We start from the raw sequence: 115,343 nt of genomic DNA, 5'->3' as shown, positions 1-115,343 counted from the left end.
CGGCCCAGCGATTAACCACATCATATCGTAAAAATTTTGACCGTGCCGATACGCTACGACGGATTATTGTCCGCAAGGCTAAACGAGATTTGCTTGCAGGCGTTGATTCATCACAAGCAAACGCAGAAGTATCAAACGCGAAAAGCATCCTGCTTAATGCCATGACTTATGAAGATGAACAGAATAGCTCGTTAATTAAGCTGCTGGGAACCCAACCACAAAAAATACAGGCCGATACCGTATTCATTGCAAACCTGCCAAAAACGCTTCCAACAACTTATGATTCATTGGCCGCGAATAACCCGGTAATTGCCTTTTATAAAAACCGTATCCTATATAGTGACGAGCAAGCCAAATATTTTAAAACCCTAGGCTTACCCACATTTAGTTTGGGTGCCGCCATGCAGGCAAGAGGTTCAGGCTTTAATTATACTTACTCTGCCGATCATCCAAACTACGATAACAGCCTGTCACAAGGTTTAGGTGTAGACCGTACAAACTACGTTGTTGCCCTGGGCATCAGCTGGAACCTTACGCAGCCATTCCGCACCAAACAGCAGGTTAAAGCGCAGCGTTTAACCAGCGAAGGCTTAAAAAATGAGCTTGCCCTAACTCAGCAGCAATTGATAACGCAAAATAATTTTGCCGACTCGAAGATTAAGAATGCCATTGCCGATTATTATGAAACACCGCTACAAGTAAAAGCCGCCAGCGATACCTACCATCAAAAATTGGTGCTTTATAACCATGGCCTCACCAACCTGGTAGATGTTACCCAGGCCTTATACGCATTGGTTAGGGCCGAAACCGACCGTGATATCGCCTACAATAACGTTTGGCAAGCCCTATTGCTAAAGGCTGCGGCCACCGGCGATTTTGACATTTTCTACAGTAACCTATAAATATCTCATGAACTTAATTCTATTCGCACTCAAAAAGCCGATCACCATTATGGTGCTGGTGGCGTCTATCCTGTTTTTCGGGATCAGCACGCTCCGGTCGGTTAAGATCGACATCTTTCCGCAACTGGGGCTGCCGGTGTTATACATCGCCCACCCGTATGGCGGTTTTACCCCCAACCAGATGGAAACTTTTTTCACCAAGCAGTATATCAATACCTTGCTGTATGTAAATGGTGTTAAAAGTATCGAAACCAAAAACATCCAGGGTTTGGCGTTAATTAAACTTAACTTTTACCCGGGCACTAACATGGCGGCTGCAGAAGCCGAGACATCAGCAGCCAGTGCGCGTGCACAGGCTCTGTTCCCCGCCGGTTCAAACCCTCCTTTCATTATTCGTTTCGATGCTTCTACCCTGCCTGTAGGCCAGGTTATTGTAAGCAGCGACAAACGAAATAATAACGAGCTGCTCGATTTAGCTAACACTTATGTGCGGTCGGCATTTACGAGTATACCCGGTCTGTTATCGCCTCCTCCTTTTGGTGGTAACATCCGTACTGTTGTAATTAAACCCGACCCAACGTTACTGCGTAGCCATAACCTTACACCAGAGCAAATTGTACAGGCTATTACTATTAATAACCAAACTACCCCATCGGGTAACGTGCGTGTGGGTGATAAAAACTACATTACCCCTACCAATACCACCATCCACAAGATTCAGGATTTTGGTAATATCCCGTTGTTTAAAGGTGGTGTAGGCAACTTATATATCCGCGATGTTGCCGCTGTAGAAGATGCTGCTGATATTACAGTAGGTTACGCACTGGTAAACGGCAAAAGATCTGTATACATGAGTATCGCCAAAAATGCCGATGCCTCCACCTGGGATGTGGTACAGAAATTGAAAAAATCGCTGCCCAAAATGCAGGCGCAGTTGCCGGATGATGTGAAACTGTCTTACTCTTTCGATCAATCTGTTTATGTAATTAATGCCGTAAAAAGTTTGATATCAGAGGGCGCTATCGGTGCTGTGCTCACAGGCTTAATGGTACTATTGTTCCTGGGCGACTGGCGGGGTGCGACCATTGTAATTCTTACTATCCCTACATCTATTATATCCGGTGTTTTATTCCTGAGCCTTTTCGGCCAAACCATCAACATCATGACGCTGAGTGGTTTATCACTCGCTATTGGTATTTTGGTTGATGAGAGTACCGTTACCATCGAAAACATCCACCAGCATTTGGATATGGGTAAGCCCAAGCGCCTCGCTATTTGGGATGCGTGTAAGGAAATCGCCTTCCCTAAATTGCTGATCCTGTTTTGTATCCTTGCTGTATTTGCCCCTGCATTTACTATGGGTGGCATACCTGGCGGTTTATTTTTACCCTTGGCTTTGGCTATCGGTTTCAGTATGATCACGTCTTACTTCCTGGCGCAAACCTTTGTACCGGTAATGGCCAACTGGATCATGAAAAGCCACGAAGCTAAACATGCACATCACCCGGCAAAAGGTTCAGAAGAACATACTTGGAGCCAAAAGGATGATATTGTTGACGAGCTTAAACATACACCTACAGAAAAACTTAGCCGTTTTGATAAACTGCGCGTTCGGTTCCTCAATTTTATTGACCGGGTTATGCCTTTGCGCAAACCTATTGTATTGGGCTATTTAGTAGTATCAGTAATTATAGGTGCGGTTTTATTAAACCATATTGGTAAAGATATTCTGCCTAAGGTTAATGGCGGGCAATTCCAGGTACGTATCCGTGCTGCCGAGGGTACCCGGATCGAGCGTACCGAGGATAAGACATTAAAAACTACGCAGATCATCAAAAACATTGTGGGAGAAAACCACATACTGATCACTTCTGCTTATGTTGGTATCCACCCTAACTTATTCTCTACCAACCCAATATTCCTTTGGATGGCCGGCCCGCAGGAAGCTGTGCTGCAGGTAGCTTTTAAAGAAGATTACCATACCAACCTCGATCAGTTAAAAGAAAAGATCCGTCATGAAGTTGCTCAACAGATCCCTGACATTAAATTATCTTTCGAGCCGATAGAATTGACAGACAAGATATTAAGCCAGGGGTCGCCAACACCTATCGAGGTACGTTTTGCCGGTCGTAACAAAAAGATGAACGAGCAATATGCAGCAAAATTAATGGCTAAACTAAGGGATATACCATATTTACGTGATATCCAATTAGGACAATCTAATAAGTACCCTGCTATTAATATCGAGATTGATCGCGAACGTGCTGCACAATTGGGTGTGGATGTAAACGATGTATCCCGCTCGCTTATCGCATCAACGTCTTCGTCACGCTATACAGACCGGAACATCTGGATTGATGAAAAAACCGGCAACAGTTATAACGTACAGGTACAGGTTCCCGAAAATAAAATGCAAAGCTTAAGCGACATTGGCGAAATACCATTGCTGCGTAATGGCACACGCCCTGTATTGAGCGACGTAGCTACCATTAAACCAGATACCACCTATGGCGAAAACGATGACCTTGGTGCACTGCCGGTACTTTCTGTAACTGCCAACTTAAATAATAAAGATTTAGGTAAAGCGGCCGCAGATGTGCAGAAAGCCATTACCTCCCTTGGCGAATTGCCGCGTGGCACCACAGTTGATCTGGTAGGTTTAAGCCAAACGCTTACCGATACACTCAGCAGTTTACAAAATGGATTATTGGTAGCGATCATCGTAATCTTCTTAATGCTGGCGGCTAACTTCCAATCGTTTCGGGTATCTGCAGTTATCCTAACTACTGTTCCGGCGGTTATTATTGGCTCATTGATTATGCTGCTCATTACGGGTTCTACCTTGAACCTGCAATCTTACATGGGGATCATCATGTCGGTTGGGGTATCTATTTCTAACGCAGTATTGTTAATCACCAATGCCGAGCAGATCAGGCTTACTAATAATAATGCCTTGCTTTCAGCCCGTGATGCCGCCGCCTTACGTTTACGCCCTATTATGATGACGGCTTTAGCCATGGTGGTGGGTATGATCCCAATGGCCAGTGGTTTAGGCGAAGCCGGCGATCAAACTTCCCCATTGGGCCGTGCAGTAGTTGGCGGATTAATTGCCTCTACTTTTGCCACCCTATTTATCCTGCCACTGGTATTTGCCTGGGGACAGGAAAAAGCATCTGTTAAATCGGTTTCCCTTGAAGCTAACGACGAGGAAAGCCTGGAATATATCAACTCTTTAAGCGCTAAAATATGAACACTAAATCAATAATTGTCACGATTGCCGCTGCCGGATTATTTTGGGCGGGCTGTTCTTCAAACGAAGAAAACAAAGAAACTGAGAAAAAAGCTGCAACTGTTGAAGCCCCTGCAGCACCAACCACCTTTGCACTTGCAAAGGGTGCAATGCACACTGAGCTAAAAGTACCTTCGGAGCTGACTGCTTACCGCGAAGTGGATATCTACGCCAAAGTGAATAGCTATGTTAAAAGCCTCGGTGTTGATGTGGGTTCAGAGGTAAAACAAGGCCAGGTGCTGGCCACGCTGGAAGCACCTGAACTGGTACAGCAACTGGCATCATCTATGTCAAAGTATAAGGCGCAACAAGCCATATACGAGCAAAGTAATGCAACCTATGAGCGTATTATTGATGCCAGCAAAACGCCGGGTACCATCTCTAAAAACGATGTGGATATTGCCAGTGCCAAACGTAATTCAGATTTGGCTCAAATGCAATCGGCCAAGGCAGATTATGAGGCGAACCGCACTATTACACAATATTTAACCATCCGCGCTCCTTTTGATGGTGTTATCAGCGCCAGAAATGTGAACCTGGGTGCATATATTGGCCCTGCGGGTAAAGGTTCAGAACTACCGATCTTCACCTTGCAGGAGCAACGCCACCTGCGTTTGGTAGTAGAGATACCCGAAGCCTATAAAGGTTTCATCAAACTAAATGATGTTGTTAAGTTTTCTGTTAAGGCATTCCCTGATCAGGTATTCAGTGCAAAGATTGCCCGTCGTGCGGGTGTAATGGATAAAACATTGCGTTCTGAGCATATTGAGTTGGATGTACTGAATAACGATCTGAAACTGTCGCCCGGCATGGTTGCTGAAGCTGTAATTGGCTTAGATGCAGATGCAAACGCATTTGTAGTACCTAAACATGCCGTGGTTAACTCAACTGAAGGTGTATTTATGATCGAAGACTCGGCAAATATTGCCAAAAGAGTACCGGTACGTATAGGGCGTGCAACAGATAGCCTGGCCGAAGTTTTTGGTGCCAGCTTAAAAGAGAATGCACATTACGTAGCAAAAGGCAGCGAAGAAATTAAAAATGGTGCCTCGATCGGACATTAATGTAGCTGCAACCGGCTTATAATGTTTGCCGATCATCGTGTCAAATAAAAAGGTCCGGATGTATTTACATCCGGACCTTTTTATTTGGCTATAAGTTACAATAAAAGCCATCATAATAACCCGTCCATTTCGTCCCTGCCTTTATGACGATTAATCAGCATTCGAATTATAGCATATAGCGCTACTATGCCAATCAGTATAAAAACTGATGTTATAAAAAACTCTAATGTTATTTCATCATAGAGTATCATAGGCGTTTAAGCCGCTACCAACATCTGTTTAACTTATAAACACACCGTACCTGACACCATAAAAAAAGAGGGACACCATTTGGCGCCCCCCTCTTACTATTAAACTAACTATTTATTATTCGCATCGGCATCTAATTCTACTATCTGGTAGCCCAATTTTTGCAAGCCGGGCATTACTTTTTCTTTATCGCCAACTACCAAAATAGCCATGTGGCTTATATCAAGGTATTTTTTTGCCAGTTCGTTGATCTCGGACTGGGTGATATTGGCCAGTATCTTATTTTGCTCATCAACATAAGTCGGTTTTAAATCGTATTGCTGGATACGGCCAAGGAAAGCGGCTTTCTGATCATTGGTTTCATACTTGCGCGCATCGCTCTGCCCTATCGAGGTTTTGGTAAAAGCAAGCTCAGCCGGGGTAATACCGTTATCGGCGTAAGCCTTAATATCCTTCACAAATTCAACAACAGCACTATCCGTTGCCGAGGCACGTACCCCGGCAGATGCAGTAAACATACCACCATAAGTACCTGAAGCAAAGCCAGAGCTTGCACCATAGGTCCAGCCTTTTTCTTCGCGCAGGTCTATGTTTAAATGGCTGTCGAAACTGCCACCAAGTGTATAATTGGCTAAACCCAGGCGATAATAAACGCCTGTAGCATCAAAGTTTAAACCGGTTAAATAACCGACTCTGATCTCTGACTGTGCTGCGTGAGGGATATCAACCAGGTAAATTTTAGTACCATCTGTAGCAGGTCCATTTGCTATAGCTCCCGGTACATCAACCTGTTTAGGCTTCCAGCTATTTAAAAAGGCAAGTTTGGTTTTAATGGCAGCTTCTGTAGCATCACCAACTATTACAACAGAGGTTAAGCCTGGCGCAAAATAATTATCATAATATGCCTGCACATCGGCCAGTGTAATGTTTGGTACCGTTTGTTCTGTACCCGATAAACCATAAGTGCGGATGTTATCTTTACCAAATAAAATCTTATTATAAACGCTACCTGCTACCCCTGCAGGTTGGGTTTTAGCAACCTGCAAGTTTTGAAGGTCTTGCTTTTTAATACGGTCGAAAGCATCCTGGGTAAACTTAGGGTGTAATAGGCGTTCTTGTACAAGGGCCAGTGTTTGGTCGAGGTATTTGGTTAATGACGATACATAAAATACCGTTTCTTCGCCGGATGTATATACAGATACATGACTGCCGATTTTCTCAAGCATGGCATTAATTTCCTCTGCCGAATATTTCTCTGTACCCTCATTTAACATTTGCCCTACCATAACCGGTAAACCTGCTTTTGATGGGTCTTTAGCGGCCAGTAAACCGCCGCCTTTTACTTTGATTTGTATGGTAATGGTTGGGATTTCATCATTGTAAGTACCAATCATTTTAACACCATTGTCTGTTTTTGCAGTCCAGAATGGAGGGACTTTTACAACAGGGTTCGGGCCGTTTGATGGTGCAATATTACGGTCGAAGTTATCTTTGGCCTTATGGTAAGTCAGTTTATCATAACCGTAATCAGGCGCTTTATAACCTTTGCTATCCGGGGTATAATTATCGGGTGCCAAAGGTTGCAGCGTGCTTCCTTTAGGCAACACACTTAAATAAACTGCCGCTTTGCCTTTAATGTATTGGTTATATACACGCATTACATCGGCCTTAGTTACCTTGCGGATATTCTCTAGCTCACGACCAATCTGATTGGGATTGCCAGAAAATGTTTGAGAAGCAGCAAGCTCGCTCACTTTGCCCGATACGCTGGCCAAACCGTTAATAAAATCGGCTTCGGCACTACCTTTAAAGCGGGCAAGATCTTCATCAGTAACACCTGTTTTCTCAAATTCAGCAAAAGAGTCGTCCAGCAGTTTTTTCATATCTGCCAGTGTCTGACCCGGGAAAGGCATCAGCTCAATACCGATATCGCCGGCCAATTCTGAATTGGTAGAGAACATTTGCGCATCGGTAGCTTTACGGCTTTTGATGAAATTTTTATAAAGGATAGAGTTTTTACCCTGACCGATAATTAACGACAGCGCATCCAGCGCCGACTGATCTTTATCGTACATTTTAACACCCGGATACTCGATTAACAACAGCGGCAAGCGGGCATAATTATCGGTAAAAGACGTATACCTGTCGGCAGTTAAAACCGGTGCAGGCAGGGTTACATTTTTAACCTCGGGGCCGCGTGGGATAGAGCCAAAATATTTCTCGACCCAAGCCAGTGTTTGTTTGGCATCGATATCGCCACCTATAGTTAAGGTTGCATTATTAGGGCCGTACCAACGTAGAAAGAAACGTTTTAAATCGTTTACATCAACCTTGTTTAAATCTTCGATATAGCCAATGGTTAACCATGAGTACGGGTGACCATAAGGATATAATGCTTTTGACACCGCTTCTGAAGCCAAACCGTACGGACGGTTATCATAATTCTGCCCACGTTCGTTTTTTACTGTCGAGCGTTGGATCTCAAATTTTTTCTGCGTTACGGCATCCAGCAAAAAACCCATCCGGTCTGATTCCAGCCACAGCATTTTCTCTAACTGGTTGCTGGGTACGGTTTCGAAATAGTTGGTACGATCTAAGGTGGTAGAGCCATTCAAAGTTCCGCCTACAGAGTTTACGGTTTTAAAGTGATCGCCGCTTTTTACGTGGTCTGATCCTTCGAACATCATGTGCTCAAAGAAGTGAGCGAAACCAGATTTACCGATCTCCTCACGTGCCGAACCTACGTGATAGGTTACATCAACATGGGCAATGGGATCAGAATGATCTTCTGTCAATATAACCGTAAGCCCATTTGATAACACATATTTCTGATAAGGGATCACGATCTCGTCGCCTTTTTTAACCACCTTTTCTATCAGTTTTGGTGGCGTTTGCTGCGCGTATGTTACCGATATAGGCATACTCATAGCGAATAAGCCAAGAGCTATTTTAAAATTCGTTTTCATTTGTGATTGTTAGTAGCGTTGATGAGGATATACAGTATTAAATTTCGGACTAAGCTCCACATATCAGATTTTAATAGCAATGAATGGCAATAATTCCATAAATTTTATGGTTTTATATATAATTATTGATATTTTTTTCGGAATTTCACTCATTACAAGCAAACCTATTGTATGTTTTTTCAATAACCGATTTCAATACTACTTCTATCCTTTTTAATTCAACTGTTTATACTAAGATTTAAGTACTAAAAGTTTACGTTGTGGCTGCAGGCATTTTTTATCATTACAGGTTTGATAATACAAGCCGCATTTAATGAGCGAGCCTTTCTTTACGTTCGTCATATCTACATTAACCTTAAACGTAACTTTGTTTTCATAAACAAATATGTTATCAAGGCCGGGGTATGGTATACCTGCTGTACTGTCCCAACCGTTTTTACTTGCCTTGGCTCCTTTGGGCAACTCTAGTAAAGTTTCAGTTTGTATGTAGGGGCTGTTTGCCGGCAGGTAGGCGTAAATATGCCAGCCTTGTAAAATATTGGCTTCTACAATAATATCGGCGTGTTTTTTATCGCTGGTATATTGCAGGTTGGCGGTAACACTTACCGGGTCTGCCAGTGTTGGCCCGGCAACGCTCTCTTTGGGTGCCGCTGTCGAAGCAGATGGATTTGAAGCAGGTGCAGGTTTATCATAAGTATCAATCATAAATTTAAAGCCACCGCTTTCTGTATAAAACAGCTTGTTTTTGTTTTTATCGTACCATGCTTTCCATTCTTTGGCTGTTGCAAATTTCTCGGTGGTGTAACGCTCTAAAAGGCGGCGTGCCAATACATCATTTTCATCTTTTTCGAGCATACTAATACATTTTTCCAGCATCTCTTTGCTCCTGTTAGATACGCCTAACTTTTGCGCATCCTCATCCACCCCTACACTTTGAAAGCCTGTTGGATAATAATATTCATAATTATCGTGGTAGTATTGGATGTACTTTTTAGTATCAGTACCAAATTTGGCGTAAAGCTCTTCGCCCTGCCATTGTTTTAAATACTCGTCATAGCTTTGTACAGCATCTGTGAACGGCATTTTCAGGAACATCTCATTTCCCCTGCCAATATCAGCACCGGCAGCTTTTTTGGCACGGAGCGAATCCTGCATCCTTCTGAGGCGGTCATTACCTTCTTTGCGGGCAACTAATGATTTTTTGTAAAGCTCTTCATCAGCACGATAGATCTTCTCGTCAACCTCTTCGCGGGTGGCTTGCTGTACCTTTTTAACTATCGGGGTTCTTTTGTCGAACTTTTTGATGTAGCATATCGTGTTTACAAAAACCTTGTTAGCCTCATCGGTCATATACTCCGGCGAAGCAGCAAAGCCCCACATAAAGTAGTTACCATGGCGGCCCAGTGCTACAGCTTCGGCATTCTTTAAACATACACCGCCAGAGATCACCTCCGCATCGGGCGAATCGGCAAAACCTTCGCCATGGGCAACCATACCGATCAGGTAAGGGTTCTTCTCATCCAAGCCTTCGGTAATTACACGCCACATCGGCATCGTTTTAGGCGTCTTTGGCCCCTGAAAACCATTGAAGAAACCACCCGGAGTTGGGCGGGTAACCATGGTTAGATTTACCTTGTTGGGGGTATTAAAAATTTCGTGCGATGTTCTGATGTTCAACGCATCATTCTCTAAGCACTGGCAATACCAATCGAATTTTAAGCCGATAGGGATCCCAATATCTGGTGCAACAGCCGCCAGTAATATAGCCGGGCGATTAAAATCGGCAGATAGTTTAACCGGGTAGGCATCAAAAATGGTTACATCTACATCGTCAGACATTTTGGAATCGTAGTCCCTTCCATCCACAGTTTTTACTACCGTGAAGTTTTTTTCCAAAAAGCTTTTAAAGGCAGGCAAACGGGTCTTATAAAACTCGGCATAGCGTTTCTCTGATGGCATATACCAAACCAGTTTAGCGGGCATTGGTTTCTGCGGATCGTAACCCACATACAACACCTTCAACGGTATTTTAGCCGACGGGTCTTGTTTGGCGTTTATCTGTGCAGCATATAAAATGGTGCTGGCAAAAGCCATTACCATTAATAGTAATAAGGATTTTTTCATCTCGGTTTTTAAATTGATTTTGGAGGGTTAACCCCTAAAATGTTAGCTTATTCAAACACGATTAGTTGTTAAACATTTTTGCCAGCCTTTTATTAAGTGCCTCGCCCTGTATATCGCTGTTGGCTATAATTTTGCCGTCGCGGCCAATCAAAAAGAACGAGGGAACTGCCCCTATTCCGTATTTTTTGGCAATTACACTTTCAGTTAAACTCTTCAGATCTGATGCTTGCAGCCAGGTAAGGCCGTCATCTGCAATTGCCTTTAACCATCTCTTTCTGTCAGTATCAAGCGATATAGAGATAATTTCAAAGCCTTTGTCTTTGTATAATTTGTACTGTGTTTTAAGGTTAGGGCTTTCGGCGCGGCATGGTTCGCACCAGCTTGCCCAGAAATCAATTAATACCACTTTGCCTTTATAATCAGCAAGCGATATGGGTTTGCCATTTACATTTTTTGAGGTAAACAAGGGGGCTACATCACCAACACCTACAGTTTTTGCAGCCTGTATCCGTTCGGCCATGGCAATGCCCAATGCTGTTGCCTTCCATTTATCATTGATGGCGTTGTAAATTGCCTCGGTTCTTTCAATATCCATTTTAGCACCTACCGATTCTGAAAGCGCTACCAGGCCAAAGAATGAGTCGGGGTTATCTTTTGCAAATTGGATCTGCTTTTGGGTTCTCAAAGCAACATTTTTGCGGAACCTCATATCAATTGCCTTAATAAAAGCAGTATCTTTCTGTTGTGCCGGGGTGCCGCTTTTAAATTCATTATTGGCAACCCTGTCCAGCTCCATAATTGATCCGCCTATGGTTTTATTATATGCTGCATAATCATCATATACTTTTGAACCTGTAACAGTCGCATTTATTAAAGAATCCTTGGAGTTGATAACCATATTTTCATTCGAGAAATAAAAATAGATGTCATCATTTCCCTTAAAGATGGATAATTGCTTACCCTCGCCATTGTGGCCTAATGACATCCGCGCCACGGCAATACCCTCAGTATGGCCGGTAAAACTAAATGTGCCGTTAACCAGTAAAGTAGAATCTTCACGACCGGCACCGTCATCTTTATAGTCGAGGTAAACCGTAACAGGTTTATTCAGGTTGCCAATTTTACCAGATATAGTAAAACTTGAGCTTTGTGCCGATGCAAACAATGGAAACATTGCTGCAATGGCTATAATTTTAAATTTCATTGTTTTTCGAGTTAATACCTATCATTTTTATTAGGTAGCTGTGATAAGAAAGGCAAGCCGGTAATTACCAGCTTGCCATTTTTGTGATTATTAATTTGGTTTAGAGTAACCGGTGTTTTGTGCCCCGAAATTTGGATTATTAATAAACTCGCTATCAGGTATAGGCAAAATGTATTGCACCTTGCTGGTTATGGTAGGCCTTATCTGTGTTACAGTGGCTAAAGGCAAACGCAATAATGCCATCCACTCTATGCCATCCTCGCCCACAAAATTGCGTGCGTATTCATAATAGATCTGGGTTTCCACATCGGCAGCAGTAGTAGCTGCGTCAACTGTAGAGAAATCAGTTACACCGGCTTTGCTCATTACAGTTTTCAACGTTGTTTTGGCTGCATTTAAATCACCACCAGAGCGTGCTGTTGCCTCGGCGAGCATTAAATACACCTCTGAAAGGCGGAAAGCATAAGCAACTTCTGACGTTACGGTTGATTGCTTAGCAGGTGTTATATATTTGATAAAATAATAATTATCATCTACAGCCGGGCCAACAACCCAGCTTAAACGCGGGTCGTTTTTAAGCAAATTATACAACATTGGTTTTGCGATATAAAAAGCAGATGCTTTGATAAAAGTATTACTCACGTTTAAGTAATACAGCTCCTGGTTAGCCTGCGGTTGCACACCCAGCATCACCTCATTGCTAGCCAAACCCTTGGTATAAAATATATCCTTTTCATTGGGCTCTAATGAATAAGGACTACCGTTGATAATCGCATTTCCTAATGTAATGGCCTGAGCATAATCGTCGCCCTGCCCTCTGCTTAACAATACGCGCATTTTCAACGCCATGGCCGTCCACTTATTTGCATTGATGTTTACACTGGTTGATGCAGCGTTGGCAATAGCATAATCCAGATCGCTTAATATAAAGGTGTAGCTATCTTTTACCGTACTGCGCGGCAGGTTAATGTTGGTAAGCGTGTTAAACTGATCTTCGATGATAATACCCAGCGGGCTGTTAATATCAAACCATTGACCGAAATAGCTCAGCAATTTAAAACTACCGAAAGCCCTTAAAAATCGTGCCTCGGCCAGGATTTGGGTTTTACGGCCAGCAGTAAATTTGTTGTCGGCCAGTTTTTGTACCCCATCATTAACGCCATTTGCGGCATTAATTAAGCTATAATAACGAGCCCATTCGCTGGTGTATACTGTGCCGCCAAATACATCTGATTCGTTATTAGATGCACCATTATCAGAACCAAGATAACCCGCAAACAGCGATGGCATTACTTTATCATTAGTCCAATCTGTGGCAGTATTGCTGGCATTTGCAAACCTGAAATAAACGCCGTTAAGGGCAACATTGGCACTCGGCTGATCTGTTATAGTGTTACCTTCTACTTTGGCGTTTGTTGGCAAGGCATCCAATTGCTTTTTACAGGCATATTGCGATAGCAGCGCAACTGTTAGTATAGGATATATAAATCTCTTGTTCATTTGTTTAATCAATTAATTGTTAAAGACCTATTCTGAAACCCAGTGAAAATTGTTTAACCGTTGGATAAGCAGCAGCATCACTATACCCGCTTATTAAGCTGTATGGATCATTACTTACCTCTGGGTCTGGACCAGGATATTTGGTTATTGTAAATAGATTGGTAGCCGATATGTAAACCGATGCCGACTGCATTTTCCATTTATCCATTAATTGTTTCGGGATTTGATAAGCCAGCGTAACCGACTTTAATTTGAGGTACGATCCATTGTAAATATCATTACTTGCTGTTGAGATATTACCTTGCTGTCCATACACCAAACGAGGGCGATCTGCCGAGGTGTTATCAGGTGTCCATCTGCCCAGTATCGCAATACCTTTGTTGGTTAAATCGGTAACCTTTTGATTGTTGATATCGGCCAGGTACAAGATTTTACCACCATAAGAATATGTGAATAAGGTTGTTAGCGATAAACCTTTATAATTTAAAGTATTAGTGTAGCCACCAAAAAACTTAGGTTCTGCGTTACCAATAATTTCGCTGCTGCTTACAAAACCGTAAGGCGACATTTTATACATCGGGTCGCCAATATTTAAGTACGGGGTAATGAAAGGATAAAGCGAATATTGCTTTTTGTATGCCGCTAACTGGGCAGGTGTATTGATGATACCGGTAAACTGCTGGCCATAAAACAAGCCAAGAGGTTTCCCTTCGCTGATAATGGTATTGCCAAGATAAGTACCCGATTCGTTAGGATCCGAGAAGTTTTGGTTGATGTTGGTAACCTTGCTGCGGTTAAATGAGATATTGAAAGCACCGCTCCAGTTAAATCTTTTACCGCGGATAAAGTCGCCGTGCAGTTCAATTTCTAAACCCCTATTTCTGATATCAGCAATATTGGCAATAACACTACTATAAGCCGAACTTGGCGCAAGAGCCTGGTTAAATAACAAACCGGAAGTGTTTTTTTGGTAAATACCGATATCGCCACTTAAACGCGAATCAAATAAGGCAAAATCTAAACCGGCATCTTTTTGCAAGGTAGATTCCCATTTAATAGTATTGTTACCCAATTGCGATGGCACTAAAGCGTTGGTTCCGGCATAAGAGGCGGGTGTATAAAGCGTACGGAACAGGTGATCGCCAATGTCCTGGGTACCGGTATAACCCGCACTTGCGCGTATTTTCAGGTCATTGATCCAACTCACCTTTTTAAGGAAGCTTTCTTGCGATAAACGCCAGGCCACACCACCTGATGGAAAGAATGCTGTACGGTTAGCCGCAGGGAATTTAGATGAAGCATCTGAACGGCCTGTGAACGTTAATAAATAACGGTCTTTGAAAGCATAGTTTGCACGTGCATAAAAGCTCAGTAATGAGTTTTGTGATGAATACGATTGCGGTGGCAGTACTACTGCCGCTGATGATAGATCTGTCAGCACCTGATCATCCGGGAAGCCCTGGCCTGATGCCTGGAAGGTATTGCTTTTATCTTGCTGCCACGATGTACCGGCTACAACATCAATACGGTTATTATCATCAAACTGCTTATTGTAGCTTAATGTGTTTTCGAATAAGAACGTGGTAGATTCTGTTTGTGATTGCGAGGCTATACCGTTTTGCGATGAAGTAGAACCTGCATCGCCCCTAACCAGTGCAGTACTTGGCGTATAATCGTGCTGATGGTATTGCTGATAATTTATTGACGCAATGCTTTTAAACTTCAGGTCTTTTAATATATCATACTCCAACGACATAGAACCTAATACAGCAGCAATTTTACCCTGGTTAATACTATTTTTAAGTAACGATAAAGGGTTTTGCACACCGCTCGATGCATAACTACCCAATTGATCGCCAGTAAAGGTGTTAATAGAACCATCTGCATTATAAGGGGCAAACGTTGGCGGAGCAAGTAAAGCCTGTGTATATGCGCCGTTGTTAACATCAGAAGTAGTAAAACCGTAATCGATATTATTAACAATGCGCAGTTTTGGTGTAATAATGTTATCCAGGTTTACTTTACCGGATATACGCTTAAAATCAGTACCTCTAACTACACCATCCTGATCAGTGTATGATAAGGAAGTGTAGTAACGTGATGCCTGACCGCCGCCACGTACCGATAAATCAATATTTTGGTTAAAGCTATTACGCAACACCTGATCCAGCCAATCTGTATTAGCGTTACCTAAAAAATTAGGGTCAGTTAATATACTGGTCGCTATTGAGTTGGCTGGTTTACCATTGTTGGTTAGCTCTGTGCTTAAATTCTGCGCGGCCTCGTGCATAATCATTTTATACTGATCAGCATCAAGTAACTTTTCTTTCTTCGGCGTAGAAACCCCTGCGTAATAATTTAACTCGATAGATGGTTTTTGATCGTACTTACCTTTCTTGGTAGTGATAATAACAACACCATTGGCTGCTTTAGAACCGTAAATTGCAGTAGCTGATGCATCTTTCAAAATGTCGATGCTCTCAATATCATTGATGTTTAGGCCACCTAAACTATTCAGGCCACGGGCAAATGCACCACTGATGGCGCCACCATTACTATCGTTTGCAGAAAGCGGGTTGACAACATCACCAGGGCTTGAAACGTATTTATTTTGAACCGTGATTTGTACACCATCAATAATATAAAGCGGATCATTACCACCCAAAATTGAAGTACCGCCACGAATACGGATCTTGGCAACCCCACCGGGTGAACCATCTCCCTGTACCACTTGTACACCAGAAGCTTTACCGCTCAAAGCCTGATCTAATGTGGCGAAGGGTACGTCTCTGATTTCTTTTGGATCGATAGATGAAACAGAACCGGTAAGGTCCTTTCTTTTAGTAGTACCATACCCTACCACTACCACCTGCTCTAAGCCCGAAACTTCGGGTTCGAGGCTTACATTAATTGGTGTTTGCGAGTAAACCGTAACTTCTTTGTTTTTGTAACCAACGTAACTAAATATCAGCACGTCGTTTTGAGCGGCATCTACATAATAACTACCATCATTAGTGGTTGATACTGCTTTGTTAACGTATTTACCGCCCCTGGTAACACGTACGGTAACGCCGGGCATAGGCTCCCCCTTTTCGTTAGTTACCTTGCCCTTAATACCTACCGAAATATTAAGCGTGCTTTTTAGTGCATCAAAAACAGAAGCATCCTTTTTCTGTACAACAATAGTTCTGTCTATTATCGAATAGTTTAAAGGCTGGTTAGCAAAGCAACTGTTAAGGGCATCCTCAACACTGGCATTTTTGAAATCAGCATCTACCTTATTTGCATTTTTCAGGTCCTGATCATTATAAAACATTAAAAAGCCGCTTTGCTTTTTAATGATCTTCAGTACTTTTTCGAGCGAAGCATTTTTCTCACTAAGCGTAACACGCTGACTAAACGCTGCTGCACTTACCTGTGTAAAACCTATTATCAATAGCAACGTAGTTATTTTCATAACCAACAATATTTTAGGGGGAAGCCATACCTTGGGCATGGCTATAGAGATAGCGTTAAAATTCATTACTTTTGTAAATGTTTGGGTTAATGTCTGTTAATCTGTATTCAAATAGTTTAACTCCTGCTTTACGCTGAAACCAAAGGCAGGATAGGGTTGGCTCAAATATTTGCCGGGAAGTGTTCCACCACTTTTCGGCTTTTTTATGAGTTCCTTATTTAGAAGAGATTAGAGTTGGGATCGTAAATATCTTATCATTTTTTTCAATGTTTAAAGGGTGAGCATTAGGGTTACTAAATAGTTTATTCTGTTTTTACAATTATCTTTTTGCCATCAATTTCAAACCTGCTTCCGGTATAACTTAATATTTCGAGCAACTGAGACAGGTTGCTGTTTCTGGAGATATTACCGGTAAAGGTTTTAACCGGCTTTTTATTATCGCTATAACTTACCTCTACATTATACCAGCGCGCTGCCTGGCGCATAATAGATTCGATACTTGCTTTGTTGAATTGGAACAAGCCGTTTTTCCAGGCTGTTGCCTCATCGGTATCAGCATGTTCAATAACTTTGATTGCGGCATTGCCGGCACCACCATTAACCTGTGCCTGCTGACCCGGAATTAACATAGCTGTATTTTGGTTTTGGGTTACCTTAACGCTGCCTTCTAATAAGGTAGTTTTAATAACAGGTTCGTCTGTATAAGCATTTACGTTGAAATGGGTGCCTAAAACTTCTACTACCTGCCCTTTTGTAACCACCCTGAAAGGTTTGGCTGCGTTATGGGCTACTTCAAAATAAGCCTCACCAGTAATTTCTACCTTGCGCTCATTACCCGAAAAAACTGTAGGATATTTAATAGACGACTCGGCATTTAGCCAAACATTAGTACCATCAGCCAGTACCAAATGATATTGCCCGCTGCGAGGCGTAGCCATCGTATTATAGGCCAATTGATTCTCATTCGTTGTATCCTTTATATGATATACAACCTCTCCATTAGCAGCTTTACTAATAACAGCGTTGCCATCGCTCGCCAGTTCGCCATTTTTGGCACCTGTTAGTTCAATAGTTTTACCGCTGGCCAGGGTTAGTATCGCTGTGTTGGCACCGGGCTTAATATCAGTTTTATATACTACAGCGTGAGGGCCATAGCTGGCACCATTAAACATAAAATATAAACCTACCGATAAAAACAACAGCACAGTAGCTGCAGCGGCTACACGCAGCCATAAAGATTTCTTAACAATTTTTAATTGTGGCTTAGGCAGGTTAAGCCATATCTCCTGCCCTATAGTCTCGATCCTTTCATCAGACAGATCAAGATCTTCATTTTGGTATTGAAACAGCCATTTTTCTACCAGTGCCTTTTCGGCATCGGTACAATTTCCTGCTTTGTATTTTATTAGTAGTTCTTTAGCTTTCTCGTATAGCATAGTATCAAATAAATAATTCTGACATTATTTAAAGCTATGACGAGGAACTACAGGCCTTACATGTAGATGAAAACATAAAAAAGTTTAAAATTTTTATGTTTTTATCTGCAAAGCAGAACAAATACTTAAAATTTAATAAGAAACAACAGGAATACGAATATACCGAACCTTGTTTTGAGCCTAAACAAAGCATTTGACACTTGCCGATCGACAGTTTTTTCAGAAATTGACAATCTTTCGGCTATTTCCTTATGGCTAAGATTTTCTTTACGGCTTAACTGGAAAATCTCTTTCATTTTCGGCGGCAATTGCTCAATCTCTTTTTCAATAAAAGCCTGTAGCTGCTTTTCTCTAACCAGATGATCGGTTTTAACCTGTTCGGTAGCCAGAAATCCGGCAAATGAAGAGATATACTTCTCTTCTACCTCCTGGTGCAGAAAATAATCGACCACGCGGTTATTAATTGCCGTAAAGAAATACCCCGCGAGGCTTGATCGCATCGCGATGGTTTCGCGCTTGTCCCATAAGGATACAAAAAACTCCTGTACAATATCTTTGGCTTGCTCCTCATCTTTAAGGCGCTTATAAGCATGTACAAAAAGCAAACGATAATAACGCTGATAAAGCTCCGCGTATGCCGCGTGGCTATTATCCTTCAGCAGGATAATCAGTTCATCATCACTAATCTTTGTAAGAGACATATTTGTTAACACGAATATAACGATTTATAAACGAAATACAGATCGAGCAGAACATTAGGTAATACCGATGTTGCAAAAGATAAAAAGATAGCCGGATTTGATTTATTTGAATTAAGCAATACAAATAGTTACCTCCCTCTTTAATTATCGATATTTTTTGTTACTTTTTGACAACTATTTAGCTAAATATTTGTTGAGCGAATCATGCAACAGGAAACAACCAAAACCAAGTACACCGATACTGAACTAAATGAATTTAGGGATTTAATTCAAGGTAAGATCAATATGGCCCGCGAAGAGCTATATGATTTAGCGGGCACATTAAGCGCATCCAACTCAAATGGCGATGATGCTGCCATTGCCGGCAAAACGCTCGAAGATGGATCGGCAACGTTTGAAAAGGAACAGATTAATCAATTAGCCGCACGCCAGAAAAAATTTATAGAGCAACTTGAAGCCGCGTTGATGCGCATTGACAATAAAACTTATGGCATTTGCCGTTCTACCGGGAAACTAATACCCAAAGAGCGACTGCGTGCAGTGCCACATACCACACAAACTATGGAAGCAAAGCTTAAACAGGCTTAAATATTTTGAGGGGACACTCAAACTCATTTATAAAAAAAGGCTGTCGATCGACGGCCTTTTTTTATAAATCAAGATTTTAAGGTAACTGATCTATAGGAACTATAATGTTTTAACCATTCAATTAATATTATAAATTTGAACGAATAATCCATTTATAAACAGGGTTGCTGGGTCTGTACCGCAATGAGATCAAGGTTCGTATTTATTTTCGTGATGGTTACCGTCTGGCTTGCCGGCGAGCTACATGGCCAACAGCCGGCTATCAGGTTCAGGCATATCAGCTATCGTGATGGCTTGATTCAAAGCCCTGTTGCTACCATGCTGCAGGATAAAAGCGGGTATATCTGGATTGGTAGCTGGAGCGGATTATCGCGTTATGATGGTACTACATTCAGAAACTTCCGCCCTAATGATGCCATTCCTACGGCTATCAGCCATAATCGAATTAATAAGCTATATGAAGATCGCGCAGGCATATTATGGATAGGCACCGGTGGCGGCCTTAATCGTTACAATAAAAACACCGAAACCTTTCAGCACGTGGGCCTGTCGACTGCTAAGGGTGGAGGTAACTTTATTACTGCCATACAACAGGATAACTTTAATAAATTATGGGTAGCCACGTTTAAAGGTGTCAAGTTTGTATCAGCCGATGCCAAATCATTAAAAACTGTAGAGGCCTGGAAAAACCAGCAACCCGAACTTTACCAGGGGATTGTATACGCCCTGGCCGAAGATAAGCGGGAAACCATTTGGGCCGGTATAAGCACAGGTTTAAAACGGTTTAACCCACAAACCGGCAGTATTATACCCCTGCCCGCTGTTGTTAGCGAAAATAAAACCCTCGCTTCGGCAAAAATCATTGTAATTAAGCAGGATAATAACAACAACCTTTGGTTCGGCACAGAAAACAGCGGGTTATTTATTTACAACCCCACACAAAACACATGCGTAAACGATGTTAACAAGGTTAATGACCCGGCAAGCCTCCCCTCTAACCTGGTTAACGATATACTGATAAAGGGCAATGAGGTGATGATCGGTACGCGTAACGGACTGTCGATCTTTAACCCCGATACCAAAAACTTTACCAATTATAACCACAACCCTGCCGATTCGCGCACGTTAAGCGATGGCTCTGTTTGGAGTTTAATGGAAGACCATACCGGCAATGTATGGATAGGCACTTACTCAGGCGGACTTAATATTTACTATCCGGGCAATTCAAATTTCACCAATATTGGCGAAAAGGTGGGCAACAATATCGGCCTCAGTAAACCTCTGGCCGAGGTTATTACCGGCGATAAGGATGGCGGCATTTGGGTAGGCTCATTCGGCGGTGGTTTAAATTATATTAACCGTAAAAACAATACCGCAAAGTATTTTACGGTTTCGGACACGAAGGAGCGTGAGGCCAGCGATGAAGTAAAATCGGTATTGATTGATTCACTGAATAATTTGTGGGCTGGCACTTTAGAAGGGCTTTTTAAATTTAATCGCAGCACGGGTACATTCAGCCATATTAAGCTCGAAACCATCAATAATAAAACCGGCACTAAACTCATTAATGCGCTGCTTGCTGCCAAAGAAGGCATTTGGGTAGGCACTAACGGAGCGGGGCTTAAACTTGTTAATTATAACGGAACAGAATCTGTAAAGCTAACCGCTAATGCAGGTGGCACTGAAGGCTTGGATGATAACTACATCAACTGCCTTGCGAGCCAGGGCGATGCCTTATGGATAGGCACGCAGAATGGCTTGAACAGATACGACAGGCGTACCCACACCTTTAAATCGTACAGGCGAAAAAATAGCGGGCTTGGCAACAACAATGTGCTATCCTTATTTATTGATAAGCACAACCGTTTATGGATTGGCACCGATGGCGGCGGGTTAAATTATCTTGACGAAAAGAGCGCCCGCATGTACCCGGTACGTGTTACAGATGGGCTAACGGATGATGTAATAGCCTCCATTATCGGCGATAACTCCGGCGCGCTTTGGGTGAGCACTAATAATGGCATTTCTAAACTAACATTTGGCAATGCCGCGTTTCCACTTGCAAAGGGTAATTACCACATTGCCAAATACAATGCAGCAAATGGGCTGCAAAGCAACCAATTCCTGGTTAACTCGGCCTATCGCACGCCCGAGGGCGAGATCTTGTTTGGTGGCATGAACGGCATTACCACATTTTTTCCCGACAGGATCATCAAAAACAAATTCGCACCTGATATTTTACTGACCGGGTTTGATATAAATAACAAGGCCGTGCCTTTCGGTAAAAATGAAGTGTTGGTATTGCCGGTTAATGAAAGCCCGAAGGTTAAACTCGCCTACGATCAAAACAACTTAACCATTAAATTTTCGGCCCTCAATTTCATCAACCCTGATAAAAATGTTTATGCCTACAAAATGGCGGGGCTTAAAAACAATGAAGAATGGTTATTAAACGGGAACCAGAAAGAGGTTAGTTTCACCAACTTATCGCCGGGCCATTATACATTTACAGTTAAAGCCTCTAATAACGATGGTTACTGGAATAACAAAGGCCGTACGCTCGAAATTGTAATTACTCCCCCACTTTGGGAAACATGGTGGGCTTACCTTATTTATATTTTTAGCGCTGCATTCCTGTTCTATAAAATTGTTGAGTTCTTCCAGATCCGTGCCAGGCTGGAGCGCGATTTGTATAACGAACACCTGCAAAACCAGCGCCAGGAAGAGTTTTACAAAATGAAGCTCGATTTCTTCACCAATATTTCGCACGAGATCCGTACGCCGCTAACGCTTATTCTTGGTCCGGTAGAGAACCTATACAATTCCACCATGGAAAACCTGCAGGTTAACAGGCAGGTACTGCAAATTAAAAACAATGCGGAAAGGCTGCTGCGGCTAATTGGCGAACTGATGGATTTTAGAAAGGCCGATACCGGCAACATGGTTTTATATGTACAGCCGCTTGCTATTACATCATTTGTGAAGGAGATTTATCTTTCCTTTATGTCGCAGGCCGAGAGCCGCCACATCCAATATGATTTTATAGCCGAAGCAACAGACACCAGTTTATACATCGATCACGACCAGTTGGAAAAGGTATTTTTTAATCTTTTATCCAACGCCTTTAAGTTTACGCCGGATCATGGACATATTACGGTTACCCTATCTCAATCTATTGATGGCTTTGCCATTAGCATTGCCGATAACGGTAAAGGTGTGCCTGTAGAACACCAGGCTAAGCTATTTACCAATTTTTACCAGGTACGTGATGGAAAATCGAACATGGGTACGGGCATCGGGCTTGCGCTTTCTAAAAGTATTGTTGAACTACATGGTGGCAGTGTTTCCTTTAAAAGTACGCCACAACATTCAGGGCAAAAAGGATCTACGGTATTTACAGTAAAACTGCCGCTTAATTTTACGCCTTCAAATAATGTTCATTTAATCGGGGATGGATCGGGAGCCGATAATGTGGCCTCATTCAGGCGCGAAGCGGAAATTGATATATTGAACACGCCGTCCCCAATAAAAACAAACACACAAGCTGCTTCTATAGTACTGGCCGAAGATAATGCCGAAATCCGCAGGTTCTTAACCGAATCGCTGCCGGGCTATCAGATCTCCGCATTTGAAGATGGCGCACAGGCTTTTAATTATGCCATTAACCACATCCCTGACCTTATTATCAGCGATGTAATGATGCCGGTAATGGACGGGCTGGAACTTTGCAGAAAAATTAAATTGGACGAGCGCACGAGCCACATTCCGGTAATTCTGCTAACCGCACTGGCCACGCACATACATCAGGTAAACGGCCTGCAAACCGGCGCTGATGTTTACCTAACCAAACCATTCAGCACCCGTTTGCTTGAATTACACATCAACAACCTGCTGGCCTCCCGCGAACTGATGCGGAAGAAATTTAGCCAGCAATTGGTTTTACACCCAAGACAGGTATTACTCAATAACCCCGATGAACATTTTATCCAGAAACTGATGGACATCATCGAAACCAATATGGAAAATCCCGAATTTGGTGTAGTTGCCTTAGGCGCCGAGATCGGCATGAGCAAGTCTGTGCTTTATAAAAAGATCTGTGCATTAACCAACCTCTCTCCCGCCGATTTTATCAAATCCATGCGCTTGAAACGAGCTAACGATTTATTACATCAGCAAAAACTGAGCGTTAGCGAGATCTCGGCATTAGTTGGCTTTAACGACCGCAAATATTTTAGCCAGGAGTTTAAAAAAATGTATGGCCAATCTCCTTCGGCTATTATCTCTTCGGCATCATAAAAGCCGCGTAAACCCGATAATAACGGTTTAAAAATCGAAATAAGTCTTTTTCGCCCCCTAAAAAAGTCATTTTTTGGCCTGCTTTCCTTTGCCCATTCCACAATTTTGACCATCCAATTATAACGGCCTTTGCCGCATTTTTTAACGTTTTTAAACTTTAATACAGATGGACCATTAGCGAACCCTGAAAGTGCGCATTGCATTTGCACGCCACAAAAATGAATTAACTCTTTACGATTAAACACTCCAATTATTAAACCCAAATCCAAATTATGAAGGTATTATACTTATTATTTTTAAGAAGGTTAAAACCGGCTTTGCTGTATCGCAGCTTGTGCCTGGCTTTTATGTTTATCCTCTTTCAAAGTGCTGCCCTTTATGCACAAAGCATTACCGTAAAAGGCAAAGTGACCGATGCCCAGGGCCTTGTATTGCCCGGTGCTTCCATCAAAGTAAAAGATTCATCTACCGGTGTGCTCACGGGTACAGATGGTTCTTATAGCATCAATGTACCCAATGCCAACAGTGTGTTGATCTTTAGTTTCATCGGCTATACTACCGAAGAACATGCCGTAGGTACAAACACTCAACTCAATGTATCCTTAAAAACCAGCGAACACTCTTTGAATGAAGTAGTTGTTGTGGGCTATGGCTCTATGAAGAAGAAATTGCTCTCTACCTCGGTAGGCGCAGTTAACTCCAAACAAATAGAAGACCGCCTGGTAGCCACACCGGGCGAGGCATTGTCGGGGCAAATTGCCGGTGTACAGGTATCCCAATCAATGGGCGATCCGGGTGCAGCGCCGGTAATCCTCATCAGGGGTGTGGGTTCAATTGGTGCAGGTAGCAGCCCGTTATATGTGGTAGATGGGTACCCGCTTAACAGTGCGGATGATTTTAACCAGATCAGCCCGGCGGATATTGAAAGTATCCAGGTTTTAAAGGATGCTGCAGCCGCTGCCATTTATGGCTCGCGGGGTGGAAACGGTATTATCATCGTTACCACAAAACGTGGAAAGGCCGGTGCTACCAAATTTAACTTTACAGGTAATACAGGTATAGCTAATGTATCGAAAAGAGTAGACGTGCTTAACACGCCCGAATATGTGGCTTATGTAAAGGATGCCTTTGCCAATTCAGGCAAGGTACTTCCGCCACTTTATAACAGTGATCCGTCTACCCTGCCCAATACCGATTGGCAGGACCAGATTTTCCGCACAGGCGTAACCCAGTCTTACTCACTGGCGGCATCAGGTGGTACAGATAAGGTAACCTTCAATGTAACCGGGTCGATTTATAGTCAGACAGGTATTATCAAAGCAACCGAGTTTAACCGTTATAATCTGAGGGCCAGTATGGATGCCAAATTGAGCAAAAAGTTAAAGTTTAACTTCAACATTGCACCCTCATTTGCAACCAACGATCAAACAGCTACCGGCGGTGGATTAAATAACGCACTGATAAATGGTATAGGTGTCAATCCTTCGGGTGTGGGCGGTACGGTTATCAGCGCCTTATTGCAACCTCCTTTGCTGCCGGTACGTCAACCTAACGGCGATTACTCTAACGCCACTACAATACTTTCTCCCGCCGGACAGGTATTCAGCGGTAACCCTTATAACCCTGTGGCTACGTTAGATCTTTATAAAGACAGAACTACTACAGGCCGTTTATTATCCAATACCGGTTTGGAGTATGAGATCATTTCAGGTTTAAAATTCAAAACAACCCTTGGTTTCGAGGCTATATTGAACAATCGTAATTGGTATGTACCAGCCACATTACAATCTGATAACGGCCCTACGGCAAATATCAACAACCCGTTGTTAACCAATATACGGGCACGTACAACGCAGGGGATCAATTACAATTATGTATCAGAAAATACATTAAACTACAATACTAAATTTGGGAAGTATCATGATCTTACCCTCCTTGCGGGTTATTCGTTCCAAAAAAATACCTATAACGAAACCAGCCAGTATGGCCAAAACGGTACCATTACTAACCCTATTGTACAGAACCCTAATGATGCAGGTATCATCTTAGGCACTTACGGCTATACATCAAACGCACTGATCTCCAGTTTCTTCAGGGCTAATTATGATTATAAGGAGAAATACCTTTTAACTGCGTCGATCCGTACCGATGGCTCTTCTCGCTTTGGTACCAATAAACAATATGCCACCTTCCCGGCTTTCTCTGCCGCATGGCGTATCGGCGAAGAAGCCTTTATGAAAAAGCAGGACGTGATCAGCGAGTTTAAAGTCCGTGCGGGTTATGGTGTAAGCGGTAATAACAACATTGGCGATTTCGCTGCGCAAAGCTATGCCACACAGGTTAACTACGTTTTCGGTGCCGGTAATGCAACGCCGGCCTTTGGTTTTTCGCCAACATCACTTGCTAATACGGACCTTACCTGGGAAACCAGCAAAACAACCAACATCGGTTTAGAAATAGGCCTGTTGAAAGACCGTATTTACTTTACAGTTGATGCCTATCACAAGCTAACAGACAACCTGTTGTTAAGCCGCGGTGTACCCGGTATATATGGTTTTGCTACCAGCATTTTCACCAATATAGGGTCGATGCAAAATAATGGTTTAGAGTTTTCTATCAATACCGTTAACCTTAAAGGCAAACTGCGCTGGACTACCGACGCTAACATTTCTTTCAACAGAAACAAGGTGCTTAAACTGACCGACGACGGCAATTTTGTAGGTTATGATGCAGCTTTCGGCTACACCAATTCTATCCGTGTTGTACCGGGCGAATCCATTTCGAGCTTCTACGGCTATAAACAAATCGGCGTTTATAAAGATGCTGCCGATGTTGCCGCAAGTGCCAAATGGGCGTCGGGTGGTTCAGTACCGGGGGATGTAAAGTATGCAGACATTAACGGCGATGGTAAAATTGATGCCAGCGATATTGTGAACATCGGTAGTCCGCTACCAAAGTTTACCTACGGCATGACCAACCGTTTCGAGTACAAGCGTTTTAGCCTGAGCTTCCTGTTACAGGGTGTATATGGTAATAAGATCCTGAATGCCTCAGACCGTTATACCGATTATTACAACGGCTCTTTTAACGTGCGTACCAATGCACTTAACCGCTGGGAATCGCCAACCGATCCGGGCGATGGCATGACGCCGAGGGCCGCTGTAACCAACCCATCATCAACCACCGTGGTATCAACCCGTAATATTTTCGATGGCTCGTATCTGCGCCTGCGCAATGTTAACTTAGGCTATACATTTACCGGCCGTACCTTACAACGCCTCAGTATCAACAGCGCCCGTTTATTTGTTAGCGGCGAAAACCTGGTTACGTTCACCAAATACTTCGGTTACAACCCGGAGGTTAATGTGTTTGCTGCATCGCCGCAGCCCCGCTATGGGGTCGATCAGGGTACCTACCCTCTGCCGCGCACCTTCTCAATCGGCTTAAACATTGGTTTTTAACTCTAATCAGCACAAAAAATGAAAAAATATATTTTAACCGCATTGCTGCTTTCTCTCGGGGTAACTGCATGCAAAAAAAGCTATATCGAACTACAGGACCCAACCAAAATTTCTACGACGGACCTTTATGCCGATGCCAACGGACTTAACCTGGCTGTAACAGCTGCCTACGGTACTTTACAGGATATCTATGGCAAAGGTACAAGCGGTACCGGTATGTATCTGTTTACCGATGTACCGTCTGACAATAGTAACGCGCTGGTATCGGGAGCCGGCTTAGGTGATTTCGACCTGTTTACCGTTGCACCCGAAAATATTAACCTTACAACTCAATGGCAAAGCTTTTACCGCTGTATTGCACGTTGTAATGCCATTATAGCCCGTGCACCGGCAGTTAACATGACGGCTACTTTACGCGACCGTTATATCGGCGAAGTTAAGTTTCTGCGTGCTTTAAGCTACTTTAACGCCGTACAGATATGGGGCGGCGTACCGCTGGTAACTACAGAGATAGCCAATATCGATGATGCCTTATCGTACGGCAGGGCATCAGTTGCTGATGTTTACGCGCAGATAGAGAAAGACTTTACAGATGCCGAATCCGTATTACCCGTTACCTATGCCACAACTGATCTGGGCCGTGCGACTAATGGTGCTGCTAAAGCCATGCTGGGTAAGGTGTACTTAACAGAAGGTAATTTCACTAAATGTAAAGCAAAGCTTGCCGAACTGCTGCCAAAAGGCTCAAACGCATGGGGCTATGATTTACTGCCTAACTATGCCGATATATTTTCTACCACCAACGAGATGAACAAGGAGATCATCTTCGCGGTTCGTTATACCAAAGGTGGTTACGGCACGGGCAGCCCGTTCTTTAACTGGTTTATCCCTAACCAAAGTGGTTCTACCATTGCTACTGTTGGCGGCGGATCGGGCTTTAACTCTATTATGCAAGATCTGGTTGATGCCTTCCCGGCTACCGACCCGCGCAAAGCTGTTTCTATCGGTACCTACACTACCACTGTAAACAAGGTTACTACCAACTATTACTACACCAAAAAGTACACCGACGTACCGGCCAATGCCAATGATAGCAATAACGACTGGATTGTGATTCGTTATGCCGACGTAGAGCTGATGTATGCCGAAGCAGAGAACGAAATAAACGGCCCCGCCAATGCCATTAGCTATGTTAATGACATCAGGAGAAGGGCTTACGGAAACACCACCAACGACCTTACTCCTGCACAAACCGCCACCCAGGCCTCCATGCGTTTGGCTATTGAGAACGAACGCAGGCTGGAGCTGAACATGGAAGGCCACCGTTGGTTCGATTTGTTGAGGACCAACCGTGCTATAACCGTAATGAATGCCTCGTTTACCAAGTATCAAACCAAAAACGGCGCAAATGTGATTCAGATCTCTGCACCGCACAACTTGTTGTTCCCGATACCGCTGCGCGAAATACAGATCAATCCAAAACTGACACAAAACCCATAATAATTAATAACAACAGTAATGCTAAAAAAGCTGCTTCTACTACCCCTGCTATGTTTAGCGGCAGGGGTATATTCACAAACGCCTGATGAATATACAATTACAGTAAGTGCAAAAATATCCAACCAGGGAACCGGACAAAAACCCGGTTTTCGTGAATGGAAGGATTACCCTACCCGCACGCTGGCTACATTAAAAGATTATAAACCGGGTACCGATGAGCAATTAAACGCCTACGGCTCTATCACTACACATAAAGTGGCTTCAACAGGCTTTTTTCATGTGATAAAAGATAAGGGCAGATGGTGGTGTGTAGACCCTGATGGTTATTTATTTCTGGATAAAGGCATGAATGACATCAACATCGGCAAATCTGAAAATAATAAGATTGGGTTCGACAGCCAGTTTAAAAACCCGGAAGACTGGGCTTTAAAAACCACTGAAATGCTGCGCGGATTGGGTTTCGATGGTGCAGGTGCATGGTCTGATTATAAACTGCTGAAAGATGTAAAAAAAGCACAGCCCCTCGCCTACACCGTAATGCTGGACTTTATGGGCAGTTATGGCCGTGATAAGGGTGCTTACCAGCAATCGGGACACCTGGGTTACCCGGACAATGCCATTTTTGTTTTCGACCCGGAGTTCGAGAAATTTTGCGATAAATACGCAAAGCAACTGAGCGCTAATAAGAATGAGAAAAACCTGTTCGGTTATTTTTCGGACAATGAGCTGCCATTCTACCGTAAATCGCTCGATAATTATCTCGGCAAAAAAGACCATACCGACCCGGGATATATTGCAGCAGAGAACTGGCTGAACGAGCACCATTATGATGCCGCTGCTATTACCGACCAGATGCGTAACGAGTTTCTGGGTTTTGTGGTTGATCGCTACCTGAGCATTGTATCTAAAGCCATCAAAAAATACGACCCTAACCACATGTATATTGGTTGCCGCTTTAATGGGTACGAGAAAACGGTTAAAGAAGTAATTACGGCCGCAGGTAAATATCTCGACCTGTTATCCATTAACTATTACGACCATTGGACACCCGATACAGGTGATATGAAAAACTGGACTGCCTGGTCGGGCAAGCCGTTTATTATTACCGAATGGTATGTTAAGGGGGAAGACTCGGGCATGGGCAACTACTCGGGCGCGGGCTGGGTTGTAAAAACACAGCAGGAACGCGGTCTGTTTTATCAAAACTTCACACTCGGGCTATTGGAGTCGGGTAACTGCGTAGGCTGGCACTGGTTTAAATACCAGGACAATGATCCCACCAACAAAAATGTAGACCCATCAAATACAGATGCCAACAAAGGGATACTCAATAATATGTACAAAGCGTATTTCGGATTAACTGAAAAGATGAAAGAGCTTAACCAGCAAGCTTATCGTTTAACTGAATTTTTCGACAATAGGAATAACCAAAAGCATTAATCCTTACTACAATTTAAGAAATGAAATTACGCCAGTTTTCAATGGCCTTGTTATTGTTGCTGCCTTTGCATTACGCTAAGGCACAACAACAGCAAGATCCTGCAATTATCCGTAAGGTTAACGTGTTATTGTCGAAAATGACCATCGAAGAAAAAGTTGGTCAGCTTAACCAATATTCGGGCAAGGCCATGACGGGGCCCGCTACCGCTAAACGCAGTAGCCTCGAAACAGAAATTAAAAGCGGCTGGGTTGGTTCGATGCTCAACGTTAAAGGCGCAAAAAACACGCATGATGTGCAGGCTATTGCCATGCAAAGCCGCTTAAAAATACCTCTGCTTTTTTCGCTGGATGTTATTCACGGTTATCAAACCACCTTCCCTATCCCCTTGGCCGAGGCTGCATCGTGGGATTTGGATGCCATCAAGCTATCAGCGCATCTGGCTGCCCGGGAAGCCGCAGCATCGGGCATCCACTGGACATTTGCGCCGATGGTTGACATTGCCCGCGACCCACGCTGGGGCCGCATGATGGAAGGTGCAGGTGAAGACCCGTATCTGGGTAGCCGTATTGCAGAAGCGCGAGTAAAAGGCTTTCAGGGCGAACATTTGGGTTCTACGGATGCCGTTATGGCTACAGCCAAACATTTTGCAGCTTATGGCGCAGCAACTGCAGGCCGCGATTATAATGCTGTAGAAATGAGCGACCATGAGCTTTGGCAAACTTACCTGCCGCCATTTAAAGCGGCGCTAAACGCAGGTGTAGCCACTTTTATGAACTCTTTTAATACATTAAATGGTATCCCGGCTACGGGCAACAGTTATTTACAGCGCGATATTTTAAAGGGCAAATGGGGTTTTAAGGGCTTTGTGGTGAGCGATTGGAATTCGATAGCCGAAATGGTGATCTGGGGCTACGCTAAAGACCTGAAAGATGCCTCGTTAAAAGCAATATCTGCCGGTAACGATATGGACATGGAGGCAAGCGCCTATCGCAAAAACCTGGTTGAGCTGGTTAAAGAAGGCAAAGTGCCTGTTACTATAATTGATGAAGCGGTTAAACGCATCCTGTACAAAAAGTATGAATTGGGCTTGTTTGATGATCCTTATAAGTTTTCGGACGAAACCCGTGAGCAGCGGGTGATGAATGATACCAGCACCCGTGGCGCAGCCAGAATGGTGGCAAGGAAATCAATCGTATTGCTGAAAAATGATGCAGAGACCCTGCCGTTGGCTAAGCAGGCGAAAACAATTGCGCTAATTGGTCCGCTTGGCAAATCAAAGCGGGATTTACTGGGCGCATGGATTGTTAACCAGGATACAACTGCCATTGTGAGTTTATATGATGGTATTAATTCCGCAGTAAGCAAGAATGCTAAGTTACTATATGCCCAAGGCGGAAGTGTGATGCACAGCAGCGAACAGGAAATAGCCGAAGCGGTTGCTGTTGCCCGTCAATCAGATGTGATCATTATGGCGCTGGGCGAAAAATTTGATATGAGCGGTGAATCCAAATCGAGGGCTAATATCGAACTGCCCGGCGATCAGGAGAAATTATTCGAAGAGGTTTCAGCAACAGGTAAGCCCGTTGTTGTAGTACTAATGAGCGGTAGGCCTTTAATTTTCAATACCATTGCCGATAAAGCTCAAGCCATACTTTCTACGTGGTGGTTAGGCAGCGAGGCAGGTAACGCAATTGCCGATGTTATTTTCGGCGCCTACAACCCTGGGGGTAAGCTACCGATGAGTTTTCCTCGCTCTATGGGTCAGATCCCTATCTTTTACGCACAGACCAATACGGGCAGACCTTATAATAACGAGCCGGATAAGCTGTATACATCAACCTATATCGACGAAAGTAATGCTCCGAAATACGCCTTCGGCTATGGGTTAAGCTATACCCAATTCAACTACAGCGACCTGAAATTGGATCGTGAAACGATCAAGATGGGCGATTCGATCCGGTTAAGTTTTAAACTCACTAACACCGGCAAGTATACAGGTGAAGAAGTGGCACAGTTATACCTGCGTGATGATGTAGCCTCTATAGTCCGCCCGCTGAAAGAATTAAAAGGATTTGAAAAGGTTAAACTAAAGCCGGGAGAAAGCAGGATTATTCATTTTACTATTGATAAGGACAAACTTTCATTTTTCGACAATAAACAACATTGGATTGCAGAACCCGGAACTTTCCATGTGATGATTGGTGCTTCATCTGATGATATAAAATTACAAAACACCATTACCTTGACTCAATAGTACATTATTAAAAGATTGAAAGTTTGAATATTAGAAAATTGAAAAGTCAATTTATTTGCTGATTATGTGCTATTCACAATTAGCTATACCGGGATGAACCAATCAATTATCCATATCGCACTTTTAGTTAAAGATTATGATGAAGCGATTGATTTTTATGTAAAGAAGCTCAATTTCAGCATCGTTGAAGATACCTGGCTTTCGGATACTAAAAGGTGGGTATTGATTAAACCACCGGGTTCATCGGGATGTTGCCTGCTTTTAGCTAAAGCGGCTGATGAATTGCAGGAATCAGCAGTTGGTAACCAGAGTGGCGGCAGAGTTTTTTTATTTTTAGAGACTGACGATTTTTATCGCGATTATAACCGTATGGTAACCAATGATGTTTTATTTGTGCGTGAGCCGGTTGAAGAAAGTTATGGAACAGTGGCCGTGTTTCAAGACCTTTACGGTAATTTGTGGGACTTGATCGAAAGAAAAAAGTGATCTTGTCACGAGTTCTGAAATTTTTCCAATAAAAAGAAAAGGCCTGACAATATGATTGTTAGGCATTTTCTTTTCCAATAATCTGATGAATATCTTTACTTTTATACTAAACGATTTTAGTTTTAATAAGCTCTCCGGCATTGACACCTAAAATTTGCGCATAATGAAACCCAGTAAAATAGTTGTACCCACTTTGTTTGAATGGGCGGGCGGGATGCCCGCATTTGAACACCTGTTTGATGAGTTTTACAACAAAGTACTTATTGACCCTTTGCTTGAGCCTGTTTTTAAGCACATGCCTCCCGAGCACCGCCAGCATGTAGCCCATTTTGTTGCCGAAGTACTGGGTGGACCAAAACTTTACAGTGAAGAAGGCGGCAGCCATTTTAAGATGATCAGCAAACATCTTTCACGGCATTTAACCCAGGAACATCGTAAACGCTGGATGGAGCTGTTGTTAGAAACCGCAGATGAACTAACCCTGCCTGATGACCCTGAATTTCGCTCGGCATTTTTGGCCTACCTGGAATGGGGCACACGTATAGCCGTTATTAACTCTCATCAGGATATTGCAAACGAACCGGAAGACATACCAATGCCCAAATGGGGCTGGGGAGTACCCGGAGGCCCATATATTCCTTAACCTTTAAAAAGGCCGCTATCGCTAATCGGTTAATAATTAATGGTATTGATGCTCCCTGCGTTGCGCAGGTGAATTTAGCAGGAAAACAATCCCGAGAAAAAACAATAGTGCTGCTATATAAGGCCACCAGCTCTCTGAATTTTGGGTTTGAGAAATAAGGCTCGGCCCTAAATCCATTTTATGCTCAATATCAGGAACCACATAGCCACTTCCAATTAGCGCACCTATACTCCATAGTATGAGCACGATACCTATTCTTCTGTTCATGATGTAATTGGTTATAATTGTAATTAAATATACAAATTATTAATCAAACCTGTTTTATTCACTTTATTGATTTTTTTTACGAAACCGTTAACTCTAATCTTAAACTACAGGCTTACTTAAGTCAAAAGCCCTAAAATTTATTTTTAAATAGTGTGAATAAAAGCGTCTATCTTTGGCGATCAAAAAAAGTATACAATCATATTTTCATGGCAAAAGCATCTGAAATTAAAGTAGGTAATATCCTACGCTTCAACGGAGAGCTGGTAACAGTTATAGAAGTTCTGCACCGTACACCAGGTAAAGGTGGGGCGTTCTATTTAGATAAATTCCGCAATATTAAAACAGGAAGAATTGTGGAGGCCCGTTTGGCTACCGACGAGCAGGTTGAGATTTGCCGTGTAGAAACCAATGATTACCAATACCTGTACGAAGAAGGTGATTATTTCGTAATTATGGATAACACCTCTTACGATCAGTTTAATATTCCGAAGTCACTGTTCGGTCCGGCTGCTAAATTTTTGAAAGAAGGCATGAACGTAATTGTTTCTTTCGAGAGCGAAGAACCGATTATGGCGCAGGCACCAAACTTTGTAGAATTAGAAATCACTTACTCGGAACCAGCCGTTAAAGGCGACACATCTTCGGGTGCTTTGAAAACTGCAACAACAGAAAATGGCGTTGAAATTAAAGTTCCTCTTTTTGTAAATCAAGGCGATAAAATAAAGCTTGATACCCGCACCGGGGAGTACGTGGAACGCGTAAAATAACGCAATTACCACCCATAAAACATAAAAAAAGCATTACTTAAATAAGTAATGCTTTTTTGCGTTTAAAATGCAGGTTTTATACGTTTTCCATACCGTATTGCTTCAAAATATCATCAGGAACACCGGTCCATTTGTTGGGTGCGTTACCCACGTATCCTATGTCGTGAAATCCCATTTTGGTGGTAAAAAATCCTGAGGCGGTTAAGTCACGCATGCGGTTAAAGAAGGCTACTCCCTGCGCCATTTCTGGCTTGGCCTTTTTGGGGTAAGCAATCATATCTACCAGTTCAATTTGCTGGGTGTGGGTACAGTCAGTAAACACCTTGCCGTAACGGTTCAGGCATTGTACATCGAGCCAGCGCAGGCCGCCGCGCATGGGCGTTTGGTGCTCAGGTATATCTTTCACAATAAACTCAATAAAATCTGGCACCTTGACATCAGATGCGCTACCCGATTTTTCATCCTTAGGGATAATAATATCGCCCAGTACGGTTATGGTCAGCATTTCTGCCGGGGTGAAGAATTTTTCTGCGTGAAGCAGTTTCTTATCACGTTCTATTTCAAAAGCCTGGCGGCCGGCTTCATCTGCCGCGGGTTCGGCTGCTACTTCAGCTGTTTTATTGTCACCAGTTTTACAGGCCTCTAATAATAATCCTGCCGAAAGGGTGCTTAAGCCTAATGCTTTAATGGAGTCACGTCTGTTCATAATAAATTGTTATTGAGACTGTTAAACGTTTAATTTCTTTCTTTCCTGTAATATATATTCTGCTGTGCGCATAGATAGCGCAAGGATGGTCCAGGTAGCGTTTTTATCGCCTTGTTGCACAAATGGGGCGGCATCAACCACAAATAAATTCTTGCAATCGTGCGCCTGGCACCATTTGTTAAGGGCTGATTTCTTAGGGTCATCGCCCATGCGAACCGTGCCTACCTCATGGATAATTTTACCCGGGGCTTCTAAACCATAATTGGTCTCCGGGCCTTGCGGACCGCCATATATAGCCCCCATGTTATGCATAATCTCCTGGAAGGTTTCCTGCATGTGTTTGGCCTGTTTAATCTCTTCGTTACTCCATTTGTAATGGAAACGCAACACCGGGATACCGTATTTATCAACCACCTCCGGGTCTATTTCGCAATAATTGTCGTAACGGGCTATGGCTGTGCCACGTCCGGCCATACCGAATTGAGCACCAAAGAAACGGCGGTAATCGTCCTTCAAACCAACACCATAACCTCCCGCCTCTTTCATTTTACCATCACGGCCGGGTACCAGCCCATTCATATTCTGGATACCGTTGGCAAAACCATAAGATGGCATGTGCAGGCCGCCGCCATATTCAATATGGTAACCACGAGGAAAGTCCAGTTTTTTATTATCCAGCCACCAGGGCGAGTAGATGTGCACACTGCCTGCACCATCTTCATTATAACGTTTACGATCAAGCAATTGCGGCAGAAAACCACCAGCACTTGATCCTGTAGAATCATGGATATACCTACCCACTACCCCGCTACTATTGGCTAAACCACCGGGATGCGCTGCTGAGCGTGAATTAAGTAGAATCCTTGCAGATTCGGCCGCGCTTGCTCCTAATATCACCGTTTTGGCATTAACCTGGTACTCCTGCATATCAACCTTGTTAACGTACGATACGCCGGTGGCTACACCCTCGGCATTGGTAATTACTTCGCGTACCATGGCGTTGGTAATCACTTTTAAGTTGCCGGTTTTAATGGCAGGGATCACCAGACATGATGAAGCCGAGAAATCGCCATAAATTTTACAGCTACGGCCGCACTGCCCGCAATAAAAGCAAGGCGAGCGGTCTTTATTGCCAGGCAAGGCTTCGGTAAGCACCGCACCACGGCCGGGTATTACTGTAACACCTGCTTTTTGTGCACCTTTTTTTATGAATAGCTCATTTAACCTCGGTTTAGGCGGGGCCATAAAGATACCGTCAGGTTCATTCTCGAGGCCTTCTTTACTGCCGTAGATCCCAATCAGGCGGTCTACTTTATCGTAATAGGGTTTTACTTCATCATAGGTAATTGGCCAGTCGTCGGTAAGGCCATCCTTACATTTAAAATCGTGCGGGCCCATCCGTAGAGAAATACGGCCCCAGTGGTTGGTTTTGCCGCCCAGCATCCGCGAGCGGAACCATTGAAATTCGGTATTATCTTTAGTGGTATAAGGTTCGCCCTCCAGCTGCCAGCCACCATAGGCAGCATCAAAATCGCCAAAGGGACGGGTTGTACCTGCACCGCGACGGGGCGATTCCCATGGGAATTTTAATTGTTGTGAATCTTTTTGCGGATCGAAATAAACGCCTGCTTCGAGCATCAGCACTTTTACGCCTGCATTTGCCAAAACGTAACCTGCCATACCCCCACCTGCGCCCGAACCTACAATTACCACATCATACGTGGCCGATGATTTTTTGATTTGTAAATCACTCATAATTCATAAATAGATTGGTGCCCTAATATAAAATGTTAATGCGACAATAAAATCTTATTTTATGATAGAGTGTAAAGTTTTTATGTAGTTGTTTAAATATAAGACTCCCTCAATGTAGCAATCCACCGTGTGATCATAAATCTTGATGCCCCATCGGGGCTACCTGTTTGTAGATGTAATTATCAGGACGGTCATGCCTCGTAGAGGCTACCCATTAACACAGCGGCAAATCATTTGCTAAAGACATCCACAAGTTTGATCAACCTAATTTATACCCCTTATTAACGCTGTTGCAAGTTGCAATGGCTTAGTGTTCCCCTAATTTAGGGGAATGCAATGACAGTGCTATTACTTCTAACATTATTAAATTTTGGTCGTCAAAATTGCAGATACCTGGTAGACTACAACAAAAAGCATCCCTAATCAGTAAATTTCCCGAAACGAACAAACCTCATTCAACATGAATAAAATGATTGTTTATCAGCCATCTGTTCTGAATTATTATTGTACCGAATACTGCATCAACAATAACAACCAGACACAAACCCCATGCACGAGTACGAACTTTTATTAAAACAAAGGGATGAAATGGACCTGAAATTGAACCTGTTAAACGAAGATTACCGCAATTGTAAAGGCAATGATTTACAGAGCATTTACATCGCCGGCAAAATAGCTGTGTACACGCTTCAGCTTTGCAATATTCTAAAGCACCTGGCAGCTTATCAGCAGTTCAGAAACAAGCGCTAAGGCACGCTAACTATTTTTCCAGACCGGTTTTCTTTTTTCTTTAAATGCGTTGATACCTTCCTGCGCGTCGTCAGACGCGCGAATCTTGGCTAACTGATCGGCCAGGTACATGTAACGTGCCATTTCGGGCAGGCTTTCCAACGCTTTAAATGCTTCGAACCCTTTGCCAATGGCAAATGGGGAATGGCCGAGGATTGTTTCTACCAGCTGATCACAGGTTTCATCCAATGTTTCTTTAGTACAAACATGGCTTACAATACCAACCTCCTGCGCCTTTTTAGCCGAAAATGTTTCGGCAAGGATACACATTTGCATAGCCTGCTTAGGCGAAGTAATATTTAATAAGGTTGAGATCACCTGCAACGGAAAGATGCCGCGCTTAACTTCGGGCAGGCTAAATTCTGCCTCTTCAACAGCAACAGCAAACGTACAACCGCCAACCAGCAAAAAACCACCGGCCATTACGGCACCTTGTATTTTAGCGATGGATGGTTTATTGAGCATCCGAAAGGCATCGCCAATGGTGATCAGGCTTTTAGGTTGGGGCAAAGTTTCATTATGTTGATCGAGTTCGGGGTTCTGGAAAACGTTCAAGTCCATTCCCGAGCAAAAAACCGGTCCGCGGGCTTCTACCACAACACACCAAATTTCATTGTTCTGTTGCGCATAAGATAGCGCATACCCCAGCTCATTAACCATAGTTGGCGTAAAAGCATTGCGCTTATCGGGGCGGTTCAGTATAATTTTAAATAGATGGCCCTGCTCTTCAACCTCAATAAAATTGAATTTTACCCGGGCAAACTTGCCGATAGCCATTAATGAGAAATACATATTAGTGTGCTATTAATTGTTTAAAAGATGGTTCGAGGTTTAAAACCTGCTGTTTATCAAAACTCAGGTTTTGATTTTTGTTCAACATAAAATCAACCAATTGTTCAGTCGGCATATTACCAACCAGCTCGTCCTGTGCCATTGGGCAGCCGCCATAACCTAAAATAGCGCCATCAAATCTACGGCAACCGGCTTGCCAGGCAGCTTCCAGTTTTTCATTTACGGTTGATGCAGTAGTATGTAGATGTGCCCCAAATTCCAGTTCGGGAAAAGCCGGGATCAGGTTATTAAACATATAACTGATACTTTGCGGATCAGCCACACCCACGGTATCAGCCAGTGAAAACACATTGATTTGCAATTGGCTCAACTCCTCCACCCACTTAATGGCGATATCACTATTCCATTCATCGCCATAAGGGTTACCGAAACCCATTGAGATGTATATGACCAATTGTTTATTATGCTTCATACACAGCTCCTGCATCACTTTAACACGATCAACAGATTCAGTAATGGTTGCGCCCGTATTCCGCAATTGAAACGTCTCTGATATCGAAAACGGGTAACCTAAACATGCTATCTGCTCAAACTCACAGGCCTCGGCAGCACCGCGTTCATTGGCAACAATAGCCAGCAGTTTGGATTTTGTATTACTCATATCCAGCAAATCTAACACAGCCGCCGTATCTACCATTTGCGGGATAGCTTTAGCTGATACAAAACTGCCAAAATCAATGGTATCAAACCCCACTCGCAAAAGCTGATTGATGTAATGCGCTTTGGCTTCTGTCGAAATCAAATGCTTAATTCCCTGGATGGCATCCCTTGGGCATTCAATAATTTTCATTTAAAATCTCCCTTGAAATTACAACCTTCTGTATTTCTGAAGTCCCTTCACCTATGGTACACAGCTTGGCATCGCGGTAATATTTTTCGGCAGGGTAATCTTTGGTATAGCCATAGCCGCCGTGGATCTGCACGCAGTCGTTCGCTATCTCCACACAAATCTCAGATGCGTAATACTTAGCCATGGCCGATATGCTAGTCACCTTTTCTCCATGCGTTTTCATCACACCGGCCTTGCGGATCATCAGTTCTGCGGCCTCAACTTTAACTGCCATATCAGCCAGTTTAAAGCCAATAGCCTGAAACTGTGCAATAGGTTTACCAAACTGTTCGCGTCCTTTGGCGTATCGAACAGCCGCATGGTAAGCACCCTTTGCAATACCCAATGAAAGTGCCGCAATAGAGATTCTACCACCATCTAAAACCTTGAGCGACTGTACAAAGCCATCGCCTACCTCACCTAATACATTATCTTTAGAAACCCTACAATTATCAAAAAACAAACAGGCGGTTTCCGAAGCACGCATACCCAGTTTGTTCTCTTTTTTGCCTGCCGAAAATCCCGGAGTACCTTTTTCGATAATGAAGGCTGTCATCCCATGATTGTTCCCTTTTTCGCCGGTACGTACAATCACCACGGCAACATCTCCGCTAATGGCATGGGTAATAAAGTTTTTAGAACCGTTGATCACCCACTCATCCCCATCGAGAACAGCGGTAGTGCTCATCCCGCCAGCGTCAGATCCTGTGCCGGTTTCTGTTAAACCCCATGCACCAATCCACTGACCAGAAGCCAGTAAGGGCAGATATTTTTTCTTCTGCTCCTCGTTACCAAAAGTTAACAGGTGATTGGTACACAACGAATTATGCGCCGCAACTGATAAACCGATTGAACCGCAAACCTGCGATATTTCATCGATAATGGTAATGTACGCCTGGTAATCCAATCCCGAACCGCCGTAAGCTTCGGGTACCAGTACACCCATAAAGCCGTGCTCACCCATTTTGTGGAACAGGTCCACCGGGAATATCTGCGCCTCATCCCACTCCATCACATGCGGGCGGATATAGTTTTCGGCAAACTCTCTGGCGCTATGTTTAATCAGCTCTAATTGCTCATCAATTTCAGTTTCTATAGTAGTCATATCTTTTAATTTTTTGTTGAATGGTTAATTGAGTGAGTAGTTGATTGAGTTCTGTTTAATTATAAAGCAATTCATCAACTAACTTCAATATATATTTGAATAACAATTATTTATGTTTGTATCACACCTACATTATAACGCTCAGTTATAGGTGCATTATTAGCTGCATCGATACCTATCGAGATAATTTTGCGGGTATCAAGAGGGTTAATAACCCCATCAACCCATAACCGGGCTGCGGCGTAATAAGGGCTTAATTGTTCGTTGTATTTGGCAGTGATCTTATCCAGTAAAACTTTTTCTTCTGCCGGATCAACCTCTATGCCTTTGGCTTTTAACGCTGCTTCCTGGATCTGTAATAAGGTTTTACCTGCTGATGCACCACTCATTACCGCCATCTGCCCGGTAACCCAGGAGTAGATTAGCCTTGGATCATAAGCCTTGCCGCACATGGCATAATTGCCCGCTCCATAAGAATTACCGATAATGAACGTAAACTTGGGCACCACCGAATTAGCCATGGCCGAAACCATTTTAGCGCCGTCTTTAATAATGCCTCCATGCTCTGACCGGCTACCTACCATAAAACCCGAAACATCCTGCAAAAACACCAATGGGATTTTCTGCTGGTTGCAGTTCATAATAAAGCGCGCCGCCTTGTCTGCCGAATCCGAGTAGATCACCCCACCCATCTGCATCTCCCCTTTTTTCGATTTTACCACCTTGCGTTGGTTAGCCACGATGCCCACAGCCCAGCCATCAATACGGGCCAGGCCGCATAACAGAGTCTGACCGTAAAGCTCTTTGTACTGTTCAAATTCAGAATTATCAACCAGGCGCTTGATTATCTCAACCATATCGTAAGGTTTGGTACGGTCTTCGGGAAGTATGGAGAATATCTCTTCGGGATTCTTTTTAGGCGATTCCGGTTCAGCACGATCAAAGCCTGCTTTGTTATTATGCCCTAATTTATCAAACACCTTTCTGATCGCCTCCAGGCAAGATGCATCGTCAGGATATTTATTATCTGTTACACCTGAAATTTCGGAATGGGTACTTGCTCCGCCTAAAGTTTCGTTATCAACCTCTTCGCCGATAGATGATTTCACGAGGTATGATCCCGCCAGGAAAACTGAGCCGGTGCCTTCTACAATAAAAGCATAATCAGACATGATGGGCAAATACGCCCCGCCTGCCACACAGCTTCCCATAATGGCCGAAACCTGCACAATCCCCATCGACGACATTTTAGCATTATTGCGGAAGATGCGACCAAAATGCTCCTTATCCGGGAAAACCTCATCCTGCATCGGCAAGTAAACTCCCGCACTATCCACGAGGTAAATAATAGGGATCTGGTTATCCATCGCAATCTCCTGCGCACGCAGTATTTTCTTGGCCGTAATCGGGAACCAGGCGCCCGCTTTGACCGTGGCATCGTTTGATACAATTACACATAATCTGCCTGCCACTTTGCCTATCACCGTCACAACGCCGCCACCCGGGCAGCCGCCTTCATCAGTGTACATATTATCCCCGGCAAAGGCAGCAACTTCCAGTTGTTCGCTGTTTTTGTCCACAAGCAGATCAATTCGTTCGCGGGCGGTTAGCTTGCCTTTCTTTTGGTGGGCTTCGATCTTTTTTAATCCACCGCCAAGCTTAACATCGCTTAACTTTTTTTCGAGGTTATTTATTAAATAATCCATTACAATGAATTTTAATTCAGTATCCGTTTATAATAAAAAATAGCGCAGGGGCTCAAATTGGTCATAAAAATACTATGCATGCATAGCATTTGCACAAGTACGCAAATAATAATGAGGAATCAAAATGTGGGGAGAAATTTAATATGGAATGCAGGGAAGGTTAATGCTTACACGCATTTTTTTTGCTGATAGTGTAGGGTGTCATGCTGAGGCACTCGAATCATGTGCGTTGGGCATCGCCAACTATTTATTAACGGTATATATGGCGCAGATAGGCCTTTGCCCACATGCTTCGAGTGCCTCAGCATGACCCTTCTACGCCGTTGTTGGTGTTGTCACCAACAACTTTGCTAATTGAAATACCAACAATGGCACGAATATTTGTCAACCTTACATTATATTTGAAACGAACCTTTATAAACCAATCCCATCTACCATTATGCAAAGGCGAAATTTCATAAAACTATCCGCAGGCACTGCTGCAACCCTTTTGTTAAGCAGACTTACTTACGCAACATCAACTCAAACAAGCACGATCAACGTGCCGGATGAAGTCTGGGCGCAATCCGGCGACGAATGGTTTAAACTAAAAAGTAGCAATGGTTCTGTATTTAACTACAAGGATATTGAGGTCACTATTAAAACGAATGGCAATGCTAAGGGAATATACGTTACCTCGCCAACGCAGCAATTAAACGCGGTACGTTTAAAATGGAAGCACCATATAAATACAGATGTTAAGTTTTTGGGTGATGCATTCGAACGCTCGTATGGCGATCTGCAATGGAAAACTGATCTATCTGCCGTTAAAAATCCCTGGTACATATTAATTGCTGATGGAAAGCAAACAACCTGCTTCGGTGTAAAAACCGGGGCCAAAAGTATTTGCTGGTGGAGCTTAGGCACGGATAGTTTGGAGCTTACGTTAGATACTCATTCGGGCGGTAATGGTGTATTATTGGGCAACCGCAGTCTGCACGCTGCCGATATCATTACCACCAACAGCAAACCGGGCGAAAATGCTTTCCATACCGATCACCGTTTTTGTGGGATGATGTGCGAAAAGCCGCGTTTACCTAAACAACCTATCTATGGCATAAACGACTGGTATTTTGCCTACGGCAATAACAATTTCGACCTGATTAAGAAAACTACAGCTATGATGGCAGAATTGGTTACTGATAACAGTAACAAACCATTTTCGGTAATTGATGCAGGCTGGGCCACCTACTCGCCATTATTACCGGGCGATGGCGGCTGGAACGATGATTTCTCGAAACCGAACGATAAGTTTAAAGATATGCACCTGTTGGGTGATGAGATTAAAAAACTCGGCATGCGCCCCGGACTATGGATGCGCCCGCTTTGTGCAAGGCACGATGAAAAGTCCAGTTTATTAGCACCGAAAATTCCTGGCAGGGACGATCCCAAAGCACCGGTGCTCGACCCTACCATTCCGGAAAACATTGCACGGATTCAGCACAATTTTGAGGTTTACAAGCAATGGGGCTACGAAATGGTGAAGCACGATTTTAGCACCTATGATATTACCGGCCGTTGGGGTGCTAACATGAAAGACAGCATTACCGCACCCGGCTGGAACTTTAACGACCGCAGCAAAACCACCGCGGAGATTATCCTCGACCTGTACCACGCCATCCGCGAAGCAGCCGGAGACAGCATTTACGTGATAGGCTGCAATACCATGAGCCATCTAAGCGCGGGCATATTTGAAATGTGCCGCATTGGCGACGATACCAGTGGCCGCGAATGGGAACGCACACGCAAAATGGGTGTTAATACATTGGCATTCCGCTTACCACAGCACAACAAGTTTTACGCGGTAGATGGTGATTGCGTTGGCCTTACCACCGATATTTCATGGGAACGCAACAAACAATGGCTGCAATTACTGGCCGAAAGCGGTGCACCGCTATTCATTTCAGCCCAACCCGAAGCCATTGGCGAAGCCCAGAAAGCGGCCATAAAACAAGCTTTTGCCCAGGCAGCCAAACAGCAACCTTTAGGCGAACCATTAGATTGGATGGAAAACATTCAGCCCGAAAAGTGGAAATTAAATAACAGGGAAGTACATTTTAACTGGGCGTGATAATTATATGCCCAGCCCAGTTAAAATATATTGTTAATGATCGTTAAGCGGAAGGCCTAAGCGCTGGAAATCTTTCCAGTTCAGGTATTCGTCGCCTTTGCGTTGTTCAACCATGGTAATACATCTATCAACCGGGCAAACCAGTTTGCAAAGGTTACAGCCTACGCATTCTTCTTCTTTAATCGTGTATTTATTATAAGGCTTGCCATAATCGAGCGCGATGGATTGGTGCGAGGTATCCTCACAGGCAATATAACACAGCCCGCAATGGATACACTTATCCTGGTTAATATTGGCAACAATGTGATAATTAATATCGAGATCTTCCCAATTGGTTAAGGCAGGTACAGATTTGCCGATGAAATCATCCAACGTTTTAAAGCCTTTATCTTCCATCCAGTAGTTCAAACCTTCGCACATATCCTCCACAATCCGGAAACCATGTTTCATAGCCGCTGTACAAACCTGCACGTTTGATGCGCCAAGGAGCATAAACTCAACCGCATCTTTCCAGGTACTGATGCCGCCTATGCCAGATATGGGTACCCGTCGCGTAGTTTCGTTCTGCGCAATAGTCGCCAGCATTTTCAAAGCAATGGGTTTAACCGCCGGACCGCAGTAACCGCCAAATGCAGATTTACCGGCCACATTAGGATTGGGCACAAAGGTATCCAGATCGATACCTGTAACTGATTGTATAGTATTAATCAAAGATAAAGCATTAGTACCAGCCTGTACCGAAGCCAAACCTGTTGGCACTACAGAGTGTACATTAGGGGTCAACTTGGTAATTACCGGAATTTCCGCAATCTCCATAACCCACTCTACCACCATACGGGCAATCTCGGGATCTTGGCCTACGGCTGCGCCCATGCCGCGCTCGGTCATCCCGTGCGGGCAGCCAAAATTGAGTTCGAGGCCATGCGCACCTGTATCCTGCATCTTTTTAGTCAACTCGTGCCAGCTCTCGCGACTGTTATCGGCCATTAAAGAAATCACCAGTGCCCTGTCGGGGAATTCTTTTAAAACTTCTTTAATCTCGCGGAGATTGATATCCAGAGGCCGGTCAGAGATCAGCTCGATATTATTGAACCCCATCACCCGGCTGCCATGATAATCGACTGCCGAATAACGTGACGACACATTTTTTACCTGCGTGCCCAGCGTTTTCCAAACCACACCTCCCCAACCGGCTTCGAAAGCGCGTAATACATTGAGCTTTTTATCGGTCGGTGGTGCACTCGCTAACCAAAACGGATTGGGCGATTTAATACCTAAAAAGTTTGATGATATATCTGCCATAATCTTAGTATTGGTTAGTAATTACAGGTTGGTTTACATTTAGATAGTTGAGGATGCCCTTTGCGCCGTCCTTACCGGCCTGCACAGCATCAACAACTTCCTTACCGCCGTTAACACAATCGCCACCGGCAAAAACGCCTGGTATGCTGGTGCCGCTATTGGCATCCACCCACATTTTGCCATATTGATGGTCGATGTTATTACTGGTAACCAAAGCCTCAAAAGGCATTTGTCCGGCGGCTTTAATCACCATGTCTACATTCAACACAATAGTTTCACCCGCATCAATTGGCGATCGTCGGCCGCTGGCATCGGGTTCGCCTAAAACCATCGTGCTGCAATGCAGTTGGCTTACATGGTCGTTTTCGCCGGTAATTTCTTTGGGGGCAGCCAGCCAGATAATTTTGCAGCCGTCCAGTTTGGCCAGATCCAGCTCGACTGTTGTGCAAGGCATTTCGGCCTCGGTGCGGCGATAAACCATGGTTACTTCTTTTGCGCCTAAACGTTTGGCTTGCGTGGCGGCATCAATGGCCGTCATCCCCATTCCAATTACCGCTACCCTATCTCCTACCTTAACCTGATTAAAGCCTTTGCTACGGATATCATAAATAAAGCTGATAGCATCTACCACACCTTCCAATTCTTCGCCGGGAATATTGAGCTGACGGGCTAAACCCACGCCAATGCCCAGGTAAACCGCATCGTAATTACTTTGCAGTTCGGCTAAGCTTATGTTTTCGCCTAAGGTTTGATTGTATTTAATTTCGATGCCTCCTATTGAAAGGATATAATCTACCTCCTCCTCACAAAACGCGGGGGTTACTTTATAAGCAGCTATACCATAAGTCATTAAGCCGCCGCCTTTACTTTCTTTCTCGTAAACAGTAACATCCACGCCCTCACGAGATAGCACATGTGCACAAGACAATCCCGCCGGACCAGCTCCCACTATCGCCACCCGTTTACCTGTTGATGGCTTCCGTTTAAATAAAGGCCATTTATGGCTGATGGCTATATCTGTCGAATACCTTTGCAGGCGTGCAATTTCAATCGGCTTTTCTTCCAGCAAATTGTACACACAGGCACCTTCGCACAGTTTTTCTACCGGGCAAACGCGTGAGCATCCTCCACCCATAATATTGGATGAAAAAATGGTATGTGCCGAACCTTTAATGTTTTCGGTAGTAATCTGCTTAATGAATTTCGGCACATCGATACTCGTTGGGCACGATTTTATGCATGGCGCATCGTAGCAAAACAGGCAGCGATTAGCCTCTACCAATGCCGCCGCCAGGTTTTCGAAGGGCGGGTGGATGTCGGCAAAGTTGGCATCGTACTCATCGGTTGTAAGCCGGAAGTTGGTAATGGACATAGGTTTGGCCTTTCGCGTTAAAGTTCAGTCAGCTTACCATAAGTTTCAGGGCGGCGGTCGCGGAAGAACTGCCAGGTGCTGCGCACCTCGTCAATCATATCGAGATCAAATTCAGAGATCAGTAATTCATCATTATCTTCTGATGCCTGCGCGAAAATTTGTCCGCGAGGATCAACAAAGTATGATGTTCCGTAGAATTTGCCCAGATTCCAGGGTTTCTCCTCACCCACCCGGTTAATGCAGCCCATAAAATAACCATTAGCAGCGGCATGTGCTGGTTGCTCTAATTTCCACAGATATTGCGATAAACCGGCTACCGTTGCCGATGGATTATAGACGATCTCTGCACCATTCAAACCCAAACATCGCGCGCCATCTGGGAAATGACGATCATAACAAATGTAAACCCCAATTTTGGCGTATTTGGTCTGAAAAACCGGATAGCCTAAGTTGCCTGGCTTGAAGAAGAATTTCTCCCAGAAACCGTTGGTATGCGGGATATGGTTTTTGCGGTACTTACCCAGATAAGTACCATCAGCATCAATTACAGCAGCGGTGTTATACAACACGCCAGCCTGCTCTTTTTCATAGATGGGCACAATAATCACCATGTTATACTTTTTGGCATACTCGGCCATTAAATCGGTAGTCGGGCCGGGAACGGCTTCGGCAGAGGCATACCATTTGGCATCCTGACCGGGGCAGAAATACGGCGTGGTAAAAATCTCCTGCAAGCATAAGATCTGTACACCGGCTTCACCAGCCCGCTCGATGTATGGAATATGCTTTTGGATCATAGCATCCATAATCTCTTTGATCGTTCCCTCGCCCTCGGTTTTGGGCAGGCTCATTTGTATTAATCCCGATTTAATGATTCTTGGCATTGATGTAGTTCTTTATGGTTGTTAGTTAGTTTTCTATATGATGTTACTTACCTTATTACGCTTAATGAACGTGCCGTTACCTTTTTCAACCAGGCAATGGTTATTATCAATTACCACCTTGCCGCGTAATAAAACCGTTTTTACTTTTCCTGTTAGTTCCCAACCTTCGTAAGCCGAATAATCTACATTCATGTGGTGATGTTTGGCTGATAAGGTATGTTTAGCGTTTGGATCGAAGATGAGAATATCAGCATCAGACCCCACGGCGATAGTCCCCTTTCGCGGAAACATGCCGAAGATCTTAGCTGCATTGGTGCTGCTCACTTCTACAAATTTATTGAGGCTGATCTTACCCTTCGCCACACCTTCAGAGTACAACAGCTCTATCCTGTTCTCGATAGCCGGGTGACCGTTCGGGATCTTGCTGAAATCTTTTTCGCCCATCTTTTTCTGCTCCCACATAAACGGGCAATGATCTGTAGCTACCACTTGCAACAAGCCTTGATTAATGCCCGCCCACAAAGCGCGCTGATCTTTCAACTCCCGCAGCGGCGGACTCATTACCCATTTAGCACCCTCAAAATCCTGCTCATACAGTGAGGCATCGAGCAATAAATATTGGATACAGGTTTCGGCAAATACCTGGTAATTATGTTTACCGGCATCCCTAACCGCATTTAAAGCGCCCTCGCAGGTAAGGTGGACAATATAAGCCGGGCAACCCGTATAAGCCGCCATGTGCGCAAACCTGCCAGATGCTTCGGCTTCGGTAACTTCGGGTTGCGATAAGTAGTGATATAGAGGTGATAGTTTTCCTTCTGATTTGTGCTTGGCAACAAGATAATCAATCATATCGCCGTTGGTGGCATGGGCTGTAACCATCCCGCCTTGTTTTTTCACCTCCTGCATCAAGCCAACCATCTGGCGGTCGTCAACCATCAAAGCGCCCTTGTAGGCCATAAAGGTTTTGAAAGAAGTAATGCCCTCCTCCTCTACCATTTGCTTAATCTCTTTTTTGGTATCCTCATTAAAATCAGTCACCGCCATGTGGAAACTGTAATCGCCAACGGCGTTGCCTGTAGCGCGGGATTGCCATTCGGTTAAAGCATCTTTCAGCGAACGTCCCTGCGTTTGCAATATGAAGTCAATCACAGTTGTGGTACCGCCATACAAGGCAGCGCGGGTACCGGTCTCGTAAGTATCGCTGGAAAATGTTCCCATAAAAGGCATTTCCAGATGTACATGCGGATCTATCCCTCCGGGGAAAACCAGCATACCTTCCGCATCGATAACCTCATCAGCAGCAACATGTAAATTTTTGCCGATGGTTTTAATGGTTTCGCCTTCAATAAATATATCAGCAAGGGTATCAGCACTGGCCGTAATAATCCTTCCGTTCTTAATAAGTACCGACATTGTAATTTCCCTCCTCCAAGTTTGTTATTGTGATAGTTTCAGGCTCAAGGGCAGGCATCAATATCCAATAAGCCAAACCCGAAATAAAGAACCCGGCAAACCAGGCATAATTGTAAACGTATACCAGCCATGGCCAAACGGTATTTGCAGGCAATACTTTGATAATGGTTAAAAAGCCGGGTATATTGGGCAGGATACCCAACAGTAAAGCCACAATGGCATAACCATTAAATCCATTTTTAAAACTGTAGCGGCCGGTATGCTGATAAAGTTCATCTAGATGCAGGTTTTGCTTACGGATGAAATAATAGTCCACAATCATAATTCCGCCAATTGGCCCGAGTAAGCCCGAGTAACCTACCAGCCAGGTGAATATGTAACCGGTTGGGTCGGCAATTAACTTCCAGGGGAAGATCATAATACCCAATATACCAGTGATATATCCGCCTGTTTTAAAGCTTATTTTTTGTGGCGACAGATTCGCGAAATCATTAGCCGGACTTACAATATTAGCTGCAATATTGGTAGCCAGCGTAGATAAAGCCACCGCCAGCATGGCAAAGCTCACCAGTATTTTACTATCAAACCTTCCGGCCAGCACAACCGGGTCCCATATCGTTTGGCCGTAGATAATAAAAGTTGCCGATGTAACCACCACACCAATGAAGGAGAACAGCGTCATTGATGTTGGCAAACCAATAGCCTGCCCCATCGACTGTGCCCGCTGACTTTTAGCATACCTTGTAAAATCGGGAATATTTAAGGACAGCGTTGCCCAAAAACCAACCATACCTGTTAGCGACGGCAGAAAGAAAGCCCAGAAAGCGCCATGTGTTTTAAATTTAGATGGCTGCGCCAATATAGGCCCTAAACCATGCCCGGCAGATATAGCCCAGAACAATAAAGCCAAAGCCGCAGCAGGTAAAAAGAACGCTTTGAAAACCAAGAGCTTTTTAATACTATCAACTCCAAGGTAAACCAAATACATATTAAGGAGCCAAAACAGCACAAAAACAATAGCCGGCCCTGTTTGCAATGACCATGATACCGGAAAAACCTGTGGTAGCGTAGCAATAGCAGGCACCCACAATTTAACCATTTGATACAAAGCAAACCCGCCAATCCAGGTTTGGATACCAAACCAGCCGCAGGCAATAACCGCCCTCAGCATAGCCGGGATGTTCGCGCCTTTTGTACCGAAACTTGCCCTTGCAAAAACAGGGAACGGGATACCGTATTTAGCACCGGCACGGCCATTCAATATCATGGGTAAAAGCACAATACTATTGCCCAGCAATACGGTTAGGATGGCTTGCCACCAGTTCATGCCGCCTTCTATCAGTGAACTGGCCAGCATATAGGTAGGGATACACAAACTCATGCTGATCCATAAGGCTGCATAGTTCCAGGTACCCCATGATCGTTTGTCCATCGGTACCGGGGCGAGGTCTTCGCTGTAAAGCTGCCCGTCTGTTTTTGCCGTTGTGCTAAATTGCTCTGCCATTGTGATTTACAAATGCTTAATATACATATTCATCTGCTATACTCAATGCTTTCGATATAATTGCCAGCCCTTCATCAACCTGTGCTCTGGTGATAGATAACGGCGGGGCAATAAACACATAGTTCCACCGCACAAAAGCGTACATACCCAGTTCCTTGATCTTGGCAGCCACTTTATTCATAATGGCCATTTCATCGGGCTTGGCGTTAAATGGCGCCATTGGTTCTTTGGTATTGCGGTTTTTCACCAGTTCAATACAACCCAGTAACCCCGTATTCCTGAAATCGCCGATTGATGGGTGTATCAATTTCATTTCTTCAACCTGCTGTTCAATATATGCGCCCATGGCTGCGGCGTTTTCGATCAGGTTTTCGTCTTCATAAATCTTAAGTACCTCAACACCAGCCGCGCAGGTTACCGGATGTGCCGAATAGGTTAACCCCAACATCAGCGGCCTGTCGTTATAATAATCGGCAATGGTATCGGTTACAATCAGCGCACCCAGTGGCAAATAGCCCGCGGTTATGCCTTTGGCGGTGGCAATCATGTCGGGCACAACGCCGTGCACATCAACACCAAACCATCTGCCAGTTCTACCAAATCCGCTCATCACCTCATCGGCAATTAATAAAATGCCGTGTTTATCGCATAGCGCACGGATCTTCTGTAAGTAATCGGGCGGGTACTTAATACAGCCTGATGAGCCACTTTCGCCCTCCATTAATATGGCGGCCACATTTTCAGGGCCTTCAAACTCAATTACTCTTTCTATATGACTTACACACTCCCGGTTGCAAGAACTAATCTCTTTCCCCCAGGGGCAACGGTAGCAGTACGGATCTTCTACATGTACAATGTTCGGTGCCTGCTGCGAATCGGCAGCTAACTTCCGCGGATCGCCCCCGGCCGTCATTGCCCCGTAAGATGAGCCGTGAAATGCCCGGTACCGCGCAATAATCTTATGTCTGCTGGTATACATACGTGCCAGCTTAATGGCATTTTCAATAGCTGTAGCACCGCAAACTGTAAAGAGGGTTTTGGTGAGGTTGCCCGGCGTAATCTCGGCGAGTTTTTTACCGAGGTCGCCGCGTGCTTTGGTAACACAACCCGGCGTAACATAGCTTACCTGCTGCATTTGCTCAACCACCGCCTGCGTAACCCGCTGATTACCGTGACCAATGTTCACATTAATCAAACCTGACGAAAAATCGATATAACGCTGACCTTCGTAGTCGTATAGGTAAACCCCTTCGGCATACTTTACCGCAATGGGGTTAATGCCTTTCTGTTTACTCCACGAAAACAGGGTGTAATCCATGCTGTTCTGGATAATTTCTTCGGCTTCGCTTAGTGTTTCTGTGGTTTGCATATTGTTAAGTAGCTAATGTTCAATATTTTGTTAATACACTATTAAAGTTAACCAACACTTATTTCAAATTCAATTTTTAGTGTTAAATCTGAAACTATATATTTTAGATAAATGAGTTTAAAATCTCATTTAATCAATTTATTACGAACTATAATCTTAATCAATACTTTGGGCGTTCCCGCCTATCGGCGGGCCGCGCTTTCCGTTGCAAGTCCTCGCCTGCAACCGCACATTCCCCATCCTGCTGTGGGCTTTCCACTGCAATCGCTAACGCGGCCTGCGCACCCGCTGTCGCAAGTTTAGCGCAGCGTAACTTGTGACTTATACTATTGTAAGCTTTCAGCTTACCGTAAGGTGAAACCTTACCCAAGTACCACCATCCCAATGATAATCGGGACGGTAGCGAAGAACAAAAAGCTCTACAACTATCCAACCACTCACCATTCAACCACTCACTACTCACCTACCCTCAACTCATCCAGTTCACCCCTGCATCAGGGTTCCATTTGGTGGTTGATTTTTTAAGCTTAGTCCAAAACTCAATTGAACTTTTTCCGGTAATATCCCCAACGCCAAATTTGCTTTCGTTCCAGCCACCAAATGAAAACGGCTCACGCGGAACAGGTACACCAACGTTAATACCGATCATACCTGCACTGGCATTGTTGATGACATGCCTTGCGGCACCGCCATTCTGGGTAAACACCGATGCAGCGTTGCCATAAGGATTGGCATTTTCAATCGCCAAAGCCTCATCCAAAGTATTGGTACGCATAATGCTGATCACCGGTCCGAATACTTCTTCTTTGGCAATATTCATTTCAGGTGTTACATAATCAATCACCGTTGGGCCGATATAGAAGCCGTTTTCTTTACCGGTTACTTTAATATTTCGGCCATCCACCAGTATTTTAGCGCCTTGCGTTTCGGCATCGGTAATGTATTTTTCGATACGGTCTTTTGACTCCTTGCTGATTACTGCACCCAGATTATCGCCCGGTATCACCTTATTGGCCTCCACCACAATCTGATCTATGATATGATCCACCTTACCCACAGCTACCATTGCTGATGCTGCCATACACCGCTGACCGGCGCAACCACTCATCGAGGCGGTTACGTTTTGCGCCGTCATGCCCGGTATGGCATCGGGTAATACCAATAAGTGGTTCTTTGCCCCTCCCAAAGCCAGGCAGCGTTTATAGTTATAAGTAGCACGGCGGTATACAATCTTGGCTACTTTAGTTGATCCCACAAATGATACTGCCTCAATATCGGGGTGATCGCAAATAGCTTCTACAATGGTGCTATCGCCATGCACTACGTTAAATACTCCATCGGGTAAGCCAGCCTCTTTTAATAGTTCAGCTATTCGGCCAACACTTAACGGCACTTTTTCTGATGGTTTTATCACCATGCAATTACCCAACGTTAATGCATTCGGGATAGTCCAGTTAGGCACCATGCTCGGGAAGTTGAATGGTACAATAGATGCAACCACGCCCAGCGGCACATATTCGATACGGCATTCAATGCCTTTGCTTACTTCGAGTAGTTCGCCGGTAATGAGTTGGGGTAATGAGCATGCAAACTCAGTCAATTCAATGGCTTTCTCAATTTCGGCAACGGCTTCGGTATAGGTTTTGCCATTTTCCTCCTGAACTAGTCGGGCCAGTTCTTCGAGGTTTTGCTCCAGGAGGTATTTGTATTTAAAGAATACCTGCACACGAACTTTTATAGGCGTTTGCGACCATTCTTTAAAAGCAGCCTTTGCCGCTTTAACGGCCAGATCCAAATCATCAGCTCCCGATAAAGGAACTTGCGATAATAAATTCCCGTCAATCGGCGATACCACATCCAGCGAAGCGGATGTTAAGGCATCTGTAAATTTCCCGTTGATATAATTTTTAACCTTCCCGTATTTCATGATAATTGGTTTATATCAATTATTTATACCCGATAAGATCTCTATCGATTTGCTAATTAACCCATCAATCGTATCCTGTGGATTCTTTGAAAAATCGCCGGTTACCCGATTGGCCAGTATGGCATTTAAACTCAACACGTTATGCCCAAGCAATGTTCCTAAGCCATAGATGCCGGCTGTTTCCATCTCGAGGTTGCTGATGCGGTTGCCTTTAAATTCAAAATCACCCAGCGTATCAATAAAGCCTGGATTACTTAAACCTAAGCGCAGCACCCTACCCTGCGGACCGTAGAACCCCGGAGCAGTAACCGTAATGCCGCTATAAAAGCCTTCCTTAAAATGCTTAGCTAAACTTTCGCAGCAAGCCGTCAAATAAGGTTTCGCAACTTTAGTACTTAAGCCTGTTTGCTCAATAAAGGCATCCAATATTTCCTGATTGGCTATATTATTCGGTACATCATAAAAGTTCAGCATATTATCTAAACCTAAACCGTAGCTTGATAACAGAAAGCTATCAACCGGGATCTCCTTACTCACCGAACCAGATGTACCGATCCGTACAATATTCAGCTGTTTTAAATCTGCCTTAATACCGCGTGTTTCAAAATCAATATTATGAAGTGCATCAAGCTCATTCAGTACAATATCAATATTACCTGTACCTATGCCGGTAGAAACCACGCTAAGCCTCTTTTTACCGATGTAGCCCGTATGCGTTACAAATTCGCGGTGCTGCCGTTTCACCTCTATCCTATCGAAATGCTTGCTTACCTCAGGCACACGTTCCGGGTCGCCAACGGTTATAATATTGGTGGCAATTTCTTCGGGCAGTATATCTAAATGGTAAATAGCTCCCCGGTTACTCAATATAAGTTCGGAAGTAGCAATCGAATCTAATTTTTGCATTTATTATTAATAAAAAAAACAATTAAACTTAAATCTAACTATTAAAAACAAAAAATGCAATTATTCGGATCTTTTTATAAATCAAATAATTGCATTCTTTCTTTTGCGAAACGCAGCAGTATCGTACCCTGCTATCTCAAAGGGCCAAGATTTGGCTGTGCATATTTCAGTATCTTAAAGTTGATATCTGTTTTGGTTTGATAAACCCCTTCTATCGGTACAATATGTTCATTTACAACCGCAACCAGGTGACTGTTATCGCGGCACATTAAATCTACCACGATGTCAAAATCGCCCGAAGTGGTTGCCAGGAAACTAACCTCGGGTATGTGTAACAACTGATCTGTAACGTTTTGAATCAAATTTGCGGGTCTTACAGCAATCTTAACGTGTGCATAAGCATGGAAACCTACTTTTTCGGGGTTAACCCGGCCAACAATTTGTATAGTTTTATCTTCAATAAGCTTACCTACCCGTATACGGATGTTGCTGATTGATACATTCAGTTTCTCGGCCATCACCGTAAAAGACATTCTGCCGTCTCCTTGTAAGAGCATTAAAATTGATAAATCTAGATCGTCAAGAGGGGCATTATTCTGATTGGAAGAAGGTGATAAACTCATAAAATATTAAATTTTACTCGCTAAAATATATAGAATTTCAGCTATTCTTATAAAAACAATACACAAAAAGCTTACTTTTTATAACGTATACGTTTCAGAATATCATTTGCGCCCGTATTAATAATTATTAGGCATAATGTTGCACTGCATTATTAGGCCATTGTAATAATATTAAGCCACCATTAAATTTTCGCGTTTTATGCTAAAAATACGCTGTTATGCGTTATATTACGTTATAACTAACAAACATTATCACGGTCAATTCCGTTAGCATGGCAGTCCGTTCAGAAACAATCCAGAATCGTTTTTTTACTTTGTATATTATTACAGATTAAATATTGATATGGAAAGATAATTACTTTGATTTTAAGCATTTACCTAATACTATTTTAATTTGTTACTTTCTTTTTGGAATTATATCATTGGTTTAGTCTCGCCCAAGCGATTGATGCCATCGTTTTTAAACTTTTCTACATTAAAAATTTCAGGCTGCCTATTCTTTATTTTTTTTCCGTTTTTAAGCTTCGCACAACAGAGCGCTACCCACGTAAGCGGTAAAATTGTTGATGCCAGCACCGGGCACCCACTTTCTTATATTAGTATTAGTTTTACCGGGAGTAAATACGGCACCAGTTCAGACGACCAGGGAAACTTTACGTTAAGCGCTCCTGGCCAGTTTAGCCGGGTTACGTTTTCTTATGTTGGTTACCAAAGTTTTGTTAAAACGATTACTCCTGGACAAATGAACGAATTGCAGATCCGCCTGCAAAAAAGCCAAACCCAGCTTAACGAAGTAAAAATAACATCAGGAAAAAAAACAAAATACAGGAACAAAGGAAACCCTGCCGTTGAATTGATTCAACAGGTGATTGACCATAAAAAGCAGAACCGTATGGAGAGTGCTGATTATATTCAGTACGACCAGTATGAGCGTATCGGTTTATCATTCTTCGACATCCCGGCAGGTTTAATGAATAACTTTTTGTTTAAGAAGTTTAAGTTTATGCTTGATACCACGCCCAATGTTTATGGGCTGAAACCACCTATACTTCCGGCATATTTCAATGAGAAATTTTCACAGGTTTATTATCGCAAAGAGCCGAAGAAGTTAATTCAGCAGCTTAATGCACAAAAAGGGGTTAACATTATTAAGTTTATTGATACGGCAGGTTTGGATATTTACCTGAACCGGATGTATGGTAATAACATTGATATTTATGAGAACAACATCTTTATTATCAGCAACCAGTTTTTAAGCCCTATTGCCGATCACTCCCCCGATTATTATAAGTTTTTTATTACGGATACCATTCAGCAGGATGGTAAGAAGTTGGTTGAACTTAGCTTTACCCCCCGTAACAAAGGCGACTTACTCTTTGAGGGAAAATTGGCCGTTACCCTCGATGGCCGCTATGCAGTACAGTCGTGCGAGTTGAATGTGAATAAGCAGATCAACATCAACTTTATCCGTACGATGAAGATCACGCTTGATTTTCAACTACATCCCGATGATAAATATTACTTAACCAAGAGTGATGTTAAGGCCGATTTTGGAATTTCTAAAACCAAAGGAATGGGTGTATTTGGCGAGCGAACGGTATTTTTTTCTAACTACAAATTAAACTCGCCCCAGCCAGCATCGTTTTATGATGGCAGGGAACTGCAAACTGCCCCTAATGTGGCGCTACAGGATAGTACCTACTGGCTAAGCCACCGAACTGATACGCTTACAGCCAAACAAAACGAGGTTTATGATAAGGTACATAAGCTCGAAAAAATGAAGGCTTATAAAACAGAAACCAACCTGGCTTATGCCTTAACCGGTGGTTACATACCTTCATTTGGGAACAGAGTAGAATTAGGCCCGGTAGGTGCCATATACTCATACAACAGCCAGGAAGGCTCGCGCGTGCAGGTTGGCGGGCGTACCACCCCACAATTTAATAAAACTTTATACCTGCAGGGTTATGCAGGTTATGGCTTTCGCGATCATATTTTAAAGTATGATGCTGCCGCGTATTTTTCATTAAATAAAACACAGTTCTGGCGTTTCCCTAATGATTATTTTAAGATAAGTTACCTGTATGATCTGGGTGTACCGGGCGAAAACTTCGTGATCAATAATGACCAGCAGGCGCTTGCTTCTTTCCAATCTGGAAAAACAGATTATTGGTTATATAATAAGATTTTCCGGTTTGAGTATGTGAAGGATTTTGAAAACCATTTCTCTTATAATATAGCCTTCAAGAACTGGAACCAACAACCCGCCGGTACCCTGCAGTTTCAATATAACGACCCTGCCGGAACGCTGGTGCATAACTTAACGGTGAGCGAAATTGACCTCGGCTTGCGCTTTGCCCCGCACGAAAAGCTTTTGCAGGGTACAGAATCGCGCCATACGATCCATAGTAAATATCCGATCTATAATTTACAGATCAACCAGGGCATTAAAGGCGTGCTTAACGGCTCGTACTCCTATACCAATATTGGTGGTACTATTTATAAGCGTTTTTACATGTCGCAATTAGGTTATGCTGATGTTAAAGTGCTGGGAAGTTATTTAATTGGTAAAGTACCTTTCCCGCTGTTAAATATCAGCCCGGCTAACCAATCCATAGCCTATGATCCAGATGCATACAATAAAATGGATTACCTCGAATTTGTGAGCGATCATTATGTGGGCTTCAATTACACCCAATGCTTCAGTGGCTTTTTTCTGAATAAAATACCGTTGATCGAGCACTTAAAATGGCGCGAATATTTATCATTTAAAGCGTTATACGGTGGGCTGAGAGCCGAAAATGATCCGCAGAACTCAGCCGGTTTGTATAACTTCCCGATTGGTACGGGTGGCGCTAATGGTACTTATGCACTGGGCCACACACCATATATGGAAGCTGGTGCCGGTATCGGTAACATATTTAAAGTTTTCCGTTTTGATGTGATCAGAAGGTTTAACTACCTGGATCATCCGGATGTTTCTAAGTACGGTATCAAATTTAGCTTCGGATTCGATTTTTAAGCTATCAATTACAGATTCATTTTACCGGCAAATTTCAGATTTGATTTAACATAACCGGGTCAAAAAAATATACATAGGGGCATTAGCCCCTATTTTTTTAACCTTTACTTAACAAATCCTAAATCTCTCCAGAATGTTACGTTATCATAGCGGGAATACTTTACATCAGAATTCCTATGAAACAAAACATACAACCCGCAATATTGAGCCGCAAGGTGGCCCGTGTTGTGTTCAGCATAAATCCCGCTGTACTTCTCCCCTGCGATAAATCCACAGCATTAGAGCCATTTCTATATTAACCGGGGTACAATATTGTAACGCCTAACCTCATTTAAAAAAAATGGTTACAGAATTTCTGTACGCAAGGCAAACAATAGTTACACCAATCAACTTTTTACATTAATGAAACATTTACTTTATATCATATTAATACTGGTTGCTTTTGGAGCTGATGCGCAAGTAAAAACAGATACTACGACTAAAAAGAATATTCCGGATACGCTTAAGAAGGACCTTTTTACCGCCCCCGATACTGTTAAAAAATTACATAGTAAACCCTGGGCGCTTGTACCACCGGCTGTATTGGTTGGTTATGGTATTACCTCGTTTTTTGCTCCGCCTTTAAGGCAGTTAGATCATTCTATTTATGATGAGACCGCCAAACATGATTTTGTTCCATCCGCTCACTTAGAGAACTTTTTTCAATATACACCAGTGGTTTTGGTATATGCCGTAAACTTGGTGGGTATACACGGTAAAAACACATTTGTTGACCGTACGCTTATCTACGCGCTATCGCAGGGAATGCTAGAGCTAACCGTATTTTCGTTAAAGCACGCCACGCACCGTTTAAGGCCAGATGGTTCCGATCGTTATTCATTCCCTTCCGGCCATACGGCCAATGCGTTTAACGGAGCCGAGTTTATGTCGCAGGAGTTAGGCGGTAAATCAATTGCGTTTAGTATTATCGGGTACACTTTTGCTACCACTACAGGTGTTTTCCGCATCTATCACCAGGATCACTGGTTTAGCGATGTGATTGCCGGTGCGGGTTTCGGTATATTATCTACCAAGGGCGCTTACCTGTTGTATCCATATATCCGTAACGCTTTTACAAAACCAGATAAGGATAAACCTAAAAATCAGAGCATCCCTCTTGATCAGCAAAAGCCCAAACAATCTAAAAGTAAGATCTTGTTGCCGTCTTTTCAGGATGGTACGTTTGGGTTGCAGTTTGCTATGCAGCTGTAAAGAAATTACTTTAAATTACCCACAGATATACCCCTTATTAACGCTGTTGCAAGTTGCACCGACTTAGTGTTCCCCTAATTTAGCTACCGTGTACCCACATCTTTTAAGCTACTGCAATTTATACCCCTTATTAATGTTAGGCGTGGTAGCACTGTCATTGCATTCCCCTAAATTAGGGGAACACTAAGCCAGTACAATTTGCAAAAACCTTCATAAGGGGTAAAATGTAAGCTGATCAGACTTGTGGGTACACGGTAGCTAATTTAGGGGAAGGCAGTGACAGTGCTGCTACTTCTAACATTAATAAGGGGTAGAAAATCGTTGGAGAAGCTTATTAATTACGCTGGGAAACTTACTCCCGTAACTTCCTCCGCAAAATCCCAAAGTTTTTTAGCAACGGCTTCATCCAGGGCATGTGGCAATAGCACAGCCTCTGCCGGATAGCCTCTGTAACCACCATCCTGGTCTGGTCCGTAAAGTACACCGCCTTTTGCTTCCGGCTCAACAGCTGCATATAATGATGGCAATGCACCTTGCCATGGGTCCATCAACCCTCCTACGCGCTCAACAGCGGCAGCAAAGGCATCTGTATCCATGTGGCGCGACAGTTCGGTTTTGTTAGCGCCCGGTTGTGCAGCTATAGAAAGTACATTATCGCCAGTCGCTTCAATTCTGCGTTGTAATTCTAACGATAAATAAATATCAGCCAGTTTACTTTGGCCATACTCGCGCATAGCATCATAGTCTTTTTCTGATTTTAAGTTATCAAAATTTATAGCCCCGCGCACATAGGCCATGCTGCTTACCGTAACAATGCGCGAATTTGGGGTTGATTTAATTAATGGATACAACAAACCCGTTAGCGCAAAATGGCCAATAAAATTCACACCAAATTGCAATTCCCAACCTTCTGTGGTTTTGCTGGCAGGCGGGATCATTACGCCGGCATTGCTAATCAGCACATCCAGTTGTTGATGGGTTTGGAGAAAGCCTTCGGCGAATTGCTTTACGGAAGCAAGGCTTGATAAATCAAGTATTCCGGTTTCTAATGAACCTTTGCCTGTATGTTCTGTTATTTTGTTGAGGGTTTCGTCTGCTTTATGCTGATCTCTGCAGGTCAGTATTACATGCGCACCGGCTTCATATAACGCTAATGCTGTTTCATAACCGATACCTGCGTTGGCACCTGTTACGATGATTGTTTTGCCGGATTGGTCCGGGATGTTATTTTTTGTCCACATAGTAAATTATTTTGTTGGACCAAAGGTCGGCATACAACAAACGCAGACTATACCGAAAAGAAACTAAAAAGTATAAAAATCAATCAATTTTATCCTGCCTGAATTTAACCGGGGTTGTTTTGGTTCTACTCTTAAAGAAACTTGAGAAATGATTGGGCTCTTCAAAGCCCAGGCTCCAGGCTATTTCGGCAATGCTCCAATTGGTGCTTTTAAGCAAAACTTTAGCCTCTTGTAGTATCCGTTCATTAATTAATTGCGTGGTGGTTTGCCCCGTTATTTCTTTTAATGCTTTGTTTAAATGGTTAACATGCACGTTCAATTGTTTGGCAAATGCAGATGGTGAACTCAGTTGCATAACCTGGTTACTGTACTCAATCGGGAATTGCCGCTCCAGTAATTCTGCAAATATCGAGGTAATCCGTTCGGCAGCGTTAGATCCTGTGGCCGAATTTCCTGTAGCCGGTTTCATTTTCTGAGCATCATGAATCAGGCTCATTAAAAGATTACGCAGCAGGTCATATTTGTAAACATAGTCGCTCTGTAGTTCGTCAAACATTCTCGAAAACAGATCAGTAAAGTTATTTACTTCAAGTTCTGCTAAAGGTATCACCGCATTATCAACAGACTGAAAAACCGGGTAATCTTTGATATTGCCAAACCTGCTAAAAAACGCCTCAGTAAATATGCAGATGTAGCCGCTTTGCTTTTCGGTTACCCGTTCCCACAAATAAGGAACCATTGGGTTGGTGAATACCAGCACCGTGCCGTTTACCTCGATGCACTGATCGGCGTAATGAATTTTACTGTGCCCCGTAACCAAACTTATCTTGTAAAAATTGCGCCTGCTATAACTCACCTGCTTGTGCTTAGGCAGCAGCATATCCTCGATCTTAAAAATATTGAAGTGCCCAATTTCATTATTAACCAATTCTGGCTCGCGGCTAATGTGTTTATAGAACGACTGGTACCCGATTACTGACGACATAATCAAAGCTACAAAAATCAAATAAGTAAAAACGAATTTGCAACCGTATAAAGCAGCCTGCTAAAAAACCAATGAATTGGTATCTTAGCAACATTAACAAACCCCTTGCATGAACAAATATTTAGCCCTGCTAACACTTACTTGCAGCGTAGCAATTAATGCTGTAGCACAAAACGGCCCGCCTGCCGGCCCTGCCCCTAAAAATCCAATGCCGATCTCTAAAAGCCGTATACTGGCGACAGATTCTTCGGTTGTTACCCATCATGAGGTAACCATTAAAGGCCAGAAAATTGCTTATACCGCCACTACCGGCACTATGCCGATTTGGGACGAAGAAGGCCGCCCTGCTGCTGGCGTATTCTATACTTTTTATGAGCGCGATGGTATAACCGACCGGTCAACCCGCCCGTTGGTGATCTCTTTTAACGGTGGCCCCGGCACACCATCTGTTTGGATGGAGCTGGGTTATACCGGCCCACGTTTGCTGAATGCTGATGATGAAGGCTACCCGGTACAACCTTACGGCATCAAGGAAAACCCGAACTCGATACTGGATGTTGCCGACATTGTTTATGTTGACCCTGTAAATACAGGTTACTCGCGCCCCGTAAGCAAAGACATTGCAACAGGACAATTTTTCGGTGTTAACCAGGACATTAAATACCTGGCCGAGTGGATCAACACTTTTGTAACCCGTAAAGACCGTTGGGCATCACCAAAATTCCTGATCGGCGAAAGCTATGGTACAACCCGTGTATCTGGTTTGGCCTTGGAACTACAGGATGCACAATGGATGTACCTTAACGGTGTGATACTGGTATCACCTACCGATCTGGGTATCGAGCGCAGCGGCCCGGTTCAGTCAGCATTAAAACTGCCTTATTTTACGGCTACCGCCTGGTATCATGGCATGTTACCGGCCGATCTGCAAAAGAAAGACCTGACCGAAGTTTTACCTGAGGTTGAAAAGTTTACTATTGATGAGCTGATCCCAGCCATGTCTCGTGGTGGTTTTATTGATGATGCAGCACGTAAAGCTATGGCAACCAAAATTGCCCGCTACAGTGGTTTGAATGAGAAAGTAGTTACCGAAAGCAACCTCGATGTAGCTTATGATTTGTTCTGGAAAGAATTATTGCGCGATAAAGGCTTCACCGTTGGCCGTTTAGATTCGCGCTATAAGGGTATCGACCGCCAGGCTGGTGGCACAAGCCCTGATTATAACGCCGAATTAACCAGCTGGCTGCACGAGTTTACGCCTGCCATCAACATTTACCTGCGCGATGAGCTGAAATATAAAACCGATTTAAAATACAACATGTTCGGCTCTGTATGGCCATGGGACGATAAAAACAACCATACCGGCGAAAACCTACGCCAGGCCATTGCCGAAAATCCGTATCTGCACTTGTTAATCCAGTCAGGCTACTATGATGGTGCCTGCGATTACTTTAACGCCAAATACAGCCTTTGGCAGCTTGACCCAAGCGGCCGCTTAAAAGACCGTCTGAAATGGGAAGGTTACAAAAGCGGACACATGCTATACCTGCGTAAAAACGATCTGGCAACTGCGACAGAAAACCTGCGTACGTTTATCAAAGAATCGTTACCAAAACCTGGGCAGGCAGCTAAATATTAATTATTAATAGCTTTATCAGCCATCCGTAAAACCAAAAGAGACGCATTGAAAGCGTCTCTTTTGGTTTTATATATCTTGTCAGTTAATGGTTCTTTTGCCGCATCTGCCGGCCGATCTGTACTAACCATAAAACAAACAGCAAGGATAAAAAAAGCATAAAGCTGATTAATAACAGTACACCTACACCCTTTGTATTTTGAGCATTAGATGCTACATCATTATCTGCTGCCAGAAGCGGATATTCTACCATCAGTAAACAAGCGCTTACTAAAATGGAGAAATAACGGAGCTTAGTTTCCATAACCAGATCGAACAATAGTTTGTTAATACCCCGAATTAGCTATTGCGTAAGTGGGCTTTAGTTTACTTTCTTCAAAAACAGGCAGCGCGAAATAAAATACAGATCCGCCTTCCCTACCCTTTTCGGCACGTACAGAGCCTTCGTGATCTTGAATGATCTTTTTAACCAGGTACAGCCCTAGCCCTTTGCTGTTTTTATGACGGATGGCTTTTTGATCGCAGCGATAAAACTTCTGGAATACCTGTTGCTCTTGTCCGCAAGGAATGCCAATTCCTTCATCGTGTACGGAAACCTCGATGTTGTTGCCCACAAAAGCAGTTTTGATTTTAACATGCGAGCATACCGGCGAAAAGTTTACCGCATTGGTAATGTAGTTGATCAGCACCTGTATAATCTGGTATTTATCGGCCCTTACAAAAACAGGTTCGACACATTCTTTATAAAAACGGTAGCTGGTATGGATGGTTTTCATCTCTCCCACCACAATATCAATCAGTTCATGAATATCAAAAACGGTGAGGTTAAGCTGTTTTACACGCTGATCGTCATGCGAAGAGTTCAGATATTCTTCCATCACCCTGGTCATGCTATCAATATGCAGATCAACGTTATTTAATATTTTCACAGGTTGCTTGTTCAGGGTTCCGGCAAACTGGTTAATCAGCATTTGGATATTCAGCTTAATGATGGTTAAAGGTGCACGTAATTCGTGGTTTACAATAGCCAGGCTCATGCTTTCTTCAATCACCTTTTGGGTCATATCTTCAATAGCGCCAATCATCTGCTCGGCTTTGCCCCATCTGCGATAGTACAATACACCCGTTATGCGGATCCATTTGGTTTTGCCCTTGGGGGTAACTACCTTAATCTGCTTTTCGAAATTGGCCCCGTTAAGGCAGGCCTGCTGTATTTCAAAAATAATACTGCGCCGCTGCGATGGTGGTATCAGTTTTAAGATAAGCCATAGCCCATTCTCGCGGGTGCGCGGCAACTCGAGCATTTTCCGTGCTTTACTGCAAAATGAAAGCTTGTTTGATGCCAGCATTAGCTTCCAATATCCCATATAGGCGCCTTCGCCAGCATATTCGGGTAATATCCCAGATTTGTTGATCGTGATCTGGCCTGGTCTTTTCTCGGGTAATAGTTTTTCTTCCATAGAGCTCTTTCGCTTTGTAAGTTGATGTAAAGTTCACATCCGAAAGGGCGTTTAGCAATGTACCAATTATGGTTTCAGTAGTATAAATTATCTATTATAGATTTATGCATTTTGACAAAACCCTGTACATAAGCCACGATATTTCGCCTTTACATAGTAAATAATGATATATCGCTATTTTTTTGGTCATAAATTAAATATAAAACACTGAATATCAAATATTTAAACATAGGCATAGATTTAATATAAGAGCTTACCTATAATCTAAGCTATATGAAACACCTGCATGAGTATTTACAACCTATCGGCAAAAAAGTAACAGAGAATAATTCGTTTAGTCTGCACACCATCCAGTCGTTTTGCAATGAAAGGCAGGTGGACAACTTTAATGATATTAATAATCATTTTGCCATAATTTGGATAACTAAAGGGAACGGGAATTACCGGACAGATCTTTATTTAGATAATGCGGATAACAACTGCCTGCTTTTCATCAAACCCGGGCAATTGCACACCGTTTGTTTCAACAGTACAACCGAAGGCTACATATTCTCATTCTGTAAATCTTTTTTAGGCATTGAAGACCACGATTCTGAGTTACTGCTCAGAAGCCTGTCGCAAATGTTTAACATGCAGTTTCTGTTGTTAGCCAATGATACGCTTGCAGAAATGCACAACATTACCAAACAAATGGTAAAAGAGTATAACGATCTTAATTTGTATCGTGCCGAGATATTAAGGCGCTATTTCAAGATCTTCCTCATCTATGTGAGCAGGCAGATTGAAGAACCACAGCCCGTAGCTAAACACTCGCGCAATATTGATTTGTTGCAGAGCTTTGTTGCCTTGCTCGAACAAAATTTTAAAAGCCAGAAAATGGTTGCCGATTATGCCGATCAGTTAGCCGTAACACCAAACTATTTAAATGAGGTGATTAAAAAGATTACCGGTTACCCTGCGGGCTATCACATCAGGCAGCGTGTGGCATTAGAGGCCAAAAGAAAAGCGGTTTACGCTGATGTAGGCATGAAAGAAGTGGCTTATGAGCTTGGTTTCTTTGACCTGGCACACTTCAGTAAATTTTTTAAGAACACAACAGGTATGAGCTTTTCCGACTTTAAAAGAAACCGCATCAACCTAACAAGCCCGATGATTATTAATTAATTACACCTTTAAAACCAAACAATGATTGCGTACACATTTAAAGCAAATAGTTATGTTTGGTTAAATAAAGGGAGATTATGTACAATGATATTTTATTGGACTTTGGTTTAAACACAGCTGATTATAGCATTAGCAGCTTTGGTTCGGGCTTAATAAACCACACATTAAAAGTATCGGGCCGCGGCGAAGACTTTATCCTGCAGCAGGTTAATACTGATATTTTTAAATCGCCCGGGGATATTGCAGACAACATTGTATCCATACAGCAATATCTTAAACAAATAGCTCCTGATTATCTGTTTGTTTCTCCTTTATTGGCTAACAACGGTACTACACTTGTTAAATCATCCAATGGCGAAGTTTACAGGTTATTTCCCTTCGTTAAAAATTCACATACAGTTGATTTTGTCAATGATGAAAAGCAAGCTTATGAAGCAGCCCAGCAATTTGGACGGTTTACCCGCCTGCTGAAAGATTTTGATATTGCCAGCCTCAAGTACCCATTATCCGATTTCCATAACCTTAACCTGCGATGGAACCAGTTTATAACAGCCTGCAAAAACGCCGAAAAATCCAGGTTCGATACTGCCTTTGCAGAAATAAAACAGGTGCATGAGCATCAGGACATTTTGAAAACCTATAATCAGCTAATTGAACACAACGAAATTCCGTTGAGGGTGATCCACCACGATACCAAGATCAGCAATGTGCTGTTTGATGACCAGCAAAACGGACTCTGTGTAATTGATCTCGATACTGTGATGCCGGGCTACTATTTAAGCGATGTTGGTGATATGATGCGCACCTACCTATCCCCCGCCAATGAAGAGGAAACAGACCTGGATAAGATCTGCATTCGCGAAAATATATTCGTAGCCATTCACAATGGCTATTTATCAGAAATGGGTGATGCCCTGACACAAGCAGAACGCCGGCACTTCACATTCTCGGGCCAGATGATGATCTATATGCAGGCCATCCGCTTTTTGACCGATTATTTTAACAACGATGTTTATTACGGTTCGCGCTACACCGGCCATAATTTAATGAGGGCAAAAAACCAGTTAAAACTACTTTCTGAATACAAAAAAACAGTTGCCGGGATTAAGCTTTAATAAGCAAACTGTATTGTCAATATATTATCAACTTAATTGTTACAAAGCGCTGTTATACGCTTTTAAAGCTATGTTTTAATCGTGATTGATTATATATCTGCCTGATTTATTGCATTATAGATAAAAGTTTTATAAAAAAGTACTTTCATGACAAACCAATTCTATTAACCCTACGTTAAACCCACACAATTTTCACGCTATAAGCAGCGTTTAAATTGCAATATATCTACAGCATCTATGAATTATTTTCCTGACCCAAAACATCTGTTAGGATTGCTCCAGGAATTATTGGAGCGGATCAAAAATTTGAGTTCTTATGCTTATAGTGAAAGTAACGCATTTGCCTTAAATGTACTGAACAGAAAACGCCACGAATTAATAAAAGCACTTGATTTATTAGAATGGAGCAATGACGACGAGATAGTGATCCAACAATCGAGCACAGACAACGCCATATTACTTTGCTACCGTCAGAAAAAACAACGCAGTCTTCACGCAGACGGTTCCCTCGCCGATTTTTATAAGCAGGGCATTAACGGGCTACAAAGAGAAGTTGAAACTTTTATTGAAGTGGTAAGCCGCTTTCTCAGAAAAGAGAAAAGCGCTTAACAACAAAATTTCCCAAGGGCGTGATGTTAATCACGCCCTTTTATATTTCCCTCCTGTTTAATCACATATTTTAATCTGCTGCTGATTATACCCTTTATTCAAGCTTTTGCAAATTGCAAAGGCTGTAGTGTTCCCCTAAATTAGGGGAATGCAATAACAGTGCTACTACTTCTAACATTAATAAGGGATAGAAAATCAGGCTAATCGAAAGTGGGTACGAATAACCTGTTCCAAGTTATCTTGATTCCTATCTCTTGATTCTATTCTTGTCATTTTTCCTTTCTCTTTTTGTCCTTAATCTTTTAACTTGTAGTTTTAACCGAAACATCAAACTACGACTATGGCACAAATGACTACCCTTTCGGAAATCATCAACAAACTGAAGGACGAAGGTTATACCGAAGATTTTAATATAAGCGGTGATTGCATTGCCTGCGCTGGTGATGCAGTAAGATTACATCCCGAACAATTTGTGGTAGACAGGCATTTCCGTTTCGAAGGAGAATCGAACCCGGATGACGAGGCTGTGGTTTACGCCATCTCTTCTATCGACGGTAAAACCAAAGGCACACTGGTAAACAGCTACGGTGTGTACAGCGACCAGCTGAGCGACGATATGGTTAAAGCCCTGAAAGACCGCAAAGACCTGTAAACATTTAACGCCCTATGATTATGGCAGCAGATACCAGCAACCGCGAAATTATAAGCACGAGGATCATAAACCATCCCCAGGAAAAAGTCTTCAATGCATGGACTAACCCCGACCAGCTTAAAAACTGGTGGGGGCCAAACGGCTTTACCAATACCTTCCACCAGTTTAGTGCCACACCCGGCGGCCAATGGAACTACACCATGCATGGTCCCGACGTCCACAATTACGAAAACGAAAGCGTTTTTGAAGAAATTAATGCTCCCGAACAGGTTGTCATTTATCATACCAGCAAGCCTGAATTTCACCTCATCGGCACCTTCGAAGCCGTTGATGATCAACATACCAAGATTACCTTTCACCAGATCTTTAATGAGGCAAGCGTTTACGAAGCGGTAAAACATATTTGTATCCCGGCCAATGAAGAGAATTTGGATAGATTGGAAAAGGTGTTGGAGGGATAGATTATGGAGAAAAGATAAAGGACTTTGAGACAAAAGAACAGACTTGCTATTCGAAGTCTTTTTACGATCGTATAAAAAAGCCTGTAGTCGCTAACTACAGGCTTTTTTTATGCACTCCTATTTCATTCTCAATCAACAATTATCTTTCCAATGTCATGTTAAATTAAATTGTATACAATTTAATTTAACACAATATATATTTGTACCATAATCATCATGGCAATGGATCTTTTAAAACTCGAAAACCAGGTATGTTTCCCACTGTATGCACTATCGCGGAAACTGACTTCTGTTTACCAGCCGCTTTTAGATGAGCTGCATTTAACCTACCCGCAGTACCTGGTGATGATGGTTTTATGGGAACACCAGGAATTATCAGTAAAAGAAATTGGCGCAAAACTGCTGCTTGATTCGGGCACTTTAACTCCCCTGCTAAAACGTATGGAAGAAAAAGAATTTCTTAAACGCAGCAGAAGTGCGGCAGATGAACGGATAGTACTGGTTGCCTTAACCCAAAAGGGTATTGAATTAAAAGATAAAGCTCAACACGTCCCCAATGCTTTCAGGTGCCATATCCCACTGGGCGACCAGGAATTACTGACTTTCAGGGATATGCTTAACAACTTGCTTACAAAAACAGAATCAACCATAAATAACAATTAATAATAGAAATCATGTCAGTAAAAGCTTTGTATACTGCTGTAGCTACAGCAAAAGGTGGAAGAAATGGTCATGTATCATCTTCTGATGGCGTATTAAATTTAGAAGTTAGAATGCCTAAAGAACTGGGTGGTGCAGGTGGCGCTTATACCAACCCTGAGCAATTATTTGCTGCAGGCTATTCAGCTTGTTTTGATAGCGCACTTAATCATGTTATAAAAGCAGAAAAATTAGATATAACCGATACAACCGTAAGGGCCCATGTTGGCATCGGTTCTAACGGAAATGGCGGCTTTGCCCTGGTAATTACCTTAGATGTAAATATCCCTGGTATTGACCAGACAGAAGCTGTTGCACTGGTAGAACAAGCGCATCAGGTTTGCCCATACTCTAACGCAACCCGCGGTAATGTAGAGGTTACTTTAAACACTACTACTGTACCTGCAGCAGAGTTTTAATAAGCACTTGAATTTAATATATAGAAGCCTGTAGCTAAAACTACAGGCTTTTTTTATTTAATCATCGCTCTTTTTATCCTACGCTCTTCTCCTAAGTCCTTCCTCCCAAAATCCTTTGTCTTTTCTCCAATATAATCCAATTGTAAACTTGTTTCAACTATATGTTTTAAACAATTGTTTTAATCAATCGATTGAATAAATTTGACCTGTCATTTAAACGAATGACAAGTTCATTTATTCAACACAGATTATTACATCATGGCCGAGACCGGGTTTAAAAAATGGATTATCACCATTACAGTTATCACAGCTTCGCTGCTGGAGCTTATTGATACCACTATAGTAAACGTATCTATCCCCCAAATTCAGGGTAATTTGGGCGCAACGCTAACAGATGCAGCATGGGTTGTCACGGGGTATAGTGTGGCTAACGTTATTATTTTGCCTATGTCGGGCTGGCTGGGTAGTTTCTTCGGGCGGAAGAAGTATTTTCTGGCTTCTATCATTGCCTTTACCATTTTCTCTTTTTTGTGTGGCAATGCGCATAGTTTAACAGAGCTGGTAGCTTTCCGGGTTATGCAAGGTGTTGCGGGCGGCGGTTTATTATCAACAGCACAGGCTATATTATTAGATACCTGGCCACGCGAGCAAATTGGTACTGCTACTGCCCTATTTGGTTTGGGGGCTATTGTTGGCCCAACCATAGGCCCAACAATTGGTGGTTACATCACTGATAATTTCTCGTGGCCCTGGATCTTTTACGTAAACCTGCCTGTAGGCGCATTAGCTGCAACATTCACCTACACGTTTGTGCGCGAAACACCAAGCGATGGCCGTGGCAAACCCATCGATTGGTGGGGTATCGGCTTGCTGGCCGTAGCCGTAGGCAGCCTGCAAACCATATTAGAAAAAGGCGAGGATGAAGATTGGTTCTCTACCACCTATATTACTATACTTACGGTAATGGCAGTATTGGGCACTTTGCTGTTCATTTGGCGAGAGTTAAGCACAGATCACCCTATCGTTAACTTTAAAATTATGCGCTACCGCAGCTTTTCGGCTGGTATGGTAACTTCATTTGTACTGGGAGTTGGGTTGTACGGATCAACATTTGTGTTCCCGGTATTTGCCCAGGGCTTGTTAGGTTTCTCGGCCCAGCAAACAGGGCTTATTTTGTTGCCGGGTGGTATAGTTACCATTATTATTATGCCATTTATGGGGATGATGCTTAACAAAGGAGTACCCGCTCAAATACTGGCAACCGGAGGTATGATCCTGTTCTTCGTTTTTTCCTGGATGCTCAGCAATTCAACCCTGGCTACCGGCAATACCGATTTCTTTTGGCCGCTGGTAATCAGGGGTGCTGCCATGTCTTTATTGTTTGTACCGTTAACCACGCTTGCTATCGGTGGTTTAAAAGGTGCCGAAATTGGCCAGGGTGCAGGTTTAAACAATATGATGCGCCAGCTGGGTGGTTCATTTGGTATTGCCGGGTTAACCACGTTAATCCACATTCGCCAGGCAGTACACCGCAATAATCTGCTTACCAATATTAATCCGTATAACCCTTATTATGTGCAGCGCTTTAACGGTTATGTACAAAACTTTTTGGGTAAGGGTAAATCCATGTCAGATGCTACACACATGGCTTACGGCGCTATGGAAGGCACGGTAGTTAAGCAAAGCATGCTACTTACTTATAACGATGCTTATTGGATAGTTGGTATGGTGATGTTGTTCTCTATCCCGCTGTTATACCTGGCACCATTTAAGGCACAAAAAGCAGTAGCCGATACGCACTAAAACATTAAATCATATTTATGCCTGTAAATCATAAATTTGGGCATAAATATGATTATGATGAGTTCGACAGCAGAGATCACCACCGAAGAGAAAATAAAGGAAGCAGCCAAAGCAGTTTTTACACGCAAGGGCTTCGCTTCTACCACTGTGCGCGATATTGCTGCCGAGGCCGATATTAACCTGTCGCTGGTAAACTACTATTTCCGCAGTAAGGAGAAACTGTTTCAACTCATTATGACAGAAACCATTCAGCAACTGTTCGATCAGATACAACCCGTGGTTAATAACGAGGAAACCACTTTGGGCGAAAAGATAGAGTTGTTGGTTGGCCACTATATCGATATGATTTTACAGAACCCCGATTTCCCGTACTTTATGGTGAACGAGGTTATGTCGGGCTCAGTAGAGTCACCCATGGTGAATAACATTAAGAATATCCAGAATTCTATATTTGCCAAACAGGTTTATGCTTTAAAAATAGAAGGCAGGTTTGATTTTGAACCGGTACATGTGATGATGAATATGATGGGGATGATCATCTTCCCCTTCCTGAGCAAAAACGTGATCATTAACTCGGGCGCGATGAATGATCAGGAATTTATCAGCACTATAACAGAGCGCAAGCGCTTGATTCCAATCTGGATGAAACAGATGCTCGGCATTTAGTATAAATTATCAGATATTCTTTTTTAACTGTTTCAACTACATTTCATAATTGGTTATATTGGTGGCATCAATTTATATCCCTTTTTATGAAATACCTTTTATTTATGCTGATGCTTTTGCCAGTGGCATTAAAAGCACAAAATAAGCTTACTAATCAGAATCTGTTTGATACCATCCCTACCCTGCCCGACCATTACAAACAACGGGTAGAACAGTTTAGCCACGAGCCGGTTACCACGGGTCATATCATTTTCCTCGGAAATAGCATCACCGAGATGGGCGACTGGAAAAAAGCTACAAATGATACAACCGTTATTAACCGCGGCATCGGCGGCGATGTTACTTATGGCATCTTGAAACGCCTGGATGATATCGTTGTAAGAAAGCCATCAAAGTTATTTATCCTGATTGGCATTAATGATATCAGCAAGGATATCCCCGATGCCGTAATTGCAGATAACTACCTGAAGATTGTAAATACGATCCACGCGAAAAGCCCTGCTACCAAAATCTACGTGCAAAGCATTTTGCCATTAGACCCAACCCACGATCGTTTCCCGCAGCATTACGATAAGCAGGAACATGTGATCAGCGTTAATAAACTGATTAAAGCCAATGCAGGTGCAGGTAATTATACTTTTATCAATATTTACCCGCTGTTTTTAAATAAAGAGGGTCACCTGGATAGCCAATATACCATTGAGGGTTTGCACCTAAAGCCAGAATCATATTTGGTATGGGTTAAGTTTTTGAAGGATAAGGGGTATTTGTAAAGCACATTTTATCAACGCCGTCATGCTGAGGCACTCGAAGCATAAGGGTTGGCCTCTACACCATGCTTCGAGTGCCTCAGCATGACAGGCCGTTTTAAAAGATAGTTCTACCCCCAGGCTTTCCTCAAAAACCGCAACCAATTGCCATGCATCATGTTTTCAATATCAGCCTGGGTATAGCCGCGTTTTTCAAATAAGCCGATAAACTTCTGTAAGTCGCTAATCGTTTCCAGATCGTAAGGACATTGTTCGCGGCCGAAGGCACCGTCTAAATCTGTGCCCATACCAATATGCAGGGCATTGCCGGCTATCTGGCAGATATGGTCGATATGGTTAACAGCAACTTCAAGATTACAGTTCATACCAACCGGAGTTGATTCGCCCCTAACCCAGTTGGGCACCATCATCCAGGCATCAAGGGCGGCTCCTATAACCGCACCGCGATCTATCAGGGCTTTAATTTGCTCATCACTGTACTGGCGGTTATGGTTCACCAATGCACGGCAGTTATTATGGCTGGCCCAAACGTGGCCGTTAAAATGATCCAAAGCTTCCCAAAAACTATCATCACATAAATGGGTGGCATCGAGGATGATGTTCAGGCGCTCCATTTCTCTAAGCAAAGCATGCCCGGTTTCGCCCATAAAACCTGTGGCATCTGTACCTTGTGCATACCTACCCGGGCCATAGTGTGCAGGGCCAACAGCTCGCAAGCCTGATCGGTAAGCGGTTTCGAGGTAACTTATATCAACTATCGAATCAGCTCCCTCCAAACTCAAAATATAACCTACAGGCTTTTTATCATTCGGTTGACCATCGTTCCATAGCATGATATGGTCTTCCAACGTTTCCAGATCATTAACCTGCACCATTTCGCTGCAGGCTTCCATGGTTTTATACCAGGCCAGTTGCCCTTGCGTTTGCGCCCAGGCTTGTTGTGGCGAATGCCAGCCGGGCAAATGATTATCCGGAGCTGCAAAACGTGCAATTTGCGTAGCCACCACCAATCCAATATTACCTTTACGCAATTCGGGTAATGATACCGTTGCTTTAGCACGGTCAGGTTTATCAGTCAAACCATGTTCGCGTTCATTAATGGCCGAAACGGGTTGCCGCAAATCACGGTTCCATTCCAGGGCATTCATACTCAGGTCGAGGTGGGCATCTACAACAAACATCAGATGGTTATTTTGCGGTCGCGGGCCAGGTTTAGCCACTCGCCAGTTATGTTATTATCTTCAATAGTAATTACGCGCTCGTAAGCAGCCACAGTTGGGCAAACATGATATGGCAAGCCATATAGTACATCGCCTGGTTTATAGGTATGGCCCTTGCCGGCTTCCATCACCAGATGCTCTTCACTTTGGCTTATGGGTTGTAGTTCTGGGGCATTCAAAAACCTTACCCGTTTATCCAACGGGCTTTCTGCTGCGATTGATTTATGCCCCAGATCTAAACAGATCTTGGTTTCATCAGGCAAAGAGATCACGCGGGTTATTACCAATACAGCCGGGATAAAATCCTGTTCGGTAAAAGCCTCATCATAACCGGCATCCCAGTAAACAAACGTTCCGGGGCTGCAATCTAAGCCTTCTTTCTCTGCATAAAACGGAAAGGTTGGTGATCCCCCTGCGATAATCAAAGGTTTGGTTACACCTTGATTTTCAATATCAGCCTGTAGCTTTAATACCGATGCTAATATGGTTTCGCTTTTCATGATCCTTACATCCAACTCGGGCTCATGGATATGGCCGTCATAGGCATGCAGTCCAACAGGTTTTACGCCTTTCAAATTATTAGCCGTTATATAAAGTTCAACAGCTTTGGCATCAGGAGCTATTCCTGTACGGTTCATACCCACATTTAAATCGATATAAACCGGAATTTGCAAACCATTAGCTAATGCTTCAACAGAAATAGCTTCTGCTGCTGCGATATTATCAATTAAACAAGCATATTTAGTAGCCGGATATTTCTGGATCAGCTTAATCAATCTTTTAAGCTTAGGTCCAATCGGTTGATAAGCCAATAGCACATCAGGAGCCTGGCACATACCTAATACTTCAGCTTCGGCTATAGTGGCGCATTTAAATTTGTTGATGCCGGCTTTCATTTGCAATAATACAGGCTCTTTGCTCTTATGCGTTTTGATGTGCGGGCGCAGGCGCGATGCATCCTCAGCCACCATACCCACAGCCAGTTCGATGTTATATTTCACATTGTCCGGATATACCACCAATGCGGGCGAATCCAGCTGATCTATATCATCAATGGTGTACCAATCTTCTGATGCTTCGCTCATTATACTAATTCAAACATTGCTTCAATTTCAACCGGGATATTATCGGGTAATGAGCCCATACCTACAGCACTGCGCACGCCGATGCCGTTCTCTTTACCCCAAACCTTAGCAAAAAGCTCGCTACAACCGTTAATCACATAAGGGTGGCTCTCAAACTCGGGCACGCAATTAACCATGCCTAATACTTTAATTACACGTTTTATTTTATCAAAGCTGCCAATATTTTTTTTGATGGTTGCCAGCATAGCCAGGCCAACCTGCTGGGCGGCTTGTTTAGCTTCGTCCATATCAAGCGCATCACCTACACGGCCTATAATTAAGGTACCATCGTTTTGTACAGTACCGTGGCCAGAGAGATATAAATATTTACCATCAATTAAACATGGTTTATATACGCCAAGCGGCGATGGTGCGGGCGGCAATTGCAAGTTAAGCGCTTCAAAATTTTGATCAGGAGTATTCATTTGGTGTTCGTTTTAAGTTTTACAATAATACGTTTGTATTAAAACTTATCTCAATAAATATTTCATTTTCATTCATAGAAAACAATAAGCATAAAAAAAGGCGTCCTGGTTTCCCAAAACACCTTAAGTAATTTATCGCAAGAATTACTTATGCAAAGTAATGTACCATGGCAACACAAACAATGGTCACCAGTATAATGTACTGCAGTTTTTGTTCGATAGTTAGTGAAACAATAGCTTTCATTTTAATTAAGAGGTCTATAACCAAATATATAGGTGTGTAAAACACACTACAATAGTTAATATCATTTTTGTAATTAATTAAACATTTTTGGCGCTGTTTTGTATAAATCAAAATCGCAAAAACACTTTGCTTACCAACATTGTAATCAAACGGTTAACTTTGCGTGAAATTTTTATTGTATTACGCTATAAAAAAGGGTGTTTTCACCCTCTTTTTTCCGGTTTTCTTCCCGTTTTTATAAAAAAGCACCCTAAGCCTGTTTTTAACGCCAATGCGGTTTTTACTTCACACTGACGCTGCCATAGTTCCATTCCACCTAAAAACCATTACTTTTGTATTTGTATTATGAGTAAGCACGGAAGAATTTTAGTAGCCATGAGTGGTGGAGTTGATAGTTCGGTAGCATCGGTGATGTTGCATGAGCAGGGCTATGAAGTTATCGGGCTTACCATGAAAACCTGGGATTACGCCTCATCGGGCGGTAGCAGCAAAGAAACCGGCTGCTGCAGCCTGGATAGTATTAATGACGCCCGTGCCCTGGCCGTTGGCTATGGTTTCCCGCATTATATATTGGATATCCGCAGCGAGTTTGGCGATTTTGTGATTGATAACTTTGTTGACGAATATTTGGCAGGCCGCACCCCTAACCCATGCGTTTTATGTAACACCCACATTAAATGGGATGCCTTGTTAAAACGTGCTGATAAACTGGATTGCGAATTTATTGCAACCGGGCACTATGCCAACATCCGCCAGCATGATAATGGCCGTTACGTAATATCAAAGGGTAAAGACGAAAACAAAGATCAGTCTTATGTACTTTGGGGCGTATCGCAACAAAACCTTGCCCGTACTAAATTCCCGTTAGGCAGCTTTGCCAAATCAGAGATCCGCCAGATGGCGATGGATATGGGGCAGCTGGAACTGGCTAATAAAAGCGAGAGCTACGAAATTTGCTTTGTACCCGATAATGATTACCGCGCATTTCTTCGTCACAAGGTTGAAGATTTGGACGAACGCATTGGCAAAGGTAACTTTGTTTTAGAAGATGGTACCGTAGTTGGTCAGCATCAGGGCTATCCTTTTTATACTATTGGGCAACGTAAAGGCTTAGGCATTGCTTTAGGCCAGCCTATGTTTGTTACCCGCATTGATGCTAAAACAAACACCGTAGTATTAGGTACCCAAAACGAACTGGAAAAGAAACAAGCCTGGGTTAAGAACCTTAACCTGATTAAATATGCAAACATTAACGAGCCTTTAGAAGCTGTAACCAAGATACGCTACAAAGATTCGGGCGCACAAAGTACCATACAACAAATGGGCGAGCACATGAAGGTTGACTTTACACACAATGTTTCGGGCATTGCACCGGGCCAGTCGGCTGTGTTTTACGAAGGCAACGACCTGCTGGGTGGTGGCTTCCTGATGTAAAAAATCCGTCTCATTTATAGGGGAATGGAACCATTCCAGTAAGCAGCTGTTTACAATAAAATTTCATTAAAAACACGTCTCAAAATTCGTGTTTCATTTTCTTTGTGTTTATTTGCAGAAAATCGACCATTAATGGCAAAAAATTTACTGATAGTTGAGTCACCGGCAAAAGCCAAAACCATAGAAGGATACCTGGGCAAAGATTTCACTGTGAAATCGAGCTACGGCCACATCCGTGACCTGGTTAAATCTGAAGATGCTATAGATATAGCTCATAACTTTGAGCAGAAATATGAAATACCTGCCGATAAAAAACAAATAGTCAGCGAATTAAAGAAACTTGCTAAGGAGGCCGAAATGGTATGGCTCGCATCCGATGAGGACCGCGAGGGAGAAGCCATCTCGTGGCACTTGTACGAAACTTTAGGTTTGAAAGAAACCAATACCAAACGTATCGTTTTCCATGAGATCACCAAACCTGCCATTTTACGTGCTATCGATAACCCGCGTACCATTAACTATAACCTGGTAAATGCCCAACAAGCCCGCCGTGTCTTAGACAGGTTGGTAGGTTTCGAACTTTCGCCCGTATTATGGAAGAAGGTTAAACCATCATTGTCTGCCGGTCGTGTACAATCTGTTGCTGTTAGATTAATTGTTGACCGCGAACGTGAGGTAAATAAATTTCAGTCGGAAGCAGCCTTTCGTGTTGTTGCCATCTTTGGTAAAGGCCGCGAAAGCTTTAAAGCGGAGTTAGGCGAACGCTTCGACAAACAGGAAGACGCAGAGAAATTCTTACAGGATTGCGCTGCGGCTATCTTCAACATCAATTCGTTAGAAACTAAGCCTGCTAAACGTGCACCTGCTGCGCCGTTTACAACTTCTACCCTACAACAGGAAGCTAGCCGTAAACTGGGCTTTTCGGTATCACGTACCATGACTGTAGCGCAAAGGTTGTATGAATCTGGAAAGATCACCTATATGCGTACCGACTCGGTTAACCTGTCGGATACTGCTTTAAATGCAGCTGCACAAGAGATCAACTCGGCTTATGGTGCACAATACCATCAGTTAAGAAAATATAAAACTAAATCGGCAAGCGCACAGGAGGCTCACGAAGCCATCAGGCCAACTTATTTTAATGAGCACACTACCGATGGCGAACCGGCAGAAAAGCGCTTATACGAGCTAATCTGGAAGCGTGCGATAGCTTCACAAATGAGCGAAGCACAGTTTGAGCGTACCGTTGCTAAAATCGGTATCTCAACCCGTTCCGAAGAACTGGTTGCTAATGGTGAGGTAATGAAATTTGATGGTTTCCTGAAAGTATACCTGGAGTCTGTTGATGAGGATGAAGATAACCAGCAAGACGGTGACAACGCCATACTGCCACCTTTAACCAAAGGCCAACAGTTATCATTAACTGATATGACTGCTACTGAGCGTTTCTCTCGCCCGCCCGCACGTTATACAGAAGCAAGTTTGGTAAAGAAACTGGAAGAATTAGGCATAGGCCGACCATCAACCTATGCCCCTACTATATCAACCATCCAAAACCGCGGTTATGTGGTTAAGGAAGAGCGTGAAGGTAAGCAACGTAACTTTAGGGTATTAACTTTGAAAAACGGCGCTATCACCCAAGTAGAAAAAACCGAAACCACAGGTGCAGAAAAAGGTAAAATGTTCCCTACTGATATTGGCGCCGTGGTGAACGACTTTCTGGTACAGCACTTTAACGGTATTGTTGATTTCCACTTTACCGCGAATGTTGAAAAGCAATTTGACGATATTGCCCAGGGATTGGAAGAGTGGACTAAAATGATCCGTAAGTTCTATGATCCTTTTCATAAGGAGGTAGAATCGACTATATTAAATGCTGATCGTGCAAGTGGCGAACGCGAACTGGGTGTACACCCGGTGTCGGGCAAAAAAATGTCGGTACGCATTGGCCGCTACGGCCCGTTTGTGCAGATTGGCGAAAGCGATGATGAGGATAAAGTTTATGCCAGCCTCCGTGCTGGTCAAATGATCGAAACCATCAGTCTGGAAGAAGCGCTTGAACTCTTCAAACTTCCTAAAAAAGCCGGTGTTTTTGAAGATAAAGATATGACGGTTGCCATCGGTAAGTTTGGCCCTTATATTCGTCACAATAGCGCTTTCTATTCGTTACCAAAAGGAATTGATCCGTTAGAGGTTAGCGAGGACCAAGCTATTGAGATCATCTTAGAAAAACGTAAAAAAGATGCTGAAAAGCTAATGAAGACGTTTGACGAGAACCCGGATATGAAAATTTTGAATGGACGCTGGGGGCCTTATATCGAATTTGGCAAATTAAACGTTAAGATACCCAAAGGCAAAGAGCCGCTTGAACTTACTTATGATGAGTGTAAAGCACTTGCCGATGCGATGGAAAAAGAGCCTAAAAAAGCAGGCGCCAAGAAATTTGCGAAGAAAAAATAAAGCATACCGGACGGTTGTCTTATAAAAACCTAAGTCGTCATTGCTTTAAACCGCAATGGCGATTTTTAATTTAATAGCCCCGATAATTGATGTTACAACTCAAATATCGGGTAGTATAAAACTAATAAACGGCGCAGCCGTACATCTATGAAAAAAGACTTGCCTGATAACAACGTAGAAGATATAGCCATTGCCGTGGCATTGGAAAAAGAATCTGTAGAAAGTAAGATCTGGTACGTATACGTGATCAACTTGAAGGATGTGCAGATTGAAAATGTATTGATTACCTCAAAAGGCTATGGTGAAAAAAATGGCGAACACGTAAAAACCTCTGTACTGCGCCACATGATCCCTACTATTGAACCCGGAGCTTTTGCCCTGATAGAACCTATTGACGAAGCTACCTTCGGCCTTAATAATGAGTACTGGTTAAGCTACTACATCGGCAAAGAGATCTTCGATAAAAAATTCATCTTCCTGCCCGAAAGCATTGTAGAATCAAACTTTATCCGCCTGCCGGTTTTAAATAAGCCTGGAGTGATGATACGATAAGTTCAGTTGTCGGTTATCAGTTGTCTGTTGTCAGGGCTTTGCACGAGGTAGACTTTTCTACCGACAACTGATAACCGATAACTACTTACTTAATATTGCTTTCATAAATTTCTTCAAAAGGTTTGTTTCGTTGCTTTTGGAAGAGGCCGGAGAAGCGCCGGTCTATCGGTGTAAGGAGCTGAATGCATAAGCGCTTATCCTCATCGCTTAAATCATTAACCATCATGTGGGCTACTTTAAGCACAATGTCTTTGGCCTTTAGCAAAGTGGCTTCTCCCTTTTCTGTTAGCTTGAGCCGTTTAACGCGTTTATCCTGCTCGTCATCATATTCGCTTACCAAATCCCGCTTCTTCATCCTGATCAGCATATTGCTGCCGCTTGATAGCTCCATAATGTTATTATAGATCGCTTCTGACTTAATCGGGTTCTTTTGATTATAGATCGTTACCAGTATCCCAAATTCTTCCATCTGGTCGAGCCCTGTGCCTTCGAGCGCTTTATTTGAATAGGCAATATGGAATTTCCCAATTCTGCGCAGCAGGATTACTAACTGCCCGTTAAGATCGGGTTTTAAGTCACCTTTAGGTGTGCCATAGTTTTCGTGCTTTACACCTTGCGCCAACTGGTGCCGGCAAAAATCTTCAATACTTGCACCGGGATGTTGTGCTTCATAAGCTCCCCAAAGGTTTACAAGCTCTATTGTTTTATTTACTACCATTTGGTGGTAAAATTATAAAAAAATGACAAATTATATTTGATATATACTACCAAATGGTATAATATTGTTTATTATTTATCACCAAATGGTTTTAATTATGCAAATCCCTTACCTTTTTCCCACATTTCTGATGCTGCATTTAACAGCATTAGTACTCATGGCCGGCACAACCCTGGTAGATTACATGGCCTACACCTCACTCTGGAAATCTTTTGAACGAAGTGAGCGACCTGAAGCTTTATTAAATGTAATAGCCAAGCTGCCCCGGATAACCGGTATTGGTGCAGCCCTGCTCATTTTAAGCGGTATCGGTGTGATGGCTTTAACACATGGCGTTTTTGGCGAACAACTGTGGTTCCGCATTAAGTTTGGGTTAGTTGTTGTGCTGATACTCAATGGCCTGTTAATTGGCCGGAGACAGGGCAACAAACTCCGTAAACTGTTGCAGATTAGCGGACTAATGTTTACCGGCGAGGTAAGCCTTATTAAAAGCCGCCTCAACACATTCCACCTGCTTCAGCTGCTTCTTTTTGTGCTCATTATTTTTTTAAGTGCTTTTAAATTCAATTAACATGAACATTTTTATTGCAGGAGCCAATGGCGGTATTGGCCGCCACGCTTTAGAGCAGGCTTTACAAGCCGGCCATCATGTAACCGCACTGGTACGTAACCCGGCAAAGCTACCACTGGTGCATCCCAACCTCCATATTGTTACAGGTGATATTATGAGACTGGAAACTTTTGTACCCGAAATGGAAAACCAGGATGTAGTAGTATCAGCCTTGGGTGTAAACAGCGGGATGTTTAACGACAAACCTACTACCCTTTACTCGCAGGGCAACGCCAATTTATTAATGGCGATGGAGCAGTATCATGTGAAGCGAATTTACTGTATCTCGGCTTCGGCGTTGGAAATAAGCCCGGTGATACCCTGGTATGCCCGGTTTGCGGCAAAATACATTGTCCAAAAGTTACTTAAATACATGTATGCAGACCAGCGCATTATGGAAAGCACTGTAAAAAAGAGTAATGTTGAATGGACAATAATGAGGCCACCACAATTAACAGATGGGCCATTGACCGGGAATTATCGCGTAGCCATAAATCGGTTCCTGAAAAATTGCCTCAAAATATCCCGGGCAGATGTAGCCCACTTTATGATCGATAACCTCACTAATGAAGAGATAAAGCAGGCTACAGTTGAAATAGCTTACTGATTATGCCAGGTTAAAATATTCGAAAACACATTTAAATTAATCAAAACAATGGAACAAATATTTATCGATCGCTTTATTGTGCCTCAAAGCGCCAAAGCGGAGTTTACTGAACGTATGCAGATTAATCGCGACTTTATAAAAAGCCAACCGGGCTTTATTACAGATGATGCTTACGAGCGTACAGATGCAGATGGCAACTTTATTTGCATTACAATTGCTGTTTGGGCCTCTGAAAATGCACTCAGCAACGCCAAAGCATTAGTGCAGGCAGAGTATCAGAAACAGGGGTTTAATTTACCGGCCATGTTAGAGCGCCTCAATATTAAAATGGACCGGGGGCAATACAACAGGCTCGATACTAATAAATAACCCGCAACTTACTTAGCTTTAAAGAGCCCGTATTTTAAAATACAGTAAATAGCACGTACGCCATCCTTCCACCCTATCTTTTTGCCTTCGTCATAAGTACGGCCATAGTAAGAGATACCAACCTCATACAAACGCAGGTTAGGTACCCGTGAAAGCTTGATCGTAACTTCCGGTTCGAAACCGAAACGTTGCTCGGTCAACTTAATAGATTGGATCAATTTGGTATCGAACAATTTATAGCAGGTTTCCATATCCGTAAGGTTCATGTTAGAGAACATGTTGGAGGCAAATGTTAACCAGCGGTTACCAATGGTGTGCCAGAAAAACAAGATACGGTGCGGGTTGCTCCCCATAAACCTTGACCCATAAACCACATCGGCAAAACCATTGCAAATGGGTTTCAACAGATCATTATATTCGTGCGGGTCATATTCTAAATCGGCATCCTGGATTATGGTATAGTCGCCTGTGGCATGGGCTATGCCTGTGTGCAGCGCAGCCCCTTTGCCTTTATTAACCTCGTGCTTGTAGTATTGGATATTAAGATCAGGGTTTTGCTGGTAATAGTTATTGATAGCACCTTCTGTATCGTCTTTAGAGCAGTCGTTAACAATGATCACTTCTTTCTCAATATCATCAATTAATTTAACTGCTTTAATTTTATCTAAAATTAAGTGGATGGTTCTACTCTCATTATAAGCAGGAATTACAATTGATAACTTGTTTATTTTCATAGATATGTGTTGATGTGCAGCCCTATTTGTTTAATTATCGTTTTTACGCAATAATACGGGTGTTAAAATATAAAAATTATCCCAAACACAGGCAATACGGTTTTTAAAGGCACAACAAGCATCGTGCCCGACCTTTATTCAAATTAAAAATCACTAATTTGGCGGTATATAATCTACAAAATACCCATGCTCGAAAACTACGATCTGCATAACATAATGGTACTTGATATTGAGACTGTTCCGCAATATAGCAGTCACGACCAATTGCCAGAACTGATGCAGAAATTATGGGCAGCCAAAACAGAATTTAAGCGTAAAGACGAAACACCCGAAGATTTTTATACCAATGCAGGCATCTGGGCCGAGTTTGGCAAAATCATTTGCATTTCGGTCGGTATGTATACCAGTAACAATGGTTTCAGGGTAAAATCATTCTCATCCCATAACGAAAAAGAGCTGCTCGAAGAATTTGCCGCCATGCTTAACGGGCGTAATCCTGCCTTGGTGCTATGCGGTCATAATGCCAAAGAATTCGATTTTCCCTACATTTGCCGCCGCATGCTGGTTAATGGTGTGCGGTTACCTATCCAGCTTAACCTCAACGGCAAAAAGCCCTGGGAAATTAACCACCTCGATACCATGGAGCTTTGGAAATGCGGTGATTATAAAAACTACACATCATTAAGCTTATTGGCAGCTATATTTGACATCCCTACCCCTAAAGATGATATCGACGGCAGCATGGTAGGCCATGTGTACTGGGTGGAAAACCAACTGGAACGTATTTGCGCTTACTGCCAGAAAGATGTAATTGCTACAGCTCAGTTATTAAAACGTTTCCGTGGCGAGGATTTGATACCGGAAGAGTTGATCGTGTATGTTTAGTCTCGAGTTCTGAGTTGCGGGTTTTGAGTCCCGAAAGCTAAAGACTATTAACTATGAACTATCGACTATGAACTACTTTCCCTATCTTAGCCAAATACATTACACCAATGTCTAAAAAGAAAAACAGTAATAATTCTGTTAAGCAGGTACTAACCCAATTGGTGCTTGATGTTTTTGAGAAAAACGGCAATGTGCCGCTTAATTATAAGCAGGTTTCGGCAGCAATAAATGTTAATGACCCCGATTCGCGCGGCATTATCCTTGAAATTTTAAAGGACGAGGTTTTTAAAAGTGTGATGAAAGAAACCGCTCCCGGCAAATTTCAACTCCTTGAATTAAAGACTTTTGTTGAAGGCAAGGTTGATATGACCGCCGATGGATCTGCCTTTATCATTACCGACGAAGAAGGTGAAAGCGACATTTTCATCGCTCCACGTAAATTACGCAATGCCTTGAATGGCGACCGTGTTAAAATTTACGTTTACGCCAAAAGCAAAGGCCGCCGTAAAGAGGGCGAGGTTATTGAAATTGTTAAACGCTTTAAAACTGAGTTTACCGGTATCGTTAAACTATCAGAACGGTACGCCTTTTTTATTCCCGACGACCGCAAGATGTTGCACGATATTTTCATTCCGCTGAATGAATTGAACGGTGCCAAAAACGGCATCAAAGCCATAGCCGAAATAACCGATTGGCCTGCCGATGCTAAAAACCCGATGGGCCGTATTAAACAGGTTCTGGGTGCCCAGGGCGAGAATGATACCGAGATGAACGCCATCCTCGCTGAGTATGGTTTCCCTTTATCGTTCCCTAAAGAGGTTGAAGAAGAAGCGGAAGCTATATCGGATGTAATTTCGAAAGAAGAGATTGGCCGTCGCCGTGATTTCAGGGATACTTTAACTTTTACCATCGACCCGTTTGATGCGAAGGATTTTGATGATGCTATATCATTCAAGATTCTGGAAAACGGTAACTACGAAGTTGGTGTGCATATTGCCGATGTTGCGCATTATATCATCCCCGATTCGGCATTAGATAAAGAAGCTTTTGACCGCGGTACTTCTGTTTACCTGGTTGATCGTGTGATACCGATGCTGCCTGAGCGTTTGTCGAACGGACTATGTTCTCTACGCCCGCATGAAGATAAATTATGCTTTGCAGCAGTTTTTGAACTGGATGAGAAGGCAAACATCCTTACGGAATGGTATGGCAAAACGATCATCCACTCTAACCGCCGTTTTACATACGAAGAGGTTCAGGAAGTTATTGAAACCAAAGAAGGTGACTATACTACCGAGATATTAAAACTGAATGAACTGGCATACATCCTCCGCGATCGTAAGTTTAAAAACGGTGCCATCAGTTTCGAAACTACCGAGGTTAAGTTTAAGCTGGATGGACGTGGTAAACCTATCGGCGTTTATGTAAAAGAGCGCAAAGACGCCCACAAGCTCATTGAAGACTTTATGCTACTGGCTAACCGTAAGGTTGCCGAGTACGTAAGCAAAATGGGCAAAGGCAAACACAAATACACCTTTGTATACCGTGCGCACGATACACCTAAGCCTGATGCACTGGCCTCATTCGCTACATTTGCGGCAAGGTTTGGTTATAAGATCAGCCTGCGCTCTGATAAAGAAACCGCCAAATCACTCAACTATCTGATGAATGATGTAGAGGGTAAAAAAGAACAGAACGTGTTAACACATCTGGCTATCCGCTCTATGGCTAAGGCCATTTATACTACCAAAACATCGAGCCATTACGGTTTGGCTTTCGATCATTATACACACTTTACATCCCCTATCCGCCGTTATCCTGATGTAATGGTGCATCGGTTATTGTTCCATTATTTAAATGGCGGGCAATCGGCCAATGCAGAGCATTACGAGAAGCTGTGCCAGCATAGTTCTGAAATGGAGAAAAAAGCGGCAGATGCAGAGCGTTCATCAGTTAAATACAAACAGGCCGAATACTTGACCGAACAGGTGGGTACTATATTTAACGGTGTAATTTCCGGCGTTACCGAGTGGGGAATGTATGTAGAGATTATCGAGAATAAATGTGAGGGCATGATTCGCCTGCGCGATATTTCTGATGACTTTTACACTTTAGACGAGAAAAACTACGCCATCATTGGCCAGCGTAAAAAGAAGGTTTATCAGCTGGGCGATGAGGTACGCATCAAGGTTAAACATGTGGATCTGACTAAGAAACAGATTGATTTTTCTTTGGTGATTGATTAGGCTTTAATATTATATGACTACATTAAAAGATCTGCAGGTCATTATCGACGAGGCAGTCAAAAAACTAACATACCCTGCACACCCTGCAGATTTATACGAGCCGATAACTTACATTTTATCCATAGGCGGCAAACGCCTCCGCCCCGCCCTGGTACTCATGGCTTGTGATTTATTTGGCGGCGATATACAAGATGCAATTTCTCCTGCATTGGCTATCGAAGTGTTCCATAACTTTACGCTGATGCACGATGACATCATGGATAATGCACCATTGCGTCGAGGCCGCGAAACCGTGCATCAGAAATGGAACCAGAATGTGGGTATCCTATCAGGCGATGCTATGCTGGTAGAAGGCTATAAGCTGATGATGCAGGTTGATAACAGTATTCTGCGCCCGGTACTCGAGATTTTCAATAAAACGGCTACAGCCGTGTGCGAAGGTCAGCAGATTGACATGCAGTTTGAAGAGCAAAGCAACGTGCAGATTGAAGCTTACCTGGAAATGATCCGTCTGAAAACGGCTGTAGTTTTGGGTGGTGCTTTAGAAATTGGAGCGCTAATTGGCGGTGCTAATGAAAAAGATGCTGACCTGCTTTATACCTTTGGCGAGCAATTAGGTATTGCCTTCCAATTACAAGATGATATTTTAGACGTTTACGGCGATCCCGAAAAATTCGGCAAACAAGTAGGCGGCGATATTATGGCCAACAAAAAAACCTACCTGCTAATTAAAGCGCTCGAAACAGCGGATGCTGACACTTTAACTGAGTTGAACCACTGGCTATCCCTCAAAGAGTTTAACGCCCCAGAGAAGGTTGCAGCAGTAACAGCCATATACAACAAGCTACAGATTAAAGAGAATGCATTTAAAGCCATGCAGGCTTATGCAGATACATCTTTTAGTGCATTAGAAGCTATTAATTTACCTGCGGAAAGGAAGCAGTATTTGAAGGAATTTGCGGATGGGTTGTTGAGTAGGGAGAATTAGTCTCTGAGAGTTCGAGTCCTCTCTTCCGCATGAAAAAATAAAAGCCTCTTTAAGTAAATAAAGGGGCTTTTATTCGTTTACAGTATATTTTAATCAGATTCCGTATCACGTAATTCCTTAACTTTCCATTGTAATATGATCAACAGCTTTATCACTATTCATTTTAACAACTAAAATATACTGAGATATATCTTCATCAATAATAAAATCTAAAACAGCGAAAAGTTCATCCTCTTCATCGGGATAAAAACCTATTCTTCTCAATTTTAATACAGAAAGTATTTGCTGCTCAACTGACAGATTTTTGTCTGCATCTTTCAAAAGATTTTCCAACTCATCCTTATCAAGTTCTTCAGTGTGAAAATCTAAAAATTCCTTCACATCCTCACCATTCTTAAAATCATTATCAATTTCTGTTTGGGCAACATTAATAATTCCAGGCAAATCATCTAAATAGCTTTTTAAAATAAGAAGCTTTGCTGGTTCAATACTTTCTTCATTGAAGTTTATATCTAATTCAATACTTCTCTGCTCGAAATCAATGTCGACTTCGTAATAATCTGTTAAAGAATCAGAATCTATTTCATTAAAAAATGGGAGATTGACGATCATTTTGTGTTAAAGTTTGATTGGCTTAAACTTATCAATTTTCAAGATAATCGAACACAATTTTTTTTAATAATTCCCTTTCACCACTTAGTATTAGCTTATAATTATAATCATGGAAATGAGTGGTAGAATAAATCGTTTTATAATGACCAATAACTCCCTATTTCAAATTATCCACAAAAAACTCTGCTGCCAAATCCCCTACCTGCTTATGCACTGCATGTCTATCCACAGATGGGTCATCATTCATAATCATGCCGCCATTTTTCTTAAAATCGCCAACACCTTCATTCAGGAAAACGTAATGCCCTGCTTTACCTGGAACTACATAGAGTTTTGAACCTTTTATAAGTTGATTGAAATGTGCAGCATTGGTTTTAACTGGCGCTATACTATCGCTTTGTGCGCTTACCAGGTAAACAGGTTTGTTAATCCGGCTCACCTGGTTTTCGTTTACAAAGCCCTGTCCCATTGCCGGGGAAATGGCAAAGAATGCCTTGATCCGCTTATCCATTACATCGGGGCTCTTCTTATATAAGGCTTTGATCTCATCTACCTTAACAACACTCATCAAATTAGGGAACTCGGGGACGGTTGTTTCTTTAATACCTTCGGGTGTATGGCTAAATTTTTCAAACGCGTCCAAATCAATTTTACCACCGGCCAGTGCTATTACCGTAAAGCCCCCGATAGAGAAACCTGCAGCACCAATACGATTAGGATCAATTACAGGCCCGAAATCTTTATCATTTAACAGTTGTGTGATGGCAAAACTAATATCCAATGCACGCTCCCAGGGTGTTACAAAATCAATGGCTATCTTATTGTCATAAGTATTACCAAAATGGTCTACAGCGGCTACAATAAAGCCTTTTTCTACCAGTGCATCGGCCAGCCACTCTAAAGTAACACGGCCACCGCCTGTACCATGAGAGATCATTATTAATGGCTGCTTTTGCGGTTTTAAATGCGCATCACGAATAAACGGGATATGTACGAATGGATAAGCATAAGAACTATCAGAAGCCTTATAAGTATCGTTAGTTGGATACCATACTTCAGTAACAACAGGCCGGTTACGTGTTGCATCGTTGAGATTAAGTGTACGCCTGCCAATGGCAATATGCTGAGCCGCTACCCATAATGGACATAATAGTGAAACTATAAAGATGATTCTTTTAAGCATTGATCTATATTTTGATAAAGCAAATCAAGGCATTTACTATCGTTTCAGCTTTGACAAATGTCAATAAATCATTTTTTTGATTTCAGTCGACTTAGCGTTTCTTGCGAAATGCCCAGATAATCGGCAATAATTTTTGATGGCAGGCGCTGAATGAGTGAAGGGTTGGTATTCATCAGCATATTGTATTTCTGTTTAGCATCCATGGTAATCAGGCTTTCAATCCTTCTGATGGATGCGATGTATTCCCGTTCCAGGTCAATTCGATAGATCCGTTCCCAGCCGGGGAAGGTATCCAGTAGTCCATTAAAATCTTTATGGGTGATGTAGAGTATCTCAGATGGTTCAACACTTTGAATGTAGGCCATTGATGGCTCCTGCAAGGTAAAACTCGGGAAGGCCGTACCCACGCAATTCTCGAAGATCAAAAATCGTGTTGATTCGCGGCCGTCGGCATCCATCATATAAACCCGGCGGCAGCCGCTATTTACAAAATAACTGTAAGGAGCAACTTCCCCGGCATGTAGTAATATCTCGCCGCGTTTAGTTTTTCGATGTTTAAATTTACTGCAAAAGAGCGTCAACTGCTCATCACTAAGCGTAATATACTTGCTAAGGTATTGCTTTAACTGCCTGTATACATCTGCCTCCTGACCAATCATTGCTTAAATTTAAAAAATAAGCATGAAGGATGCAACGACGAGGTTTGATGCCTACAGATACAACCTCACCATTTGTCGCCATGAGCGGGGCTGATGCGCATAGTTATCCCACACATAAAATTGATTGGTAATCCCCTTATTCCAAAGCAGGTTACTAAACTCTACATTATTGGTTAAGAAGGGATCTGTTTGGCCGATGGTGAGTATAATTTCGAGCTTTTTAATGGCATCCAGTGCATTTTGGTTTTGCAAATTGGCCATAAACTGCAGCGGCATGTTGAAGTAAATGTTTTCGTCGTGATAGCCGTCGAGCAGATCTTTAAAATAACCTACGCCTTTAGTCAGGTCATAACGGCCGCTCATGCCTACCACTTTGTTGAACAGTTCGGGATGTTTCATACAGAGGTTAACTGCATGGTAAGCCCCCATACTGCAACCGGCAACTTCAATCTGCGCAGCATCGCTCTTAGCATGCATTAATGGGATAACTTCAGTCAGGATATATTGTTCGTACTGGATATGTCGTTTAATACGGTCGGCGGGGCTAATGGAGTGGTTATAAAAACTCTCGCTATCGACACTGTCAACACAAAAAATTTGCATATCGCCATTGTTAATACGATCTGCAAGGGCTCCTATTATGCCCCAGTTCTCATAATCATAAAACCGGGCCATACGGGTTGGGAACATCAATATAGGTTTACCTGCGTGACCGAAGATTAAAAGCTCCATATCACGCTGCAAAGCAATGCTATAACTTTTGTGATATTCCCGGTTCATTTAAGCGTTGCCTCCATCTGAATGAAATATCACTACTGTATATTAATTGAAGATAAACAAATGATTAACCATTAGCAGCAATTTGATTATTTACAATCCTTGCCCATAATTGATAGCCATGTTCGCTCAGGTGCAGGCCATCTTCCACAAAATACTCGCGTTTGGGGTTACCATCCGGCCCCAGCATTTCCCTAAATATATTTATAAAATGCCAGTTATTGCTGTGCTTTATTATTTCTGTTTCAATTATGTTATTGGTAAACTTAAACTGATCGGCCATGTGCCAGCGGTTTAAGCTTGGCTTCAACGATATATAATAGCAAGGTAAATCACCAAAGCGGGCCTGTGTTTTCACCATCAATTGCTGAAAAAATATAAACACCTCTTCGGGGTGCCTGCCATCTCCCAGATCGTTATCGCCGGCGTAAAACACTAAACGCTTGGGTTGGTACGAACTCATAATACGCTCAAAAAACCACACACAGGCTGCAAGCGTTGAACCGCCAAAGCCAAGATTAATGGGTTTAATATCTCTAAAATCGGTATAAAGGTTATTCCACAAGCGAACAGAAGAACTGCCGTAAAAAATGGTATCGGCCTCAAACCGCATTTTTAAACCATCTTTTTCGAGGCGCTTAACCTCATCTTCGTACCAAAACATTCAGTAATACAATAAATTTCAAAACTTTAGTTAAGCAATATGGACAATCTTTTCCTAATGTTCATGTTAAATTTTGAAACTTAACACGCGCTATTGCTGCAAAAAAAAGCCCTGATTACCAATTGGCAAACAGGGCTTTTTAAAATATGTTTAGCTTAAATTAAGCTGTAGCTTCTTCTGTATCTGTAGAAGTTTCTGCTTTTGGAGCCTTAGGAGCTTTAGCTGTTTTTGGAGCAGGTGCTGCTTCTTCTGCAACTTCAGTTGCCTCTGCTTTAGGAGCTTTTTTAGCTTTAGGCGCTGCAACTTCTGCTACCGGCGCTGCTACTTCTGCAACTTCAACTTCTTCTACATAAGGAAGAATAGATACGTAAGAGCGGTTATCAGCTTTTTTGCGGAACACTACGTGACCATCAACTAAAGCAAATAAAGTATGATCTCTACCGATACCTACGTTTTTATCTGGATTATGTCTGGTACCACGTTGACGAACGATGATGTTACCAGCTAATGCAGGCTGACCACCGAAAATTTTGATACCTAAACGTTTACTATGCGACTCACGACCGTTCTTTGAACTACCGGCCCCTTTTTTATGTGCCATTTCTAATGTCTTTTTTTAGGGTGAAACCTTTGATTATAATGTGATACCAGTAATTTCAATCTTGGTGAACTGCTGGCGGTGACCATTTTTCTTTTTGTAACCTTTTCTTCTTTTCTTTTTGAAAATGATCACTTTATCACCTTTAACATGAGACACGATCTTAGCTGAAACTTTAGCTTTAGATAAATCAGCACCAAGCTTAAATTTACCTTCGTTTTCAGCCAATAATACTTGGTCAAATTCAATACTAGCGCCTTCATCTCCTTGTAAGCGGTGTACAAAGATCTGCTGGTCTTTTGCAACTTTAAATTGCTGTCCGGCTATACTTACTATTGCGTACATTGGTTAATATTATTTTGTTTTAAAATTCGAGGTGCAAATATAGGCATTACGTTTTAAATATGCAACGCTGCCTTGTTTTTATTTCTGCTGATGTATTTCAGCTTCATCTAATACCTTCTGGATCTCCTTAATCAATCGCTGGTTGGCATCTTTTAATGATGGATCTCCATCAAAAGCATCGTCATACAATACAGTCTTGCTTTTCTTGGTATAGTTAAACTGGATAAAGTATCGCGGCGAAACTACCTTAATAGTGGTATCGCGCTTAGTTTCATCAACCGGGAAGTTCCAGAAGCCCAAATCAGATGCCTTACGGTGCAGGTACAATAACTCGTCTTTGCTTACACGCAGGTGCTTTTTAATCAGCTCACCGCTCTTGGTCATGTATTGATACTCGCCTGTTTTAGAGTTATACGTATTAACCAGGCTATCGCCTTTACCATATTTAAACACGATGGACTGAAAATCGGCAAATTTGTAAGGCGCATTTTTAACCATCATACCATAATAGTATAGGCAATACACCAGGAAAGGCACCACTACTGTTGCGGCAAGGAAGATTTTTTTGAAACGATTAGACATTAGTTATTTTATAATGAGTGAAGGAGAGAATGATAGAATGAATATTAAACAGTTAAAGTTTTTCTGGCTGATGATACTACTTTTAATATTTCATTTGCTTCTGCAAATAACGCTTGTATACTATTCTGATCTATAATTTTCGCCTCTATTAATATTTCCATCCAAAACAATGATTCATCGGCTTCCTCCACAACAATTGATAATTTTGAATGAAATTCGGCTTTTGATCTCGCTCTGCATGCGGCCCTATAATTAGCGCCAACCGAAGATGATGACCGAAGCAATTGCCTGCCAATGATCTTTGCTTCTTCTGTTTTGGGCAAAGTTCTAAAAAGATTTATATTATCAACAACAAATTTCTTGGTGCGGCTCTTAAACTGCTCAATAAAGGCCTCTTTTTGAGAATTGCTCACGTTTTTTACAGCTATATGATATTAGGAAAAGGTTTATTTAAACATTGGGGTCTCTATTCTATCATTCACTCACTCTATCATTCTCTCATTATTACCCTCACCCAGCTCCCCTTCCCACTTACTCACCACTGCAGTAGCCATTGCATTACCGAGCACATTAGTTGCAGAGCGGCCCATATCCAATAATGGATCGATACCTATTAATAAGGCCAGTCCAGCTTCGGGAATACCGAATGATGCAATAGTGCCTGCAATAACCACCAGCGATGCACGCGGCACACCGGCTACACCTTTACTGGTAAGCATCAGGATAAGTAACATAGATAATTGCTGAGAAAAAGCCAGATGGATACCATACGATTGCGCCAGGAACAGCGAAGCAAAAGTCATATACATCATAGAACCATCAAGATTGAAGGAATAACCCAAAGGCAGCACAAAGCTTACAATCTTATTATTACAGCCAAATTTTTCTAACTCAACCAGTACACGCGGGTAAGCGGCTTCGCTGGTTGAAGTACTGAACGCCACCAGGATAGCATCTTTAATATTGTTAACCAAAGTAAATGCCCTGTTACGTAATACAATGAAACCCGCTGTAATGATGAATAACCAAAGTACCAGCAGCGAGAAATAAAACTCACTGATAAATATGGCGTATGTAGATAATACACCTAAACCCTGTTTGGCAATAACAACAGTGATAGCGCCAAACACAGCGATGGGTGCCAGTTTCATTACATAACCGGTTATTTTTAAAATCACATGAGCAAAGGCATCCATAGCCTTAATAACCACCTCGCCTTTCTCACCAATAGCACCTGTGGCTACACCGAAAAATAAGGCGAATACCACAATCTGTAAAATTTCATTATTAGCCATCGCTTCTATAAAGCTCTTCGGAAATACGTGCCCAATAAACTCGCGCAGCGATAAACCTGCCTGTTTAATATCAGTACCTAAATGACTATCGGGCAGTGGTAAATGCATGGCTTCGCCTGGTTTAAACAGGTTAACCAGTATCATACCTAGTAATAATGACACCAGTGTAGCACTTAAAAACCAAAGCATGGTTTTACCACCAATACGGCCTACGGCTGCAATGTCGCCTACTTTGGCCACACCAACTACCAATGTGGTGAACACCAACGGGGCTACTACCATTTTAATGAGGCGTAAAAATATATCGCTTAAAACACTAAAGCCGGTTAGTTTGTCTTCCCGTAAGGTATCATTTGTTTTACGGATGGTTACCTGGGCAGCTCTTTGCGTTTTTAGGGTTTTGAACTCGGCCACAGTAGTGTCTTTCATCTCTACCAGGCGGGTATCAATGGCTTTAATCTGCGCATCGGCCGTGCTTATGTTAGAGTTTATTTTATCTATTACCTTTACGTTGTAGATATAACCGGTAATAACGCCGGCAACAAGGGCAATAAAGATAAATAAGGTGAGTTTATTTTTGGTCATGCAATATGATTAAAGGGACGAAGCTACAATTTATAAATATTTTGATGAAATTTTAGGTTGGATGAGTATACCCACTTACGGAATAAGGGAAATTAAGACAGAATTAAAGCATTTAAGCCCTGTACAGCTCAATGATTTGTGCCTGCGCATGGCTAAATATAAAAAGGAGAATAAAGAATTACTGGCTTACCTCCTCTTTGAAGCGCACGATGAAGATGCTTTTATTGCCAGTGTAAAGGCTGAAACAGGCATGATGTACAGTCAGCTGAGCAGCCCAAGTTACCAGATGGCAAAAGGGATACGGAAGATATTGCGTGTGATAACCAAGCATATTAAGTTTATGGGATCTAAACAGGCTGAGGTTGAATTACTGCTTCAGTTTTGTAAAGATTACCTGGATTATGCTGATCGCAGGTCGAGTTATAAACCCTTGCGACAGATTTTAATTCGACAGCTTACTAAAATAAAGGCAGCAATTGGTAAATTGCAGGAGGATTTGCAGTTCGACTACCAGCAGGAGTACAATGATTTAGTGATAGATGCCGACAAAAAATTGAACTGGATTAACAAGTCTGAATTTTTGATGTAACATATAGATAGTGATGCTGTCTAAACCTTAAACTAAACAATAAATTACTCGTGGCTGATAAAGATGCTGCCTTCAAGCAAATATTTGAAGCTAACTCCAAAAAGATATACCATTTGTGCTATGGTTACACCGGCGATGATGATGCGGCGAATGACCTGTTACAAGACACCTTTTTAAAAGTGTGGCAAAACCTGGATAAATTCCGCAACCAGGCACAAATATCAACATGGATTTACCGTATTGCAGTTAATACCTGCCTTACTTATTTGCGGTCGGAAAAAAGACAGGCAAAAGATGAACTGACTCCATTACTCGCGGAAACGCGCCGGGAAGAATTTTCGGAAAAAAATGAGCAGGTGGCTTTGCTATATAAATGTATCTCGAAACTGGAAGAGACGGAGAGGATTATAATAACGATGGTATTAGATGAGTTACCATACCCCGAAATTGCTGAAATTTCGGGTATATCAGAGGGGAACCTGCGCGTGAAGATTTATCGTATTAAACAAAAATTAACAGATTTATATAACCACTATGAAAGACTTTGATCACTTATTGTCGGTATGGCAGGGACAGCCAGCCAACGATCAGCTTTCTGTGGACGATGTGCTAAAACAAGTAAAGAAAGGCATTGGTGGCATAACCGCCAAACTTTACTGGGGCATCGTAGCCATGATAGCGCTTACCGTTTATACGTTTGTGGTATTGTTTTTCTTCACGTTTAAGCACTGGGAAACCTATGCCGGTATAACCGTTATGTTTGCCACCATGCTGTTATACCTGTCGTTAATATTAAGGCACTATCGCATACTCCACAAACGCGACTTAACCGTTAGCCCATCAGAATATTTAAATACGCTAAAAGAATACCAGAAACAACGATCTGTCCTTGCGGGCTGGTTCTATTATATTTATGTAGTATTAATAAGCGCAGGGTTAGCATTCTACTTGTTCGAGATTTTAGAACACGCTTCTGTTTTAAAAAGAACAATGGTATATAGCCTTACCATTGTTTGGATCCTATTCTTGACCTTCTACTTAAAACGACGCATTTTTAGAAGTGAAGAAGAGAAACTAAACCTTTTGATTGAAAGGTTAGAGCGGTTGGAAACACAGTTTGAATAAATAAGCCTATAAATTTTGTCATTTCGACGAAGGAGAAATCTTATGCTTCAGATTTAACGTCGCATAAGATCTCTCACTATCGTTCGAGATGACAATAGTTGTTTAACTATCCTCAATAGTAAACATGGATCCCATCAACCTCAAAAAAGTTAAACCCTCCGAAGTTCAAACCTTACTGAACGTAAGCCGCGAAATGTTTTTCACGGCTTTTGCGCATTTAAATACGGTTGATGACATGGCTCTCTATGCAGCCAAAGCATTCACCATCGAGAAGTTGAGCGAAGAATTAAGCAATCCCGATTCACATTTCTACTTTGCTATATTGAATGAAAACATAGCGGGATACATCAAACTTAACACCCACACTGCCCAAACAGAATTTCAAGATCCACAAGCTTTAGAAATAGAACGTATTTATGTAGGTGCCAAGTTTCAAAATCAGCAAATTGGCAAGCAGTTACTACAATTTGCCATAGATAAAGCGGTCGAAAACAAATGCGAATACATCTGGCTTGGCGTTTGGGATGCCAACCATAATGCCATCCGTTTTTACAAACGTCATGGTTTCCAGATATTCAGCAGCCACGAATTTATGCTGGGGAATGATAAGCAGACGGATTTGTTGATGAAGAAGGTTCTTGAAGAGAATTTATAAAGAATTTGTCATTGCGAGCGATAGCGTGGCAATCTCGTCGCCAATGCTTATTCGATCTGTATAGCTACGAGATTGCTTCGTCGTACCTCCTCGCAATGACACAAATTTTATTCTTCTCGATTTTTAACTCTCGATTTCTGATTCCCCTTATCTTACTTTATCTCAATAACCACAGCATGCATTTCCTTTACCGAAGCCGCCATGCGTTTAATAAATAAATAATTGGCCGAACCGCCGATAATAGCACCCACTACAGGCACCAATCTTTCAGCAGTTTTTGAACCGATGTTAACAAGCAGTTTTTCGGCAACTTCTTCCATAATGGTTTTGGTAACGGTGACACCGGTATCAACCTTTAAAGAGGTAGCAATGATCTTGATAAACTCATCAAACGGGATCCGGTAATCGCCACGGTTATAATAGTTTATTGCCAAAGTGACACGAAACTGCTGGGTAATTAAATTGATCATATCCAACGGAACACCTATCAGCGTGGTCGAAATTCCACCTGCACCGGTAACAACGCCCGAGCCAGCTGCCAATAAGGCACATTGGTTGATAAACTTATCGATGCCCATCTGATCAACGCCACGTTTAATACTTAACTGATCTATCTGATCAAATATCTTCTCGAAACCGCCTTTTGATAAACGGTCAAAACTATTCTTAAAACCTGCTTTAAGTTTATCAAATTTTATTTGAGGGAATGTTATTTTTCGCATCTTGTGTTTATAATATTGGTTAATAAGTACTATTATCGTGCCACTGTTAAATCTATTTTTCACAGTAAAAATCCGAAATCGAACATCCCAATTCCGAAATCATACTTATCTTGGTGCCATGAATAAGGGTCTACTTTTCACCATCTGCATTGCCTTTACTTCGGCAGCAGCTTTCGCACAAAAAGTTCAAAAATTAAGCGATTACTTTCCGGCTCCCAATGTTTGGCAGCAAAAAACGCCATCACAATCGGGTTTGGATGATGATGCTATTCGTAAAGCAGTGGCTTTTGCCATAGCCAATGAAGCTAAATCATCACACGATGGTGTCATTTCTCAATACCAAAGTTTTGGTAAAGAACCCATGAGCGAAGCTGTTGGCCCATTGACCGAGCGTGCAGCAGCAACCGGTTTAATTATTTACAAAGGTTACGTTGTAGCCCAATGGGGCGACCCAAACAAAGTTGATATTGTAAACAGCGTAACCAAAAGTTTACTTTCTACAGTAATCGGCGTGGCAGTAGATCGTGGCCTTATCCGCAGCACCAATGATACCGTTGCCAGTTACGTGCCTTTTGTAGAGCTATATAATCCGGGCGGTAGCAATGGTTCAGAAAGTAATCAGAATGATATTATTTACCCTTTTGCATCGGCCCATAACCGCAAGCTCACCTGGGAAGTAATGCTCCGCCAAACCAGCGACTGGGAAGGAACCTTATGGGGTAAACCAGATTGGGCCGACCGCCCCCAAGGAGAGCTTGAAGAATACAAAAACCGCAAACGTAACGAACCGGGAACCGTTTGGAAATATAACGATGTACGCGTAAATGCCTTAGCCCTTGCAGCCACCAACGTTTGGCGCAGGCCATTACCAGAAGTACTAAAAGAAACCATTATGGACCCAATTGGTGCATCAACAACCTGGCGATGGTACGGTTACCGTAACTCATGGATCGTGCTGGATGGTCACCCCGTACAATCTGTAAGTGGTGGCGGCCATTGGGGGGGCGGCATGTTTATGAATGCTTATGACATGGCGCGTTTCGGCCTGCTAACACTGCACGCCGGTAACTGGAGGGGCAAACAATTGATCAGCAAACAATGGGTTGATCAGGCCCTTACCCCTACCACAGCCAATACCGGCTATGGCTACATGAACTGGTTTTTAAATACTGATAAAAAGCTGTTGCCATCTGCCCCCGAAAAAGCTTGGGTACACATAGGCAATGGTACAAATATGATCTATTGCGATACCGAGCACGACCTGATTATTGTTGCCCGCTGGATTGATAATAAAGCGATGGATGGTTTGGTTGGTGGGGTTTTGAAGGCGATAGCACCTTGATAGAGAGTCAAGAATCGAGAGTCAGGAATCAAGACAGAACTTTGCAACTTCTCCAAGCACGTCATTGCGAGGTACGAAGCAATCCCCAACTTGCAGAGCGGCTCTGTAAAGTTCGCGATTGCTTCGTTCCTCGCAATGACGTGTATTTTTCAGTCTTGTTTCTTGGCTCTAACTTATCCTGTCGCCAAAAACGGATTAAAGTTCCTCGTTCCAACCTCCATACCGGCAGCCCGGCAAACGGTTTTGTCTCCATACTTGAAATTGATATTATCCATTGCCTGGTAAAGCTTTATCTGCTCCTCATTATCCTCAAAAAGATTGATCTGGTAGCTTCCCCTTGCCAGCTGGCTTAGTTTTACGCCAATTAAGCGCACCTTTTTATTTTTAGTCCAGGCCTTTCTAAGCAGTCTTTTAATACCGGGAATCAGGATATGTTCTGCAGCCGTAAGGCTGATCTTCTCTTGCAGGGTATGTGTTTCAAAATCGTTGTAGCGGATTTTTACCGCCATGCAACCTGCTATTTTATTTTCTTTACGGAGTTTAAAGGCCAGCTCCTCTGTCATCGATACCAGGATGGTTTCCAATGTTTTCAAATCAGCAGTATCAGCATCAAAAGTATGTTCTGTGGAGATTGATTTACGTTCGGAGTGTGGTACAATTTCGCCCATATCAATCCCACGTGCCTTTTCCCAAATGTATAAGCCTGCCCGGCCAAAAACCACTTCAAGAAAACGGAGTTCAACCTTTTGCAGATCGCCTATTTTTTCAATCCCATATTCATATAATTTCTGGCAGGTCTTTTCGCCCAACATTGGTATTTTACGGATAGGTAGCGGCGCCATAAACTCCATTTCTTTACCATGCTCAATCAGCAATTGCCCGTTGGGTTTGGCCTGGTTGGTTGCCATTTTAGCTACTGTTTTAGTTGAAGCCATACCGAAGGAAATTGGCAAACCTGTTTCGCGTGTTATCCGTTGCCGCAGATCAGATGCTAATTTGTACGAATCATAATACCTATCCATCCCCGTCAAATCAATGTAAAACTCATCTACAGAAGTTTTCTGATACAGCGGTACAGAATCATGAATAATCTGTGTAACCTCTTGCGAAGCCTCGCTATAGCGCCCGTGCGTACCACGGATCAATATCGCATCAGGGCAAAGTTTTAACGCCTGGCGTGTTGGCATAGCAGAGTGCACTCCAAACTTACGCGCTTCATAACTGCACGATGCCACCACTCCCCTGTCTGCCGAGCCGCCGATTATTACCGGCTTGCCAATGAGCGAAGGATTAAACTTCCGCTCAACAGACACAAAGAACGAGTCGAGGTCGATATGCACAATTTTTCTTTCCGGAATCACCATACAAATGTGGAAAAATTAAATGTAAAAATACTAATAATTTTAGCAATTTCGTTTATCTAATTTTATTTTATGATGACCGGATATTCTGATTACATGCTGTTGCTCAGACCCGATGAGCGGATCTGTGCCGAAATTAGCAGCTACAAAAAGCTGGCTGAGGGGTTGATTGGCAGTTACCCGTCTATGGGTTCTACAGCGCACATATCTATCGCAAAGTATACCCGCACCAAATCTTATATGATGCGCCCGGCTATTGAGCGCCTGCAACCTAAACTTAAAAGTATGCAGGCAGTAACGTTGCAGATCAATAATTTCAAATTCTTCGTCCATAAAAATAACACCTATACTATTTATGCAGTTATCGAGGCCACTTATCAAAGTGATAACTGGTTTGCTGCTCTGGGCAAGCAATTACGCATCAGCAAAAGCCAGATGACCCCACATATTACCATTGCCCGCAGTATTAATGAAAATAGCTTCTATAAACTGTGGCCGCATTTTAAGTATATCACTTTTCGTCAGCGGTTTATGATTAACAGCCTTACGGTGTTAGAGCGTGAAACCCTCAATAACCAGTCGAAATGGGCCATATTTCACGAATTTGTATTTGAGCACAAAACAGCAGATGCTTTAGTATAGCCATACATTTTATTAGCCTCATTCTCAGCCAATACATGCCTGATCGTATTTTTATTTCACAAAAGTTGATAATTTTCCTACATTTGCGGTGGGTAAGTCTTTTACGACCAGCTCCTCTTGAACTCCCCCAGGGTGGGAACGCAGCAAGGGTAGAGGGTTGTAGCGGTGCGATAAAAGTAGCTTACCCACTTTTTTTTCTTTCAATTAGCTAATTCGGCAATTAGTTAATTCGGCAATTAATACTACCTAATTTTATAATTATTCTATTAGCTGAAATAATGGCCTCCCCCATTCAAAACAATGTTATCGTAGATAAAAATTTTCAGTTCGCCGTCAATATTTTAAAATTCGCCCAAATACTTCAAGACAGTAAACAATTTATACTATCGAACCAAATGCAACGTTCGGGTACGTCTATTGGTGCAAACATTCGGGAGGCCCAAAATGCAGAAAGTAAGGCCGATTTCATACATAAATTCAAGATTGCAGCAAAAGAAGCTGAGGAAACTGAGTATTGGTTATTACTTTGTAAAGAAATTGGCTACCCACAACAAGCTCAACCACTGTTAGATGAATTATTTGTAATTCAGAAAATAGTCACTAAGATAATTTCAACCACAAAAAATCAACTTATTTCACGAACGGTATAATTGACAAATTGCCGAATTAACAAATTAACTAATTGATATATGAAGTTTTTCATTGATACCGCCAACCTGGCTCAAATACAAGAAGCGTACGATTTAGGTGTGCTTGATGGTGTAACCACTAACCCATCGCTGATGGCCAAAGAAGGCATCACAGGCCAAGACAACGTAATTAAACACTACCTTGATATTTGCAACATTGTTGGCGATTGCCCGGTTAGCGCCGAAGTTATTGCTACCACTTTCAACGAAATTATTGTTGAAGGCGAAGCATTGGCTAAATTGCACCCAAGCATCGTGGTTAAAGTACCGATGATTAAAGATGGCGTAAAAGCTATTAAACACTTTACCGAAAACGGTATTAAAACTAACTGTACACTGGTATTTTCAGCTGGTCAGGCTTTATTGGCTGCTAAAGCTGGCGCTACTTATGTATCTCCGTTTGTTGGCCGTTTGGATGATATTTCTACCGATGGTTTACAACTGATTGAGGATATCCGTTTAATTTTTGACAACTACGGTTACGAAACTCAAATCCTGGCAGCATCTGTGCGTACACCAATGCACATCATTAACTGTGCTAAAATTGGTTCAGACGTAATTACGGCTCCCCTATCAGCAATTACTGCTTTATTAAAACACCCGTTAACTGATAGCGGCTTAGCTACATTTTTAGCTGACCACGCTAAGGCAGCAGGTAAATAATTACTAAACATTATATCCATTTTCTGCTTTAATCTGTATTGATAAAGTAGAAAATGGATATTCAACATCAGCAGATAAAAGGTGAAGGCTCCTTCTTCATCGAAAAAAATGGCCATCAGGTAGCCAACATGGCTTATACCATGCTTAGCCCTACCGTTATGAGCATTTACCATACCGGCGTAGATGACGACCTGCAAGGCCAGCACATTGGCGAAAGTTTGGTTGAAGCCGGGGTTGAGTACGCCCGCAAAAATCATTTAAAAGTAAAACCCGCCTGCAGCTTTGCCCAAAGCGTATTTGATAAGGGCAATTTTAATGATGTATTAGCATAATTGCTACATTTGGCTATGCTCGATATTTTAATTATAGGCGGCGGCCCCATTGGCCTGGCCTGCGGTTTGGCTGCGCAGAAAGCAGGACTCAGTTTTTTAATTGTAGAAAAAGGCACCCTGGTTAACTCGCTGTACAACTACCCCTCAACCATGACTTTTTTCTCTACCTCAGAGAAACTGGAGATAGGCGGCGTTCCCTTTGTAACTACACACAACAAGCCGAACCGTGCCGATGCCTTAGAATATTATCGCCGGGTAGCCTTGTCGAACACATTACCCCTAAATTTATTTGAAGAAGTTACCGAGGTTCAACATCTCGACGGGCATTACAAAGTAACTACCACCAAGGCCGTTTACGAGGCTAAATACATTATTGTATCAACCGGTTTCTACGATATTGCTGTCAATCTCGATATCCCCGGTGAAAACCTACCGAAAGTAAAACACTATTACCAGGATCCCGCCTTCTATACCCTGCAAAAAGTTATTGTGGTGGGTTCAAGTAACTCGGCTATTGATGTGGCTTTAGAAACCTACCGTAAAGGTGCGGATGTAACATTGGTTGTGCGCGGCAGCGAGATTAGTGAACGTGTAAAGTACTGGGTAAGGCCCGATATTATTAACCGGATAAAAGAAGGTAGCATTAAAGCCTACTTTAACTCAAACTTAAAAGCCATCCGCGAAACTGAAGCTGATATTGAAACGCCAGATGGCTTAATTACAATCCCGAATGATTTCGTGATGGCGATGACGGGCTATAAGCCTAATTTTCTTTTTCTGAAGAAAATAGGCATTACGCTATCTGATGATGATCGTTATATCCCTCAGTATAATAAAGATACAATGGAGACCAACCTGCCCGGTATGTATTTAGCTGGTGTGGTTTGTGGTGGTATGGATACCCATTTATGGTTTATTGAGAATTCGCGTATCCATGCAGAAATGATACTGGACGACATTGTGAAGAAAGAATTTCAAACTAATTAACTTTTTTCTTTCCAATTAAAGAACGAAATGCTAAATTGCTGGTTATTAACCTCTAACAAAACACAATAACAAAGCTAAGCTCTGTATACTTTAAACCCCAAATGGATACCGTTGTTAATGACCCTGTCAAACAGATAAATTCGTTGCTGGATGAAGCCTATAAAACGCGTATCCATAACCTCAAAAAAAGCACGCAACTTGCCAGCAAAGCCTTAAAACAAAGCCGCGAGATCGATAATGCAGCCTTAACAGGACATAGCCTAAACCGCTTGTCGCTTTTTTACATGATTATGGGCGAATACAAGCGCGCTATAACCATGGCCAAAGAAGCCATTAAACATTTCGAAAATTTAAATGATGAGCGTGGCGTAGCCGATGCCAAATACAGCATTGCCGGGGTATATTATAAAACGGATAATTACCACCTTGGCTTGGTTTATCTGATGGATTGCTTAATTATTTATCGCAAATACAACGATTACCATAACCAGGCACGGGCACAAAAATCACTAGGTACCATATACGAGTATATTGGCGATGTGCGCAATGCCATGCGCGCTTATGAAAGTTCGATAGAGGCTGCCGAAAAAATCAAGGATGACAACCTTATATCTAACGTATACAATCCACTTTCGGGCATTTATCTTAAACAGGGAAATATTAAAAAAGCAATGCATCTTATTGAAGATGCCATTGAACTAAAAAACGACTCAGGAGATATTCGCGGCCTCGCTTTCTCTATATATGGCCGTGGCAAAGTATACACTAAAACAGGCGAATACCACAAAGCCGAACGCGATTTTAAGGAAGCATTGGTTATACATAACCGCGAAAAAGACAACCTGGGTATTGCTATGGCGCTTTATAAAATGGGCGTGCTTTATGAAGCAATGGGCAGAAACGCAGAAGCCAAAGAAACTTTGCAGAAAGCCCTTGAACTAAGCACCAGGTATAATATCATTTTCATTAAGTTTAAATCGAACCACCTGCTCTATCAGATCTATAAGAAAGAAAACAACACAGAGAAATCGCTCGAATATTTAGAATTGTATCTTCAACAAAAAGAAGCTGTAATTAATACCCAAACCCTACAGGTGATTGAGAATTATGAGATGATCACCAAGATGGATGCGCTTAAAAATGATGCTAAAGCACAAATAGAACGCGCCGAAATACTAGAGAAAAAAGAGCTTGCAGAGCAAACGGCCAAGATGAAACAGGAGTTCCTGTCGACCATGAGCCATGAGATCAGAACACCTCTGAATGCGGTGATCACCATTACTTCTCTGCTCAGTGAACGCTCAGAACCAGGAGAAAAAGACCTGTTCGATTCTTTAAAATTTGCCTCTAACAATCTCCTGCTCATCATTAATGACATTCTTGATTTTACAAAACTCGATGCAGATAAGGTACAGTTAGAACCTCACCCATGTGAGTTTAACTCATTAATAAAACGCATCACCCGCACTTACGATCAAATGGCCACAGAAAAAGGCCTCAAACCATCAGTAATACTCGATCCTACTATTTGGGAAAGTTATGAGATGGACGAAACCAAGATTGTGCAGATACTCGGCAACCTCATTAGTAACGCTATTAAGTACACTGAAGAAGGTACAGTGCAGCTGGAAGTAAAAAAGATCGGCAGCGATGATCATCATGACACATTGCGGTTCATTATATCTGATACCGGCGTAGGTATCCCGCCCGAGTATTTCGATAAAATGTTCCAGAGCTTTTCTCAGCCAAAATCAATTACCACGCGCAAACAAGGTGGTTCGGGACTGGGTCTGGCCATTGTTAAAAAGCTGATTGAATTACATAACAGCGAAATATTTGTAGAAAGCGAAGTAGGCAAAGGTTCTGTGTTTCATTTCGACATTACATTACGCAGGTCAATAACTATCGCAAAACCTCCTGCTAAGAGCTTTAACGACATTCGTAACTGCAATATCTTATTGGCAGAAGACAACATGATTAATGCCATGGTAGCGCGTAAACTGCTCTCTAAATGGGGCATCACTGCAGAGCATGCAAAAAACGGACTTGAAGCCATAGCCATGTCACAGCTAAAATCTTATGATTTTATTTTGATGGATATTCACATGCCCGAAATGAACGGTTTCGATGCCACAGCACATATCCGTAACAATACAAACCCGAACTCGGATACACCTATATTTGCCCTCACCGCCGATATTACTGCTGAGCACCAGGCCGAGTATGTAGATTATTTCAGCGGCTTTTTACGTAAGCCTATTGAAGTAGATAAACTTCATGCAGCCCTAACCGGAACCTTATGATCCACTTCGTTTCTGTTTTACAACGATACTTGTTATTTTGTGGCATTCTCCAAGAAATAGCAAATGAAAAAGGGACGTTTAGAAGCATTTAGCGATGGTGTAATTGCCATTATTATCACCATTATGGTGCTCGAACTTAAAGTACCACACAGCGCCGAGTTGCATGCTTTGCTCCCCATGCTTCCTACCCTTTTTTGTTATGTGTTGAGTTTTATATATGTGGGTATTTACTGGAATAACCACCACCACATGATTTATATGGTTGATAAAATTGATGGTAAAGTACTTTGGGCCAATTTGAACCTGCTGTTCTGGCTGTCCCTCGTACCCTTTGTAACTGCCTGGACAGGCGAAAATCATTTTGCGCAATGGCCGGTTATCTTTTATGGCGGGGTTTTAGCCACTACAGGGGCTTCCTATAATTTACTTGCCCGCTTACTCATTAAAAGATCGGGCAAAAACTCTATGCTGGCACAGGCCGTAGGCCGTGACTGGAAAAGTATCGCATCTGTATTAATATATATTACAGGCATAGCGGCGGCTTTCTATAATCCACTGATCAGTATGGGGTTATACATCATAGTTGCGATGATATGGTTTATTCCCGACACACGGATCGAGCGGAAAATACTGGGCAAACAGTCGTGCTAAATTACTATTAATCAAAGCCATATATATTCAAAATTTTACATTGACTTAGGTTACAAGGGTATTATTATTTCCTAACTTCATGTGTTACTAAAACTTTGCAACATGAAAAAACTTACCCTGTATTTTTTACTATTGCTGCCTGCTATTTATGCGAAAGCACAAGATGCAGTTAGCTACCAACTACCACCCAAAGACATTGCCGACTTGCTGCTGGCTAAACCAACACCAGCTGTAAGTATCGACAGCAAAGGTGAGTGGATGCTACTGAGCGACCGCAACTCCTACCCTTCTGTAGCGGAGCTTGCGCAGCCCGAATTACGGATTGCCGGTCTGCGTATTAACCCTGCAAATTATTCGCTTAGCCGTGGTAATTACATCAACAATTTCACACTAAAAAATATCAAAACTGGTAAAAGCTACCCGGTTACAGGTTTGCCTTCGCCGTTATTTGCGGGCAATATTAGCTGGAGCCCCGATGAAAAGAAAATTGCTTTTACCCATACAGGTGCTAAAGCGGTTGATCTTTACGAGATCAGTGTATTGACACAAAAAGCTGTTAAAATAAATAAACAGCCGTTAAACACCGTTATAGGCCAGGGTGCAGCAGTTTGGGTTGATAATACTACCTTACTTTATCGCACAGCCACCAAACCAGCCAGTGCAGCACCCGCCAAACCCGCTGTGCCTAAAGGACCAACCGTTCAACAAAACCTGGGTAAAGTTGCCCCCAGCGCTACCTATGAGGATCTAATTAAAACCCCTTATGATGAGCAGTTATTCGAGTTTTTCGGCACATCGCAATTGGTGCAAAACAAGAACGGGATCGAAACCCCGGTAGGTAAACCGGCCATTAACAGCGGGGTTACCTTATCACCCGATAAAAAATATATCCTGTTACGTACCATCAAAAAGCCTTTCTCTTACCTGGTTACTGCACAAGGCTTCCCTTCTACCGTAAAAATCACAGATCTGAGTGGTAAAACTGTTAAATTATTGGCCAAGTTACCATCAAGCGAGGCAACACCTTCTGGTTACGACAATACACAGAACATTGATCGTGCCTTTGATTGGCGCGACGATGAGCCTGCAACCATTACCTGGGCACACCCCTTGGATAGCGGCCGTATTAAAAAGAAAGTTGATTTTCATGATGCCGTTTATGCTTTAAGCGCACCATTTAGTGGCCAGCCGTCTGAGTTATTTAAAACCCAATACCGTTACCGTGGTACCCAATGGGGAAATGCCGAAATTGCTTTGGTAATTGAAGGCCTTCGCTCTAAACAACTGGAAAAGGTTGATCGCTACAACACCACTACCCAAAAACTTGAGAAGCTTTACGAACGCAATACCAGTGATGCCTATAGCGATCCAGGTAACCCGGTTACTACCAAAAACAAGTTTGGCCGAGAGGTGATATTAACCACCGACAACGGCACCAAACTATTAATGAACAATACAGTAGGTTCATCTCCCAAAGGTGATTTGCCTTTCCTGGCACGTTTCGATATTGCATCAGGCAAAAATGAAATACTGTGGCGTTGCAGCGAAGGTTATTTTGAGTATGTAGTTGATGTAATTGACCCGGATAAACTGGTACTGGTTACCCGTCGCGAGTCCCAAAAAGATGTGCCTAATTACTACGTCAAAAATTTGGTACTGAGAATGGCAGACAGACCAATCACTACCTTCACCAATCCATACCCGCAACTGGTAGGTGTTACCAAAGAGAAAATCCACTACAAACGTGCTGATGGCGTTGATTTAACCGGCGACCTATACTTGCCAAAAGGTTATAACAAAGATAAAGACGGGCCATTACCTGTATTGATCTGGGCTTACCCGCGTGAGTTTAACTCAGCCTCGGATGCAGCGCAGGTACGTGGCTCGCAGGATAAGTTTACCATTATTGGCGGCGGCAGTCCGGTATTTTTTGTAACCCAGGGTTATGCTATTCTGGATAATGCCGAAATGCCGATTGTAGCTAAAGACGGCAAAAAGCCGAACGATACCTTTGTTGAACAATTGCAACTCAATGCCGAAGCAGCCATAAACAAACTGGCAGAAATGGGTGTGGGCGACCGTAACCGTATTGCAGTAGGCGGCCACAGCTATGGTTCGTTCATGACAGCCAACCTATTGGCACATACCAACTTATTTAAAGCCGGCATTGCCGAGAGCGGTGCCTACAACCGTACCCTTACTCCATTCGGTTTCCAGAATGAGGACCGTACCTATTGGGACGATCCGAAATTATATTATGATATGAGTCCGTTTAGTTTTGCGGATAAGATCAAAACGCCGATCCTGTTAATCCACGGTGAGGCCGATGATAACCCAGGCACCTTCCCTATCAATAGCGAACGTTTATTTGCTGCTATTAAGGGCTTAGGTGGCACTGTAAGATTTGTTTACCTGCCTTATGAAGCACACGGTTATCGTGGTAAAGAGAACCTGTTACACAAGCTTTGGGAAATTAATACATGGTTAAATACTTATGTAAAAAATGCCAAGCCTGTTGAGAGCGCGAGCAAGTAATATTATGCAGATAAATAAGAAAGCCTCCCAAATTTGGGAGGCTTTCTTATTTAATATCTATCAGCTTTTATTCTATACTATTTTTTAATCCGGATAAATCGCATTGCAGGCTTTTATCCCAATTGCCGGTAATGGCAACTGCATCGTAAGTGGATTGCAAAAATTGCAACAGGCTGGATTCCGGGTCGGCCGCTTGCTGAACTATATGATACGGTAAGAAAAATTCGCCCATTTCTTTACTGTAAAAAGCACCTTCGGGGCCTACTGGCTGTGATCCGAAATCATCAGGTGTTGGATAGCAATAGGCATAAAATGCAGGGTGAGGAAATTGCTCACTACCTGGCCAAAATCCGCATGAGCTTACTTCCTGAGAGTAGGCCTCCTGCATTACTGCAGCCGGTATATTGGGTGCACCACCGGGGTGAAGCGGCGCCTTACGGCCCGAGAAACGGGTAACCGCCAGATCAAAAGCTCCCCAAAAGAAATGCACAGGGCTGCATTTGCCATCAAACCCTGCTCTGAACTTAACAAACACATTATTAATTTTCACCAGCGCCTGCCAATAGTTATGCATCACATCGCCATGATAAGTACACGGCGTTTGATTTTCTAAAAACGGAATAGCAGGATCAACCTCATTTGGCACAGCATAAATCTCTGTATCAATACCTACATTTTTCAGGTTATCCATCAGCTCAGTATAAAATGCAGCTATAGTTTTAGCCCCTAATGGGAACGAAGTTTTTTTACCGGTACTGGTAAAGATATGCAGCTGATGATCAATAAAATCGAGATCGATCTGGAAACTTCCTTCCTTGTAAGGTATACTCCCGGTTGTTAAACCCAAGGCGCTAACATATAAGGTTACATGCCAGGAGTGATTAATCCATGGGGTTTGAGTTAACCTCACTTTCCCGACCATCTGCGTCCACATGTGTACAGTGGCAATGGTGTCTTTTAGCTCCTGATAATTCAGTTCGGGCCAGGTATGTGTTTTTTGTTCGTTCATAATAATCATGGTAGTGTTTTTTATTAACGAAATAAGCGAGGTTTAGTTATTGTTCTTCGCTCCAACGATAGCTCTGGTGATCAAGCCCCATCAGATCTACTACCCTGTTCACAACCGTTAAGGCCACATCTTCAATAGTTTTGGGCAAACTATAGAATGATGGCACGGCGGGGCAAATAATGCCACCAGCTTCGGTAACGGTTTGCATATTACGGATATGAATGAGGTTTAAAGGTGTATCACGTGCTACGAGAATCAGTCGGCGGCGCTCTTTCAGGATCACATCAGCGGCACGGCAAATCAAATCATCTGAAGTACCGGCAGCAATACGGCCGAGTGTACCCATAGAGCAGGGTACCACAACCATAGTATCAAACCTGGCAGAACCTGAGGCAAAAGGTGCAAAAAAATTGTTCTTTTGGTAAAAGTCGAAAGGGTAATTTTTGTAATCGTCGTTCTGCAGTTCGTATTTCCAAACTTCTTTGGCGTTATCAGACATTACCACAGCCACCTTATCAATCTGATTTTGCAGCTTTATTAATTGATCAAATAATACTTTGGCATATATAGAACCACTGGCCCCCGTTACAGCAACAACAATTTTTTTCATGCTTGATTATAGCAGATAAACAAAAATTAACGGGACAATGTTACGGAAATATAAATAAAAAAAGGGTCGAATAACTCGTACTCGACCCTACATCTACCTATGAAAAACATGCCCTTGAGAGGGCATTACAAATGTAGAAACTATTTTTTAATTTATAAACAATTTTTTTAAATTATTTTAACCTCAGGTAGTTATGCGTTTTTTACGTTGTTTAAGCGTTTTTCTCAATTAATGTTTGGATAATACCATCAACCATACCCACACTTGGCACATAAATATTTTTAATATCTGCCCATTTCATCACGGTAAGGTATATTTCACATGCCGGGATAATCACATCGGCCCTGTCCGGGTTCAAGCCTAAAATGTTGATCCTGTCTTTTAAGGAGTACGAGTTCAGGTTATTATACAAGGCTTTCAATTTACTTATACTTAATGGCGAACCATCTTTCTCGTCTGACAACTTGTACAATTTGTTAATATTACCGCCCGTACCAATGCCCGAAACATTTTTAAGTTTACGTGTATGGTCTAAAATAAACTGTTTCATCTCGTTCCAGGTTTCATCTTTATCCTGGTTATCCAGCATACGGATAGTACCAATATTAAATGATTGTGAAGCAAATAAACTACCTGATGAGAACAGCGAAAGCTCTGTACTGCCTCCACCTACATCTATGTAAAGGTAGTTTTTAGTATTATCTATATCCTGCTCAATATGGCTGGCATAAATAATATTTGCCTCACGCTCGCCGCGTACAATTTCCAGCTCAATGCCTGCTTCTTCTTTAATACGTTTTACAATTTCCTGCCCATTGGTAGCTTCACGCATGGCCGATGTAGCACAGGCCATATAATCATCCACTTTATAAACATCAATCAGGTTTTTAAACGCAACCATGGTTTTAACCAACTCATCAGCCTTTTTTGGCGATATCAACTGATTTAAAAATGCATCATCGCCCAGGCGCAACGGAACCCGTATCAGCGTGTTTTTTTTGAAAGAAGCAGTAGTGCTGTGCTTGGTAATATCAGCAATAAGCAATCGTACTGCGTTTGATCCGATGTCTATGGCGGCGTATCTCAATTTTGTAAGTTTTTAGCTTTCAGGTAATTATATATCTCTATCTGAGCCCGATGCAATACATCCGACTTTGTTTTGTGGTACTTATTTGTGCCGATACCGTTAAGGTCGCGAGCTTTGGTATTATCTTGCAACTGGATATTGATCATATCCCGCACTTCTTTTTTCAGGGCTTCATCATAGATCGGGAAGCCAACCTCTACCCTGTTATCAATATTCCGGGTCATTAAATCGGCCGATGTAAGGTAGATCTTCTCTTTCCCTCCGTTGGCAAAAATCAATACACGGGCATGTTCCAGGTATTTATCTACAATGCTTATTACCTTAATATTTTCGCTGTATCCTTTTACATGAGGTATCAGGCAGCACATACCCCTCACTATCAGGTTTATTTTCACGCCTGCGCCGCTTGCTTCGTACAACTTTTCTATTAATTGCTCATCAGACAAGCTATTCATCTTCAAAATCATATAGGCTGGTTTGCCGGCCTTTGCAGCTCTCATCTCCTGGTCTATCATCTTATAAATAGCCGGGCGCGAATCAACAGGCGATACGATCAGGTTTTTTAACCCCTTTGGCAACTGGCCTTTTTGCAGATCTTTAAAAACCAGGATCAGATCCTCGGTAATCCGCTTATCGCAGGTAAACAGCGTATGATCTGCATAAATATTGGCAGTTTTCTCGTTGAAATTTCCGGTAGAAAGGCATGCATAGTAAACAGGCTTTCCTTTCTCTATACGGGTTACCAGGCAAGTTTTGGCGTGCACTTTATAATTCGGGATACCGTATATAACGTTAACACCCTCTTCTTCGAGACGGTTGCTCCAGTAAATATTGTTTTGCTCATCAAAACGGGCACGCAGTTCAATTAAACAATTTACCTTTTTACCGTTTTTCGCTGCGTTAATTAAGGCGTGGATCACACTCGAATTTTCGGCCAGGCGATATAAGCTAATGCTGATCTCTTTAACTTTTGGATCAATAGCCGCTTCACGCAAAAAGTGGATGGTATAATCGAACGACTGGTAAGGTGTGCTCACCAGGTAATCCTTCACCATAATCTGGTTAATCAAACTTTTGGCAAATGACAGATCTTTTACCGGCAGCGGCTTATAACGTTTATACTCCAGTTCGGGTTTACTGGTATTAGGGAAATTAATAAAGTCCTTAAAATTATGGTAACGGTTACCCGGTATTAAGTTTTCGCTATGCAGGTTAAGCTTCAGGGTAAGGTTATTCACCATATCCGCAGGCATTTCGGCATCATATAACAAACGCATCGGTTTACCTTTACGTCGCTTTTGTAAGCTTTTGCTTAAGGCATCAATAAATTTCTCACTTACTTCCTTATCCAGGTCCAGTTCCGCATCGCGGGTTAACTGTATCGAATAGGCTTCGATGCTGTCGTAATCAAAAATGAAGAAGATATCCTCAAGGCTATATCGTATAATATCATCCAACAGGATAATAAAGTTCAAGTCGTTGGTTTGCGGCAGTACCAAAAACCGCGATAAGTTATCCGGAAATTCTATCAGAGCCAGGCGGGTTTTCTTTTTGGTGGTTAGCTTAACAAAAAAGTAGATAGCACGGTCGCGCAGTTCAGGGATAGGCGAATCTTCGTCCAGCATAACAGGCACCAACGTAGGCAATATTTTACTGCGGAAATATTCGTTTACCGATGCACCACGGGTTACGTTCAGTTGCTTTTCGTTGAGGATAAAGATCTTTTCGGCAGCCAGCTGTTTAACAATGATATTTTCATACAGGTTATTAAACTTACGCTCCTGTTTAATAACGATGCTTTTTATCTGCGTTAAAACCTTTTTAGGGTTGTAACCCAACAGGTTTTTAGCTTTCTCGTTTAAATTTGCTAAACGGCTAAGCGTAGCAACCCTAACCCGGTAAAACTCGTCGAGGTTTGATGAGAAAATGGCCAGAAAGCGTATACGGTCTATCAGCGGCACTGTTGGGTCGGCAGCTTCCTGCAAAACCCGGTCGTTAAAGTATAACCAACTAATTTCTCTGTTTACTAAAGGTATTCGTTTATCATGGGGCATATCTACTGCTTCGGCAATTAGGCGCTGTATGCAAAACTGCTCATTTATTTGTTAATTTAATATTAACTTAATATAACTAAGTAGGTTTTAATTACCCTTCAAAAACAGCTAATTTTACCTTGCAATTATTGTATTACTATTGTTACATTTAACTAAAATTTACACCAATTATGCCATCATTTGATATTGTGAGCAAGATAGACGGACAGACCCTGGATAACGCCATTAACGTAGCAAAAAAGGAGATTTTGAACCGTTATGATTTTAATGACTCTAAAAGCACTGTAGATCTGGATAAGAAAACCAATGAACTAACTATCGTAACTGAGAATGATATGCGCCTTAAGGCGATAGAAGATTCGATCATC

Annotated in this window: 98 protein-coding genes and 1 other RNA gene (2 of these 99 cut by a window edge); 51 read left to right on the top strand and 48 right to left on the bottom strand. The window is 42.6% G+C overall.

Annotation, left to right across the window (positions count from 1 at the left end; translation table 11 throughout):
• The 3 genes in view from PQO05_RS14280 to PQO05_RS14270 are tightly spaced (at most 7 nt apart) and all read left to right on the top strand, a layout consistent with a single transcriptional unit that may run on beyond the window.
• On the top strand, nt 1–902 hold the 3' portion of the coding sequence (locus PQO05_RS14280) for a TolC family protein (RefSeq protein WP_273627993.1). 562 nt of this gene lie to the left of the window's left edge; only the last 902 of its 1,464 coding nucleotides appear in the window; its start codon lies beyond the left edge, outside the window; its stop codon occupies nt 900–902.
• Between the two features lie 7 nt (nt 903–909).
• Entirely contained in the window at nt 910–4,152 is a 3,243-nt protein-coding gene (locus tag PQO05_RS14275; protein ID WP_273627992.1) for an efflux RND transporter permease subunit, read from the top strand.
• The gene (locus tag PQO05_RS14270) at nt 4,149–5,255 is read left to right on the top strand and encodes an efflux RND transporter periplasmic adaptor subunit (RefSeq protein ID WP_273627991.1); all 1,107 of its coding nucleotides are present in this window, start codon (nt 4,149–4,151) and stop codon (nt 5,253–5,255) included. The genes PQO05_RS14275 and PQO05_RS14270 overlap by 4 nt, the downstream gene beginning before the upstream one ends.
• A gap of 359 nt (nt 5,256–5,614) precedes the next feature.
• On the opposite strand, the gene PQO05_RS14265 is transcribed toward PQO05_RS14270, so the two are convergent.
• The 7 genes from PQO05_RS14265 to PQO05_RS14235 all read right to left on the bottom strand — a co-directional run bounded on the left by PQO05_RS14265 (nt 5,615) and on the right by PQO05_RS14235 (nt 18,892).
• Nucleotides 5,615–8,470, bottom strand: a complete 2,856-nt coding sequence (locus tag PQO05_RS14265) for a M16 family metallopeptidase (protein WP_273627990.1) — start codon at nt 8,468–8,470, stop codon at nt 5,615–5,617.
• A 231-nt stretch (nt 8,471–8,701) separates the two neighbouring features.
• Nucleotides 8,702–10,594, bottom strand: a complete 1,893-nt coding sequence (locus PQO05_RS14260) for a protein-disulfide reductase DsbD domain-containing protein (protein ID WP_273627989.1) — start codon at nt 10,592–10,594, stop codon at nt 8,702–8,704.
• Nucleotides 10,595–10,655: 61 nt separating this feature from the next.
• Complete coding sequence (locus tag PQO05_RS14255; protein WP_273627988.1) at nt 10,656–11,798, bottom strand: TlpA disulfide reductase family protein; 1,143 nt, start codon at nt 11,796–11,798, stop codon at nt 10,656–10,658.
• Between the two features lie 90 nt (nt 11,799–11,888).
• Nucleotides 11,889–13,298, bottom strand: coding sequence for a RagB/SusD family nutrient uptake outer membrane protein (locus PQO05_RS14250; protein ID WP_273627987.1), 1,410 nt, complete (start codon nt 13,296–13,298; stop codon nt 11,889–11,891).
• Nucleotides 13,299–13,317: 19 nt separating this feature from the next.
• Nucleotides 13,318–16,821, bottom strand: a complete 3,504-nt coding sequence (locus tag PQO05_RS14245; protein WP_273627986.1) for a TonB-dependent receptor — start codon at nt 16,819–16,821, stop codon at nt 13,318–13,320.
• Nucleotides 16,822–17,057: 236 nt separating this feature from the next.
• Nucleotides 17,058–18,191, bottom strand: a complete 1,134-nt coding sequence (locus PQO05_RS14240) for a FecR family protein (RefSeq protein WP_273627985.1) — start codon at nt 18,189–18,191, stop codon at nt 17,058–17,060.
• A gap of 125 nt (nt 18,192–18,316) precedes the next feature.
• Nucleotides 18,317–18,892: an RNA polymerase sigma factor gene (locus PQO05_RS14235; RefSeq protein WP_273627984.1), complete on the bottom strand. Its 576-nt coding sequence runs from the start codon at nt 18,890–18,892 to the stop codon at nt 18,317–18,319.
• A 204-nt stretch (nt 18,893–19,096) separates the two neighbouring features.
• On the opposite strand from PQO05_RS14235, the gene PQO05_RS14230 reads away from it, so the two are divergent.
• From PQO05_RS14230 to PQO05_RS14195, 8 genes are all read left to right on the top strand, one after another.
• Nucleotides 19,097–19,480, top strand: a complete 384-nt coding sequence (locus PQO05_RS14230) for a TraR/DksA family transcriptional regulator (protein ID WP_273627983.1) — start codon at nt 19,097–19,099, stop codon at nt 19,478–19,480.
• 183 nt (nt 19,481–19,663) lie between these two features.
• The gene (locus PQO05_RS14225; RefSeq protein ID WP_273627982.1) at nt 19,664–23,776 is read left to right on the top strand and encodes a hybrid sensor histidine kinase/response regulator transcription factor; all 4,113 of its coding nucleotides are present in this window, start codon (nt 19,664–19,666) and stop codon (nt 23,774–23,776) included.
• Between the two features lie 272 nt (nt 23,777–24,048).
• Complete coding sequence (locus PQO05_RS14220; RefSeq protein ID WP_273627981.1) at nt 24,049–27,237, top strand: SusC/RagA family TonB-linked outer membrane protein; 3,189 nt, start codon at nt 24,049–24,051, stop codon at nt 27,235–27,237.
• An 18-nt stretch (nt 27,238–27,255) separates the two neighbouring features.
• Entirely contained in the window at nt 27,256–28,737 is a 1,482-nt protein-coding gene (locus PQO05_RS14215) for a RagB/SusD family nutrient uptake outer membrane protein (protein WP_273627980.1), read from the top strand.
• Nucleotides 28,738–28,755: 18 nt separating this feature from the next.
• Nucleotides 28,756–30,177 carry a hypothetical protein gene (locus PQO05_RS14210; protein WP_273627979.1) on the top strand — a complete coding sequence of 474 codons (1,422 nt, stop codon included), beginning with the start codon at nt 28,756–28,758 and terminating at the stop codon, nt 30,175–30,177.
• 20 nt (nt 30,178–30,197) lie between these two features.
• On the top strand, nt 30,198–32,432 hold the full coding sequence (gene bglX, locus PQO05_RS14205) for a beta-glucosidase BglX (RefSeq protein WP_273627978.1): 2,235 nt from the start codon (nt 30,198–30,200) through the stop codon (nt 32,430–32,432).
• Nucleotides 32,433–32,525: 93 nt separating this feature from the next.
• The gene (locus PQO05_RS14200; RefSeq protein WP_273627977.1) at nt 32,526–32,918 is read left to right on the top strand and encodes a VOC family protein; all 393 of its coding nucleotides are present in this window, start codon (nt 32,526–32,528) and stop codon (nt 32,916–32,918) included.
• A 163-nt stretch (nt 32,919–33,081) separates the two neighbouring features.
• Nucleotides 33,082–33,561: a group II truncated hemoglobin gene (locus PQO05_RS14195; protein WP_273627976.1), complete on the top strand. Its 480-nt coding sequence runs from the start codon at nt 33,082–33,084 to the stop codon at nt 33,559–33,561.
• A 36-nt stretch (nt 33,562–33,597) separates the two neighbouring features.
• Here PQO05_RS14195 and PQO05_RS14190 read toward each other — a convergent pair whose 3' ends face one another.
• Entirely contained in the window at nt 33,598–33,828 is a 231-nt protein-coding gene (locus PQO05_RS14190) for a hypothetical protein (RefSeq protein ID WP_273627975.1), read from the bottom strand.
• A gap of 206 nt (nt 33,829–34,034) precedes the next feature.
• Between PQO05_RS14190 and efp the strand changes: the two genes are divergently transcribed.
• Nucleotides 34,035–34,595 (top strand): elongation factor P, encoded by a 561-nt coding sequence (gene efp, locus PQO05_RS14185; RefSeq protein ID WP_273627974.1) that lies wholly within the window; start codon nt 34,035–34,037, stop codon nt 34,593–34,595.
• A 76-nt stretch (nt 34,596–34,671) separates the two neighbouring features.
• Here the strand turns inward: efp and PQO05_RS14180 are convergent, their stop codons facing one another.
• Together PQO05_RS14180 and PQO05_RS14175 are read right to left on the bottom strand one after the other, a co-directional pair.
• A complete protein-coding gene (locus PQO05_RS14180) occupies nt 34,672–35,301 on the bottom strand; it encodes a gluconate 2-dehydrogenase subunit 3 family protein (RefSeq protein ID WP_273627973.1) in 630 nt (209 codons plus the stop codon).
• A 21-nt stretch (nt 35,302–35,322) separates the two neighbouring features.
• The gene (locus PQO05_RS14175; RefSeq protein ID WP_273627972.1) at nt 35,323–37,056 is read right to left on the bottom strand and encodes a GMC family oxidoreductase; all 1,734 of its coding nucleotides are present in this window, start codon (nt 37,054–37,056) and stop codon (nt 35,323–35,325) included.
• Between the two features lie 549 nt (nt 37,057–37,605).
• Here PQO05_RS14175 and PQO05_RS14170 point away from each other — a divergent pair.
• Complete coding sequence (locus PQO05_RS14170) at nt 37,606–37,806, top strand: hypothetical protein (protein WP_273627971.1); 201 nt, start codon at nt 37,606–37,608, stop codon at nt 37,804–37,806.
• Between the two features lie 6 nt (nt 37,807–37,812).
• On the opposite strand, the gene PQO05_RS14165 is transcribed toward PQO05_RS14170, so the two are convergent.
• The 4 genes from PQO05_RS14165 to PQO05_RS14150 all read right to left on the bottom strand — a co-directional run bounded on the left by PQO05_RS14165 (nt 37,813) and on the right by PQO05_RS14150 (nt 42,337).
• Nucleotides 37,813–38,637: an enoyl-CoA hydratase-related protein gene (locus PQO05_RS14165; protein ID WP_273627970.1), complete on the bottom strand. Its 825-nt coding sequence runs from the start codon at nt 38,635–38,637 to the stop codon at nt 37,813–37,815.
• A 1-nt stretch (nt 38,638) separates the two neighbouring features.
• Nucleotides 38,639–39,487: a beta/alpha barrel domain-containing protein gene (locus PQO05_RS14160; protein ID WP_273627969.1), complete on the bottom strand. Its 849-nt coding sequence runs from the start codon at nt 39,485–39,487 to the stop codon at nt 38,639–38,641.
• The gene (locus tag PQO05_RS14155) at nt 39,474–40,631 is read right to left on the bottom strand and encodes an acyl-CoA dehydrogenase family protein (RefSeq protein ID WP_273627968.1); all 1,158 of its coding nucleotides are present in this window, start codon (nt 40,629–40,631) and stop codon (nt 39,474–39,476) included. The genes PQO05_RS14160 and PQO05_RS14155 overlap by 14 nt, the downstream gene beginning before the upstream one ends.
• A gap of 110 nt (nt 40,632–40,741) precedes the next feature.
• Entirely contained in the window at nt 40,742–42,337 is a 1,596-nt protein-coding gene (locus tag PQO05_RS14150; RefSeq protein ID WP_273627967.1) for an acyl-CoA carboxylase subunit beta, read from the bottom strand.
• Nucleotides 42,338–42,776: 439 nt separating this feature from the next.
• On the opposite strand from PQO05_RS14150, the gene PQO05_RS14145 reads away from it, so the two are divergent.
• Nucleotides 42,777–44,447, top strand: coding sequence for an alpha-amylase family protein (locus PQO05_RS14145; protein WP_273627964.1), 1,671 nt, complete (start codon nt 42,777–42,779; stop codon nt 44,445–44,447).
• Between the two features lie 33 nt (nt 44,448–44,480).
• Here PQO05_RS14145 and preA read toward each other — a convergent pair whose 3' ends face one another.
• The 9 genes from preA to PQO05_RS14100 all read right to left on the bottom strand — a co-directional run bounded on the left by preA (nt 44,481) and on the right by PQO05_RS14100 (nt 55,684).
• On the bottom strand, nt 44,481–45,749 hold the full coding sequence (gene preA, locus PQO05_RS14140) for an NAD-dependent dihydropyrimidine dehydrogenase subunit PreA (RefSeq protein ID WP_273627963.1): 1,269 nt from the start codon (nt 45,747–45,749) through the stop codon (nt 44,481–44,483).
• 4 nt (nt 45,750–45,753) lie between these two features.
• The gene (locus tag PQO05_RS14135; protein ID WP_273627962.1) at nt 45,754–47,121 is read right to left on the bottom strand and encodes an NAD(P)-dependent oxidoreductase; all 1,368 of its coding nucleotides are present in this window, start codon (nt 47,119–47,121) and stop codon (nt 45,754–45,756) included.
• Between the two features lie 17 nt (nt 47,122–47,138).
• Complete coding sequence (locus PQO05_RS14130) at nt 47,139–48,005, bottom strand: nitrilase-related carbon-nitrogen hydrolase (RefSeq protein ID WP_273627961.1); 867 nt, start codon at nt 48,003–48,005, stop codon at nt 47,139–47,141.
• Between the two features lie 33 nt (nt 48,006–48,038).
• Entirely contained in the window at nt 48,039–49,421 is a 1,383-nt protein-coding gene (gene hydA, locus PQO05_RS14125; protein ID WP_273627960.1) for a dihydropyrimidinase, read from the bottom strand.
• The gene (locus PQO05_RS14120; RefSeq protein WP_273627959.1) at nt 49,405–50,925 is read right to left on the bottom strand and encodes an NCS1 family nucleobase:cation symporter-1; all 1,521 of its coding nucleotides are present in this window, start codon (nt 50,923–50,925) and stop codon (nt 49,405–49,407) included. The genes hydA and PQO05_RS14120 overlap by 17 nt, the downstream gene beginning before the upstream one ends.
• Before the next feature lie 16 nt (nt 50,926–50,941).
• Nucleotides 50,942–52,294, bottom strand: a complete 1,353-nt coding sequence (locus tag PQO05_RS14115; protein ID WP_273627958.1) for an aminotransferase class III-fold pyridoxal phosphate-dependent enzyme — start codon at nt 52,292–52,294, stop codon at nt 50,942–50,944.
• Nucleotides 52,295–52,763: 469 nt separating this feature from the next.
• Nucleotides 52,764–54,221: a CoA-acylating methylmalonate-semialdehyde dehydrogenase gene (locus PQO05_RS14110; RefSeq protein ID WP_273627957.1), complete on the bottom strand. Its 1,458-nt coding sequence runs from the start codon at nt 54,219–54,221 to the stop codon at nt 52,764–52,766.
• 15 nt (nt 54,222–54,236) lie between these two features.
• On the bottom strand, nt 54,237–55,127 hold the full coding sequence (locus tag PQO05_RS14105) for a nucleoside phosphorylase (RefSeq protein WP_273627956.1): 891 nt from the start codon (nt 55,125–55,127) through the stop codon (nt 54,237–54,239).
• Between the two features lie 131 nt (nt 55,128–55,258).
• The gene (locus PQO05_RS14100; RefSeq protein WP_273627955.1) at nt 55,259–55,684 is read right to left on the bottom strand and encodes an Lrp/AsnC family transcriptional regulator; all 426 of its coding nucleotides are present in this window, start codon (nt 55,682–55,684) and stop codon (nt 55,259–55,261) included.
• Between the two features lie 460 nt (nt 55,685–56,144).
• On the opposite strand from PQO05_RS14100, the gene PQO05_RS14095 reads away from it, so the two are divergent.
• Together PQO05_RS14095 and PQO05_RS14090 are read left to right on the top strand one after the other, a co-directional pair.
• A complete protein-coding gene (locus PQO05_RS14095; RefSeq protein ID WP_273627954.1) occupies nt 56,145–58,772 on the top strand; it encodes a DUF5686 and carboxypeptidase-like regulatory domain-containing protein in 2,628 nt (875 codons plus the stop codon).
• 402 nt (nt 58,773–59,174) lie between these two features.
• A complete protein-coding gene (locus tag PQO05_RS14090) occupies nt 59,175–60,023 on the top strand; it encodes a phosphatase PAP2 family protein (RefSeq protein ID WP_273627953.1) in 849 nt (282 codons plus the stop codon).
• Nucleotides 60,024–60,361: 338 nt separating this feature from the next.
• Here PQO05_RS14090 and PQO05_RS14085 read toward each other — a convergent pair whose 3' ends face one another.
• A complete protein-coding gene (locus PQO05_RS14085) occupies nt 60,362–61,264 on the bottom strand; it encodes an oxidoreductase (protein WP_273627952.1) in 903 nt (300 codons plus the stop codon).
• 79 nt (nt 61,265–61,343) lie between these two features.
• Nucleotides 61,344–62,249, bottom strand: a complete 906-nt coding sequence (locus PQO05_RS14080) for a helix-turn-helix domain-containing protein (protein WP_273627951.1) — start codon at nt 62,247–62,249, stop codon at nt 61,344–61,346.
• A gap of 109 nt (nt 62,250–62,358) precedes the next feature.
• Between PQO05_RS14080 and PQO05_RS14075 the strand changes: the two genes are divergently transcribed.
• Nucleotides 62,359–63,888 (top strand): S10 family peptidase, encoded by a 1,530-nt coding sequence (locus PQO05_RS14075; RefSeq protein WP_273627950.1) that lies wholly within the window; start codon nt 62,359–62,361, stop codon nt 63,886–63,888.
• 82 nt (nt 63,889–63,970) lie between these two features.
• On the opposite strand, the gene PQO05_RS14070 is transcribed toward PQO05_RS14075, so the two are convergent.
• Nucleotides 63,971–64,189, bottom strand: coding sequence for a hypothetical protein (locus tag PQO05_RS14070; protein WP_273627949.1), 219 nt, complete (start codon nt 64,187–64,189; stop codon nt 63,971–63,973).
• A 22-nt stretch (nt 64,190–64,211) separates the two neighbouring features.
• Nucleotides 64,212–65,345, bottom strand: a complete 1,134-nt coding sequence (locus PQO05_RS14065) for a PAS domain-containing sensor histidine kinase (RefSeq protein ID WP_273627948.1) — start codon at nt 65,343–65,345, stop codon at nt 64,212–64,214.
• Between the two features lie 273 nt (nt 65,346–65,618).
• Between PQO05_RS14065 and PQO05_RS14060 the strand changes: the two genes are divergently transcribed.
• From PQO05_RS14060 to PQO05_RS14015, 10 genes are all read left to right on the top strand, one after another.
• Nucleotides 65,619–66,509 (top strand): helix-turn-helix domain-containing protein, encoded by an 891-nt coding sequence (locus PQO05_RS14060; RefSeq protein ID WP_273627947.1) that lies wholly within the window; start codon nt 65,619–65,621, stop codon nt 66,507–66,509.
• A 77-nt stretch (nt 66,510–66,586) separates the two neighbouring features.
• A complete protein-coding gene (locus PQO05_RS14055) occupies nt 66,587–67,624 on the top strand; it encodes a phosphotransferase enzyme family protein (RefSeq protein ID WP_273627946.1) in 1,038 nt (345 codons plus the stop codon).
• A 237-nt stretch (nt 67,625–67,861) separates the two neighbouring features.
• Nucleotides 67,862–68,233, top strand: a complete 372-nt coding sequence (locus PQO05_RS14050; RefSeq protein WP_273627945.1) for a hypothetical protein — start codon at nt 67,862–67,864, stop codon at nt 68,231–68,233.
• 340 nt (nt 68,234–68,573) lie between these two features.
• Nucleotides 68,574–68,885 carry a phosphoribosylpyrophosphate synthetase gene (locus PQO05_RS14045; RefSeq protein ID WP_273627944.1) on the top strand — a complete coding sequence of 104 codons (312 nt, stop codon included), beginning with the start codon at nt 68,574–68,576 and terminating at the stop codon, nt 68,883–68,885.
• A gap of 20 nt (nt 68,886–68,905) precedes the next feature.
• Entirely contained in the window at nt 68,906–69,346 is a 441-nt protein-coding gene (locus PQO05_RS14040) for an SRPBCC family protein (RefSeq protein WP_273627943.1), read from the top strand.
• Between the two features lie 222 nt (nt 69,347–69,568).
• Entirely contained in the window at nt 69,569–70,009 is a 441-nt protein-coding gene (locus PQO05_RS14035; protein WP_273627942.1) for a MarR family winged helix-turn-helix transcriptional regulator, read from the top strand.
• 11 nt (nt 70,010–70,020) lie between these two features.
• On the top strand, nt 70,021–70,464 hold the full coding sequence (locus tag PQO05_RS14030; RefSeq protein WP_273627941.1) for an organic hydroperoxide resistance protein: 444 nt from the start codon (nt 70,021–70,023) through the stop codon (nt 70,462–70,464).
• A gap of 258 nt (nt 70,465–70,722) precedes the next feature.
• Nucleotides 70,723–72,267 carry a DHA2 family efflux MFS transporter permease subunit gene (locus PQO05_RS14025; RefSeq protein WP_273627940.1) on the top strand — a complete coding sequence of 515 codons (1,545 nt, stop codon included), beginning with the start codon at nt 70,723–70,725 and terminating at the stop codon, nt 72,265–72,267.
• A gap of 54 nt (nt 72,268–72,321) precedes the next feature.
• Nucleotides 72,322–72,933, top strand: coding sequence for a TetR/AcrR family transcriptional regulator (locus PQO05_RS14020; RefSeq protein WP_273627939.1), 612 nt, complete (start codon nt 72,322–72,324; stop codon nt 72,931–72,933).
• A gap of 86 nt (nt 72,934–73,019) precedes the next feature.
• Complete coding sequence (locus PQO05_RS14015) at nt 73,020–73,706, top strand: GDSL-type esterase/lipase family protein (protein ID WP_273627938.1); 687 nt, start codon at nt 73,020–73,022, stop codon at nt 73,704–73,706.
• A 107-nt stretch (nt 73,707–73,813) separates the two neighbouring features.
• Here the strand turns inward: PQO05_RS14015 and PQO05_RS14010 are convergent, their stop codons facing one another.
• From PQO05_RS14010 to PQO05_RS14000, 3 genes are read right to left on the bottom strand one after another with little or no spacing between them, the layout of a single operon-like run.
• Complete coding sequence (locus PQO05_RS14010; RefSeq protein WP_273627937.1) at nt 73,814–74,884, bottom strand: dipeptidase; 1,071 nt, start codon at nt 74,882–74,884, stop codon at nt 73,814–73,816.
• The gene (locus PQO05_RS14005) at nt 74,884–76,008 is read right to left on the bottom strand and encodes a D-TA family PLP-dependent enzyme (protein ID WP_273627936.1); all 1,125 of its coding nucleotides are present in this window, start codon (nt 76,006–76,008) and stop codon (nt 74,884–74,886) included. The genes PQO05_RS14010 and PQO05_RS14005 overlap by 1 nt, the downstream gene beginning before the upstream one ends.
• On the bottom strand, nt 76,008–76,472 hold the full coding sequence (locus tag PQO05_RS14000; RefSeq protein ID WP_273627935.1) for a RidA family protein: 465 nt from the start codon (nt 76,470–76,472) through the stop codon (nt 76,008–76,010). The genes PQO05_RS14005 and PQO05_RS14000 overlap by 1 nt, the downstream gene beginning before the upstream one ends.
• 589 nt (nt 76,473–77,061) lie before the next feature.
• Here PQO05_RS14000 and mnmA point away from each other — a divergent pair.
• The 3 genes from mnmA (at nt 77,062) to PQO05_RS13985 (ending at nt 81,162) form a co-directional block, all read left to right on the top strand.
• A complete protein-coding gene (mnmA, locus tag PQO05_RS13995) occupies nt 77,062–78,150 on the top strand; it encodes a tRNA 2-thiouridine(34) synthase MnmA (RefSeq protein WP_273627934.1) in 1,089 nt (362 codons plus the stop codon).
• A gap of 132 nt (nt 78,151–78,282) precedes the next feature.
• Nucleotides 78,283–80,610, top strand: a complete 2,328-nt coding sequence (gene topA, locus PQO05_RS13990; RefSeq protein ID WP_273627933.1) for a type I DNA topoisomerase — start codon at nt 78,283–78,285, stop codon at nt 80,608–80,610.
• A gap of 147 nt (nt 80,611–80,757) precedes the next feature.
• A complete protein-coding gene (locus tag PQO05_RS13985) occupies nt 80,758–81,162 on the top strand; it encodes a hypothetical protein (protein WP_273627932.1) in 405 nt (134 codons plus the stop codon).
• A gap of 85 nt (nt 81,163–81,247) precedes the next feature.
• On the opposite strand, the gene PQO05_RS13980 is transcribed toward PQO05_RS13985, so the two are convergent.
• Nucleotides 81,248–81,880, bottom strand: a complete 633-nt coding sequence (locus tag PQO05_RS13980; RefSeq protein ID WP_273627931.1) for a MarR family winged helix-turn-helix transcriptional regulator — start codon at nt 81,878–81,880, stop codon at nt 81,248–81,250.
• 97 nt (nt 81,881–81,977) lie between these two features.
• Here PQO05_RS13980 and PQO05_RS13975 point away from each other — a divergent pair, with 97 nt between their 5' ends.
• The 3 genes from PQO05_RS13975 to PQO05_RS13965 are packed head-to-tail and all read left to right on the top strand — an operon-like array spanning nt 81,978 to nt 83,466.
• Nucleotides 81,978–82,451 (top strand): hypothetical protein, encoded by a 474-nt coding sequence (locus PQO05_RS13975; RefSeq protein WP_273627930.1) that lies wholly within the window; start codon nt 81,978–81,980, stop codon nt 82,449–82,451.
• A gap of 1 nt (nt 82,452) precedes the next feature.
• Nucleotides 82,453–83,097, top strand: coding sequence for an NAD(P)-dependent oxidoreductase (locus PQO05_RS13970; RefSeq protein WP_273627929.1), 645 nt, complete (start codon nt 82,453–82,455; stop codon nt 83,095–83,097).
• A 48-nt stretch (nt 83,098–83,145) separates the two neighbouring features.
• Nucleotides 83,146–83,466, top strand: a complete 321-nt coding sequence (locus tag PQO05_RS13965; RefSeq protein WP_273627928.1) for an antibiotic biosynthesis monooxygenase family protein — start codon at nt 83,146–83,148, stop codon at nt 83,464–83,466.
• Nucleotides 83,467–83,474: 8 nt separating this feature from the next.
• On the opposite strand, the gene PQO05_RS13960 is transcribed toward PQO05_RS13965, so the two are convergent.
• Nucleotides 83,475–84,200: a glycosyltransferase family 2 protein gene (locus PQO05_RS13960; RefSeq protein WP_273627927.1), complete on the bottom strand. Its 726-nt coding sequence runs from the start codon at nt 84,198–84,200 to the stop codon at nt 83,475–83,477.
• A gap of 186 nt (nt 84,201–84,386) precedes the next feature.
• On the opposite strand from PQO05_RS13960, the gene PQO05_RS13955 reads away from it, so the two are divergent.
• From PQO05_RS13955 to PQO05_RS13945, 3 genes are all read left to right on the top strand, one after another.
• Nucleotides 84,387–85,085: a 3'-5' exonuclease gene (locus PQO05_RS13955; RefSeq protein ID WP_273627926.1), complete on the top strand. Its 699-nt coding sequence runs from the start codon at nt 84,387–84,389 to the stop codon at nt 85,083–85,085.
• Between the two features lie 107 nt (nt 85,086–85,192).
• Complete coding sequence (gene rnr / locus PQO05_RS13950) at nt 85,193–87,331, top strand: ribonuclease R (protein WP_273627925.1); 2,139 nt, start codon at nt 85,193–85,195, stop codon at nt 87,329–87,331.
• Between the two features lie 13 nt (nt 87,332–87,344).
• Nucleotides 87,345–88,319, top strand: coding sequence for a polyprenyl synthetase family protein (locus PQO05_RS13945; protein ID WP_273627924.1), 975 nt, complete (start codon nt 87,345–87,347; stop codon nt 88,317–88,319).
• Between the two features lie 117 nt (nt 88,320–88,436).
• Here PQO05_RS13945 and PQO05_RS13940 read toward each other — a convergent pair whose 3' ends face one another.
• From PQO05_RS13940 to PQO05_RS13895, 10 genes are all read right to left on the bottom strand, one after another.
• Nucleotides 88,437–88,931, bottom strand: a complete 495-nt coding sequence (locus tag PQO05_RS13940; RefSeq protein WP_273627923.1) for a DUF2004 domain-containing protein — start codon at nt 88,929–88,931, stop codon at nt 88,437–88,439.
• 157 nt (nt 88,932–89,088) lie between these two features.
• Nucleotides 89,089–90,114, bottom strand: a complete 1,026-nt coding sequence (locus PQO05_RS13935; protein ID WP_273633526.1) for an alpha/beta hydrolase family protein — start codon at nt 90,112–90,114, stop codon at nt 89,089–89,091.
• Nucleotides 90,115–90,182: 68 nt separating this feature from the next.
• Complete coding sequence (locus PQO05_RS13930; protein ID WP_273633525.1) at nt 90,183–90,773, bottom strand: Crp/Fnr family transcriptional regulator; 591 nt, start codon at nt 90,771–90,773, stop codon at nt 90,183–90,185.
• A gap of 51 nt (nt 90,774–90,824) precedes the next feature.
• The gene (locus PQO05_RS13925; RefSeq protein WP_273633524.1) at nt 90,825–91,553 is read right to left on the bottom strand and encodes an esterase family protein; all 729 of its coding nucleotides are present in this window, start codon (nt 91,551–91,553) and stop codon (nt 90,825–90,827) included.
• 64 nt (nt 91,554–91,617) lie between these two features.
• Nucleotides 91,618–92,214 carry a GDSL-type esterase/lipase family protein gene (locus tag PQO05_RS13920; RefSeq protein WP_273633523.1) on the bottom strand — a complete coding sequence of 199 codons (597 nt, stop codon included), beginning with the start codon at nt 92,212–92,214 and terminating at the stop codon, nt 91,618–91,620.
• Between the two features lie 160 nt (nt 92,215–92,374).
• Nucleotides 92,375–92,815, bottom strand: coding sequence for a 50S ribosomal protein L27 (rpmA, locus tag PQO05_RS13915; protein ID WP_273633522.1), 441 nt, complete (start codon nt 92,813–92,815; stop codon nt 92,375–92,377).
• A gap of 33 nt (nt 92,816–92,848) precedes the next feature.
• Nucleotides 92,849–93,157 carry a 50S ribosomal protein L21 gene (rplU, locus tag PQO05_RS13910; RefSeq protein ID WP_273633521.1) on the bottom strand — a complete coding sequence of 103 codons (309 nt, stop codon included), beginning with the start codon at nt 93,155–93,157 and terminating at the stop codon, nt 92,849–92,851.
• A 78-nt stretch (nt 93,158–93,235) separates the two neighbouring features.
• Nucleotides 93,236–93,739 (bottom strand): hypothetical protein, encoded by a 504-nt coding sequence (locus tag PQO05_RS13905; RefSeq protein ID WP_273633520.1) that lies wholly within the window; start codon nt 93,737–93,739, stop codon nt 93,236–93,238.
• Between the two features lie 44 nt (nt 93,740–93,783).
• The gene (locus PQO05_RS13900; protein ID WP_273633519.1) at nt 93,784–94,152 is read right to left on the bottom strand and encodes a four helix bundle protein; all 369 of its coding nucleotides are present in this window, start codon (nt 94,150–94,152) and stop codon (nt 93,784–93,786) included.
• Between the two features lie 69 nt (nt 94,153–94,221).
• Nucleotides 94,222–95,619, bottom strand: a complete 1,398-nt coding sequence (locus PQO05_RS13895; protein WP_273633518.1) for a dicarboxylate/amino acid:cation symporter — start codon at nt 95,617–95,619, stop codon at nt 94,222–94,224.
• A 61-nt stretch (nt 95,620–95,680) separates the two neighbouring features.
• Here PQO05_RS13895 and PQO05_RS13890 point away from each other — a divergent pair, with 61 nt between their 5' ends.
• From PQO05_RS13890 to PQO05_RS13875, 4 genes are all read left to right on the top strand, one after another.
• On the top strand, nt 95,681–96,208 hold the full coding sequence (locus PQO05_RS13890) for a hypothetical protein (protein ID WP_273633517.1): 528 nt from the start codon (nt 95,681–95,683) through the stop codon (nt 96,206–96,208).
• Nucleotides 96,209–96,258: 50 nt separating this feature from the next.
• Nucleotides 96,259–96,756 (top strand): RNA polymerase sigma factor, encoded by a 498-nt coding sequence (locus tag PQO05_RS13885; RefSeq protein ID WP_273633516.1) that lies wholly within the window; start codon nt 96,259–96,261, stop codon nt 96,754–96,756.
• Entirely contained in the window at nt 96,743–97,333 is a 591-nt protein-coding gene (locus PQO05_RS13880) for a hypothetical protein (RefSeq protein ID WP_273633515.1), read from the top strand. The genes PQO05_RS13885 and PQO05_RS13880 overlap by 14 nt, the downstream gene beginning before the upstream one ends.
• Before the next feature lie 124 nt (nt 97,334–97,457).
• Nucleotides 97,458–97,988 (top strand): GNAT family N-acetyltransferase, encoded by a 531-nt coding sequence (locus tag PQO05_RS13875; protein ID WP_273633514.1) that lies wholly within the window; start codon nt 97,458–97,460, stop codon nt 97,986–97,988.
• Between the two features lie 152 nt (nt 97,989–98,140).
• Here the strand turns inward: PQO05_RS13875 and PQO05_RS13870 are convergent, their stop codons facing one another.
• Nucleotides 98,141–98,710 (bottom strand): hypothetical protein, encoded by a 570-nt coding sequence (locus PQO05_RS13870; protein ID WP_273633513.1) that lies wholly within the window; start codon nt 98,708–98,710, stop codon nt 98,141–98,143.
• A 118-nt stretch (nt 98,711–98,828) separates the two neighbouring features.
• Between PQO05_RS13870 and PQO05_RS13865 the strand changes: the two genes are divergently transcribed.
• The gene (locus PQO05_RS13865) at nt 98,829–100,052 is read left to right on the top strand and encodes a serine hydrolase domain-containing protein (protein WP_273633512.1); all 1,224 of its coding nucleotides are present in this window, start codon (nt 98,829–98,831) and stop codon (nt 100,050–100,052) included.
• Between the two features lie 173 nt (nt 100,053–100,225).
• Here the strand turns inward: PQO05_RS13865 and dinB are convergent, their stop codons facing one another.
• A complete protein-coding gene (gene dinB, locus PQO05_RS13860) occupies nt 100,226–101,416 on the bottom strand; it encodes a DNA polymerase IV (RefSeq protein ID WP_273633511.1) in 1,191 nt (396 codons plus the stop codon).
• Nucleotides 101,417–101,485: 69 nt separating this feature from the next.
• Between dinB and PQO05_RS13855 the strand changes: the two genes are divergently transcribed.
• The 9 genes from PQO05_RS13855 (at nt 101,486) to PQO05_RS13815 (ending at nt 110,215) form a co-directional block, all read left to right on the top strand.
• On the top strand, nt 101,486–102,055 hold the full coding sequence (locus PQO05_RS13855) for a 2'-5' RNA ligase family protein (protein ID WP_273633510.1): 570 nt from the start codon (nt 101,486–101,488) through the stop codon (nt 102,053–102,055).
• 90 nt (nt 102,056–102,145) lie between these two features.
• Nucleotides 102,146–102,239: signal recognition particle sRNA small type (gene ffs / locus PQO05_RS13850), an RNA gene on the top strand.
• A 94-nt stretch (nt 102,240–102,333) separates the two neighbouring features.
• Entirely contained in the window at nt 102,334–102,705 is a 372-nt protein-coding gene (locus PQO05_RS13845) for a four helix bundle protein (protein ID WP_273633509.1), read from the top strand.
• A gap of 39 nt (nt 102,706–102,744) precedes the next feature.
• Entirely contained in the window at nt 102,745–103,407 is a 663-nt protein-coding gene (gene fsa, locus PQO05_RS13840) for a fructose-6-phosphate aldolase (RefSeq protein ID WP_273633508.1), read from the top strand.
• 53 nt (nt 103,408–103,460) lie between these two features.
• Nucleotides 103,461–103,739, top strand: a complete 279-nt coding sequence (locus PQO05_RS13835; protein ID WP_273633507.1) for a GNAT family N-acetyltransferase — start codon at nt 103,461–103,463, stop codon at nt 103,737–103,739.
• A 15-nt stretch (nt 103,740–103,754) separates the two neighbouring features.
• Nucleotides 103,755–104,726: a YpdA family putative bacillithiol disulfide reductase gene (locus PQO05_RS13830; RefSeq protein WP_273633506.1), complete on the top strand. Its 972-nt coding sequence runs from the start codon at nt 103,755–103,757 to the stop codon at nt 104,724–104,726.
• A 101-nt stretch (nt 104,727–104,827) separates the two neighbouring features.
• Nucleotides 104,828–107,029: a tetratricopeptide repeat-containing hybrid sensor histidine kinase/response regulator gene (locus PQO05_RS13825; protein WP_273633505.1), complete on the top strand. Its 2,202-nt coding sequence runs from the start codon at nt 104,828–104,830 to the stop codon at nt 107,027–107,029.
• A 63-nt stretch (nt 107,030–107,092) separates the two neighbouring features.
• Nucleotides 107,093–107,680 carry a TMEM175 family protein gene (locus tag PQO05_RS13820; protein WP_273633504.1) on the top strand — a complete coding sequence of 196 codons (588 nt, stop codon included), beginning with the start codon at nt 107,093–107,095 and terminating at the stop codon, nt 107,678–107,680.
• A gap of 102 nt (nt 107,681–107,782) precedes the next feature.
• Nucleotides 107,783–110,215 (top strand): alpha/beta hydrolase family protein, encoded by a 2,433-nt coding sequence (locus PQO05_RS13815; protein ID WP_273633503.1) that lies wholly within the window; start codon nt 107,783–107,785, stop codon nt 110,213–110,215.
• Between the two features lie 67 nt (nt 110,216–110,282).
• Here PQO05_RS13815 and PQO05_RS13810 read toward each other — a convergent pair whose 3' ends face one another.
• The 4 genes from PQO05_RS13810 to ppk1 form a co-directional block, all read right to left on the bottom strand.
• Nucleotides 110,283–111,224, bottom strand: a complete 942-nt coding sequence (locus PQO05_RS13810; protein WP_273633502.1) for a DUF5996 family protein — start codon at nt 111,222–111,224, stop codon at nt 110,283–110,285.
• A gap of 46 nt (nt 111,225–111,270) precedes the next feature.
• The gene (locus PQO05_RS13805) at nt 111,271–111,834 is read right to left on the bottom strand and encodes a UbiX family flavin prenyltransferase (RefSeq protein ID WP_273633501.1); all 564 of its coding nucleotides are present in this window, start codon (nt 111,832–111,834) and stop codon (nt 111,271–111,273) included.
• Between the two features lie 211 nt (nt 111,835–112,045).
• Complete coding sequence (locus PQO05_RS13800) at nt 112,046–112,921, bottom strand: Ppx/GppA phosphatase family protein (protein WP_273633500.1); 876 nt, start codon at nt 112,919–112,921, stop codon at nt 112,046–112,048.
• Complete coding sequence (gene ppk1, locus PQO05_RS13795; protein ID WP_273633499.1) at nt 112,918–114,975, bottom strand: polyphosphate kinase 1; 2,058 nt, start codon at nt 114,973–114,975, stop codon at nt 112,918–112,920. Before ppk1 ends, PQO05_RS13800 begins: the two co-directional genes overlap by 4 nt.
• Nucleotides 114,976–115,145: 170 nt before the next feature.
• On the opposite strand from ppk1, the gene PQO05_RS13790 reads away from it, so the two are divergent.
• A protein-coding gene (locus PQO05_RS13790; protein WP_273633498.1) for a YajQ family cyclic di-GMP-binding protein crosses the window boundary here: on the top strand, nt 115,146–115,343 show its 5' portion. The gene runs 294 nt beyond the window's last position; only the first 198 of its 492 coding nucleotides appear in the window; it begins with the start codon at nt 115,146–115,148; the stop codon falls past the right edge of the window.

This window comes from Mucilaginibacter jinjuensis, assembly GCF_028596025.1.
Taxonomy (GTDB): Bacteria; Bacteroidota; Bacteroidia; order Sphingobacteriales; family Sphingobacteriaceae; genus Mucilaginibacter; species Mucilaginibacter jinjuensis.
This window is presented reverse-complemented; position numbering and strand designations above follow the sequence as displayed.

Excerpts from the sequence above, each read along its gene's own strand:
- PQO05_RS14275 (WP_273627992.1), top strand. The coding sequence starts at position 910 with ATGAACTTAATTCTATTCGCACTCAAAAAGCCGATCACCATTATGGTG.
- PQO05_RS14270 (WP_273627991.1), top strand. The coding sequence starts at position 4,149 with ATGAACACTAAATCAATAATTGTCACGATTGCCGCTGCCGGATTATTT.
- PQO05_RS14265 (WP_273627990.1), bottom strand. The coding sequence starts at position 8,470 with ATGAAAACGAATTTTAAAATAGCTCTTGGCTTATTCGCTATGAGTATG.
- PQO05_RS14260 (WP_273627989.1), bottom strand. The coding sequence starts at position 10,594 with ATGAAAAAATCCTTATTACTATTAATGGTAATGGCTTTTGCCAGCACC.
- PQO05_RS14255 (WP_273627988.1), bottom strand. The coding sequence starts at position 11,798 with ATGAAATTTAAAATTATAGCCATTGCAGCAATGTTTCCATTGTTTGCA.
- PQO05_RS14250 (WP_273627987.1), bottom strand. The coding sequence starts at position 13,298 with ATGAACAAGAGATTTATATATCCTATACTAACAGTTGCGCTGCTATCG.
- PQO05_RS14245 (WP_273627986.1), bottom strand. The coding sequence starts at position 16,821 with ATGAATTTTAACGCTATCTCTATAGCCATGCCCAAGGTATGGCTTCCC.
- PQO05_RS14240 (WP_273627985.1), bottom strand. The coding sequence starts at position 18,191 with ATGCTATACGAGAAAGCTAAAGAACTACTAATAAAATACAAAGCAGGA.
- PQO05_RS14235 (WP_273627984.1), bottom strand. The coding sequence starts at position 18,892 with ATGTCTCTTACAAAGATTAGTGATGATGAACTGATTATCCTGCTGAAG.
- PQO05_RS14230 (WP_273627983.1), top strand. The coding sequence starts at position 19,097 with ATGCAACAGGAAACAACCAAAACCAAGTACACCGATACTGAACTAAAT.
- PQO05_RS14225 (WP_273627982.1), top strand. The coding sequence starts at position 19,664 with ATGAGATCAAGGTTCGTATTTATTTTCGTGATGGTTACCGTCTGGCTT.
- PQO05_RS14220 (WP_273627981.1), top strand. The coding sequence starts at position 24,049 with ATGAAGGTATTATACTTATTATTTTTAAGAAGGTTAAAACCGGCTTTG.
- PQO05_RS14215 (WP_273627980.1), top strand. The coding sequence starts at position 27,256 with ATGAAAAAATATATTTTAACCGCATTGCTGCTTTCTCTCGGGGTAACT.
- PQO05_RS14210 (WP_273627979.1), top strand. The coding sequence starts at position 28,756 with ATGCTAAAAAAGCTGCTTCTACTACCCCTGCTATGTTTAGCGGCAGGG.
- bglX (WP_273627978.1), top strand. The coding sequence starts at position 30,198 with ATGAAATTACGCCAGTTTTCAATGGCCTTGTTATTGTTGCTGCCTTTG.
- PQO05_RS14200 (WP_273627977.1), top strand. The coding sequence starts at position 32,526 with ATGAACCAATCAATTATCCATATCGCACTTTTAGTTAAAGATTATGAT.
- PQO05_RS14195 (WP_273627976.1), top strand. The coding sequence starts at position 33,082 with ATGAAACCCAGTAAAATAGTTGTACCCACTTTGTTTGAATGGGCGGGC.
- PQO05_RS14190 (WP_273627975.1), bottom strand. The coding sequence starts at position 33,828 with ATGAACAGAAGAATAGGTATCGTGCTCATACTATGGAGTATAGGTGCG.
- efp (WP_273627974.1), top strand. The coding sequence starts at position 34,035 with ATGGCAAAAGCATCTGAAATTAAAGTAGGTAATATCCTACGCTTCAAC.
- PQO05_RS14180 (WP_273627973.1), bottom strand. The coding sequence starts at position 35,301 with ATGAACAGACGTGACTCCATTAAAGCATTAGGCTTAAGCACCCTTTCG.
- PQO05_RS14175 (WP_273627972.1), bottom strand. The coding sequence starts at position 37,056 with ATGAGTGATTTACAAATCAAAAAATCATCGGCCACGTATGATGTGGTA.
- PQO05_RS14170 (WP_273627971.1), top strand. The coding sequence starts at position 37,606 with ATGCACGAGTACGAACTTTTATTAAAACAAAGGGATGAAATGGACCTG.
- PQO05_RS14165 (WP_273627970.1), bottom strand. The coding sequence starts at position 38,637 with ATGTATTTCTCATTAATGGCTATCGGCAAGTTTGCCCGGGTAAAATTC.
- PQO05_RS14160 (WP_273627969.1), bottom strand. The coding sequence starts at position 39,487 with ATGAAAATTATTGAATGCCCAAGGGATGCCATCCAGGGAATTAAGCAT.
- PQO05_RS14155 (WP_273627968.1), bottom strand. The coding sequence starts at position 40,631 with ATGACTACTATAGAAACTGAAATTGATGAGCAATTAGAGCTGATTAAA.
- PQO05_RS14150 (WP_273627967.1), bottom strand. The coding sequence starts at position 42,337 with ATGGATTATTTAATAAATAACCTCGAAAAAAAGTTAAGCGATGTTAAG.
- PQO05_RS14145 (WP_273627964.1), top strand. The coding sequence starts at position 42,777 with ATGCAAAGGCGAAATTTCATAAAACTATCCGCAGGCACTGCTGCAACC.
- preA (WP_273627963.1), bottom strand. The coding sequence starts at position 45,749 with ATGGCAGATATATCATCAAACTTTTTAGGTATTAAATCGCCCAATCCG.
- PQO05_RS14135 (WP_273627962.1), bottom strand. The coding sequence starts at position 47,121 with ATGTCCATTACCAACTTCCGGCTTACAACCGATGAGTACGATGCCAAC.
- PQO05_RS14130 (WP_273627961.1), bottom strand. The coding sequence starts at position 48,005 with ATGCCAAGAATCATTAAATCGGGATTAATACAAATGAGCCTGCCCAAA.
- hydA (WP_273627960.1), bottom strand. The coding sequence starts at position 49,421 with ATGTCGGTACTTATTAAGAACGGAAGGATTATTACGGCCAGTGCTGAT.
- PQO05_RS14120 (WP_273627959.1), bottom strand. The coding sequence starts at position 50,925 with ATGGCAGAGCAATTTAGCACAACGGCAAAAACAGACGGGCAGCTTTAC.
- PQO05_RS14115 (WP_273627958.1), bottom strand. The coding sequence starts at position 52,294 with ATGCAAACCACAGAAACACTAAGCGAAGCCGAAGAAATTATCCAGAAC.
- PQO05_RS14110 (WP_273627957.1), bottom strand. The coding sequence starts at position 54,221 with ATGAAATACGGGAAGGTTAAAAATTATATCAACGGGAAATTTACAGAT.
- PQO05_RS14105 (WP_273627956.1), bottom strand. The coding sequence starts at position 55,127 with ATGCAAAAATTAGATTCGATTGCTACTTCCGAACTTATATTGAGTAAC.
- PQO05_RS14100 (WP_273627955.1), bottom strand. The coding sequence starts at position 55,684 with ATGCTCTTACAAGGAGACGGCAGAATGTCTTTTACGGTGATGGCCGAG.
- PQO05_RS14090 (WP_273627953.1), top strand. The coding sequence starts at position 59,175 with ATGAAACATTTACTTTATATCATATTAATACTGGTTGCTTTTGGAGCT.
- PQO05_RS14085 (WP_273627952.1), bottom strand. The coding sequence starts at position 61,264 with ATGTGGACAAAAAATAACATCCCGGACCAATCCGGCAAAACAATCATC.
- PQO05_RS14080 (WP_273627951.1), bottom strand. The coding sequence starts at position 62,249 with ATGTCGTCAGTAATCGGGTACCAGTCGTTCTATAAACACATTAGCCGC.
- PQO05_RS14075 (WP_273627950.1), top strand. The coding sequence starts at position 62,359 with ATGAACAAATATTTAGCCCTGCTAACACTTACTTGCAGCGTAGCAATT.
- PQO05_RS14070 (WP_273627949.1), bottom strand. The coding sequence starts at position 64,189 with ATGGAAACTAAGCTCCGTTATTTCTCCATTTTAGTAAGCGCTTGTTTA.
- PQO05_RS14065 (WP_273627948.1), bottom strand. The coding sequence starts at position 65,345 with ATGGAAGAAAAACTATTACCCGAGAAAAGACCAGGCCAGATCACGATC.
- PQO05_RS14060 (WP_273627947.1), top strand. The coding sequence starts at position 65,619 with ATGAAACACCTGCATGAGTATTTACAACCTATCGGCAAAAAAGTAACA.
- PQO05_RS14055 (WP_273627946.1), top strand. The coding sequence starts at position 66,587 with ATGTACAATGATATTTTATTGGACTTTGGTTTAAACACAGCTGATTAT.
- PQO05_RS14050 (WP_273627945.1), top strand. The coding sequence starts at position 67,862 with ATGAATTATTTTCCTGACCCAAAACATCTGTTAGGATTGCTCCAGGAA.
- PQO05_RS14045 (WP_273627944.1), top strand. The coding sequence starts at position 68,574 with ATGGCACAAATGACTACCCTTTCGGAAATCATCAACAAACTGAAGGAC.
- PQO05_RS14040 (WP_273627943.1), top strand. The coding sequence starts at position 68,906 with ATGGCAGCAGATACCAGCAACCGCGAAATTATAAGCACGAGGATCATA.
- PQO05_RS14035 (WP_273627942.1), top strand. The coding sequence starts at position 69,569 with ATGGATCTTTTAAAACTCGAAAACCAGGTATGTTTCCCACTGTATGCA.
- PQO05_RS14030 (WP_273627941.1), top strand. The coding sequence starts at position 70,021 with ATGTCAGTAAAAGCTTTGTATACTGCTGTAGCTACAGCAAAAGGTGGA.
- PQO05_RS14025 (WP_273627940.1), top strand. The coding sequence starts at position 70,723 with ATGGCCGAGACCGGGTTTAAAAAATGGATTATCACCATTACAGTTATC.
- PQO05_RS14020 (WP_273627939.1), top strand. The coding sequence starts at position 72,322 with ATGATGAGTTCGACAGCAGAGATCACCACCGAAGAGAAAATAAAGGAA.
- PQO05_RS14015 (WP_273627938.1), top strand. The coding sequence starts at position 73,020 with ATGAAATACCTTTTATTTATGCTGATGCTTTTGCCAGTGGCATTAAAA.
- PQO05_RS14010 (WP_273627937.1), bottom strand. The coding sequence starts at position 74,884 with ATGTTTGTTGTAGATGCCCACCTCGACCTGAGTATGAATGCCCTGGAA.
- PQO05_RS14005 (WP_273627936.1), bottom strand. The coding sequence starts at position 76,008 with ATGAGCGAAGCATCAGAAGATTGGTACACCATTGATGATATAGATCAG.
- PQO05_RS14000 (WP_273627935.1), bottom strand. The coding sequence starts at position 76,472 with ATGAATACTCCTGATCAAAATTTTGAAGCGCTTAACTTGCAATTGCCG.
- mnmA (WP_273627934.1), top strand. The coding sequence starts at position 77,062 with ATGAGTAAGCACGGAAGAATTTTAGTAGCCATGAGTGGTGGAGTTGAT.
- topA (WP_273627933.1), top strand. The coding sequence starts at position 78,283 with ATGGCAAAAAATTTACTGATAGTTGAGTCACCGGCAAAAGCCAAAACC.
- PQO05_RS13985 (WP_273627932.1), top strand. The coding sequence starts at position 80,758 with ATGAAAAAAGACTTGCCTGATAACAACGTAGAAGATATAGCCATTGCC.
- PQO05_RS13980 (WP_273627931.1), bottom strand. The coding sequence starts at position 81,880 with ATGGTAGTAAATAAAACAATAGAGCTTGTAAACCTTTGGGGAGCTTAT.
- PQO05_RS13975 (WP_273627930.1), top strand. The coding sequence starts at position 81,978 with ATGCAAATCCCTTACCTTTTTCCCACATTTCTGATGCTGCATTTAACA.
- PQO05_RS13970 (WP_273627929.1), top strand. The coding sequence starts at position 82,453 with ATGAACATTTTTATTGCAGGAGCCAATGGCGGTATTGGCCGCCACGCT.
- PQO05_RS13965 (WP_273627928.1), top strand. The coding sequence starts at position 83,146 with ATGGAACAAATATTTATCGATCGCTTTATTGTGCCTCAAAGCGCCAAA.
- PQO05_RS13960 (WP_273627927.1), bottom strand. The coding sequence starts at position 84,200 with ATGAAAATAAACAAGTTATCAATTGTAATTCCTGCTTATAATGAGAGT.
- PQO05_RS13955 (WP_273627926.1), top strand. The coding sequence starts at position 84,387 with ATGCTCGAAAACTACGATCTGCATAACATAATGGTACTTGATATTGAG.
- rnr (WP_273627925.1), top strand. The coding sequence starts at position 85,193 with ATGTCTAAAAAGAAAAACAGTAATAATTCTGTTAAGCAGGTACTAACC.
- PQO05_RS13945 (WP_273627924.1), top strand. The coding sequence starts at position 87,345 with ATGACTACATTAAAAGATCTGCAGGTCATTATCGACGAGGCAGTCAAA.
- PQO05_RS13940 (WP_273627923.1), bottom strand. The coding sequence starts at position 88,931 with ATGATCGTCAATCTCCCATTTTTTAATGAAATAGATTCTGATTCTTTA.
- PQO05_RS13935 (WP_273633526.1), bottom strand. The coding sequence starts at position 90,114 with ATGCTTAAAAGAATCATCTTTATAGTTTCACTATTATGTCCATTATGG.
- PQO05_RS13930 (WP_273633525.1), bottom strand. The coding sequence starts at position 90,773 with ATGATTGGTCAGGAGGCAGATGTATACAGGCAGTTAAAGCAATACCTT.
- PQO05_RS13925 (WP_273633524.1), bottom strand. The coding sequence starts at position 91,553 with ATGAACCGGGAATATCACAAAAGTTATAGCATTGCTTTGCAGCGTGAT.
- PQO05_RS13920 (WP_273633523.1), bottom strand. The coding sequence starts at position 92,214 with ATGTTTTGGTACGAAGATGAGGTTAAGCGCCTCGAAAAAGATGGTTTA.
- rpmA (WP_273633522.1), bottom strand. The coding sequence starts at position 92,815 with ATGGCACATAAAAAAGGGGCCGGTAGTTCAAAGAACGGTCGTGAGTCG.
- rplU (WP_273633521.1), bottom strand. The coding sequence starts at position 93,157 with ATGTACGCAATAGTAAGTATAGCCGGACAGCAATTTAAAGTTGCAAAA.
- PQO05_RS13905 (WP_273633520.1), bottom strand. The coding sequence starts at position 93,739 with ATGTCTAATCGTTTCAAAAAAATCTTCCTTGCCGCAACAGTAGTGGTG.
- PQO05_RS13895 (WP_273633518.1), bottom strand. The coding sequence starts at position 95,619 with ATGACCAAAAATAAACTCACCTTATTTATCTTTATTGCCCTTGTTGCC.
- PQO05_RS13890 (WP_273633517.1), top strand. The coding sequence starts at position 95,681 with ATGAGTATACCCACTTACGGAATAAGGGAAATTAAGACAGAATTAAAG.
- PQO05_RS13880 (WP_273633515.1), top strand. The coding sequence starts at position 96,743 with ATGAAAGACTTTGATCACTTATTGTCGGTATGGCAGGGACAGCCAGCC.
- PQO05_RS13875 (WP_273633514.1), top strand. The coding sequence starts at position 97,458 with ATGGATCCCATCAACCTCAAAAAAGTTAAACCCTCCGAAGTTCAAACC.
- PQO05_RS13870 (WP_273633513.1), bottom strand. The coding sequence starts at position 98,710 with ATGCGAAAAATAACATTCCCTCAAATAAAATTTGATAAACTTAAAGCA.
- PQO05_RS13865 (WP_273633512.1), top strand. The coding sequence starts at position 98,829 with ATGAATAAGGGTCTACTTTTCACCATCTGCATTGCCTTTACTTCGGCA.
- dinB (WP_273633511.1), bottom strand. The coding sequence starts at position 101,416 with ATGGTGATTCCGGAAAGAAAAATTGTGCATATCGACCTCGACTCGTTC.
- PQO05_RS13855 (WP_273633510.1), top strand. The coding sequence starts at position 101,486 with ATGATGACCGGATATTCTGATTACATGCTGTTGCTCAGACCCGATGAG.
- PQO05_RS13845 (WP_273633509.1), top strand. The coding sequence starts at position 102,334 with ATGGCCTCCCCCATTCAAAACAATGTTATCGTAGATAAAAATTTTCAG.
- fsa (WP_273633508.1), top strand. The coding sequence starts at position 102,745 with ATGAAGTTTTTCATTGATACCGCCAACCTGGCTCAAATACAAGAAGCG.
- PQO05_RS13835 (WP_273633507.1), top strand. The coding sequence starts at position 103,461 with ATGGATATTCAACATCAGCAGATAAAAGGTGAAGGCTCCTTCTTCATC.
- PQO05_RS13830 (WP_273633506.1), top strand. The coding sequence starts at position 103,755 with ATGCTCGATATTTTAATTATAGGCGGCGGCCCCATTGGCCTGGCCTGC.
- PQO05_RS13825 (WP_273633505.1), top strand. The coding sequence starts at position 104,828 with ATGGATACCGTTGTTAATGACCCTGTCAAACAGATAAATTCGTTGCTG.
- PQO05_RS13820 (WP_273633504.1), top strand. The coding sequence starts at position 107,093 with ATGAAAAAGGGACGTTTAGAAGCATTTAGCGATGGTGTAATTGCCATT.
- PQO05_RS13815 (WP_273633503.1), top strand. The coding sequence starts at position 107,783 with ATGAAAAAACTTACCCTGTATTTTTTACTATTGCTGCCTGCTATTTAT.
- PQO05_RS13810 (WP_273633502.1), bottom strand. The coding sequence starts at position 111,224 with ATGAACGAACAAAAAACACATACCTGGCCCGAACTGAATTATCAGGAG.
- PQO05_RS13805 (WP_273633501.1), bottom strand. The coding sequence starts at position 111,834 with ATGAAAAAAATTGTTGTTGCTGTAACGGGGGCCAGTGGTTCTATATAT.
- ppk1 (WP_273633499.1), bottom strand. The coding sequence starts at position 114,975 with ATGCCCCATGATAAACGAATACCTTTAGTAAACAGAGAAATTAGTTGG.